This is a genomic window from Stenotrophomonas sp. 59, from assembly GCF_030291095.1.
Taxonomy (GTDB): Bacteria; Pseudomonadota; Gammaproteobacteria; order Xanthomonadales; family Xanthomonadaceae; genus Stenotrophomonas; species Stenotrophomonas maltophilia_Q.
In genome coordinates, this window is the sequence record NZ_CP127408.1 from 3,775,656 (window position 1) to 3,889,302 (window position 113,647).

100 protein-coding genes and 1 pseudogene (2 of these 101 only partly in view) are annotated in these 113,647 nt (G+C 67.2%); 40 read left to right on the top strand and 61 right to left on the bottom strand.

The window, feature by feature from the left end; all coding sequences use genetic code 11:
* The 4 genes in view from QP552_RS17360 to QP552_RS17375 are tightly spaced (at most 60 nt apart) and all read right to left on the bottom strand, a layout consistent with a single transcriptional unit that may run on beyond the window.
* Window positions 1-378 carry the 5' portion of a response regulator transcription factor gene (locus tag QP552_RS17360; protein ID WP_286074164.1) on the bottom strand. The gene continues 273 nt to the left of window position 1, outside the view, so only the first 378 of its 651 coding nucleotides appear in the window; the start codon lies at window positions 376-378; its stop codon lies off the left edge, out of view.
* Between the two features lie 60 nt (window positions 379-438).
* Entirely contained in the window at window positions 439-1,494 is a 1,056-nt protein-coding gene (locus QP552_RS17365; RefSeq protein WP_111113846.1) for an ABC transporter substrate-binding protein, read from the bottom strand.
* Entirely contained in the window at window positions 1,491-2,882 is a 1,392-nt protein-coding gene (locus tag QP552_RS17370; protein ID WP_111113863.1) for a sensor histidine kinase, read from the bottom strand. Before QP552_RS17370 ends, QP552_RS17365 begins: the two co-directional genes overlap by 4 nt.
* Window positions 2,875-3,564 (bottom strand): response regulator transcription factor, encoded by a 690-nt coding sequence (locus QP552_RS17375; protein WP_049426910.1) that lies wholly within the window; start codon window positions 3,562-3,564, stop codon window positions 2,875-2,877. Before QP552_RS17375 ends, QP552_RS17370 begins: the two co-directional genes overlap by 8 nt.
* A gap of 276 nt (window positions 3,565-3,840) precedes the next feature.
* On the opposite strand from QP552_RS17375, the gene QP552_RS17380 reads away from it, so the two are divergent.
* The 5 genes from QP552_RS17380 (at window position 3,841) to QP552_RS17400 (ending at window position 10,345) form a co-directional block, all read left to right on the top strand.
* Window positions 3,841-4,980, top strand: coding sequence for a porin (locus QP552_RS17380; protein ID WP_106551258.1), 1,140 nt, complete (start codon window positions 3,841-3,843; stop codon window positions 4,978-4,980).
* A gap of 75 nt (window positions 4,981-5,055) precedes the next feature.
* Window positions 5,056-6,384, top strand: coding sequence for a CitMHS family transporter (locus tag QP552_RS17385; RefSeq protein ID WP_049411738.1), 1,329 nt, complete (start codon window positions 5,056-5,058; stop codon window positions 6,382-6,384).
* Window positions 6,385-6,408: 24 nt separating this feature from the next.
* Window positions 6,409-7,149 carry an acetoacetyl-CoA reductase gene (phbB, locus tag QP552_RS17390; protein WP_005414435.1) on the top strand — a complete coding sequence of 247 codons (741 nt, stop codon included), beginning with the start codon at window positions 6,409-6,411 and terminating at the stop codon, window positions 7,147-7,149.
* A gap of 208 nt (window positions 7,150-7,357) precedes the next feature.
* Window positions 7,358-7,882 carry a hypothetical protein gene (locus QP552_RS17395; RefSeq protein ID WP_286074165.1) on the top strand — a complete coding sequence of 175 codons (525 nt, stop codon included), beginning with the start codon at window positions 7,358-7,360 and terminating at the stop codon, window positions 7,880-7,882.
* Between the two features lie 159 nt (window positions 7,883-8,041).
* Window positions 8,042-10,345 (top strand): TonB-dependent receptor, encoded by a 2,304-nt coding sequence (locus tag QP552_RS17400; protein ID WP_111113843.1) that lies wholly within the window; start codon window positions 8,042-8,044, stop codon window positions 10,343-10,345.
* Window positions 10,346-10,862: 517 nt separating this feature from the next.
* Here QP552_RS17400 and QP552_RS17405 read toward each other — a convergent pair.
* Together QP552_RS17405 and rsgA are read right to left on the bottom strand one after the other, a co-directional pair.
* Window positions 10,863-12,116 carry a flavohemoglobin expression-modulating QEGLA motif protein gene (locus QP552_RS17405; RefSeq protein WP_106550725.1) on the bottom strand — a complete coding sequence of 418 codons (1,254 nt, stop codon included), beginning with the start codon at window positions 12,114-12,116 and terminating at the stop codon, window positions 10,863-10,865.
* Between the two features lie 126 nt (window positions 12,117-12,242).
* On the bottom strand, window positions 12,243-13,352 hold the full coding sequence (gene rsgA, locus QP552_RS17410) for a ribosome small subunit-dependent GTPase A (protein ID WP_106550726.1): 1,110 nt from the start codon (window positions 13,350-13,352) through the stop codon (window positions 12,243-12,245).
* A 114-nt stretch (window positions 13,353-13,466) separates the two neighbouring features.
* Between rsgA and QP552_RS17415 the strand changes: the two genes are divergently transcribed.
* From QP552_RS17415 to QP552_RS17425, 3 genes are read left to right on the top strand one after another with little or no spacing between them, the layout of a single operon-like run.
* Entirely contained in the window at window positions 13,467-14,741 is a 1,275-nt protein-coding gene (locus QP552_RS17415; protein WP_005414441.1) for a pyridoxal phosphate-dependent aminotransferase, read from the top strand.
* A 3-nt stretch (window positions 14,742-14,744) separates the two neighbouring features.
* A complete protein-coding gene (locus QP552_RS17420; RefSeq protein WP_286074166.1) occupies window positions 14,745-15,362 on the top strand; it encodes an SGNH/GDSL hydrolase family protein in 618 nt (205 codons plus the stop codon).
* Window positions 15,363-15,366: 4 nt separating this feature from the next.
* The gene (locus tag QP552_RS17425; RefSeq protein WP_286074167.1) at window positions 15,367-16,080 is read left to right on the top strand and encodes a class I SAM-dependent methyltransferase; all 714 of its coding nucleotides are present in this window, start codon (window positions 15,367-15,369) and stop codon (window positions 16,078-16,080) included.
* Window positions 16,081-16,283: 203 nt separating this feature from the next.
* On the opposite strand, the gene QP552_RS17430 is transcribed toward QP552_RS17425, so the two are convergent.
* On the bottom strand, window positions 16,284-17,063 hold the full coding sequence (locus QP552_RS17430; RefSeq protein WP_286074168.1) for a polysaccharide deacetylase family protein: 780 nt from the start codon (window positions 17,061-17,063) through the stop codon (window positions 16,284-16,286).
* A gap of 59 nt (window positions 17,064-17,122) precedes the next feature.
* On the opposite strand from QP552_RS17430, the gene grxD reads away from it, so the two are divergent.
* A complete protein-coding gene (gene grxD, locus QP552_RS17435; RefSeq protein WP_024956044.1) occupies window positions 17,123-18,049 on the top strand; it encodes a Grx4 family monothiol glutaredoxin in 927 nt (308 codons plus the stop codon).
* A gap of 110 nt (window positions 18,050-18,159) precedes the next feature.
* Here grxD and QP552_RS17440 read toward each other — a convergent pair whose 3' ends face one another.
* Both QP552_RS17440 and QP552_RS17445 read right to left on the bottom strand, forming a co-directional pair.
* Window positions 18,160-18,699 (bottom strand): DUF924 family protein, encoded by a 540-nt coding sequence (locus QP552_RS17440; RefSeq protein ID WP_286074169.1) that lies wholly within the window; start codon window positions 18,697-18,699, stop codon window positions 18,160-18,162.
* A gap of 43 nt (window positions 18,700-18,742) precedes the next feature.
* Window positions 18,743-19,519 (bottom strand): AMP nucleosidase, encoded by a 777-nt coding sequence (locus QP552_RS17445; protein ID WP_005414446.1) that lies wholly within the window; start codon window positions 19,517-19,519, stop codon window positions 18,743-18,745.
* Window positions 19,520-19,672: 153 nt separating this feature from the next.
* Between QP552_RS17445 and QP552_RS17450 the strand changes: the two genes are divergently transcribed.
* From QP552_RS17450 to QP552_RS17470, 5 genes are all read left to right on the top strand, one after another.
* Complete coding sequence (locus QP552_RS17450) at window positions 19,673-21,082, top strand: amidohydrolase (protein WP_106550730.1); 1,410 nt, start codon at window positions 19,673-19,675, stop codon at window positions 21,080-21,082.
* Window positions 21,082-22,344, top strand: coding sequence for an amidohydrolase family protein (locus QP552_RS17455; RefSeq protein ID WP_286074170.1), 1,263 nt, complete (start codon window positions 21,082-21,084; stop codon window positions 22,342-22,344). Before QP552_RS17450 ends, QP552_RS17455 begins: the two co-directional genes overlap by 1 nt.
* A 20-nt stretch (window positions 22,345-22,364) precedes the next feature.
* Window positions 22,365-22,997, top strand: a complete 633-nt coding sequence (locus QP552_RS17460) for a 2-hydroxychromene-2-carboxylate isomerase (RefSeq protein ID WP_286074171.1) — start codon at window positions 22,365-22,367, stop codon at window positions 22,995-22,997.
* Between the two features lie 95 nt (window positions 22,998-23,092).
* Complete coding sequence (locus tag QP552_RS17465) at window positions 23,093-24,034, top strand: DegV family protein (protein WP_286074172.1); 942 nt, start codon at window positions 23,093-23,095, stop codon at window positions 24,032-24,034.
* Between the two features lie 77 nt (window positions 24,035-24,111).
* Window positions 24,112-24,450, top strand: coding sequence for a hypothetical protein (locus QP552_RS17470; protein WP_106550751.1), 339 nt, complete (start codon window positions 24,112-24,114; stop codon window positions 24,448-24,450).
* A 74-nt stretch (window positions 24,451-24,524) separates the two neighbouring features.
* Here the strand turns inward: QP552_RS17470 and QP552_RS17475 are convergent, their stop codons facing one another.
* From QP552_RS17475 to QP552_RS17490, 4 genes are all read right to left on the bottom strand, one after another.
* Window positions 24,525-25,940, bottom strand: a complete 1,416-nt coding sequence (locus QP552_RS17475; protein WP_111112417.1) for an efflux transporter outer membrane subunit — start codon at window positions 25,938-25,940, stop codon at window positions 24,525-24,527.
* Window positions 25,937-27,019, bottom strand: a complete 1,083-nt coding sequence (locus tag QP552_RS17480; RefSeq protein ID WP_286074173.1) for an HlyD family secretion protein — start codon at window positions 27,017-27,019, stop codon at window positions 25,937-25,939. The genes QP552_RS17475 and QP552_RS17480 overlap by 4 nt, the downstream gene beginning before the upstream one ends.
* A 20-nt stretch (window positions 27,020-27,039) precedes the next feature.
* A complete protein-coding gene (locus tag QP552_RS17485; protein WP_286074174.1) occupies window positions 27,040-28,569 on the bottom strand; it encodes an MFS transporter in 1,530 nt (509 codons plus the stop codon).
* Window positions 28,570-28,722: 153 nt separating this feature from the next.
* Complete coding sequence (locus QP552_RS17490; protein ID WP_106550737.1) at window positions 28,723-29,640, bottom strand: LysR family transcriptional regulator; 918 nt, start codon at window positions 29,638-29,640, stop codon at window positions 28,723-28,725.
* 141 nt (window positions 29,641-29,781) lie between these two features.
* Between QP552_RS17490 and QP552_RS17495 the strand changes: the two genes are divergently transcribed.
* Both QP552_RS17495 and QP552_RS17500 read left to right on the top strand, forming a co-directional pair.
* On the top strand, window positions 29,782-30,228 hold the full coding sequence (locus tag QP552_RS17495) for a universal stress protein (protein ID WP_286074175.1): 447 nt from the start codon (window positions 29,782-29,784) through the stop codon (window positions 30,226-30,228).
* Window positions 30,229-30,233: 5 nt separating this feature from the next.
* A pseudogene (locus QP552_RS17500) lies at window positions 30,234-30,684 on the top strand (hypothetical protein).
* Window positions 30,685-30,738: 54 nt separating this feature from the next.
* Here the strand turns inward: QP552_RS17500 and QP552_RS17505 are convergent.
* From QP552_RS17505 to QP552_RS17530, 6 genes are all read right to left on the bottom strand, one after another.
* Window positions 30,739-32,184, bottom strand: a complete 1,446-nt coding sequence (locus tag QP552_RS17505) for a GGDEF domain-containing protein (protein WP_286074177.1) — start codon at window positions 32,182-32,184, stop codon at window positions 30,739-30,741.
* A 171-nt stretch (window positions 32,185-32,355) separates the two neighbouring features.
* Window positions 32,356-33,186, bottom strand: a complete 831-nt coding sequence (gene fghA / locus QP552_RS17510; protein ID WP_286074178.1) for an S-formylglutathione hydrolase — start codon at window positions 33,184-33,186, stop codon at window positions 32,356-32,358.
* 22 nt (window positions 33,187-33,208) lie between these two features.
* Complete coding sequence (locus QP552_RS17515; RefSeq protein ID WP_106550741.1) at window positions 33,209-33,553, bottom strand: YqcC family protein; 345 nt, start codon at window positions 33,551-33,553, stop codon at window positions 33,209-33,211.
* A gap of 8 nt (window positions 33,554-33,561) precedes the next feature.
* The gene (locus QP552_RS17520) at window positions 33,562-34,671 is read right to left on the bottom strand and encodes an S-(hydroxymethyl)glutathione dehydrogenase/class III alcohol dehydrogenase (RefSeq protein WP_286074179.1); all 1,110 of its coding nucleotides are present in this window, start codon (window positions 34,669-34,671) and stop codon (window positions 33,562-33,564) included.
* Window positions 34,672-34,730: 59 nt separating this feature from the next.
* Window positions 34,731-35,006, bottom strand: a complete 276-nt coding sequence (gene frmR, locus QP552_RS17525; protein ID WP_005411009.1) for a formaldehyde-responsive transcriptional repressor FrmR — start codon at window positions 35,004-35,006, stop codon at window positions 34,731-34,733.
* Window positions 35,007-35,076: 70 nt separating this feature from the next.
* A complete protein-coding gene (locus QP552_RS17530; RefSeq protein WP_286074180.1) occupies window positions 35,077-35,982 on the bottom strand; it encodes a LysR family transcriptional regulator in 906 nt (301 codons plus the stop codon).
* A 128-nt stretch (window positions 35,983-36,110) separates the two neighbouring features.
* Here QP552_RS17530 and QP552_RS17535 point away from each other — a divergent pair, with 128 nt between their 5' ends.
* A complete protein-coding gene (locus QP552_RS17535) occupies window positions 36,111-37,214 on the top strand; it encodes an alkene reductase (RefSeq protein WP_286074181.1) in 1,104 nt (367 codons plus the stop codon).
* Between the two features lie 59 nt (window positions 37,215-37,273).
* Window positions 37,274-37,690 carry a VOC family protein gene (locus tag QP552_RS17540; RefSeq protein ID WP_111112410.1) on the top strand — a complete coding sequence of 139 codons (417 nt, stop codon included), beginning with the start codon at window positions 37,274-37,276 and terminating at the stop codon, window positions 37,688-37,690.
* A gap of 12 nt (window positions 37,691-37,702) precedes the next feature.
* On the opposite strand, the gene QP552_RS17545 is transcribed toward QP552_RS17540, so the two are convergent.
* Window positions 37,703-38,398, bottom strand: a complete 696-nt coding sequence (locus tag QP552_RS17545) for a hydrolase (RefSeq protein WP_111112409.1) — start codon at window positions 38,396-38,398, stop codon at window positions 37,703-37,705.
* Window positions 38,399-38,472: 74 nt separating this feature from the next.
* On the opposite strand from QP552_RS17545, the gene QP552_RS17550 reads away from it, so the two are divergent.
* The gene (locus tag QP552_RS17550) at window positions 38,473-39,135 is read left to right on the top strand and encodes a TetR/AcrR family transcriptional regulator (RefSeq protein ID WP_286074182.1); all 663 of its coding nucleotides are present in this window, start codon (window positions 38,473-38,475) and stop codon (window positions 39,133-39,135) included.
* Between the two features lie 119 nt (window positions 39,136-39,254).
* Here the strand turns inward: QP552_RS17550 and QP552_RS17555 are convergent, their stop codons facing one another.
* Entirely contained in the window at window positions 39,255-40,139 is an 885-nt protein-coding gene (locus QP552_RS17555; RefSeq protein WP_049428253.1) for a LysR family transcriptional regulator, read from the bottom strand.
* 107 nt (window positions 40,140-40,246) lie between these two features.
* On the opposite strand from QP552_RS17555, the gene QP552_RS17560 reads away from it, so the two are divergent.
* Window positions 40,247-41,305 (top strand): NAD(P)-dependent alcohol dehydrogenase, encoded by a 1,059-nt coding sequence (locus QP552_RS17560; protein ID WP_005419275.1) that lies wholly within the window; start codon window positions 40,247-40,249, stop codon window positions 41,303-41,305.
* A gap of 89 nt (window positions 41,306-41,394) precedes the next feature.
* On the opposite strand, the gene QP552_RS17565 is transcribed toward QP552_RS17560, so the two are convergent.
* The gene (locus tag QP552_RS17565) at window positions 41,395-42,759 is read right to left on the bottom strand and encodes a glutamate--cysteine ligase (RefSeq protein WP_111112406.1); all 1,365 of its coding nucleotides are present in this window, start codon (window positions 42,757-42,759) and stop codon (window positions 41,395-41,397) included.
* Between the two features lie 152 nt (window positions 42,760-42,911).
* Here QP552_RS17565 and QP552_RS17570 point away from each other — a divergent pair, with 152 nt between their 5' ends.
* The 3 genes from QP552_RS17570 (at window position 42,912) to QP552_RS17580 (ending at window position 46,052) form a co-directional block, all read left to right on the top strand.
* The gene (locus QP552_RS17570; protein ID WP_111112405.1) at window positions 42,912-43,616 is read left to right on the top strand and encodes a VIT family protein; all 705 of its coding nucleotides are present in this window, start codon (window positions 42,912-42,914) and stop codon (window positions 43,614-43,616) included.
* Window positions 43,613-44,437: an AraC family transcriptional regulator gene (locus tag QP552_RS17575; RefSeq protein WP_286074183.1), complete on the top strand. Its 825-nt coding sequence runs from the start codon at window positions 43,613-43,615 to the stop codon at window positions 44,435-44,437. The genes QP552_RS17570 and QP552_RS17575 overlap by 4 nt, the downstream gene beginning before the upstream one ends.
* Before the next feature lie 643 nt (window positions 44,438-45,080).
* On the top strand, window positions 45,081-46,052 hold the full coding sequence (locus tag QP552_RS17580; RefSeq protein ID WP_111112835.1) for an MBL fold metallo-hydrolase: 972 nt from the start codon (window positions 45,081-45,083) through the stop codon (window positions 46,050-46,052).
* Window positions 46,053-46,132: 80 nt separating this feature from the next.
* On the opposite strand, the gene yihA is transcribed toward QP552_RS17580, so the two are convergent.
* Window positions 46,133-46,735 (bottom strand): ribosome biogenesis GTP-binding protein YihA/YsxC, encoded by a 603-nt coding sequence (gene yihA / locus QP552_RS17585; protein WP_099551130.1) that lies wholly within the window; start codon window positions 46,733-46,735, stop codon window positions 46,133-46,135.
* 156 nt (window positions 46,736-46,891) lie between these two features.
* Between yihA and QP552_RS17590 the strand changes: the two genes are divergently transcribed.
* From QP552_RS17590 to QP552_RS17605, 4 genes are all read left to right on the top strand, one after another.
* Complete coding sequence (locus QP552_RS17590; protein WP_106550147.1) at window positions 46,892-47,692, top strand: c-type cytochrome; 801 nt, start codon at window positions 46,892-46,894, stop codon at window positions 47,690-47,692.
* A gap of 106 nt (window positions 47,693-47,798) precedes the next feature.
* Window positions 47,799-48,449 (top strand): thiol:disulfide interchange protein DsbA/DsbL, encoded by a 651-nt coding sequence (locus QP552_RS17595; protein ID WP_099551128.1) that lies wholly within the window; start codon window positions 47,799-47,801, stop codon window positions 48,447-48,449.
* A 106-nt stretch (window positions 48,450-48,555) separates the two neighbouring features.
* Window positions 48,556-49,389 (top strand): thiol:disulfide interchange protein DsbA/DsbL, encoded by an 834-nt coding sequence (locus tag QP552_RS17600; RefSeq protein WP_099551127.1) that lies wholly within the window; start codon window positions 48,556-48,558, stop codon window positions 49,387-49,389.
* 53 nt (window positions 49,390-49,442) lie between these two features.
* The gene (locus QP552_RS17605) at window positions 49,443-50,180 is read left to right on the top strand and encodes an endonuclease/exonuclease/phosphatase family protein (RefSeq protein WP_008267450.1); all 738 of its coding nucleotides are present in this window, start codon (window positions 49,443-49,445) and stop codon (window positions 50,178-50,180) included.
* Window positions 50,181-50,293: 113 nt separating this feature from the next.
* Here QP552_RS17605 and QP552_RS17610 read toward each other — a convergent pair whose 3' ends face one another.
* A complete protein-coding gene (locus QP552_RS17610; RefSeq protein WP_262235356.1) occupies window positions 50,294-51,169 on the bottom strand; it encodes an EamA family transporter in 876 nt (291 codons plus the stop codon).
* A gap of 72 nt (window positions 51,170-51,241) precedes the next feature.
* Between QP552_RS17610 and QP552_RS17615 the strand changes: the two genes are divergently transcribed.
* The 3 genes from QP552_RS17615 to fhuE all read left to right on the top strand — a co-directional run bounded on the left by QP552_RS17615 (window position 51,242) and on the right by fhuE (window position 54,689).
* Window positions 51,242-51,724 carry an Lrp/AsnC family transcriptional regulator gene (locus QP552_RS17615; protein ID WP_286074184.1) on the top strand — a complete coding sequence of 161 codons (483 nt, stop codon included), beginning with the start codon at window positions 51,242-51,244 and terminating at the stop codon, window positions 51,722-51,724.
* 77 nt (window positions 51,725-51,801) lie between these two features.
* Entirely contained in the window at window positions 51,802-52,353 is a 552-nt protein-coding gene (locus QP552_RS17620) for a M23 family metallopeptidase (RefSeq protein ID WP_286074185.1), read from the top strand.
* Between the two features lie 176 nt (window positions 52,354-52,529).
* Window positions 52,530-54,689 carry a ferric-rhodotorulic acid/ferric-coprogen receptor FhuE gene (fhuE, locus tag QP552_RS17625; protein ID WP_111112838.1) on the top strand — a complete coding sequence of 720 codons (2,160 nt, stop codon included), beginning with the start codon at window positions 52,530-52,532 and terminating at the stop codon, window positions 54,687-54,689.
* Window positions 54,690-54,754: 65 nt separating this feature from the next.
* Here the strand turns inward: fhuE and QP552_RS17630 are convergent, their stop codons facing one another.
* From QP552_RS17630 to QP552_RS17640, 3 genes are all read right to left on the bottom strand, one after another.
* Complete coding sequence (locus QP552_RS17630; RefSeq protein WP_286074186.1) at window positions 54,755-55,936, bottom strand: hypothetical protein; 1,182 nt, start codon at window positions 55,934-55,936, stop codon at window positions 54,755-54,757.
* 125 nt (window positions 55,937-56,061) lie between these two features.
* On the bottom strand, window positions 56,062-58,923 hold the full coding sequence (locus QP552_RS17635; protein WP_286074187.1) for a TonB-dependent receptor: 2,862 nt from the start codon (window positions 58,921-58,923) through the stop codon (window positions 56,062-56,064).
* 245 nt (window positions 58,924-59,168) lie between these two features.
* Window positions 59,169-59,588, bottom strand: a complete 420-nt coding sequence (locus tag QP552_RS17640; RefSeq protein ID WP_111112842.1) for a biopolymer transporter ExbD — start codon at window positions 59,586-59,588, stop codon at window positions 59,169-59,171.
* A gap of 179 nt (window positions 59,589-59,767) precedes the next feature.
* Between QP552_RS17640 and QP552_RS17645 the strand changes: the two genes are divergently transcribed.
* Together QP552_RS17645 and QP552_RS17650 are read left to right on the top strand one after the other, a co-directional pair.
* Entirely contained in the window at window positions 59,768-61,753 is a 1,986-nt protein-coding gene (locus tag QP552_RS17645) for a transglycosylase SLT domain-containing protein (protein WP_286074188.1), read from the top strand.
* A gap of 37 nt (window positions 61,754-61,790) precedes the next feature.
* Window positions 61,791-63,011: a multifunctional CCA addition/repair protein gene (locus QP552_RS17650; RefSeq protein ID WP_286074189.1), complete on the top strand. Its 1,221-nt coding sequence runs from the start codon at window positions 61,791-61,793 to the stop codon at window positions 63,009-63,011.
* Between the two features lie 97 nt (window positions 63,012-63,108).
* Here QP552_RS17650 and QP552_RS17655 read toward each other — a convergent pair whose 3' ends face one another.
* The 11 genes from QP552_RS17655 to QP552_RS17705 all read right to left on the bottom strand — a co-directional run bounded on the left by QP552_RS17655 (window position 63,109) and on the right by QP552_RS17705 (window position 75,717).
* The gene (locus QP552_RS17655) at window positions 63,109-63,516 is read right to left on the bottom strand and encodes a hypothetical protein (protein ID WP_286074190.1); all 408 of its coding nucleotides are present in this window, start codon (window positions 63,514-63,516) and stop codon (window positions 63,109-63,111) included.
* Window positions 63,513-64,466 (bottom strand): RHS repeat-associated core domain-containing protein, encoded by a 954-nt coding sequence (locus QP552_RS17660; RefSeq protein ID WP_286074191.1) that lies wholly within the window; start codon window positions 64,464-64,466, stop codon window positions 63,513-63,515. Before QP552_RS17660 ends, QP552_RS17655 begins: the two co-directional genes overlap by 4 nt.
* 138 nt (window positions 64,467-64,604) lie before the next feature.
* Entirely contained in the window at window positions 64,605-65,039 is a 435-nt protein-coding gene (locus QP552_RS17665) for an SseB family protein (protein ID WP_049429399.1), read from the bottom strand.
* Window positions 65,040-65,088: 49 nt separating this feature from the next.
* Complete coding sequence (locus QP552_RS17670; RefSeq protein ID WP_286074192.1) at window positions 65,089-65,424, bottom strand: hypothetical protein; 336 nt, start codon at window positions 65,422-65,424, stop codon at window positions 65,089-65,091.
* A gap of 3 nt (window positions 65,425-65,427) precedes the next feature.
* A complete protein-coding gene (locus QP552_RS17675; RefSeq protein ID WP_286074193.1) occupies window positions 65,428-66,432 on the bottom strand; it encodes a S41 family peptidase in 1,005 nt (334 codons plus the stop codon).
* A 364-nt stretch (window positions 66,433-66,796) separates the two neighbouring features.
* Window positions 66,797-69,823, bottom strand: a complete 3,027-nt coding sequence (locus QP552_RS17680) for an autotransporter outer membrane beta-barrel domain-containing protein (RefSeq protein WP_286074194.1) — start codon at window positions 69,821-69,823, stop codon at window positions 66,797-66,799.
* A 246-nt stretch (window positions 69,824-70,069) separates the two neighbouring features.
* Window positions 70,070-71,137, bottom strand: coding sequence for a heparan-alpha-glucosaminide N-acetyltransferase domain-containing protein (locus QP552_RS17685; RefSeq protein ID WP_286074195.1), 1,068 nt, complete (start codon window positions 71,135-71,137; stop codon window positions 70,070-70,072).
* The gene (gene nagA, locus QP552_RS17690) at window positions 71,137-72,285 is read right to left on the bottom strand and encodes an N-acetylglucosamine-6-phosphate deacetylase (protein ID WP_286074196.1); all 1,149 of its coding nucleotides are present in this window, start codon (window positions 72,283-72,285) and stop codon (window positions 71,137-71,139) included. The genes QP552_RS17685 and nagA overlap by 1 nt, the downstream gene beginning before the upstream one ends.
* On the bottom strand, window positions 72,285-73,313 hold the full coding sequence (locus QP552_RS17695) for an SIS domain-containing protein (protein ID WP_099551112.1): 1,029 nt from the start codon (window positions 73,311-73,313) through the stop codon (window positions 72,285-72,287). The genes nagA and QP552_RS17695 overlap by 1 nt, the downstream gene beginning before the upstream one ends.
* 7 nt (window positions 73,314-73,320) lie before the next feature.
* Window positions 73,321-74,388, bottom strand: a complete 1,068-nt coding sequence (locus QP552_RS17700) for a LacI family DNA-binding transcriptional regulator (protein ID WP_006391719.1) — start codon at window positions 74,386-74,388, stop codon at window positions 73,321-73,323.
* A 39-nt stretch (window positions 74,389-74,427) separates the two neighbouring features.
* The gene (locus QP552_RS17705; RefSeq protein WP_164137964.1) at window positions 74,428-75,717 is read right to left on the bottom strand and encodes a sugar MFS transporter; all 1,290 of its coding nucleotides are present in this window, start codon (window positions 75,715-75,717) and stop codon (window positions 74,428-74,430) included.
* A 377-nt stretch (window positions 75,718-76,094) separates the two neighbouring features.
* Here QP552_RS17705 and QP552_RS17710 point away from each other — a divergent pair, with 377 nt between their 5' ends.
* The 3 genes from QP552_RS17710 (at window position 76,095) to QP552_RS17720 (ending at window position 82,435) form a co-directional block, all read left to right on the top strand.
* Window positions 76,095-77,114: a glucokinase family protein gene (locus QP552_RS17710; RefSeq protein ID WP_106550163.1), complete on the top strand. Its 1,020-nt coding sequence runs from the start codon at window positions 76,095-76,097 to the stop codon at window positions 77,112-77,114.
* Between the two features lie 143 nt (window positions 77,115-77,257).
* Window positions 77,258-79,966 (top strand): TonB-dependent receptor, encoded by a 2,709-nt coding sequence (locus QP552_RS17715; protein WP_010480947.1) that lies wholly within the window; start codon window positions 77,258-77,260, stop codon window positions 79,964-79,966.
* Window positions 79,967-80,077: 111 nt separating this feature from the next.
* Window positions 80,078-82,435 carry a family 20 glycosylhydrolase gene (locus QP552_RS17720; RefSeq protein ID WP_286074197.1) on the top strand — a complete coding sequence of 786 codons (2,358 nt, stop codon included), beginning with the start codon at window positions 80,078-80,080 and terminating at the stop codon, window positions 82,433-82,435.
* Window positions 82,436-82,570: 135 nt separating this feature from the next.
* Here the strand turns inward: QP552_RS17720 and QP552_RS17725 are convergent, their stop codons facing one another.
* Window positions 82,571-82,963 carry a VanZ family protein gene (locus QP552_RS17725; RefSeq protein ID WP_286074198.1) on the bottom strand — a complete coding sequence of 131 codons (393 nt, stop codon included), beginning with the start codon at window positions 82,961-82,963 and terminating at the stop codon, window positions 82,571-82,573.
* Complete coding sequence (locus tag QP552_RS17730) at window positions 82,960-84,144, bottom strand: SAM-dependent methyltransferase (RefSeq protein ID WP_286074199.1); 1,185 nt, start codon at window positions 84,142-84,144, stop codon at window positions 82,960-82,962. Before QP552_RS17730 ends, QP552_RS17725 begins: the two co-directional genes overlap by 4 nt.
* A gap of 59 nt (window positions 84,145-84,203) precedes the next feature.
* On the opposite strand from QP552_RS17730, the gene QP552_RS17735 reads away from it, so the two are divergent.
* On the top strand, window positions 84,204-84,941 hold the full coding sequence (locus QP552_RS17735) for a pteridine reductase (RefSeq protein ID WP_008265570.1): 738 nt from the start codon (window positions 84,204-84,206) through the stop codon (window positions 84,939-84,941).
* A 60-nt stretch (window positions 84,942-85,001) separates the two neighbouring features.
* On the opposite strand, the gene folK is transcribed toward QP552_RS17735, so the two are convergent.
* On the bottom strand, window positions 85,002-85,487 hold the full coding sequence (folK, locus tag QP552_RS17740) for a 2-amino-4-hydroxy-6-hydroxymethyldihydropteridine diphosphokinase (protein WP_106550167.1): 486 nt from the start codon (window positions 85,485-85,487) through the stop codon (window positions 85,002-85,004).
* Window positions 85,488-85,578: 91 nt separating this feature from the next.
* On the opposite strand from folK, the gene QP552_RS17745 reads away from it, so the two are divergent.
* Window positions 85,579-86,328, top strand: a complete 750-nt coding sequence (locus tag QP552_RS17745; protein WP_106550168.1) for a 20S proteasome subunit A/B — start codon at window positions 85,579-85,581, stop codon at window positions 86,326-86,328.
* Between the two features lie 71 nt (window positions 86,329-86,399).
* Here QP552_RS17745 and QP552_RS17750 read toward each other — a convergent pair whose 3' ends face one another.
* From QP552_RS17750 to QP552_RS17765, 4 genes are all read right to left on the bottom strand, one after another.
* A complete protein-coding gene (locus tag QP552_RS17750; RefSeq protein WP_106550169.1) occupies window positions 86,400-87,911 on the bottom strand; it encodes a hybrid sensor histidine kinase/response regulator in 1,512 nt (503 codons plus the stop codon).
* A 4-nt stretch (window positions 87,912-87,915) separates the two neighbouring features.
* Window positions 87,916-88,356, bottom strand: coding sequence for a response regulator (locus QP552_RS17755; RefSeq protein WP_005411057.1), 441 nt, complete (start codon window positions 88,354-88,356; stop codon window positions 87,916-87,918).
* Window positions 88,353-90,170 carry an ATP-binding protein gene (locus QP552_RS17760; RefSeq protein ID WP_111112854.1) on the bottom strand — a complete coding sequence of 606 codons (1,818 nt, stop codon included), beginning with the start codon at window positions 90,168-90,170 and terminating at the stop codon, window positions 88,353-88,355. The genes QP552_RS17755 and QP552_RS17760 overlap by 4 nt, the downstream gene beginning before the upstream one ends.
* Window positions 90,171-90,402: 232 nt before the next feature.
* Window positions 90,403-90,786, bottom strand: a complete 384-nt coding sequence (locus tag QP552_RS17765; RefSeq protein WP_049429380.1) for a BON domain-containing protein — start codon at window positions 90,784-90,786, stop codon at window positions 90,403-90,405.
* 170 nt (window positions 90,787-90,956) lie between these two features.
* Between QP552_RS17765 and QP552_RS17770 the strand changes: the two genes are divergently transcribed.
* Entirely contained in the window at window positions 90,957-92,000 is a 1,044-nt protein-coding gene (locus QP552_RS17770; protein ID WP_286074200.1) for an oxidoreductase, read from the top strand.
* Between the two features lie 199 nt (window positions 92,001-92,199).
* Here the strand turns inward: QP552_RS17770 and gnd are convergent, their stop codons facing one another.
* The 7 genes from gnd to QP552_RS17805 form a co-directional block, all read right to left on the bottom strand.
* A complete protein-coding gene (gene gnd, locus QP552_RS17775) occupies window positions 92,200-93,105 on the bottom strand; it encodes a phosphogluconate dehydrogenase (NAD(+)-dependent, decarboxylating) (RefSeq protein ID WP_006470430.1) in 906 nt (301 codons plus the stop codon).
* 10 nt (window positions 93,106-93,115) lie between these two features.
* A complete protein-coding gene (locus QP552_RS17780; RefSeq protein ID WP_286075945.1) occupies window positions 93,116-94,354 on the bottom strand; it encodes a hypothetical protein in 1,239 nt (412 codons plus the stop codon).
* 20 nt (window positions 94,355-94,374) lie between these two features.
* Complete coding sequence (locus QP552_RS17785; protein WP_286074201.1) at window positions 94,375-94,962, bottom strand: DUF2242 domain-containing protein; 588 nt, start codon at window positions 94,960-94,962, stop codon at window positions 94,375-94,377.
* A gap of 234 nt (window positions 94,963-95,196) precedes the next feature.
* Complete coding sequence (locus tag QP552_RS17790) at window positions 95,197-97,374, bottom strand: carboxy terminal-processing peptidase (protein ID WP_286074202.1); 2,178 nt, start codon at window positions 97,372-97,374, stop codon at window positions 95,197-95,199.
* A gap of 219 nt (window positions 97,375-97,593) precedes the next feature.
* Complete coding sequence (gene lipA, locus QP552_RS17795) at window positions 97,594-98,604, bottom strand: lipoyl synthase (RefSeq protein ID WP_106550175.1); 1,011 nt, start codon at window positions 98,602-98,604, stop codon at window positions 97,594-97,596.
* Window positions 98,605-98,623: 19 nt separating this feature from the next.
* Window positions 98,624-99,334 (bottom strand): lipoyl(octanoyl) transferase LipB, encoded by a 711-nt coding sequence (gene lipB, locus QP552_RS17800; protein ID WP_286074203.1) that lies wholly within the window; start codon window positions 99,332-99,334, stop codon window positions 98,624-98,626.
* Entirely contained in the window at window positions 99,322-99,600 is a 279-nt protein-coding gene (locus tag QP552_RS17805; protein WP_005411067.1) for a YbeD family protein, read from the bottom strand. Before QP552_RS17805 ends, lipB begins: the two co-directional genes overlap by 13 nt.
* A 318-nt stretch (window positions 99,601-99,918) precedes the next feature.
* On the opposite strand from QP552_RS17805, the gene QP552_RS17810 reads away from it, so the two are divergent.
* Window positions 99,919-100,977: a lipid A deacylase LpxR family protein gene (locus QP552_RS17810; RefSeq protein WP_181358217.1), complete on the top strand. Its 1,059-nt coding sequence runs from the start codon at window positions 99,919-99,921 to the stop codon at window positions 100,975-100,977.
* A gap of 210 nt (window positions 100,978-101,187) precedes the next feature.
* Here the strand turns inward: QP552_RS17810 and QP552_RS17815 are convergent, their stop codons facing one another.
* From QP552_RS17815 to QP552_RS17855, 9 genes are all read right to left on the bottom strand, one after another.
* Window positions 101,188-102,408 carry a D-alanyl-D-alanine carboxypeptidase family protein gene (locus QP552_RS17815; protein WP_286074204.1) on the bottom strand — a complete coding sequence of 407 codons (1,221 nt, stop codon included), beginning with the start codon at window positions 102,406-102,408 and terminating at the stop codon, window positions 101,188-101,190.
* A 100-nt stretch (window positions 102,409-102,508) separates the two neighbouring features.
* A complete protein-coding gene (locus QP552_RS17820) occupies window positions 102,509-103,771 on the bottom strand; it encodes a septal ring lytic transglycosylase RlpA family protein (RefSeq protein ID WP_286074206.1) in 1,263 nt (420 codons plus the stop codon).
* The gene (gene mltB, locus QP552_RS17825; protein WP_286074207.1) at window positions 103,768-104,913 is read right to left on the bottom strand and encodes a lytic murein transglycosylase B; all 1,146 of its coding nucleotides are present in this window, start codon (window positions 104,911-104,913) and stop codon (window positions 103,768-103,770) included. Before mltB ends, QP552_RS17820 begins: the two co-directional genes overlap by 4 nt.
* A 1,037-nt stretch (window positions 104,914-105,950) precedes the next feature.
* On the bottom strand, window positions 105,951-107,045 hold the full coding sequence (gene rodA / locus QP552_RS17830) for a rod shape-determining protein RodA (protein ID WP_106550466.1): 1,095 nt from the start codon (window positions 107,043-107,045) through the stop codon (window positions 105,951-105,953).
* Window positions 107,046-107,201: 156 nt separating this feature from the next.
* Complete coding sequence (gene rodA / locus QP552_RS17835; protein ID WP_005411073.1) at window positions 107,202-108,314, bottom strand: rod shape-determining protein RodA; 1,113 nt, start codon at window positions 108,312-108,314, stop codon at window positions 107,202-107,204.
* A complete protein-coding gene (mrdA, locus tag QP552_RS17840; RefSeq protein WP_106550467.1) occupies window positions 108,311-110,386 on the bottom strand; it encodes a penicillin-binding protein 2 in 2,076 nt (691 codons plus the stop codon). Before mrdA ends, rodA (QP552_RS17835) begins: the two co-directional genes overlap by 4 nt.
* Before the next feature lie 3 nt (window positions 110,387-110,389).
* A complete protein-coding gene (gene mreD, locus QP552_RS17845; protein WP_005411075.1) occupies window positions 110,390-110,875 on the bottom strand; it encodes a rod shape-determining protein MreD in 486 nt (161 codons plus the stop codon).
* Window positions 110,872-111,987: a rod shape-determining protein MreC gene (mreC, locus tag QP552_RS17850; RefSeq protein WP_286074208.1), complete on the bottom strand. Its 1,116-nt coding sequence runs from the start codon at window positions 111,985-111,987 to the stop codon at window positions 110,872-110,874. The genes mreD and mreC overlap by 4 nt, the downstream gene beginning before the upstream one ends.
* Before the next feature lie 121 nt (window positions 111,988-112,108).
* Entirely contained in the window at window positions 112,109-113,155 is a 1,047-nt protein-coding gene (locus tag QP552_RS17855; RefSeq protein ID WP_005411077.1) for a rod shape-determining protein, read from the bottom strand.
* 283 nt (window positions 113,156-113,438) lie between these two features.
* Here QP552_RS17855 and QP552_RS17860 point away from each other — a divergent pair, with 283 nt between their 5' ends.
* On the top strand, window positions 113,439-113,647 hold the 5' portion of the coding sequence (locus tag QP552_RS17860) for a carbohydrate kinase family protein (protein WP_019660686.1). 730 nt of this gene lie beyond the right edge of the window; the window shows 209 of its 939 coding nt (coding positions 1-209); its start codon is at window positions 113,439-113,441; its stop codon lies beyond the right edge, outside the window.

Below are 113,647 nucleotides of genomic sequence, written 5' to 3' on the forward strand. Positions count from 1 at the left end.
CAGCCCACCGTCGAGTACGGCCTGCACCGCCTCGCCGATGGTCTCGGCTGGGGCCGACTTCGGGATGAAACCGGCGGCGCCGAACTGCTGGGCGCGGCGGATCACCCGTGGATGGTCGTTGGACGAGAGGATCACCACCGGAATGTCCGGATGCGAGCCTCGCACGTGCAGCAACGCGGAGAAACCGTGCGCGCCTGGCATGGTCAGGTCGAGCAGCACCAGGTCCACATCCGGATGCGCGTCGAGGGCGGCGGCAAGCGCATCGGCGCTGGCGACCTCGCGCACCTGCGCCAGCGGCAGGCTCTGCCGCAAGGACTGCACCACCGCCGAACGCAGCAGCGGATGGTCATCGGCGATCAGGATGGTGTATTCGCTCATGCCCACATTGTACGGGCAGCACACCGCATCCGCCGGGCATGGCCCGGCGCTACCAGCACATCAGCGCCCCGCCGGCTCCACGCTGCTGCGCCAGGCATCGAGGAACTGGCGGCGCTTGAGCGCATCGAGGTAGACCAGCAGGCCCGGGCCCAGCTGGATCGGACGACGGCTACGACCCGGTGCGTCTTCGCCCCGTGCGTTGCCTGTCACGATCGGCATCAGCCGCGCCTCGCGCGACAGCACCTGCTGGCCGCGTGGTGACAGCAGGTAGTCGAGGAAACGCCGGGCTTCTTCCGGGTGCGGGCCGGTGCGCGGAATTACCGCGGTGCGCAGCACCACCAGCGTGTAATCCTCGGGCTCGACGATGGCCAGCGGCGCGCCGGCATCAATGCGCGCCTGCGCGTAGGAGCCGAGCACGTTGTAGACCAGTGACAGCTGGCCGCCGGCCACCTGGTCCAGCAACACGCCGGTGCGTTCCTCGCGCACCACGTCGTTGTCACCGAGCGCACCCAGCAACGCACCGGCGATACTGCCGCGCTGCGCGTCCTGGGTGGCCAGCAGGTAGCCGACGCTGCTGCGTTCGATGTCATAGGTGCCCACCCTGCCGCGCAGCGGCGCGCCTTCGGCGCGCAAGCGATCGAGCAGCTGGCGGCGCGTGTGCGGTACCTTCGCCGCGGCCATCGCGCGGGTGTTGTAGACCATCACCACCGGCTCGTAGCTGATGCCGAAGGCCTCGTTGCGCCACTGCGCCCAGGCCGGCAGCGCGGCAGTCTGCGCCGAGCGATGCGGCAGCGCGTGGCCATCGTTGACCAGCTTGGTCTGCAGGTCCATGCCACTGGAGATCAGCAGGTCCGGCGACGCCGGCCCGGCGCGGTCATGCAGGTAACGCGCATACAGATCCTGGGTGATGATGTCCTCGTACACCACCTCGGTGCCCGGGTGCAGGCGCTGGTAGTCGGCGATCACCACCGCGAATACTTCGATATCGGTGGTGCCATGGATGCGCAGCTGCGCCGTGGGCTTTCCCTGTGCCGGGAAGCGGCGGACCTCGCCGGGTGCAGCCAGCACCGGCAGCGCCAACATCAGGGCAAGGGCAACAGCAAACAGGCGGATCATGTACTGCTCCGGGGCAGGCGGATGGTGGCGATCAGGCCGCCCTGCGGACGGTTGCTGAGATCGATGTGACCGCCATGGCTGTCGACCACCCGCTTGACGATGGCCAGGCCCAGGCCGGCGCCTCCAGACGGTGCGCCATCGCCACGTGCGAAGCGTTCGAATACGCGCTCGGCGTCGGCTGCGGCGATCCCCGCACCATGGTCGGCGATGGTCAGCACCGCCTGCCCACCGTCGACCGTCAACGCGATCTGCAACGGACCGTCGCCGCCGTACTTCAGTGCGTTGTCGACCAGGTTCTTGATCGCCTCGCGCAGCAGCAACGCGTCGCCGTGCACCTGCACCGGCTCGGCGGTCATCGCAAGTTGCACGCGCGGTGCCGGACCGGCCTGCGGCAGGGCTTCATGCAGGGCCTGGTGCACGGTTTCGGCCAGATCCACCGCCGCAAAGCGCTGCAGGTGCGAACGATGGATCACGCTGGCATCGCTGAGCAGCTGGTTGAGCAGGCGACTCATATGGGTGGCATTGCGCTCGATCGCCTGCAGGCTGCGCCGCATGTCTTCCGGATCGTCATCATCCAGCGCCAGCTGTGCCTGCGCGCGCAGCGCCGCCAGCGGCGTTCGCATCTGGTGCGCGGCCTCGGCCATGAACGCACGCAGCGTTTCGTTGCTGCTGGACAGGCGTTCCATGAAGCGGTTCAGTGCCGCCACCATCTGGTCCATCTCGCGCGGCACGCGCGCGTCCAGCGGCTTCAGGTCGGACGGTTCGCGCCGCGACAGCTCGCGCTCCACCCGCACCAGCGGACGAAACGCACGGTGCACGCCGAAGGCCACCAGCGCCAGCAGCAGGCCGGACAGCACACCGATCGCCAACAGCGCACGGTTGACCATGTCCTGCGCCACGGCTTCGCGCGCACGCCGGGTCTGGCCCACCTGCACCTGCACCTCGCCCTGCGCCGAGGCCGCGGCGAAACTGCGGCTGACCACCACGAAGCGCACCGTCTCACCGCTGTAGGCAGCATCGAACAACTGCGGCTGTGTACCGGGCCGACGCGGCGGCGCCGGCAGATCGCCATAGCCGGTGATCAGTTTGCCGCGACTGTCGGCGACGCGATAGAACACGCGATCTTCTGGCGCCATCGCCAGCAGATCCAGCGCCGCATACGGTAGATCCACCTGCCACTGCCCATCGACCAGGGCGACCGAATCGGCGATGGACAACGCCGAAGACACCAGCAGGTGATCGTAGGAACGGTTTGCCGCACGCTGGCCATAGTCGCGCGCGGCGAACAGCAGCGCCACCGCGAACACCGCCAGCAACGCACCGAGGTAGAGCAGCAGCGTGCGCCGCAGCGAGCCCGGCGCCGCGTTCGCAGCGCGTACGTCAGCCATCGGCGTCGGCGCTGCCATCACTGGCTTCCAGCAGGTAGCCGACACCGCGCACGGTGGTGATGCGCAGCGGTGCGCCCGCCAGTTTCTTCCGCAGGCGACCGACGTACAGTTCGATGGCATTCGGACCGGCTTCGTCGTCGAAGCCGAACAGGCCGTTGCCGATCTCGTCCTTGCCCACTACCTGGCCCATACGGCCGACCAGGATCTCCAGCAGGCGGTATTCACGGTTGGGCAGCTCGATCGGTTCGCCGTCGAGCGTGACCCGGTGCGCCGCGTTGTCGAACTGGAAGCCACCGACCTGCACCACCTCGCTCGCCTGGCCACGCGCGCGCCGCAGCAGCACGCGGCAGCGCGCCTCGAACTCGCGGAAATCGAACGGCTTGCCGAGGTAGTCGTCGGCGCCGACATCCAGCGCCTGCACGCGGTCCTCGATGCCGTCGCGTGCGGTCAGCATCAGCACCGGCGTGCTGTCGCCGCGCTCGCGCATGCCGGCCAGCACGCGCAGGCCGTCGAGCTTGGGCAGGCCGATATCCAGCACCACCAGGTCGAAGCTCTGGTAGCGCAGCACGCTGGCGGCGGCCAGGCCATCGGCCTGCCAGTCCACGGCATGGCCACTGCGACGCATGCGACGGATGATCGCATCGGCCAGATCCGGGTTGTCTTCGACCAGCAGCAGGCGCATGGGCACGACGGTGGGAGGGGAAGCGAATGCTACCGCATGACGCCGGGGCCGCCCGCCGGTCATGGACCGGCGCTACCGGGATACACCGCATGGGTAGCGCCGGGCCGTGCCCGGCGGTCTTTTACGCTGCACCGCACAATCCGTTGACAGGACGATGACAGCTACGGCGACCCAGACTGCGGCCGCGCACCGTCCGGTGCCCACGATTGCCGCGCGCCTGGCGCGCACCTGGGAGGGTTTGTGGAATTCACGTTTGCCTGGCGGCGTCCTGCCGCCATGATGGCGCTGGCTGCCTTGTCGGCGCCGGCCTTCGCTGCCGAAGACGACCGTCCGGTCACCGCCACCCTCGGTGGCCGCCTGCACCTGGACTTCGCCACCTTCGACAACGACAACCGCGGCACCCCGAACAAGGACGACACCGAAATCCGCCGTGCGTGGGTTGACGTGTCCGGCAAGTTCTTCGTGGTCGACTACAAGCTGGAGGCCGATTTCTCCGGCGACCGCGTCGAGGCCAAGGACGTGTACCTGGCGCGCAGCTTCGGCAAGGCCGGCAAGCTCACCGTCGGCCAGTTCAAGCAGTACTTCTCGCTGGATGACCGCACCAGTTCCAACTACGGCAGCTTCCTGGAGCGCGGCAATGCCGGCACCACGCTGGCGCCGCTGTACCGCCTGGGCGCGTCGTGGCAGGCCAATCCGGGTGACTTCACCTGGGCCGCCAGCATCTACAGCCTGGAAAGCATCGACGCCTGGCAAGTGAAGGGGCGTGCTGCCGGTGGCCGTGTCACCTGGGCGCCCTCGCCCGCCGATGGCGACGTGCTGCACCTGGGCCTGTCGCTGGCCCGCGAGGCCTATGACAACCCGGGCGCGAACGGCGTTCCGGGCCTGAAGATCCGTCCGCGCCCGGCCGGCCATCTGTCCGATGAAAGCCGCCTGACCCTGGTCGACTTCTCCGCCGGCCGCGATACCGACGTCAACAAGTGGTCGCTGGAGTACGCCCAGGTGCGCGGCCCGTTGTCGTGGCAGGGCGAGTTCAGTGGCGCCACCTTCGATGACGGTTCACAGCGCGGCGACGTGATGGCCGCCTACGGCATGGTCAGCTGGTTCGTCACCGGCGAAAGCCGCGCCTACGACCGCAAGACCGGCCGCTTCGCGCGGGTGAAGGATATCCGCCACAAGGCCGGCGCGTTCGAAGTGGCGCTGCGCTACGACCAGATGTGGGGCGCGCAGCATCTCGATGGTGCGCCGGACCTGCGCCGCGGCAGCACCGAGGCCTGGACGCTGGGTGGCAACTGGTACCTGCGCGACAACCTGCGCTTCATGCTCAACGTGATCGAAAGCCGCAACCGCGACCGCCTTGCCGGGATGACGGTGGACCGCACGCGCGCGGTCACCGGCCGCCTGCAGTACGACTTCTAAGCCCGGATTCCCGGGCATGCCGCCCGGGCCCCTTCCACTCCCCCACGTCCTGTATTCGCAAGGAGTCCGCAGATGATGCTGAGCATCCTCGGCTTTGGCATGGTCATTACGTTCATGTACTTGATCATGAGCAAGCGGCTGTCGCCGCTGGTGGCCCTGATCACCATTCCCATCCTGTTCGCGCTGATCGGCGGCTTCGGCGCCGGCATCGACGAGATGATGCTGGAAGGCATCAAGAAGATCGCGCCGACCGGCGTGATGCTGATGTTCGCCATCCTCTACTTCGGCGTGATGATCGATGCCGGCCTGTTCGATCCGCTGGTGCGGGTGATCCTGCGCTTCGTCAAGGGCGATCCGATGAAGATCGTGCTCGGCACCGCAGTGCTGGCGATGCTGATCTCGCTGGACGGCGACGGCTCGACCACCTACATGATCACCGTCTCGGCGATGCTGCCGCTGTACCAGCGCCTCGGCATGAACGCGCTGAACATGACCTGCGTGACCATCCTGGCCGGCGGCGTGATGAACCTGACCCCGTGGGGCGGCCCGACCGCACGTGCGGCCACCGCGCTGCACGTGGATCCGGCCGATGTGTTCGTGCCGCTGATCCCGTCGATGGTGATCGCCTGTGCCGGCGTGCTGCTGCTGGCCTGGTACCTGGGCCTGAAGGAGCGCCGCCGCCTCGGCGTGGTGACCCTGCCCAAGGGCGGCAGCTGGATGGACAACAGCGTGTCCGACGACAGCAATGCACTGCCGACCGTGGAAGACGCCGAAGACATCAAGCGCCCGAAGCTGCTGTGGGTGAACCTGGCGCTGACCGTGGCGCTGATGACCGCGCTGATCATCGGCGTGCTGCCGATGCCGGTGCTGTTCATGGTCGGCTTCGCCATCGCCCTGGTGATCAACTACCCGAACCTGGCCGAGCAGCGCCGCCGCGTGGTCAACCACGCCGGCAACGTGCTGTCGGTGGTGTCGCTGATCTTCGCCGCAGGCATCTTCACCGGCATCCTCAACAACACCGGCATGGTGGAGGCGATGTCGCACAGCTTCCTGGCCGTGATTCCGGAATCGTGGGGCCCGTACCTGGCGGTGATCACCGCCGTGGCATCGATGCCGTTCACCTTCTTCATGTCCAACGACGCCTTCTACTTCGGCGTGCTGCCGATCCTGTCCGAGGCCGCCAGCAACTACGGCATCACCCCGGTGGAAATGGCGCGCGCCTCGCTGGCCGGGCAGCCGGTGCACCTGCTCAGCCCGCTGGTGCCGTCCACCTACCTGCTGGTGGGCCTGGCCAAGGTCGAATTCGCCGACCACCAGAAGTTCACCCTGAAGTGGGCCATCGCCATCTCGATGCTGCTGATGATCGGCAGCCTGCTGTTCGGCCTGTATCCCCTCGCCGCCTGACCCTTTGCCAAGGAGCCTTCTGCAATGACGCTTCGAATCGCTTACGTCACCAGTGGAATGGGCAGTGTCGGCACTGCCATCTGCCAGAGCCTGGCCCGCAGCGGCCACACCGTGGTTGCCGGCTGCGCGCCGAACTCGCCGCGCAAGGCCAACTGGCTGCGCGAGCAGCGCGAACAGGGCTTCGACTTCATCGCCTCCGAAGGCAACGCCACCGACTGGGCTTCGACCAGCGCCGCGTTCGCCAAGGTCCGCGCCGAAGTCGGTGAGGTGGACGTGCTGGTCAACAACTCCGGCGGCAGCCGCGACCTGCTGTTCCGGCAGATGACGGTGGAAGACTGGAACGCGGTGATCGCCTCCAACCTCAATGCGCTGTTCAACCTGACCAAGCAGGTGGTCGATGGAATGGCCACGCGCGGCTGGGGCCGCATCATCAACATCGGTTCGGTCAGCGCCCACAAGGGCCAGATCGGCCAGGTGAACTACGCCACCGCCAAGGCCGCGATGCATGGTTTCAGCCGTGCACTGGCTGCCGAGGTTGCGTCGCGCGGCGTCACCGTCAACACGCTGTCGCCGGGCTACATCGCCAGCCAGGCGATCAGCAGCTTCCCGCCGGATGTGCTGGACCGGCTGGCGGCCTCGGTACCGGTGCGCCGCCTGGGCCGCCCCGAGGAAGTGGCCGGCCTGTGTGCATGGCTGGCGTCGGATGAGGCCTCGTATGTGACCGGTGCCGACTACGCCGTCAATGGTGGCCTGTACATGGGTTGAGCCCGTCTCCACGCAAGGCGTGGACCGCCTCCCCCACGGAGTGCGCGGGGCCGGTGAACCTTCGCTTGCGAGGGGGATCCGGCCCCTTTTTTGCTTCTGCATATTCGGGACGCATTGCCCGATACATCGGCAGAACCGGTGCTATACCTGCCAACGCTCGCTGAGCCCGATGGACGAACGGCCGGAATCGCGGATCAAGGAGGTAGGCATGCGTGCATTGCTGATTGCGCTTCTTGTGGTCGCCAGCCCGCCACTGGCGGCCACGCCACCCACTGCCACTGCGGAAGAGGCGGGTGCAACATGGCGGCTCGTGGAACGCTGGTCCTTGCAGCTGGCGCGCTCTGACCTTGTCGCGCAGCTGTCGCCGCTGGCTCCACCCGGCTCGCGTTCGGAAGCAAGAAGGGGCCGGGGCGACAGCGCCACCATCGATCTGGCACCCTTCGTGATCGCCGGGCGGATCAAAGGGCCTTCTGGCCAGATCTACACCGATGCGTCCGGGCGAATCATCAAGGGCGTCACGCTCTCGCTGGGCGGTGCCTGCATCTCGCGAGAACAGATGGGTCGTCGCTACCCCGCCTTCAATGTCCTTTCCGTTCCATCAGGGCATAGCCTCGACGAGTCCACGGTGTTCGGCACGGTGGTGAACGGTATCCAGATCGGATTCTCGTTCTCCGAACATGACCGCGACTGCATGAACCAGCTCACGTTGAGCTGGCCAGGGAAGCGCTTCTGATTCCCCCGACACACCACCATGACGAACATGTTGCAGGACACGAATCAGTGCCCTGCATCGTTCGTTGGTTTTTCGTAAAGAAGGTTTCATGTTCCGTTCGCATAGTGGCCATGCACCGCGCACGCGTGCCGGTGACCACCCCCAATGCAACGGACCACCATGCAGACCCGACACCTGACGATCGCCGTGGCGATCGCGCTCTCCGCCGCCGCCAGCGCACATGCCGCCACCGCCGCCGATACCGGCGCCAACGCCAGCACCGATGCCGCGCTGAGCGCGCAGACGCTGGATACCGTCTCCGTGATCGGCCAGGGCGAGACCCGCCAGGTGCAGCGCATCACCGCCGTCGACAAGCAGGTGCTGCCGCCGGGCACCAGCGGCCAGAAGATCCTCGACCGCCTGCCGGGCGTGTCGGTGCAGTCCAACGACGCCTTCGGTGCCAACGAGGAATCGCAGACCATCAGCCTGCGCGGCTTCGACAAGAGCCGCCTCGGCTATACGCTGGACGGCATCCCGCTGGGTGACAACAGCTACGGCAACTACAACGGCCTGAGCATCGCCCGCGCGATCATCGCCGAGAACCTGGCCGGCGCAGAGCTGTCGCAGGGCATCGGTTCGCTGGGCGTGGCCTCGACCAGCAACCTGGGTGGCACCATCCAGTACTTCTCGATGGACCCGTCCACCGAATTCGGCGGCCGCGCCAGCGTCACCGTTGGCGACGACAGCCAGCGCCGTGGCTACCTGCGCGTGGATACCGGCGACATCAACGGTTTCTCGGCCTACGTGTCCGGCGTGCACCAGGACCAGGACATGTGGGCCGCGCCGTACCAGAACCAGACCACGCGCCAGTTCAACGCCAAGGCGGTGTGGAATGTCGGCGACCACCGCTTCGGCGCGTTCGTGGCGACCTCGCGCGCCAGCCAGGCCAACTACGCCTACCTGTCCAAGGACATGCTGGCACGTGGCCTGGGCTACGACTGGAACATCTATGCGCCGGACTGGGATCGCGCCGTCGCTGCCGCGTACTGCGCACCGGGCACCTACAACAAGGCACGCTGCAAGTTCAGCGGCGGCGTCAACAGCATCGACGATGCCTACTACCAGAGCCGCGCGCTGCGTGACGACAACCTGTACTCGGTCGACGCCGACCTGCGCCTGGGTGAACAGGGCCGCCTGAAGCTGCTGGCCTATCACCATGACAACCGTGGCCAGGGCCACTGGTGGGCACCGGGCCAGCCGTCCTACCCGGGCACCGACAAGATGCTGCCGATCTCCATCCGCAGCACCAACTACACGATCAACCGCGATGGCCTGACCGCCGCGCTGTCGTGGACGGTGGGCATCCACGAACTGGAAGCCGGCCTGTGGTACGAGCAGAACGACCATAACGTGTCGCGCAACTTCTACTACATCAGCGGCCCGTTCCTGGACGACCTGTACCTGAAGAACCCGGACCGCCTGCTGTTCAACCAGGACTTCGACATCCGCACGCGCCAGTTCTACGTGCAGGACCGCATGCGCTTCCTCGATCAGCGCCTGACCGTGGATGTCGGTATCAAGAGCCCGAACACCCGCATGCGCGCCACCGCCCAGCCGGGCGTGGAAACCAGCATCGCCTCGGGCACGCTGACCGCCAAGAAGTCGGTGCTGCCGCAGGTGGGCCTGGGCTTCAAGCTCAACGCCAACAACGAGCTGTTCGCTTCGTACGCAGAGAACATCGCCGCCTTCGTCGGCGGCGGCAGCGGTGGCCCGTTGCAGGTGTCGCCGGAATCGTTCGCGGCCAGCGCCGGCCTGGAGCCGGAGAAGTCCAAGAGCCTTGAAGCCGGCTTCCGTACCTTTGGCGAGAAGTACCAGGCCTCGATCGCCGCCTACAACGTGAAGTTCGACAACCGCCTGCTGTCGCTGAACCCGTGCTCGAGCATCGAAGTCGGCACGCGTCCGGAGTGCGTGACGCGCTTCATCAACGTCGGTTCGGTGAAGAGCCACGGTGCGGAGCTGACCTTCATCCTCAAGCCGATCGACGGCCTGCAGTGGTACAACGCGCTGTCCTGGAACAAGACCACCTACGAGGATGACTACACCTCGGGCGGCGCGATCGTGCCGGTGGCCGGCAAGATCACGGTGGATACGCCGCAGCGCATGGCCTCCAGCGAGATCAGCTGGAACCGCGACGGCTTCTTCGCCAGCCTGCGTGCCAAGTACACCGGCAAGCGCTACTACACCTACACCAACGACCAGTCGGTGCCGGGCGTGACCACCTTCGACGCCGGTGCAGGCTACGACTTCGGCCCGGGCCTGGGTCTGCGCAACGTGCGGGTGTCGTTGAATGCGACCAACCTGACCAACAAGCGCTATGCGGGCCAGCTGAGTTCGTTCGCACCGACCGATCCGAAGGGCACGCGGTATGCGATCCATGCGAGCGCGCCGCGGCAGGTGTTCATGACGGTGGCGGCGGAGTTCTAAGTCGAAAGCGTTGCCCCGCGGCGTCTTGATTACCGCTGCGGGGCAGGGCCGGATGGGCCGGCGCAGGACACGCCGTAAACCCCGCTTCGCGGTCCGGCCCAGCCGCTGGCGGCTGTGCGTTCGGGCGCTTGCGAAGCAGTGCTTCGCAAGCAAAGCGCCCTCACCCTTGGGGGCTCGATGGCGCCATCCATGGCGCCAACGGTCCTGCGCCGACCCATCCGACCCTGCTCAACGGTTTCCCGCGTCACGGTGCGGAAGGCAAAGAAGAGCAAAAGCAAAGAGCCGGGCAATGCCCGGCTCTTTGCTTTTCAAGCTTTTCAAACGCAATCCCTCTGGTGGACCTGCTACCGCGCCCGCAGAAAACTGTCTGGAGGAGGCGGGGCACCCTGGCCAGGACCGTTGGCGCCATGGATGGCGCCATCGAGCACCATGGAGGGGCTTTTGCGTGTCCTGGCCAGGGTGCCCCGCCTCCTCCCCACCGATAGCAGGCAGGCGCTGGAGCGTCCGCCAACGCCTTTCATTCCGGCGCCAGCTGGTCCATCCGTATCCGGTTGGCGAACAGCGAAAACGCCAGCATCCCGGCCAGCCCATTCGCCCGGCTCACCCAGTGTGGCAGCCAGCGCGGCGGCTTCAACACGCCGGCCTCGAACAACGGCGCGAACGCGATCGCATCGGTCAGGCTCATCTTTCCGGCAAACAACCAGCGGCAGACCTGCAGGCGGTCCTCGGCCAGCATGTGGCGGAAGAACGTGTGCACCGACACCAGCCCGCGCAGGTACACCGTGTCCTTGGTGAAGGCCAGGCCGCCACTTGGCGGCACCCCACGGAACACGCGCTGTGCCGACGCAAAGCTCTCTTCGGCGTTCTGCCCGGCAGCGCAGAAGTAGCGGAACACCTCGATGAAATCGGCGCCTTCGCGGGCCATCGCGATCGCTTCGGTGCGCAGGCTGATGCGCTTCAGGCGCTCGATGTCGATGCTGCCAGTGATCTGCTCAGCAAACGTCGCCAACCCTTCCTGGGTCGCGGTCACCCGCGGCGACGACAATGCCAGGCTGGGCAGCACCGGCTGTTCGCGGCCATTCAATGCGGTCAGCGAATGCACCAACGCTTCATGGTGGAACAGCTGAGCACGGTCGTAGGCACTGAAGCGCGCGCTGGTGCGCAGGCGGATGCGGGTCGGGCCGGCAGCGGCCTTGGACACCAGCTCCGGATCGAGCTGCACCTGGATGATGCGCGATTCGAAGAACGCATCGAGGTCATTCTGCAGCTGCAGCTGCAGGGCAATGGCCGAGACCGGCACCTGCTCTTCCGGCGCCAGCAGTTCATGATCGAGTTCGGCAGCAATCTGGATGAAGTGACGCGCCGCTTCGCGCGTGCTTGGGCCATTGCCAGGCAGCGGCTGCTCGGGGGCGCCGAACAGCTGCACCGAACAGGTATCGACCGCAGCCGTGCCCAACCCTTCCAGCAGCTGCGCGGCCAGGTCCCAGCTCTGCGCCGACTGCCGCACGTAGTGGCCCAGCGGATGAGTGTCATCGCAGTCGGCGGCGATCGCGGCCAGCGCGCGGCGCTCCTCGCTGAAATCCAGCCTCGGGTAGTCCACCTTCGGCAGCACCGGTTGCCCACGTGCCACGCTTTCCAGGAACGGCGCCTGCAGCGTTGCCGGCCAGCTGGTCAGGCCCAGCAGGCGGATGCCTCCCACGGCCTCGACCAGGCGCGCGTCGAGCGCTGCATGGTGGGCCACGTCACGGTCCAGCGTCGCGGTCGGTTCCATGGGCGGACTATAGCGCCCTGCCGTGTCCGGCGCCGTGCGCCGCCGCCCGAGCATCGGCTCGGGCGCTACAGGGAATGACTCCACCGCGAACCAAGTGTAGAGCCGAGCCCATGCTCGGCTGCCTTGTTACCGCCTACGCGGCTTTCCGGCCGGGCGGAACTGCTGGCCCTTGCCCTTCCTGCCACCACGCTCCTGCGCGGTCTCGGCCTGGCGAACGGCCAGCTTGGCAGCGGCGGCGGCCACTTCTTCCTTCAGCTTGAAGTAGTTCAGCAGCCGGCTCTCCTCGATCTCGCCGGCTTCGATCGCTGCACGCACGGCACAGCCCGGTTCCTGCTGGTGCTTGCAGTCGTTGAAGCGGCACTGTGCGGCCAGCGCTTCGATATCGGCGAAGCCACCTTCGGACAGCGTCTCTTCACCGGTCGGCTTCAGCTCGCGCATGCCGGGGGTGTCGATCAGGCAGGCGCCCGTCGGCAGCGGCATCAGCGCGCGATGGGTGGTGGTGTGTCGTCCGCGCGAATCGTTGGCACGCACCGCGTTGGTCTTCATCCGCTGCTCGCCGAGCAGCGTGTTGGTCAACGTGGACTTGCCGGCACCCGAGGAGCCGACCAGCACCACGGTGCGGCCCGGGCCCAGCCACGGTTGCAGCACGGCAACGCTGTCGGCATCCAGGCCGTTGATCGCATGCAGGGCGATACCCTGCATCTCCAGCTCTTCCAGCACCGCCAGTGCGTCTTCGCTGTACTCGGTCTGGTCGGCCTTGGTCAGCACCACGACCGGCTCGGCACCGCCACCGCCGACCAGCAGCAGGTAGCGCTCGATGCGGCGCGGGTTGAAGTCGGCATCCAGCCCACAGACGATGAACACCGTATCGATGTTGGCCGCGATCACCTGCTGGTGGTAATGCTCGCCTGCCGCACCGCGCTTGATCGCGGTACGTCGCGGCAGCAGGGCGACGATGCGGATGCCGTCGAGCAGCACCCAGTCGCCCACCGCCGGCCGTTCATGGCTGGGGAAGCGCGGGCGCTGCCATTCGGGCAGCGACTCGGCCTTGATCGAGGCGTCCGGGCCATCGGCCACCACGTAGTGGGTGCGGTGCTGTTCGATCACCCGTGCCGGGCGGGCCTGCGGGTGCGCGGCCATCGCGGCCTGCCAGTCGGCCTGCTGCGGCGGGCCCGGCCAGGGCCAGCCGATGGTCTGCAGGGCGATGAAATCGGGGGTCTGGGTCATCGCCGCCATTCTACCTGTGCCAGCGCCCTGCCAGCCCAGCAGTGACGGGCCCGGAGCCCTTGCCATGCATTGCAGCAATTCCGGTAGGATGGAAGCCCCATGCCTTTTGACGGCCCAGCTCCCATGTCCACCAACTCGCCCAAGCCCCTGGCCATCCGCGAGCGCCTTTCCGAAGTGCGCTACGAAATCCGCGGAGAACTGGCGCGGCGAGCCCGGGAGCTGGAGGCGCAGGGCCGCAAGCTGATCAAGCTCAACATCGGCAATCCGGGTGCTTTCGGTTTCCGCGCGCCCGAGCACCTGCAGCGCGCGATCGCCGACGACATGGGCCGCACCGACCCGTACACCCACCAGCAGGGCCTGCCGGTGGCGCGCGAAGCCATCGCCAGCTACTACGCCCGTCGTGGCGCGCCCGATGCACATCCGGACCGCGTCTTCCTCGGCAACGGCGTCAGCGAGCTGATCGACCTGTCGCTGCGTGCGCTGCTCAACCCGGGCGATGAAGTGCTGGTGCCCTCGCCAGACTACCCCCTGTGGTCGGCTTCGACCATCCTCAACGATGGCCGCCCGGTGTACTACCGCTGCGCGCCGGAGAACGGCTTCCAGCCGGACCCGAGCGAGATCGAGACGCTGGTCTCTTCGCGCACCCGCGCCATCGTGCTGATCAATCCGAACAATCCCAGCGGCGCCAGCTACCCGCGCGAACTGCTGGAGCGCGTGGTCGAGATCGCGCGCCGCCACAACCTGCTGCTGCTGGTCGATGAGATCTACGACCAGATCCTGTACGACGACGCGGTGTTCCAGCCGGTCGCGCCGCTGGCCGGCGACCATCCGTGCCTGACCTTCAGCGGCCTGAGCAAGGTGCACCGCGCCTGCGGCTGGCGCGTGGGCTGGGCCCACCTCAGCGGCGACGATGCCCGCCTCGGTGACTTCCGCGCCGCGCTGGACCTGTTGGGCGCGCTGCGCCTGTGCGCCAACGTGCCGGGCCAGTACGCCATCGAGGCGGCGGTGAACGGCCCGGACACCATCTCCGAGCTGTGCACGCCGGGCGGCCGCCTGTATGAAACCCGCCGCGCGGTGATCGAGGCCTGCGAAGCCAGCGAGCACCTGTCGCTGGTCGCGCCGGCCGGCGCGCTGTACGCGTTCCCGGCCGTGGTCGGCGCCGCTGCCAAGGGCTTCGACGACCACAATTTCGCGCTGGACCTGATGAACAACGAAGGTGTGCTGGTGGTGCCGGGCTCAAGCTTCAACGTGCCCTACCGCCATCATTTCCGCGTGACCCTGATGCCGGAAGCCTCGGTGATGCGCGATGTGTTCGCCCGCATCGACCGTGTGCTGGCGCGCCGTGCCGAGGATGCGACCAAAGTCGTGCCGCTGAAGCCGCGCCGTTCGGTGGCCTGAGCCGTGGCGTTGTCCTACCTGGCGCTGGGCGATTCGTACACCATCGGTGAAGCGGTTGCAGTCGAAGGCCGTTGGCCGCACCAGCTGGCCGCCGCGCTGCGCGCGCAGGACGTGGCGCTGGCCGACCCGCAGACCATTGCGACCACCGGCTGGACGACCGACGAGCTCGATGCGGGTATCGACGCGGCTGCACCGCAGGGCCCGTTCGATTTCGTCAGTCTGCTGATCGGCGTCAACAACCAGTACCGCGGGCGTCCGCTGGACGAGTACCGCAGCCAGTTCCAGGCCCTGCTGCAGCGGGCGATCGGCTTTGCCGGCGGTGATGCCGGCCGGGTGCTGGTGCTGTCCTTCCCCGATTGGGGCGCCACCCCGTTCGGTGCCGGCAGTGGCCGCGACCTGGCCGCGATCGAGATCGAGACCGACGAGTTCAATGCCGCCGCCGAGGTGATCAGTACCCGGCACGGCGTGGCCTTCGTCGACATCACCGACATCAGCCGCGCGCAGGGCGAAGACCCGACGATGATCGCCGAGGACGGCCTGCATCCTTCAGCACGGATGTACGCGCTGTGGAGCGCGTGCGCGCTGCCGGTTGCCGCGCATCTGCTTGGCGGCACGGACTGAGGCGATGGACGGCACGCCACGGAACGGCCCGCCCCTGCCCTGTGCTCCCCTGACGGCCGCGCAGGCCCGCTTGATCGCCGAAGCGTTCCGCCCGGCGCAGGCCTGGGGCAGCCGCCGCGACTACTACTACACCCGCGGCAAGCTCGGCAGCGATCCGCTGTACGACGGCGTGCTGCAGCATCTGCCTGACGACGGGCAGCCGGTGCTGGACCTCGGCTGCGGGCTGGGCCTGTTCGCCCATGTACTGCGCCAGCGCGGCGGCACCCAGCGCTACCTGGGCGTGGACGTGGACGCCGGCAAGATCGCCCGCGCGCAACGTGCCGCCGTCGAGCTGCGTGACGTGCGCTTCGACTGCGTGGACGTGCAGGCGCCACTGCCGGCGCAGGCCGGGCACGTCCTGCTGCTGGACGTGCTGCAGTACCTGGACGCGGGCCCACAACAGGCACTGCTGCGCGCGGCCAGTGCACGGGTGCCCCCCGGCGGCCGCATGCTGCTGCGCACGCCGCTGGCCACCGGCGATGGCCGCGACCGCACCACGCGGGTGGCGGACCGGCTGGCCTGGCTGGTCGGCTGGATGGGCACGCGGCCGCGCCACTACCCCGATCCACTGGTATTGCAGGCGACGCTTGCCGAAGCAGGATTACAGGTGACCGCCCCCCGGCCACTGCACGGGCGTACGCCGTTCAACAGCTGGCTGCTGGTGGCCGAACGCCCCTGACGTGCCTCCCACCCGGGCATCGGCTCGGGCGCTACACGATGATCGCCAGCCGCTGTAGAGCCGAGCCCACGCTCGGCTGCTCTCCGACGTTTTCCGGCGCTGCGCACCGCCGCCCGAGCATCGGCTCGGGCGCTACAGGATGATCACCAGCCCTTGTAGAGCCGAGCCCACGCTCGGCTGCTCCACGCGGCCAGAACCCGGTGCTACGAGTCAGGCAGCTGCGCCTTCAAGCCGCGCTCTTCCAACGCCTGCAGCACGCGCTCGATGATCACCAGATTGTGGCCGTGGGCGGCGCCCTCATGCAGCAGCACGATGGCCCCTGGGCGCAGGTCCGGCAGCAACCGCGCCAGCACGCCCTCCGGGGTGCAGCCGACGCCGTCGTATCCGCGCGCGCTCCAGCCCACGCGCACCAGGCCCAGCGCCTTCAGCACCGGCGCCACGAACGGGTTGGTCATGCCCACCACCGAGCGATACCAGCGCACCGGATGCCCGCTCAGGGCCTGCAGTGCATGCTGGCAGCCTTCGATCTCGGCCCGCATCGCCGCTGGGCCCAGGCGCCAGAAGCGGGCCTGCGGGTGGCTGAGACTGTGATTGCCCAGATCGTGGCCACGGCGCAGGATCTCGGCCACCAGTTCCGGCTGCGCCTGCGCACGGTCCCCCACCAGGAAGAAGGTCGCACGCGCCTGGTGGCGGTCCAGCAGATCGAGCACGGCACGGGTTTCCGGGCCGGGGCCGTCATCGATCGTCAGCCAGACACTGTTGCCGGCGTCCGGCACCCGGCTCAGTACCGGCGCGTAGAAACGGCTGTTGGGCAGGAACACCGGCACCATGAACAGCGCATGGCTGGCCACCATCAGCGGCAGCCCCCAGTGCCACCCAGCCTGTACCCAGACCAGGATCACGGCCAGCTGCGACGCCACCAGCCAGGGCAGCCAGCGCCAGGGGCGGGCCGGGATGCGATGCAATGTTCCTGCGTTGCTCATCCCCCATGATGCCATGGGGGTTAGAATTGATGATTCGAATTCCCGGAACCCCGACGTCCATGTCCCTCGATCCCGCCCTGCGTTCGCGCATCGAATCCATCCTCAACGCCAACCGCGTCGTGCTGTTCATGAAGGGCCAGCCGTCGATGCCGCAGTGTGGTTTCTCGGCCAAGGCCGTGGGCGCGCTGCAGGACCTCGGTGTCGAGTTCGCCCACGTCAACGTGCTGGCCGACCAGGAAATCCGTGAAGGCATCAAGGCCTACGGCGACTGGCCGACCATCCCGCAGCTGTACATCGACGGCGAACTGGTCGGCGGCAGCGACATCGTGCTGCAGATGGCCGCCAGCGGCGAGCTGAGCAGCGTGCTGGGCCTGGCCGCACCGGACCGCACCCCGCCGAGCATCACCGTCACCCCGGCCGCCGTGGAAATGCTCAAGGGCGCGCTGGCCGACGCCCCGGGCGCTGCCCTGCAGCTGACCATCGACGCCGGCTTCCAGCCGAACTTCCAGCTGGCCCCGCATGACGAAGGCGCGATCGCTGCCGAGTCCAATGGCCTGCGCGTGCAGTTCGACCTGTCCAGCGCCCGTCGCGCCAACGGCATCACCATCGACTGGGTGGACGACATCCGCGGCAAGGGCCTGGCGATCGACAACCCGAACGCACCGAAGCCGGTACAGGAAATCAGCGTGCGTGATGCCGACGACCTGGTGCGCGCCGGCAACATCACCCTGGTGGACGTGCGCCCGGCCGACGAGCGCGCCATCGCAGCCGTCGGCGTGCCGTTCAGGAGCTTCGACGGCAACGGCCGTGCGGAGCTGGAAGCCCTGCCGAAGGACACCGCGCTGGCCTTCATGTGCCACCACGGCGGCCGCAGCGCACAGGCTGCCGAGCAGTTCCGTGCACTGGGCTTCACCAAGGTGTTCAACGTCACCGGCGGCATCAATGCCTGGTCCGAAGACGTCGACAACGGCGTGCCGAAGTACTGATCGGCTGCGATCAATGAGCACGAAAAACGCCGGCGCAAGCCGGCGTTTCCGTGTGCAGCATCGGGCGTTTCCAGTAGATCCACGCCATGCGTGGATGGCGCAGTCTCCGGTTAGCCGGCAAACCCGCCTTCGGCCAGGTAATCCAGCTCTTCCGCCGTGGGCAAGCGACCGAGCACGGCATTGCGATGCGGGAAGCGCCCGAAGCGGCGGATGATGTCGCGATGCAGTTCGGCGTACTGCAGGTACTCCTTGTCACCCAGCACGTCGAACATCGCCACCGAACGGTCCTGGTCCATCGGATCCTCGGAGTGCTCGAACGGCAGGTAGATGAAGGCGCGCAGCTTCGGTACCAGCTGCAGGTCCAGGCCTTCCTCGATGGCGCGCATGGCGTAGTGCCGGGCCAGGCCATCGGTGGCGTAGGAATGGGCGGTCCCACGGAAGCAGTTGCGCGGGAACTGGTCCAGCAGCAGCATCAGCGCCAATGCCCCTTCGGCACTGCCCAGCCAATGCTCGCGCGCGCGCGAAGCGGCGGCGAAATGCTCATCCAGGAACAACTGGTGGAACTGCGCGTCGAACGCATCGTCGCGGGCGAACCACTTCGCAGGGCCCGCTTCTTTCCAGAATTCCACCACTTGCGCGGCAACGTCCATCACCTACTCCCCAGGGCCGGCGCGCCGCGCCAGGCCATCATCATCATTCGTCGAAGCGCAGGTGGCGGACCGACTTGCCGTTGCGCCGGATAAGCTTAAGCGCCTCGATACCGATCTGGATATGGTTTTCCACGAACTGGGAGCTGACCTTGGCATCGGAGGCCTCGGTCTTGACCCCATCGGGGATCATCGGCTGGTCCGAGACCAGCAGCAGCGCGCCACTGGGAATGTGGTTGGCGAAGCCGGCGGCGAACACCGTGGCCGTTTCCATGTCGATGGCCATGCAGCGCATCGCCCGCAGCCGCTCCTTGAAGGCCTCGTCGTGCTCCCAGACCCGGCGGTTGGTGGTATAGACCGTACCCGTCCAGTAGTCGTGGCCGAGGTCGCGGATCATGGTCGAGACCGCACGCTGCAGCGCGAACGCAGGCAGCGCCGGTACTTCCGGCGGCAGGTAATCGCCCGAGGTGCCCTCGCCACGGATCGCGGCGATCGGCAGCACCAGGTCACCCAGCTGGTTCTTGCGCTTGAGGCCACCGCACTTGCCCAGGAACAGCACCGCCTTGGGCATCACTGCCGACAGCAGGTCCATGATGATCGCGGCATTGGGGCTGCCCATGCCGAAATTGATCATGGTGATGCCGTCGATCGTGGCGCTGGCCATCGGCCGGTCCAGGCCGATGACGGGCGCACCGGTCAGCTCGGAAAAGGTGTGCAGGTAGCCACCGAAGTTGGTCAGCAGGATGTGCTGGCCGAACTGGTCCAGGGGCACGCCGGTATACCGGGGCAGCCAGTTGTCGACGATTTCCTGCTTGCTCTTCATGGGCGGTCCGGTACGGCGGGGGGACCGGGTATTTTCAGCCACCCGGCCGGTGCAGTCGAGCCGCCGTCGACCGCCCTGTGAAGAAGGTCACTTGGCAAGCCCGCCACCACCGGGCTAGCGTCGGCGGTTGGACCAGGCTGCAAGGGGAACTGCATGGCATCGACGTTGTTGCGCGCCGGGGTGGCCCTGGCACTGCTTTCATTGAGTACGGCTCCGGCGGTGGGCGCCTCGCGCTTCGTCGCCGATCCCTACCCCAGCACCTACCAGGCCCATCCTGATGCGCCGGTGCTGATCCAGAACGCCACGGTGCTGACCGGTACCGGCCAGCGCCTGGACAACGCCGACGTGCTGCTGCGTGACGGCCGCATCGTCGCCGTTGGCCGCCAGCTGCAGGCCGATGCGGGCGTCACCCGCATCGATGCACAGGGCAAGTGGGTCACTCCGGGCCTGATCGACGTGCACTCGCACCTGGGTGTCTACCCCAGCCCGGGCGTTGGCGCGCACAGCGACGGCAACGAAGTCACCGCACCGGTCACCGCCAATGTCTGGGCCGAGCACTCGGTGTGGCCGCAGGACCCGGGCTTCGCCACGGCGCTGGCCGGCGGCGTGACCAGCATGCAGGTGCTGCCCGGCTCGGCCAACCTGGTCGGCGGCCGCGGCGTGACCCTGAAGAACGTACCGGCCATCACCTACCAGGCGATGAAGTTCCCCGGCGCACCGTGGGGCCTGAAGATGGCCTGCGGCGAGAACCCCAAGCGGGTCTACGGCGAAGGCAAGGGCGTGGCCCCGGCCACGCGCATGGGCAACGTGGCCGGCTACCGTGCTGCCTTCATCGATGCCGCCGACTACATCGCCAAGACCAAGCCCAAGCCCGCCAAGCGCAAGGGTTGGTTCGGCAGCGACAAGGGCGACAGCGCCGGTGATGCCGGCGGCAAGCGCGATCTCAAGCTGGACACGCTGGCCGGCGCCATCGAAGGCGACATCCGCGTGCACATCCACTGCTACCGCGCCGACGAAATGGCCACCATGCTCGACCTGGCCAAGGAATTCGGCTTCAAGGTGGCCGCCTTCCACCACGGCGTGGAGGCCTACAAGCTGGCCGACCGGCTGGCCGCCGACGGCGTCTGCGGTGCGTTGTGGGCCGACTGGTGGGGCTTCAAGATGGAAGCCTTCGACGGCATCCAGGAGAACATCGCGCTGGTCGACCGCCCGAAGAACAGCTGCGCCATCGTCCATTCCGATTCACCCGAGGGCATCCAGCGCCTGAACCAGGAAGCGGCCAAGGTGATGGCCTCGGCGCGACGTGCACGCATGCCGGAGATCACGCCCGAACATGCCATTGCCTGGATGACCGCCAACGCCGCCAAGGCGCTGGGCATCGAAGGCCAGACCGGCACCCTGGAGGCCGGAAAGATGGCCGACGTGGTGGTGTGGAACGGCAACCCCTTCAGTTCCTACGCGCTGGCCGAACAGGTCTTCATTGATGGCCGCCGGCTGTACGACCGAAGCGCGCCGGCAAGCATGCCGCGTTCCGATTTCCAGCTTGGCCAGGAGGTGCGCTGATGGGCGCGTTGAACAAGCGTCGCCGGGCATGGCCCGGCGCTACCGTGGTGGCATTGGTGTTGCTGGCAACCACGGCATCGGCGCAGGACCTGCTGGTGCGCAACGCGACGGTGCACACCGCCAGCGCACGCGGCAGCCTGCAGAACGCCGATGTGCTGGTCCAGGGCGGCGTCATCCGCGCAGTCGGCACCGGCCTGTCCGCACCGGCGGGAGCGACCGTGGTCGAAGCCAATGGGCGGCCGCTGACCCCGGCCCTGTTCGGGGGCATCACCGAGACCGGCATCGAAGAGGTCTCGGGTGAATCGAGCACGGTGGACAGTTCGCTGAAGCTCGGCGAGCAGCCGTTGCGCCCGGAATTCGACGTCACCCTGGCCTACAACCCGGCCTCGGTGCTGATCCCGGTGACGCGGCTGGAGGGTTTTGGCTTCACCGCACTCGGCGCCGCCACCGGTGGCGGCTTCGTGGCCGGCCAGGGCGGCGTGATGCGGCTGGATGGCAGCGTCGACCCGATCGGCCCGCGCGCGCTGTTCCTGCGCCTGGGCTCGGCGGCATCGGAGCTGACCGGGCATTCGCGCGCCGCGCAATGGATGCTGCTGCAGCAGATGGTCGACGAAGCACGCGGTCAGGTCGCTGCGGATTCGCCGCACGCGCTGTTGACCCCGGCCGGGCGCCGCACGCTCAGCCGTTACCTGGCCGGCCAGGGCCGCATCGTGGTGGAGGTCGATCGTGCCTCGGACATCCGCCAGCTGCTGCGCTGGGCCGCGCGCGAGAAGGTGAAGATCGCGATCGCCGGTGCCGGCGAAGCCTGGCAGGTCGCGCCGGAGCTGGCCGCCGCACGGGTGCCGGTGTTCGTTGACGTGCTGGCCAACCTGCCGGCCAGCTTCGACCAGATCGGCGCCACCCTGGAAAACGCCGCACGCCTGCAGCGCGCCGGCGTGCCGGTGTCGTTCGTGCAGCGCGGCGACGCCACCCACAACGCGCGCAAGATGCGCCAGCTGGCTGGCAATGCAGTGGCCAACGGCCTGCCCTGGGCCGACGGCCTGGCCGGGCTGACCCGGGTGCCGGCACAGGCGTTCGGCGTGGCCGACCAGATCGGCAGCATCGAGCCGGGCAAGCGCGCCGACCTGGTGCTGTGGGAGGGCGATCCGCTGGACGTGGCGCACTATGCCGAACAGGTCTGGCTGGGCGGCCGCGCGATGCCGATGCGCTCGCGCCAGACCGAACTGCGCGACCGCTACCTGCAGCGCAACGCGCAGCCCTGACCGCACACGAGGACATACGGATGGCAACGCTGCGCTGGTACTTCGATTTTGTCTCGCCCTACTCCTACCTGCACTGGCAGAAGCTGAAACAGCTGCCGCAGTTCGCGCAGATCCAGACCGTGCCGATCGCCTTCGGCGCGGTGCTGCATCACCTCGGCAACCTGGGCCCGGCGGAAATCCCCGCCAAGCGCCGCTTCGCCTACCGCCACCTGCAATGGACCGCGCAGGCCGAGGGCACCCCGATGCGCTTCCCGCCCGGCCATCCGTTCAATCCGTTGACAGCACTGCGCCTATGCCTGGCTGCCGGGGCCAGCGCTCAGGCGGTGGACGTGCTGTTCGACTGGATCTGGCGCGAGGGCCACGCCGGTGACAGCGCCGAGGCCCTGCGCGAACCGGGTGCGCAGCTGGGTATCGAGGATGTCGCGACCGCCATTGCCGATCCGGCGGTGAAGGAGCAACTGCGGCGCAACACGGAGGCCGCAATCGGCGCGGGCGTGTTCGGGGTCCCGACCCTGGCCATCGACCAGGAACTGTTCTGGGGCAACGACGCCCACCCGCTGATGGCCGCCGTGCTGGCCGATCCCGCCCTGCTGCAGCAGCCCGAATGGCAGCGCCTGGACAGCCTGCCGGTGGCGGTGCAGCGCAATCGCTGAACAGGGCGTGGCGCGTTTCCCTCGCGCGCCCGGCCAGGTTTTGAGATAGTTTTCACATTTCCGAACCTACAACCGCCCTGGAGGGGGAGCCGCGGATGCGCATCGGAATCGTCGTCGACTCGGCCTGCGACCTGCCGCAGGACTTCATTGCCGAGCACAACATCGTGCTGCTGCCGATCACCGTCCGCATCGGCGAAGCCCTGCTGGCCGATCACCGCGATGAGCAGGCCACGCTGAGCTTCCTGCACGCGCACGTGGCCGAGCATGGCGCTGAAGCGGAAACCATCCCCTTCAGCGTCAACCAGATCCGCGACCTGTTCCTGCAGCAGCTGGTGATCGATTACGACCACGTGTTCTGCATGACCATCACCAAGACCCGCAGCCCGATCCATGACAACGCGCTGCAGGCCAGCTTCGCCATCCTCAACGACTACAAGCCGGTGCGGCAGTCGGCCGGCTACAACTCACCGTTCGCGCTGCGCGTGCTCGATACCCAGAACCTGTTCGCTGCCCAGGCGGTGACCGCGGTGGAAGCCGTGCGCCTGCGCGAGAGCAACGCCAGCGTGCAGCAGATCCGCGAACGGCTGGAGGAACTGGCCGGCAACGTGCACGGCTACATGGTGACCCGTGACCTGTACTACATGCGTGCGCGCGCACGGCACAAGGGCGACCGCAGCGTTGGCCTGCTCAGCGCGGCGCTGGGCAGCGCACTGGACATCAAGCCGGTGCTGCACGGCTACCGCGGCGAGACCGGGCCGGTGGCCAAGATCAAGGGCTTCGACAATGCCGTGCAGAAGCTGTTCGCGGTGGTCGGCCAGCGCGTACGTGCCGGGCTGATGACGCCGACGGTGTGCGTCAGCTACGGCGGAGAACTGGACGAGCTGCGCACCCTGCCCGGCTACGCCCAGCTGAAGGAGGTCTGCGCCACCCACGGCGTGGCCGTGTACGAATCGGTGATGAGCCTGACCGGCATGGTCAATGTCGGCAAGGGCGCGGTCACCGTGGGCTTTGCCGATGGGCCGCATCGGTTTGAATGAAGGCCGACCGTGGCTGGAATCTGCACATCGATTCCACCGCCACTGTGCCAGCCTTGCCGCACTTCAAGGAGAACTCCATGCCTGCGCAGTACCACATCAGCCTGCCCGATCCCTCCAAGGCCCGCGGCAACGACCCTGACCTGTCCTTCCATTCGCAGGGCGCCGCCGGCTTCGCCGAGGAACTGCAGGACGCCCTGCGCAGCGGCACGCTGTTCGAGCGCTGGAAGGCCAAGCAGCCCGATCCCGATGCAGTGGAAGTGCAGTGGGGCGCAACCGATCCGGATGCCACCGTGACCGGCGAGCAGAAGGATCTGCGCATCAACCTGGTGGCCACCACCCGCATCGACAGCGACGTGTTCAAGCAGCGCCTGCGCCTGCTGGCCGGCCACCACTGGGAACTGCGCGACGTGCGTTGAGGTGCCCGCCGGGCATGGCCCGGCGCTACCGCCGCGATGGGTAGCGCCGGGCCATGCCCGGCGTTTCCATCTCCCTACCAGCCACCGCCCAGCGCGCGGTACAGCTCCACCCGTGCGATCGCGGCCGTGGCCTGGCTGTTGGCCAGCGCTGCCTGGTTGTCCAGCGCGATGCGCTGGGTAGTCAGCACGTCCAGCATGTCGACCACGCCGGCCTGGTACTGCCGGCGCGCCGCACCCAGCGCGGTCTCGCTTTCGTCCACCGCCACGTGCAGCTGCACGGTGCGCTGCTGTTCGGCGGCGTAGCCATCGATGGCGTCGTCCACTTCATGCCAGGCCTGCAGCACCGTGCGCTGGAACTGCAGCGACGACTGCTGCTGCTGCAGCTTGCTCAACGCGAGGTTGGCCTTCAGCCTGCCGCCCTGGAAGATCGGCAGGCTGATCGACGGCCCGATGCTGAAGCGGTGTGCGTTCCAGCCATCCAGATCATCCAGCTGCTTGGCCTGGAAGCCAGCGTCGCCATTCAAGGTGATGCGCGGCAGGAAACTGGCCTTGGCCACGCCGATGCCGGCCGTTGCGGCATGCAACGCCGCTTCGGCACGACGGATGTCCGGGCGACGCTCGGCCAGTTCGCTGGGCAGCCCCACCGCCACGGCCGGCAGTGCGGGCCAGTCACGGCGTGCATTCTGCAGCTGCGTATCCAATGCCTGCGGAGGCTGCGCCAGCAGGAACGCCAGTGCATTGCGCAGCTGCGATTCACGGTGCCGCAGCGGCGCGATGCGTGCCTGCAGCGATGCCACCTGCGCTGATGCGCTGGACACCTGCAGCGTACTGGCAACGCCCTGCTGCTGGCGTGCCTCGGTCAGGCGCTTGATGTCGAGGGCGATGCTGAGGTTGTCCTCGGTGATCGCCAGCAACTGCCGCGTTGCACGCAGCTGCAGGTAATCACGCGCGGTTTCCGCCAGCAGCGCGATGCGCACTGCATGTGCGTCCTCCTCGGCCATCTGCACACGCGCATCGGCGGCTTCCACCTGGCGGCGCACGCGGCCCCACAGGTCCAGCTCCCAGCTCAGGCCGATGCCGGCCTGGAACAGCCCGTAGTCATCACGACCGCCGTTGCCGGATGGATCGTTCAAGCCCACCTCGCTGTTGCGTGCGCGTGCGCCGCTGGCGGTTGCGCTGACGCTGGGCAGACGGTCGGCGGCGCTGATGCCACGCGCGGCGCGGCTCTGCTGCACGCGGTTGGCCGCCAGCTGCAGGTCCAGGTTGGCCTCCAGCACCTGGCTGGCAAGCTGTCCCAGCAGCGGGTCGTCGAAGCCGGCCCACCAGGCGGCATCCTGATCGATCGCATTGCCCGCGACGGCCTCACCCTGCCAGTGGCTGGGCAGTTCCGCCTGTGGGCGTACGAAGTCCGGGCCCATCGTGCAGGCAGCCAGGGCCGTGCACAGGCTGGCCGCAACAAGGGTGCTGCGGAACACGGTGAGCGCGCTCATGCTCCCTCCCCGGCCGCATGGCCCGGACTGTGCTGCACGCTCTGCGCGCGTGCGCGGCTGCCCAGGTCCACGCTGGCTTCCACCGACATGCCGGCACGCAGCTGGTCCAGCAGCGACTGGCCCGGCTCCAGCACGATCTTCACCGGAATGCGCTGCACCACCTTGGTGAAGTTGCCGGTGGCGTTCTCCGGTGCGACGGCGGCGAAGGTGACGCCGGTGGCCGGCGCGATGCTGTCGATGTGCCCGCGCAGTGGCTTGCCCGGGAACACGTCCACCTTCAGTTCGACCTGCTGGCCGGCCTGCATGCGGGTCATCTGTGTTTCCTGGAAGTTGGCGACCACGAACGCCCGCTTCAGCGGCACCACCGCGGCCACCGGCGTGCCCGGGGTCAGGTAGGCACCTACGCGCACTGCACGACGACCAACCATGCCGTCGATCGGTGCACGCAGCACGGTGTGCGACAGATCCAGCTCAGCGCGCGCCTGCGCCGCTTCCGCGCGTTGCACGGCAGCCTGCGCGGCCTGCACGCCGGCCGTCAGGATGTCGGTGCGCTGGCGCGCGGTCGACAGCGCCGCCTGCCCCTGCTGCAGATGGGCACTGGCTACGGCCTGCTTCGACTGCGCCTGCTGCGCGTTCTGCACGGTTCCGGCGCCGTCACGGGCCAGTTCGCGGTAGCGCTGCTGGTCGGCACTGGCCAGGGTCAGTTCGGAACGGCTGACATCGACACTGGCCCTGGCCTGCTCGATCAGCGAATCCTGCTGGGCCAGTGCGGCCTGCGCGTTGGCCAGCTGTGCGCGGGCATTGGCAAGGTCGGCACGCGCTGCCTGCAGTGCCACCTGGTAGTCACGGTCGTCGATGCGGGCGAGCACGTCGCCGGCCTTCACCGACTGGTTGTCCTCCACCTCCACGGCGCTGACGAAGCCGGGAATTTTCGGGGCCACCAGGGTGTAGTCAGCCACGACGTACGCATTGTTGGTGGTCTGGTGGCCGCCATCGCGCAGCAGCAGCCAGGCGCCGATGGCCAGGGCCAGTACGCCCAGGCCCAGGCCGGTGTGGAGAGTGGTTCGATTGATCGTCATGAGGGATTCCTGCGAGAGGTTCAGGCCACGGCACGTGGCGGATGGATGCGGGTGGGCATCCAGGCAATGAGGGGAATGAAGGCCAGCGCCACCAGCGCGACCACCCAGTACAGGTCAGCCGAGGTCAGCGCCTGCACCTGTGCATGCAGGCGCGCGCCGAGCTGCGGGCCATCGGCCAGCCACGGTTGCTCGCCCAGGCGGTCGACCAGCACGGTGGAATGGAAATGACGGCGGCCCTGGGCGACGGCATCCAGTACGCCGCTGGCGAGCACCGCAGCGAAACCCTTGACCGTGTTGAACCACGCCGAGGCGAACGGGCCGTCCTGCGGCGCCAGGCCGCCGGTGGCCAGCATCAGCAGCGGCAGCACCGCCATCGGTTGTGCGAACACCTGCAGCAGCTGCACCCACAGGAAGTTGTCACGGATCCAGGCCACGTCCAGGTGCGAGCCCAGCCAGCAGGCCAGCGCCAGCATCGCCAGGCCGGTGGCCTGCACCCAGCGGCAATCCACCGCGCGGATGTTCAACAGGGCCGCCACCAGCGGCAGCGCGATCACCTGTGGCAGTGCCACCCACAGCAGCATCGGTGCCGTCTGCAGCGGCCGGTAGCCCTGCACGCTGGCCAGGAAGCCGGACGGGATCGAGATCACCGCCAGCAGCACGAACAGCACGCCGCCCAGCGTCACCAGCGAGTAGCTGAGATTGCGGTTGGCCAGCAGTTGCAGCTTGAAGAACGGCAAGGGGTGGAACCATTCATTGATCATGAACAGCACCATCAGGCCGGCACCGCCACCGATCATCAACGTGATCATCGGCGAGTCGAACCAGTTCAGGCGCGGGCCCTGCACCAGGCCCAGCACCAGCAGCACCAGCGCTGGCAGGCCGAGCAGCAGGCCGACCGTATCGAACTGGGCGAAGCGTTCGAGCCGCAGCGGGTCCTGCGGCAGGCCCCAGCCGACCATCGCCATTGCAGCCAGGCAATACGGCACGATCTGCCAGAACGCCCAGTGCCAGCCCACCTGCTCGACCCAGAATGCAGCCAGCGGCGTGCCCATGCTCGGGCCGAACGTTGCCGTCAGCGCATAGCCGGCCAGGCCGTACAGCTTGATGCCCGGCGGCAGGAAGCGCAGGGCCACGCTCATCAGCAGCGGCGGCAGTGCACCACCGCAAAGGCCCTGCAATGCACGCAGCAGCAGGAAGACCTGCAGGTTCGGGGCCAGCGGGCACAGCACGCCCAGCACCATGAAGCCACCGATCATCGCCAGCGCGAAGCGGCGCAGCGAAAAGGTGGCGGCACACCAGGGCGCGAAGGCCATCGCGCTGACCGACATCGCGCTGTAGAGGGCGACGATCCAGCTGCCGTCATCGGCGCTGAAACCCATCGCGCCACGGATGTCGGCCAATGCGACCTTGGTGATGTTCTCGTTGAAGCCCGACACCAGCACCGCCAGCAGCACGCCACACAGGCCGACCAGGACGCGGCGGTCGAGCCCGGGGGCGGCGGCAGGACGGGGGGCTGCAGCGACCGGGACAGCGGCGGCCGGCGTACTCATCGCCGGGCACCGATCCGTGCAGTGCACGGCATGTTGAGGGTCATTGGAATGCGCTCAGTGAAACTCCGGGGAGCGCAGTCTAGGGAGCCGGTACCCTGTGAAAAATGGCGTCGCCGGCATCCCAGGCGTGCGTCCGGCGCACGCCTGCGGGCATCAGCGGTGGGCGTCCTCGACGCGCTCGCACATGGTCTTGATCGAGCGGCGCAGCCACTGGTGCGCGGCATCGTTGTCCAGCCGCGGATGCCAGGCCTGCACGATGGCCGCGGTACGCACCGGGATCGGCAGCGGGAACAGGCGCAACGGCAGGCGCATGCTGACGATCCGCTCCAGCATCACGCTCGGCATCTGCGGCAGGATCAGGTCCGATTCGGCCGCCGCGAAGATCGCACCATGGAAGGTCGGGCTGATCAGCGCCACGCGGCGCTGCAGGCCGAGCGAGGCCAGGTCATCATCGATCGGCCCACGTGGCAGGCCACGGCGCGACACCGCGATGTGGTCGCACGCGGCAAAGCGCTCGGCGCTGATCTCCTCATCGAACAGTGGATGGTCCTCGCGCGCGGCGCCCATGAACGAGGTACTGAACAGGTTCTGCACCTTGGTATCGGGCGCGTGCTTGCCGGCGGTGCTGATGTACAGGTCGATCCGGCCCTGCGCCATCGCATCGTCGTCGGTATCGCCCTCGGGCACGAAGCGCAGCACCGCGCGCGGCGCCTGCTGGCGGAACAGTTCACGCAGGCGTCCGCCGAATCCGCCGATGAAGACATCATTGGCGCGGACATTGAAGGTGCGCTCCAGGGTGCGCAGGTCGATCTCGCGACCGGCATTGAAGACGCGGTGGGCCTGCTCGATCACGTCGCGGACCTGCTCACGCAGCTGCAGGGCACGCGGCGTGGGCGCCAGCCCGCGGCCGGCACGCACCAGCACCGGGTCGCCCAGGGCGGTGCGGATCCGGCCCAGGGTACGGCTCATCGCCGGCGCGCTCAGGTTCATCCGCCGCGCGGCGGCGGCCACGCTGCATTCGTCGATCAGCACGTCCAGTGCCAGCAACAGGTTCAGGTCCGGCAGGGGCATGACAGTCTCCAGTAAATCAGATGACTCTACGGCACTCCTGGCCTCAATGGATTGCGTCTGACGCATTCATTGACTGCCGCGCACGGCATGGGTGCGCGCGATGACATCGGCGACCATCCCCGGCCTGCAAAGGAGACATCCATGTTCAATACCCTGCTGGTCGCCCTGGACGGTGGCCCCCAGCACGCGCGCGTGCTGGACCTTGCCGCGGCCATGGCCGGACCCCGCAGCCGCCTGCACCTGCTGTGCGTGCTCGACCCCGAATTCGCGCTGGCCGCCGATGCCAGCGAAGCCGACCGCATCGAGTATCCGGAAGCCGCCCGCCAGCGCTCCCGCGCCGAGGCGGTGCTGGCCGAAGCCCTGGCCGAACTGCGCGAGCGCGGCGTCGATGCCATCGCGCAGATCCCCTCCGGCGACCCCGGCGAAGTCATCAGCGACCAGGCCAGGCGCCTGAAGTGCGACCTGATCGTGATCGGCCACCGCCACCTGTCCCGGCTGGAACGCCTGTTCGAACCCTCGATCGGGCAATGGACCATCGATCACGCCCCCTGCCCCGTGCTGGTGGAAACCCGCGACCCACAACCCTAGCTGCCATGGCCTCCCGTTCCCCCTTGTTTCCCACGCGGGTCAGCTACCGTGCCTTCGGCCGCCAGTTCGGTCGTGGCGAGCAGGCGCTGCTGGCGGCGATACGCCAGCTGCGTGACCCCGATCTCATGGCCGATGGACTCGCACAGCTGAGCGGCCTCGGCCTTGATCCTGAAGGCTGCGACGCGTTCATCAACCTGCTGCCACTGCTGGCCGCGCCCGCGGCGCCGATCGACCTGCTGCCCGCCGGCTCTCCCTTCATTGCCGCCAGCGAACTGGACCTGCTGGTCTGCCTGCTGCGCATCGCCCAGTGGCGGCATGCACGGCCCCGCGAAGACGACACGCTGGCACCGCTGCGGCAGCAGCTGGCACGCTGTGCTGTCGCCGTGCAGGCAGCGATCATTGTCACCTGTCGGGCTGAGGCTGCTCGATCCCACCGGCTGGCTGCGGCAACGATGACCGCTCGGCACCACAGGCGCGCGATGCTGCATCAGGGCTGATCACGCGTCGCCCTCAGCAGTCCATCGTGCCATGTGCACTGCCTTCGTCGTCGAGCACATGCGCATGCAGGATCACCTGGTTGCGGCCGGCACGCTTGGCCGCATACAGGCCCGCGTCGGCGTCTGCCAGCAGCTGGTCGGCGCTGGCCAGGGCCGGCGGATGCAGGTAGCCCACACCGACGCTGATGCTGACCGAACCTTCGGGCAACGGCAGCGCTTCCACTGCCTCGCGCAGGCGTTCGGCCAGCGCCAGTACGCCCGACAGCGGGCTTCCCGGCACGATCACTGCGAATTCCTCGCCGCCATAGCGCGCAACGCTGTCGCCTGCACGGCCGGCGCTGACCTTCAGGACCGCCGCTACGGCCTGCAGGCAGCGGTCCCCGGCAGGATGACCGTGCCGGTCGTTGAAGACCTTGAAATGGTCGATGTCCAGCAGCAACAGGCCCAGTTCGCTGCCGCTGCGCCGCGCACGGTTCCATTCGGCCAACAGCAATGCATCGAACTCGCGCCGGTTGGCTACGCCAGTGAGGCCATCCTGCCGTGCCAGCTGGTCCAGCGATGCCTGCCGCTCCATCAGGTCCACCTGCAGCAGGATGCTGCGCAGGCCGAAGCCCAGCGTCGCGACCACGAACCCGGTGACCGCCAGTGGTCGCGCGTGGTCGACCACCAGCGTCCCGACCACCAGCAGCAGCAACGGCAGGATCATCGGGCCGGCCGCCTGCACCGTGCGTGCCAACCGTGGATGCAGCACGAAGCTCGGCGCCGGCGCCCGGCTCAGCGCCAGCAGTGCCAGCAGCAGGAACGGCAGGTCGATCAGCAGGTCGTTGTAGGCACCGAACGACTGCTCCTCGGTGTAGTGGTTGATGTAGTACGCCACCAGCAGGTAGACGACGGCGTACATTGCCAGCGCACGGAAGAAGTTGCGCCGCTCCGGAACGTCGCCGACCAGCCAGCGCACCACAGCGAACGCCGCAATGCACAGGTTCTGGATGTCGAACATGCGCTGCATGTTGGCCATCGCGTGGTCATCAACATCGATGCGGGCGGCAAACGATTGCGCGTGCACGAAGAACAGCACACCCAGCAGCGCGGCCATGGCCGCGTCGATCAGGCTGATGCTGAGCCGTTCGCGGCGTGCACGGGCCAGGATGAACACCAGCGGCACGCCGTAAAGCACATACAGGAACAGACTGACCTGCGGCGTGACATCGGCACGGCCGGCGCCCAGCGCATCGACCATGTTGAAGGCCATGCCTCCGCCCCACAGCAGCAGGGCCAGCGCGGTGGCACGCCAACCCAGCGCGGCGCCATCGCGGCGGGCCCGCCACAGGCAGGCGGCGGCGGCCAGCAGCGGAGCGCCGGTCAGGAACACGAAGGAACCCGCACCGACGGGCCCCGGCCACATGGCCAGGACCAGACCGTGGCACAGCACATACAGCAGCGCCAGCACTACCGGCATGCATCCCCCGATCGGCAAGGCCGTATGGGCGCACGATAGCCCGGGGCGGCGCCACGATGGTGTGATCCACCACCGGAAAAGCAGCGTGCAACCGTAATCCGAGCCCATGCTCGGCTGCCGTCCGGTCGGAGGCCAAGGGAGAGCCGAGCGTGGGCTCGGCTCTACAGGGGGTCAGTCCTGCAGCGCGCGGGCGTGGTGGGCGATGTGCTCGCCGATGAAACTGGCGATGAAGTAGTAGCTGTGGTCGTACCCCGGCTGCAGGCGCAGGGTCAGCGGGTGGCCGGCGGCATCACAGGCCTGCTGCAGGCGCTCGGGTTGCAGCTGGGTCTGCAGGAATTCATCGGCCCCGCCCTGGTCGACCAGCAGCGGCAGGCGCTCTTCGGCGGTGGCCAGCAGCGCGCAGGCATCCCACGCAGCCCAGTCGGCGGGGTTGTCGCCCAGGTAAGCGTGGAAGGCCTTTTGACCCCACGGCACGTGGCTGGGCGCAACGATGGGCGAGAACGCCGACACGCTGCGGTAGCGCCCCGGGTTGCGCAGTGCGATCACCAGCGCACCATGGCCGCCCATCGAATGGCCACTGATGCTGCGCGCTGCGGTGGCCGGGAAGTTCGCTTCGATCAGTTCGGGCAGCTCCCGCGCAACATAGTCATGCATGCGGTAGTGCTTTGCCCACGGCGTGCGGGTGGCATTGAGGTAGAACCCTGCCCCCTTGCCCAGATCGTAGCCCTCGGCATCGGCCACATCCTCGCCGCGAGGACTGGTATCGGGCGCTACCAGGATCACCCCATGCTCGGCCGCATAGCGCTGTGCGCCGGCCTTGGTGATGAAATTCTGCTCGGTGCAGGTCAGGCCGCTCAGCCAGTACAGCACCGGCAACTTCTGCGCTTCCGCCTGCGGCGGCAGGTACACGGCGAACTGCATGTCGCAGGCCAGCGTGGTCGAATGATGGCGGTAGACGTCCTGCCAGCCACCGAAACAGGCGCGGTGTTCAATGCGTTCCATGGAACTCTCCTGCGTGCCGGCGTCAGCCGTCACGTGTGTTGATCAACTCATCCAGCTGCGACAGCAGGCGCAGCAGCGGCTCGACGCCGGGCTGGCCATCCAGGTTGCGGTACGCGGCCACCGCCACATCGCTGCGCGGTGGCCATCGGCCGTCGGCGCGGGCCTCGTGCAGCCGCGGCAGGAAGACCTGCGCCAGCCAGTGCTCGAACGGCATCTCATCGATGCCGAACGGTGAATCCACCGGCCGCGGTGCACCGACTTCGCCTTCGACCCAGCCCAGCGCGCGCAGCGCCTGCTCGATCGGGGCGACCAGGGCCGCGCGCGGGTCTTCCGCACGCGGCCGGCGCAGGGCATCCAGCCAGCCCATGCCGTGGCTCAGTAATGCACGACCGAACGGATCGACTTGCCTTCATGCATCAGGTCGAAGGCTTCGTTGATCTTGTTCAGGTCCATGGTGTGGGTGACGAACGGGGCCAGTTCGATGTCGCCCTTCATCGCATCCTCGACCATGCCCGGCAGCTGGCTGCGGCCCTTCACGCCACCGAAGGCGGTGCCCATCCACTTGCGGCCGGTCACCAGCTGGAACGGACGGGTGGAGATCTCCTGGCCCGAACCGGCCACGCCGATCACCACGCTCTGGCCCCAGCCACGGTGCGCGCATTCCAGCGCCGCGCGCATCACGTTGACGTTGCCGATGCACTCGAAGCTGTGGTCCACGCCCCAGGTGGTCATTTCCACGATGACCTGCTGGATCGGCTTGTCGTAGTCCTTCGGGTTGATGCAGTCGGTGGCACCGAATTCGCGGGCCAGTTCGAACTTGGACGGGTTGGTGTCCACCGCGATGATGCGGCCGGCCTTGGCCTGGCGCGCGCCCTGGATTACGGCCAGGCCGATGCCACCGAGGCCGAACACGGCCACGCTGTCGCCTTCCTGCACCTTGGCGGTGTTATGCACCGCGCCGATGCCGGTGGTGACACCGCAGCCAAGCAGGCAGACGTGTTCCGGGTTGGCATCCGGGTTGATCTTGGCCAGCGAGACTTCAGCCACCACGGTGTACTCGCTGAAGGTCGAGCAGCCCATGTAGTGGTACAGCGGCTCGCCGTTGTAGCTGAAGCGGCTGGTGCCGTCGGGCATCACGCCCTTGCCCTGGGTCGCGCGCACGGCCACGCACAGGTTGGTCTTGCCGCTCTTGCAGAACAGGCACTCGCCGCACTCGGCGGTGTACAGCGGAATCACGTGGTCGCCGGGCTTGACGCTGGTCACGCCCTCGCCCACTTCCACCACGATGCCGGCGCCTTCATGGCCCAGCACCACCGGGAACAGGCCTTCCGGATCATCGCCGGACAGGGTGAACGCATCGGTGTGGCAGACACCGGTGTGGGTGATCTTGACCAGCACTTCGCCCTTCTTCGGCGGGGCGACATCGATCTCGACGATCTGCAGCGGCTGGCCGGGACCAAAGGCGACGGCGGCACGGGACTTCATGGTGGATTCTCCAGGAAAACAAGGGAAACAGGATGCGCGGCGCTACGTTGCGCCAACGTTTACTTCAGGTACGAGCGGATCAACGCGCTCATGTCGCGCACGCGCTCGGCGCGTTGTTCATCAGAGGCCGCGGGCTGGCCGAACTCCTCGCGCAGATGGGCCTCCATCACCTCGGACATCAGGCCGTTGACCGCGCCACGGATGGCCGCGATCTGCTGCAGCACCGGCCCACAGTCGGCACCGGCTTCCAGCGCGCGGTCCAGCGCATCGCACTGGCCGCGGATGCGGCGCACGCGGGCCAGGACCTTCTTTTTCTCTTCGGGGGAGTGCGGCATGGCGGAGCCACCTCGGAACTATACTGGGGGATAGTATACACATCCGATTTCCGGGCTCAATCCCTGGGCCTCAGTCGAACGCTCCCTGACCCGCCAGCCGCGCCAGTTCATCCACCACATAACGCACCTTCGGCCGCAGGTGGCGCGTCGGTGGCCACAGCGCGTGGATGTCGATATGCCGCTGCATGTGCGCGTCGAGCACCGAGTGCAGCGCGCCGGATTCCAGATGACGGCGCACCAGTGAAATAGGCATCTGGCAGATACCCAGCCCGGCGATGGCCGCGTCGATCACCGCGTCACCGTCGTTGAGCTGGTAGGCCGCATTTGGAATGAAGGTTCCTTCCGCATCATCACTGCCGATCCGCCACGCCACCGGCTGGCCGTGGCGGAAGCCGACGATGCTGCGGTGCTGTGCCAGTTCCTCAACGGTGTGCGGGGTGCCATGTGCCTGCAGGTACGCTGGCGATGCACAGGTGACCAGCCGCTGGCGCCCCAGCCGGCGTGCCACCAGATGCTCGGCCTGGTGCAGCCCACCGAAGCGGATCAGCAGGTCGATGCCTTCCTCGACCGGATCGATGAAGTGATCGGTGAAGGTCATCGTCAACTGCAGGTCCGGGTACTCCCGGCACAGCCGCAGCAGCGCCGGCAGCACCACCAGCCGCCCGAACGAGGACGGCATGTCGATGCGCAGCCGCCCGCTGGGCAGCCCGGCCGACCCCAGGCAGGCCTCGGCCGCGGAAATCTCTTCCAGCGCCGCCGCGCAGGAGGCGTAGTACGCCTCGCCGTCGCTGGTCAGCGCGATGCGCCGCGTGGTGCGATGGAACAGGCGCACGCCCAGTCGCGCTTCGAGCCGCGCGATGGCCTTGCCCACCGCCGAGCGCGAAATGCCCAGCGCATCGGCGGCTTCGGTGAAGCTGCCCGAGCGTGCCGTGGTGACGAAGGTCACCAGGCCATTCAAGGATTCCAGTGGCAACATCTTTACACGCTCCATTGGGGACAAATAGTCCCGCTCAATGGGAAATCGAAGCGCTTTATGCACCCGCATGTCAACGCCATCCTGTGTCCATCGCGCCGCTGGCGCCTCCCCGCACCGAGATGACCGACATGACCGCCGCCCTCTTCCACCCCTTCGACCTGTCAGGCACCGCCCTGCGCAACCGCATCGCGATGGCCCCGATGACCCGTGCCCGCAACCCCGGTTCGGTCGCCAATGAGCTCACCGCGCAGTACTACCGGCAACGTGCCAGCGCCGGCCTGATCATCAGCGAAGGCACGCCGGTCTCGCCGCAGGGCCAGGGTTACATCGACGTGCCGGGTATCTGGTCGGCCGAGCAGGTGGCCGGTTGGACGCTGGTCACCGAGGCGGTGCATGCCGCCCAGGGCACGATCTTTGCCCAGCTCTGGCACGTGGGCCGCATGTCGCATTCCTCGCTGCAGCCCGATGGTGGGCAACCGGTCAGCGCCGGCACGCGCCCGGTGGCCAGCGCACCGAAGAACACCTCGTTCGTCTATCTGGAAGACGGCAGCCGCGGCCACGCAGATCCCACCCCGGCACGTACGCTGGCCACCGACGAAATCCCCGGCATCATTGCCGACTTCGCACGGGGCGCCGACAACGCGATCGCCGCCGGCTTCGACGGCACCGAGCTGCATGCCGCCAATGGCTACCTGTTCGAACAGTTCCTCAACCCGCTCATCAACCAGCGCGACGACCGCTACGGCGGCTCACTGCCCAACCGTGCGCGGCTGATCCTGGAGACGGTCGATGCGATGGCCGAACGCATCGGTGCACACCGCATCGGCGTGCGCCTGGCGCCGAACAACCTCACCTTCGACATGCCGTTCTACCCCGACAACGAAGCCACCTATCTGTACCTGGCCGAAGAACTGGGCAAGCGCGGGCTGGCCTACCTGCACCTCAACGACAACCTGCAGCAGGGTGAATCGGTGCTGGGCAGCGCGTTCCTGAAGCAGTTCAAGCAGGCCTACGGTGGCACCGTGATCCTGGCCGGTGGCATGACCCGCGAACGCGCGCTTGAACTGGTCGAAGCGGGCACCATCGACCTGGCCGCGTTCGGCCAGCCCTTCATCGCCAACCCGGATCTGGTCGAACGCCTTCGGCACGACGTCGCGCTGGCCACGCCTGACCGCAGCACCTATTACGGTGGCGGTGAGGCGGGCTACCTCGATTACCCACGCGCACAGTAGATCCACGCCATGCGTGGATGGGGGCATACACTGCCCACCCGCATCCACCGGATCTGATCATGGACACGCCCACCGCAGCGTTCATCGTCAACCTCGACGTCCCCGACCTCGCCGCTGCCGAAGACTTCTACATGCGAGCCTTCGGCCTGCGCATCGGCCGCCGCCTCGGCCCGGGCGCCGTGGAACTGCTCGGTGGACCCACGCCGCTGTATCTGCTGCAGAACGAGGCCGGCAGCGCCGCCACCGAGGACGGTGACGTGCGCGACTACGAGCGCCACTGGACGCCGCTGCACCTGGACTGGGTCGTGGATGACATCCAGGCCGCACTGGCCCGTGCGGTTGCAGCCGGGGCGACGCTCGAACAATCCGTGCGCGAACGTCGCTGGGGCAGCATTGCCGTGCTGGCCGATCCATTCGGCCACGGCTTCTGCCTGATCCAGTTCAGCGCTGAAGGCTACGACGCGCTGGTCGAATGACCGGCGCGTCGTTCACCATGGCAGTGGCACCGCCTCGCCATTGGCGCGTTCGCCGTAGTACAGCGATGGCAGCAGACGCGAAAGGAAGCTGAACTCCGTATAGCAGTGCTTGAGCAGGCCAAGGCCGACCGCATCGCTGGCATCGCGGTGCGGATCGGCGCTGTCCAGGCCGAGCACGAAGCGGCTGCGCAGCACGCAGCCAAACGGCGTATCGCGCGCCACGTGCAGCATCTGCCCATCGCAGGGATCACCGTTTGCATCCAGGCGCACGTGGTCACCGAAGCCGATGCGCGCGGCGATCACCGCCGACAGGTCACCTGCATCCTGCGCCGCCTGCAGGCGCTCGGGCACCAGCAACGTGCGCGGGTCATGGAACTTCAGGCGCGCCGCCACCGGCGGAATGTCAGCCAGCGATTCCACCGCATGGATGCTGGCGCCGTGGTAGCTGCGTCCACGCTGCCAGGCCGCGTCCCAGCCGCGATGCTCGACATGATCGACCGGATGCCACCAGCGGATGTGCTGGGTGGTTTCGAAGAAGGTGAACCACCAGTCCAGCATGCGGCCCTTGCAGCCGTGCAGATCGGTTCGCACCGCCACCAGCAGGGTGCCGTCTTCGCGACGCTGGATACCCGTCTCCAGGTGCATCGGTGCCGGGTCCAGCAGATCGTGGTGGTCCAGCCAGGCACGGGCGTTCACAGCGGTATCCATGGGGGTCTCCTGCGGTTGGGAGACTCGACAATACGGAAACGCCAAACGTTTCGCAATTGATCGGGTGCGGTAAGATGGGTGCAATGAACAGCACCGCCCTGCCCGATCCCGTCGCCCCCGCCCGCCGCCGTGGACGCCCCGCGCGACCGGAAGCCGAAGTCCGCCACGCCGTGCTGCAGGCCACGCTGGAGCTGCTGCTGGCACAGGGTTACGAGGCCACCACCATCGAAGCGGTGGCGGCGCATGCCGGGGTGGCGAAGAAGACCGTGTACCGCCACGCCAGCAACCGCGAGGAACTGGTCGGGTTGGCAGTACGCGAGTGGACCGACGGCTTCGCGCCGCAGCTGCAGCGCGATGCGCACGACACCGACGAGGTGCTGCCGTTGCTGCAGGACATCCTGCAGGCGGTGTGTGCGCAGGCGCTGTCGGCGCAGGCGGTGCAGGTGTTCCGGCTGCTGGCCACCGACTTTCCCGGCAAGCAGGCGCTGCTGCAGGCCTACCTGGACAACGGCATCGAGCGCGGCCGTACGCTGCTGGCCGACTGGCTGGAACGGCAGCAGCAGCGTGGGCTGCTGCGTGAGGGGGATTCCCCGCGCATGGCACGACTGATCCTGGCAATGGCCGTGGCCGAGCCGCTGCGCGAGCGCGTGATCGGTGTGGTGGCCGAGGATGCGCCGGTGGATGTGCACCTGCGTGAGTGCCTGGCGATGTTGGCGCCGTTGCTGCGGGTGCCATAGCGTTGTCCCATCCATGCATGGCGTGGATCTACCACGGCATCCCTGCATCGCGGGGTCAACATGTCCTTGCGGCGATGGTCAGTAGATCCACGCCATGCGTGGATGCGATCCACCACGATTCACTCGCGCAGCATGTCCACGAACGCGCGCAGCGCGCCGGGCATCTGCCGCTGCTTCGGGTAGTACAACGCGAATCCGGCGAACGGTTCGCTCCAGTCTTCCAGCACCGCCACCATCTGCCCCGATTCGATGTAGGGCCGTGCGGTGTCTTCCAACACATAGGCCAGGCCGATGCCATCGAGCACCGCGCCGACCACGGTGCCCTGCTCGCCCAGCGTCAGCCGCCCCGGCACGTCGATTTCCAGCGCCTGCCCAGCGCGCTCGAACTGCCACTTGTACAGATGGCCGCTGGCGAAGCGGAAACGGATGCACTCGTGTGCAGCCAGGTCACGCGGATGCTGCGGTGCCGGGTGCCGGCGCAGGTAGTCCGGCGCGCCGACAATCAGCCCGCGCAGCGGCGGCCCCATCGGCACCGCCACCATGTCCTCGGGCACGAACTCGTGCAGGCGCACGCCAGCGTCGTAGCCCTCGGCGACGATGTCGACCAGGCCATCGTTCTCGGTCAGTTCCACCCGCACGTCCGGATGGGCGTGCAGGAAGCGCGCCAGCCTCGGACCCAACTGGGTCGCCACCGCCGCCCGCGTCGCGTTGATCCGCAGCAGGCCGGCCGGGGCGGCGCGGAACTGATTCATCTCTTCCAGCGCATCGTGCACCTGCCCCAGCGCCGGCTGCAGGCGTTCCAGTAGGCGCTGCCCTGCCTCGGTCAGGGCCACGCTGCGGGTGGTGCGATGGAACAGGCCGACCCCCAGCCGTTCCTCCAGCGCGCGGATCGCATAGCTCACCGCCGAGGTCGACAGCGCCAGTTCGGCGCCGGCGCGGCGGAAGCTGCGATGGCGGGCGACCGCGGCGAAGGCGGCCAGGTGCGTCAGGTTGTCAGTGGCCATGATTGTGCAGTTCCACTTGATGAATCATGCCGATATCCGCGCTTCTTGCCGCTGGGAACGGGGCGTATTGTAAAACGCCTTTCGACAAACCCTGCCAAGGATTCCCCATGTCCCTCGCCCGTGGTTACGCCGCCCATTCACATACCGACCCGCTGATTCCGTACGAGTTCGAACGCCGCGCGGTCGGCCCGGACGATGTGCGCATCGAGATCCTCTACAGCGGCATCTGCCACTCCGACCTGCACCAGGCCCGCGACGACTGGGGTGGCTCGATCTACCCGATGGTGCCGGGCCACGAGATCATCGGCCGCGTGACCGAGGTCGGCAGCAACGTCACCCGCTTCAAGGTCGGCGACCACGCCGGCGTCGGCTGCATGGTCGATTCCTGCCGTCACTGCGATGCCTGCGAGCACGACCTGGAGCAGTACTGCGCCGAAGGCGCGACCTGGACCTACAACGGCCGTGAACGCGAAAGCGGCGCTCCGACCTACGGTGGCTATTCGGACCACGTGGTGGTCGAGCAGCGCTTCGTGGTGAAGGTGTCCGACACCCTCGACCTGAAGGCGGCCGCGCCGTTGCTGTGCGCCGGCATCACCACCTGGTCGCCGCTGCGCCACTGGAAGGTCGGCCCGGGCCAGAAGGTCGGCGTGATCGGCCTCGGTGGCCTCGGCCACATGGGCGTGAAGTTCGCCAAGGCGCTCGGCGCGCACGTGGTGATGATCACCACTACCCCGGAAAAGGGCGCCGATGCCAAGCGCCTGGGCGCCGACGAAGTGCTGGTGTCGCGCGACGCCGCGCAGATGAAGGCGCATGCCGGCAGCTTCGACTTCCTGCTCAACACCATCCCGGTCGGCCATGACACCAACCCCTACATGGGCCTGCTCAAGCGCGAGGCCACCATGTGCCTGGTCGGCGTGCTGACCGAGCTGGACCCGCCGCTGACCGGTGGCAGCGTGATCTTCGGCCGCAAGCACCTGACCGGCTCGGCGATCGGCGGCATGGCCGAAACCCAGGAAATGATGGACTTCTGTGCCGAGCACGGCATCGTCAGCGATGTGGAGATGATCGACATCAAGAACGTCAACGAAGCCTGGGAACGCATGGCGAAGAACGATGTGCGCTACCGCTTCGTGATCGACATGGCAACGATGAAGAACGCAGCCTGATCCAAGGCAGGTGTGAAAATGAAAAACCCCGGCAATGCCGGGGTTTTTTTCATCGCGTGCCGACCAAGGTCGGCACCCACCCAACATCATCAATACGCGAACTCGCGGAACACCGGATCGACATCGCCGTGCCAGCGGCCATGGAACAGCGCCAGCTTGCGCTCGGCCGGGGTCAGCCCGGACTCGACGATCTCCTGAAGCACGTCCAGGAACTTGCTCTCGTCCTGGCCATCGGCATTGCGCGCAGCACGGCGCTTGAGGCCTTCCACCGAAATCTTCACCGCCTCGCGGGCCAGGTCGCGCACCGTGCCGTTGCGGAACGGCAGATTCATCGCATGCTTCGGTACACCATCGCGCAGCGCATGGCGCTCGGCCAGGGTGAAGTCGCGCACCAGGTCCCAGGCGGCATCCAGTGCGGTGTCGTCGTACAGCAGGCCCACCCAGAACGCCGGCAGCGCACACAGGCGGCTCCACGGGCCACCGTCGGCACCACGCATTTCCAGGTACTTCTTCAGGCGCACTTCCGGGAACGCAGTGGTCATGTGGTCCGACCAGTCGCGCAGCGTCGGCAGCGCGCCCGGCAGCACCGGCAGCCTGGCCTGCATGAAATCACGGAAGCTCTGCCCGCTGGCATCGTGGTAGATGCCATCGCGGTAGGAGAAATACATCGGCACGTCGAGCAGGTAATCGACATAGCGCTCGTAACCGAAGCCGTCCTCGAACACGAAGTCGAGCATGCCGGTGCGATCGGCGTCGGTGTCGGTCCAGATGTGCGAGCGATAGCTCAGGTAGCCGTTCGGCTTGCCTTCGGTGAACGGCGAATCGGCAAACAGCGCAGTGGCAATCGGCTGCAGCGCCAGCGACACGCGGAACTTCTTCACCATGTCCGCTTCGGTCGCGTAGTCCAGGTTCACCTGCACCGTGCAGGTGCGGGTCATCATGTCCAGGCCCAGCGAACCGACCTTGGGCATGTACGAACGCATGATCTTGTAGCGGCCCTTGGGCATCCACGGCATCTCGTCGCGCTTCCACTTGGGCTGGAAGCCCATGCCGAGGAAGCCCAGCTGCAGTTCGCCAGCCACCTGCGCCACTTCGTTGAGGTGGGTGCCGGTCTCCACGCAGGTCTGGTGGATGGTCTCCAGCGCCGCGCCGGACAGTTCCAGCTGACCGGCCGGCTCCAGCGTCACCGAGGCCCCATCGCGCAGCAGGGCGATGGTGTTGCCGTTCTCCTGCACCGGCTCCCAGCCGAAGCGGACCAGGCCGTTGAGCAGCGCTTCGATGCCACGCTCGCCCTCGAAGGTCGGCGGCCGCAGGTCATCCAGGCGGAATCCGAACTTCTCGTGCTCGGTACCAATGCGCCACTGCTCGCGGGGCTTCTCGCCGGAGGCGATCACCTCCACCAGCTGCGAGCGGTCGGTAATGGGGGTATCGGCGACGTGGCTGGGGCTCGACAAGGGGAAGGCTCGCTGGACAGTGGCAGGGGATGTGGGGCCCGGGGCCTTCCATCGCAAGGGCGCACTATAGCGTGGCACCCCGTTGCGTCATGCGACGGTGACGGGTTTCAGCATCCTACCGACGCCCTCTTGACCCTCGTACACTCAAGGTCATGAGCCGCCATTCACGACACCCCGAACTGCACCGCTCCGAGCGCGTCGGCTGGCTGCGCGCCGCCGTGCTGGGCGCCAACGACGGCATCGTCTCGGTGGCCGGCCTGGTGGTCGGCGTGGCTGCCAGCGGGGCATCGCCCAGCACCATCCTGGCCACCGGCGTGGCCGGCACCGTGGCCGGCGCGATGTCGATGGCCGCCGGCGAGTACGTCTCGGTACAGACCCAGGCCGACACTGAAGACGCCGACCTGGCGATGGAAAAACGCGAGCTGCACGAAGACCCGCACAGCGAGCTGGAAGAGTTGACCGCAATCTACCGCCACCGCGGCCTGGACCCGGCGCTGGCACGGCAGGTGGCTGAGCAGCTCACCGCACACGATGCACTGGGGGCACACGCCCGCGACGAACTGGGCATCACCGATACCCTGCGCGCGCGCCCGTTGCAGGCGGCGTTGGCTTCGGCTGGAGCCTTCACCTGCGGCGCCGCATTGCCGGTGCTGACCTCCCTGCTCGCCCCGGTGGACAAGGTTGCGATGATCACCACCGGCAGCACCCTGCTGGGCCTGTGCCTGACCGGTGCGATGGCGGCCCGCGCCGGCGGCGCACCACCTGTCCGCGGGGCGATCCGGGTGATGTTCTGGGGTGCACTGGCAATGGCCGCCGCTGCAGGCGTCGGACGCCTGTTCGGCGCCCACGTGGCATGACCGGCATGCTGCCGCCAGTTACCGCGCTGCTGGCTGAGATGGCCAGCCTGGCCGGCTGCGAACGCGCCGAAGGCTATGCCTGCATCGCCGCACGTCGCGAGCACGGCGCCAGTTCGGTGGAGATTCCGCAACCCCAGTTCGCGATCCTGCTGGAAGGCCGCAAGCAGGTACGCACCGCGCACCAGTCACTGGAGTTCCTGCCTGGCGACATCCTGCTGCTGACCCAGCGTTGCCGCATCGATGTGGTCAACACCCCCGACCCGCGTAGCGGCCGCTACCTCAGTGCGATCGTGCCGCTGTGCGCCGAAGTACTCGCGGCAGCGCGCACGCTGTGGAGCGATGCACTGCCCAGCGCCGGCCCGTCGATGGCGCGCCTGCCGCTGATCGAACATGGCGCGGTGTTGCGCCAGTGGCGGCAATCACTGCAGGACGGCCACTACAGCGAAGCGCGGCTGGCGCTGGCGTCCTTGGTACTGACGCTGTGCCGGCAGGGGCATGGCAACCTGCTGCTGCCACAGGCCCCGAGCCTGGGCGAACAGATCCGCGATCGCATCGCTGCCGAACCCGCACGCGACTGGCAATCGCGCGATGTCGAGGAACAGTTCGCGCTGAGCGGTGCAACCCTGCGCCGCCGTCTTGCCGCCGAGGACACCAGCCTGCGCCAGCTGCTCACCGAGGCGCGGCTGGCGCATGGCATGCAGCTGCTCTACACCACCGACCTGCCGCTGAAGACCGTTGCAGCGCGCGCGGGCTACCGGTCCGCAGCGAGTTTCAGCAGGCGCTTTGCTGAGCAGTACGGGCTGGCTCCGACAGACATTTGAGGGTGTTCGGCAGGGCTGCGCCCTGCACCCGCAGAGGCAACGGCAACGGCAGCGGCAACAGCCGAAGCAACAGCAACAGCAACAGCGTGCATTCCGTGGGATGGCGGGGCGGTGTGGGTGGGCAGGACACGCCGTAAACCCGTCCTTGGGGGCTCGATGGCGCCATCCATGGCGCCAACGGTCCTGCCAACCCACACCGCCCCGCCTTCGACAGATTCAGGCAGCTGTTGGTAGGTGTCGACCTTGGTCGACACATCTGTCAGATATCGAATGAAATTCCGGGGTCAGATCCGTTTTCCTACGGAAAACGGATCTGACCCCAAGAGTATTTCCGACAGATCGCGGCCACCCGTCGAAGGCGGGGTGGGTCCGGTTGCGGGGGCGTGAGCCGCATGGATGCGGCGACCGAGCTTACATGGACGTACTTGCAGCGTCCCCCGCAACCGGACCCACCCCGCCATCCCACAGGAAACCAGCTTTTGAGGTTGCTTTGGCTGCGGCCGTTGCCTCTGCGGGTGCAGGGCGCAGCCCTGCAGACAACACCCCCTCTCTGATCATTCCACGCAGTGGTTTGAGCGACGTGCGCACGCCGGCCACGGCACGCTAGGCCAACGGAACCACCCGTCATCCACCGAGAACCGCCATGACCCTGCGCCACCTGCCGCTGCGCACCGCCCTGCTGCTGGCACTGTCCTCCCTGCCGCTGGCCGCGCTGGCCGAAGCCACGTCGCCCGCCCCCACCCAGCAGGTGCCCGGCGTCTACCACCAGCGCGTCGGCGCGCTGCAGGTCACCGCCCTGTTCGATGGCGTGGTCGCGTTGGGCCGGCAGGAAGTGGTGGACGTGCCGCCCACCCTGGTCAGCCGCCTGCTGGAAGGCCGCTACGTACCGGAAGACAAGAAGGGCCTGCAGACCGCGATCAACGCCTTCCTGGTGCGCCAGGGCAACCATCTGACCCTGGTCGATACCGGCACCGCGCAGTGCTTCGGCCCCGGCCTGGGCCAGGTGCTGGACAACCTGCGTGCCTCTGGCGTCGATCCGGCCGAGGTGGACGACGTGCTGCTCACCCATGCCCATCCGGACCACCTGTGCGGCGTGCTCGACGGGCAAGGCAGGCCGGCCTACCCGAATGCCACGGTATGGCTGTCCAAGGCCGATGCCGATTACTGGCTCGACCCGGCCAGCGAGGCCGGCGCGCCGAAGGGCGTGCGCTTCGCCTTCCCGCTGGCACGCAACGCGGTGGCGCCGTACCAGGCCAGTGGCCATCTGCGCACCTTCAAACCCGGCGATGCCCTGCCCGGTGGCGCGGTGGCGATGGATACCCACGGCCACACCCCGGGCCACGTCTCCTACCGGTTCGACAGCCAGGGCCAGTCACTACTCGTCTGGGGTGATGTGCTGCACTTCCACGCGGTGCAGTTCGCGCATCCGGAAGCGGCGTTCGAGGCGGATTCGGACCGCAGGGCTGCCGTCGCCAGCCGTCGCGGCCTGCTGCAGCAGGCCACTGCCAACGGTTGGTGGGTGGCCGGCGCGCACCTGCCGTTCCCCGGCCTGGGCCACGTGCGCAGCGAAGGCCAGGCCTATGCCTGGGTGCCGGCGGAGTATTCGCCGTTGTGAGGGTGTGCCGACCAAGGTCGGCACCCACCCGATCGGACCGGGTAGCGCCGGGCCATGCCCGGCGAGCGCAGCAGAGCGCCTTACGCCAGGCCCAGCCAGCCGCCGATCACGCCGCGGGCTTCGTCCACGCCGGTGCGGTCCTCGCCGGAGAACACCTGCACGCTGACGCTGTCGCCGTAGGCCGAGTGCAGTTCCTTGCGCACCTTCTGCAGGGTCTGCATCTGCTGGCTGCGGCTGAGCTTGTCGGCCTTGGTCAGCAGGGCGTGCGCCGGCATGCCGCGCTGTACGGCATAGGACAGCATCTGCCGGTCGTAGTCCTTCAGCGGGTGGCGGATGTCCATCACCACCACCAGCCCCTTCAGGGCCTCGCGGGTGCGGAAATACCGGTCGATGAAGGCCTGCCAGTGCGCCTGCAGGTCCAGCGGCACCTTGGCGTAGCCGTAACCGGGCAGGTCGACCAGATGGGCTTCCGGGGTGATCTGGAAGAACACCAGCTGCTGGGTACGGCCGGGCGTCTTGGAGACACGGGCCAGCGCGTTCTGGCGGGTCAGCGCGTTGAGCGCACTGGACTTGCCGGCGTTGGAGCGGCCGGCAAAGGCCACTTCGGCCCCTTCATCGGGCGGCAGCTGCCGCACGTTGTGGGCCGAAAGGTGGTAACGAGCGCGTTCGATGAGCAATGACATGTGCCTAGGATCGCATGTTGCGGCGCCGCGCGCCCGTGCCGGCGGCCGTTGCGGGCATTTTGCTGCACTGCTGCGTTGACCGTGCGCGGAAACGCCGTTGATAATCCGGGCGATGCCGGCGGCCACCGCCCGGCCCGGTCCATACGGAGCTTTAGCATGCGCCACGCTCGCGTTCTTGCCGTATCCGCCCTTGCCACTGCCGTAGTCGTTGCCGCTGCTGCGTTCGCGCAGACCACGTTGACCCCGCTGCCCGACAACGGGCCGATCAACACCGCCTCGCTGGAGGTGGACTTCAGCAAGACCCATTGGGGCGATGCCAAGGCTGGCCAGACCAAGGCTTCGGCCTGTGCGGCCTGCCATGGCGCCGACGGCAATTCCACGGTCGAGATGTATCCGTCCATCGCCGGCCAGAGCGAACGCTACGTGGCCCAGCAGATGGCCCTGATCGCCAACGGCCAGCGCAGTTCCGGCGCGGCGGTGGCGATGGTGCCGTTCGTGCAGAACCTCACGCCGCAGGACATGCGAGATATCGGCGCGTTCTTCGCCACGCAGAAGGCCACCGCCGGTATCGCCGATGACACGGCGGTCACTGACGGCCCGTACAAGGGCATGAAGTTCTACGAGATCGGCCAGCAGCTGTACCGCGGCGGCGACGCCAAGCGTGGCCTGCCGGCCTGCATGGCCTGCCACGGCCCCAGCGGCGCCGGCAATCCGGGACCGGCCTATCCGCACATCGGTGGCCAGCACGCGAGCTATGTCGCGCGCCGCCTGCAGGAATACCAGGCCGGCCAGACCAACGAGACCGACAAGGCCCACTTCCAGATCATGGCGACGGTCGCGCAGAAGCTGAGCGAGCAGGAGGTGCAGGCGCTGTCGAGCTACCTGCAGGGCCTGCACAACAAGGCCGACGATCTGGCCACTGCCACCCCGTCGGCGCAACCGGCTGCCGCCCCCTGACCGCCACTGGTCGGCCCGGGCCGCCACCACGGCCCGCGCCTGCGGTATGTTTCCTTCACGCCGGCGACCGCGCCGGCGTTGCTTTTTTCAACGGAGATGCGTGTCGATGAGGTTGATTTCCCGCCTGCTGTTGTCCGTGCTGGTGCTGCTGCCGCTGGCAGCCTGCGCCGCTACCCCCGCCAATGCCCCGCTGGTCGAGGGCAAAGACTACGAGCGCATCGCCCAGCCGGGCCCGTTCCAGCCGCTGGCCGGCAAGATCGAGGTGGTCGAGGTCTTCGGCTACACCTGCCCGCACTGCGCCCACTTCGAGCCACAGCTGGCGGCGTGGGCGGCCAAGCTGCCGGCCGACGTGCGCTTCACCCCGGTCCCGGCCGCCTTCGGTGGTGCATGGGATGCCTGGGCACTGGCGTACTACGCCGCCGACGAGGTCGGCGTGGCCAAGCGCAGCCACGCGGCGGTCTTCAAGGCACTGCACCAGGATGGTTCGCTGCCCATGCAGAACGTCTCGGCCGATGAGCTCGCCACGTTCTACAAAGCCTACGGCGTGACCCCGGACCGTTACCTGCAGGCCCTGCGCGGCGATGCCGTGCAGAAGAAGGTCGACGCCGCCCGCGCCTTCGCCCAGCGCACCAAGGTGCCGGGTACCCCGGCCATCATCATCAATGGCCAGTACCTGGTGCGCGGCAACAGCTTCGACGACCAGCTGCGCATCGCCTCGGCGCTGATCGCCCAGGCCCGCGCAGCGCGCGGCCGCTGAACCAACACCCACCACCCACACGGCGCTGTCGCCGCCGCGTGTCATCATTTCCCCTTGGCCGGCGCCTGACGCCGGCCCCACCTTTCCAGATGCTGGAGACGTTTCCATGAAGATCCGTTACGCCCTCGCCCTCGCAGCGCTGCTGCCGATCCTGGCTGCCTGCAAGGCCGACGACGGCAGCACCAACACCACCGCGGCCCCGGCTGAACCGGCGGCAGCTCCGGCGACCACCGAGCCGGCCGCTCCGGCCGCGGGTACCGAAGGCACCGCTCCGGCGGCTGCCGAAGGCGAAAAGGCCCCGGCCGAAGCTGCACCGGCTGCCGCCGCACCGGCTCCGACCACCGCCGCGCTGACCGGCCCGGCCCCAGTGGAAGGTGCCGACTACCAGGTGATTCCGAACGGCCAGCCGTTCCAGCCGGCCGCCGGCAAGATCGAAGTGACCGAGATCTTCGGCTACGTCTGCCCGGCCTGCGCCGCGTTCCAGCCGCTGGTTGGCCCGTGGAAGGCCGGCCTGCCGAGCGATGTGAACTTCGTCTACGTGCCGGCCATGTTCGGCGGCACCTGGGATGACTACGCCCGTGCCTTCTACGCCGCACAGACGCTCGGCGTGCAGGAGAAGACCCACGAAGCGCTGTACGCCGCCATCCACTCGCAGAAGACCCTGAAGGGCGAGCGTGGCCGTGACTCGGTGGACGACATCGCCAAGTTCTACGGTGCCTACGGCGTGGATCCGAAGCAGTTCGCCGCCACCATGGGCAGCTTCGCGGTGAATGCCAAGACCAACTCGGCCAAGCAGTTCGCGCAGCGCAGCCAGATCAGCGGCACCCCGTCGATCATCGTCAACGGCAAGTACCTGGTGAAGGGCAAGAGCTTCCCGGATATGCTGCGCATCGCCGACCACCTGATCGCCCGCGAACGCGGTGCGGCCCAGGCTCACTGATCCAAGAGAAGCGTTTCCCGGCCGTGAATTCCCCCCGTACACGGACCCTGCGCTTGCTGACGGCCAACATCCAGGCCGGCTCAAGTACCCGCCGCTACAGCGACTATGTGACCCGCAGCTGGTCACATGCGCTGCCGGCGGGTCGCAAGCGCAGCAGCCTTGACGCGATCGCCACCTTGGCGCGCGAACATGACATCGTCGGCCTGCAGGAGGCCGATCCGGGCAGCCTGCGTTCGGGCTTCACCAACCAGACCCACTACCTGGCCCAGCGCGCCGGCTTCAATTACTGGAGCCACCAGCCGAACCGGCGCATGGGCGGGGTCGCCTCCAGCGCCAACGGCCTGTTGAGCAAGCTGGAACCGGTTGAAGTGCAGGATCACGCCCTGCCCGGCCGCATCGGCGGGCGCGGCGTGCTGCTGGCCAAGTTCGGCGACGGCGCCGACGGCCTGGCGGTCGCGGTGGCGCATCTGTCGCTGGGCGCGGGCTCGCGGATGTCGCAGCTGGGCTTCATCGCCGAGCTGTTGTCCGACCACCCCAACGCGGTGCTGATGGGCGACTTCAACTGCCTGGCCGAGCGCCCGGAAATGCAGGTGCTGTACCAGAAGACCCGGCTGCAGCCGCCCGGTTGCATCGTGCCGACCTTCCCCAGCTGGCGCCCGGACCGCGCCATCGACCACATCCTGGTCAGCAGCGGGCTGCAGACCCGCACCGTGGAAGCCGTACCAGCCGCGTTCTCCGATCACCTCGCGCTGGCGATGGCGATCGACGTCCCGGCCGACGCACTGCGCTGACCGCACCTAATAGGTGCCAACCTTGGTTGGCATGTTGCCCAAGGGCTGCGGACAGCTGCTCTTGTGGGTGCGGACCGTTGGTCCGCACGCTCTCCGCCGGGCATGGCTCGGCGCTACCCGGCCTGCGCGATCGGCCCCTTCAACCGCCGTGCGGTCATCGTGCTGCCCACCGAGGCCAGCACCGTGCAGCCGATCGCCAGCCACTGCAGCCCGTGCAGGTGCTCGTGCAGCAGCAGCATCGCCCACAGCGCGGCCACCGCCGGCTCCATGCTGATCAGGATGCCGAAGGTCTCCTTCGGCAGGCGCTTGAGCGCCATCATCTCCAGCGACATCGGGATCGCACTGGACACCAGCGCCACCAGCAGGCCGGCCGCCAGGATCTTCGGATCGAGCAGCGCGGCACCGGCATGCACCACGCCCACCGGCACCACCACCAGTGACGCCGCCAGCAGCCCCAGCGAGACCGAGTGCCCGGCATGCAGATGACCGGCACGCTTGCCGAACACGATGTACAGGCCCCAGCAGGCCGCCGCGCCCATCGCGTAGAGCACACCGGCCGGGTCCAGTGCCGGGCCACCACCGATCGGCAGCAGCAACAGCAGCCCCACCGCCGCGCAGCCCACCCAGAGGAAATCGATCGGTCGTCGTGATGACAGCATTGCCACCGTCAGCGGCCCGGTGAACTCGATGGCCACCGCGATGCCGAACGGAATCGTGCGCAGCGCCATGTAGAACAGCAGGTTCATCAGGCCCAGGGTGAGGCCGTAGCGCAGGATGGTGATCGCATCAACGCGACTGGTCTTCCAGCGCCACGGCCGCCAGAACAGCAGCAGCAACAACGCGGAAAAGCCCACGCGCAGCGCGCTGGTGCCCTGCGCACCGATCAGCGGGAACAGGTGTTTTGCGTAGGAGGTGCCGATGGCCAGCGAGGTGACCGAGCCGAGCACCGCCAGCGCCGGCAACATCGGCGCGAGTCGTGAGGTCTGCATGCGCAAAGTCTATTGCGCCGGCGTCGAGCACTTGGCTCAATTGACAGCCTGTTCGTGCAACTTCTGCTCGCCATGGCCACTGCCCCCGTGCTCGACAGTTTCGACCGCGCCATCCTCGACCTGCTGCAGCGGAACAACGCCCTGCCACAGCGCGAAATCGCCGAGGCCGTGCACCTGTCCACCCCGGCCGTGCAGCGCCGGATCAAGCGCCTGCAGGACAGCGGCGTGATCGCCGCCAACGTGGCGGTGGTCGCCGCGGCCAAGGTCGGGCGCCCACTGACCATCATCGTCGAGGTGCGCGTGGTCAGCGAGCAACGTGAACGCGTGGCGCCGTTCAAGCGACGCGTGCAGGACGACCCTGCGGTACAGCAGTGCTACTCGATCACCGGCGATGGCGATTTCCTGCTGCTGCTTTCGGCCGCGTCGATGGAAGAATACGAGGCCATCACCGAGCGATTGTTCGGCGGCGATGACAACATCGAGCGCTTCCGCACATCGGTGGCACTGGGCACGCTGAAGCGGAGTTTCGAGGTGCCGCTGCTGCCGGTGCCGTAGCGTCGAGCCATGCTCGATGGCTTTGGGACCGCAGGGCAACAGCAGTCGAGCATGGCTCGACTCTACAATCGAGAACCATGAGCACAACGCCGTCCCCCGCCCGTCGCCTGCGCCGCTGGTTGCTGCGCGGCCTGTGGCTGGCCATTGCCCTCGTTGCCGCGTTGATGCTGTGGAACAGCCCATGGGCGGCCGCGCCGAAGATGCTGTGGGCACTCTCGCGGATGCCGCCGGCCACCGAACTTCCGGTGCCGGTGGAGGGCGTCCGTCCCCGGCAGATCGCCGATACGTTCGGCGCTCCGCGCGGCCGTGACCGCTCCCACGCCGGCATCGACATCTTCGCCAGGCGTGGCACACCGGTGCGCAGCGCCACGGCCGGTGTCGTCGCGGATGTCAGCGAACGCGGGCTCGGCGGGCGCCAGGTCTGGGTGATCGGGCCGGCGCGCGAACGCTACTACTACGCCCACCTGGACGACTGGGCCGAAGGCCTGGCACGCGGCCAGGTGGTGCAGCCCGGCGATCTGCTCGGGCATGTCGGCGACAGCGGCAACGCCAAGGGCACTCCGCCGCACCTGCACTGGGGCATCTACGGCACCGACGGCGCGCGCGATCCACTCCCGCTGCTGCGCTGACCCAGCCCGCATCCGGATCACCGGATCGATTCGTTCATGATTTGTAAATAGGAATAGTTCGTATTACCATTTCTTTCGTTTCCGGTAGCGCCAGGACGGCCTGCCCGCCCTCTCCCTACCCGTAGCGCCTCGCCTCCTGGATGCCGGCCGATCGCGCGTGCTCGCCCAGGACCCCCATGAACCGTTCCGCCTTCCGTACCCCGCAGCCGCAACGGCTGTCCGTTGCCGTGCTCGCCGTTCTCTGCGCCGTGGCCCCGGCCGCCTTCGCCGAAACCGCCGCCGATCCGACCACCCTCGACAAGGTGGTGGTGAAGGGTGAACGCGCCGAAGGCTATTCGGTGCGCCGCACCTCGGCCGGTACCCGCTTCGACCTGGCCCCGCGCGAGATCCCGCAGTCGATCAGCATCATCAGCCACCAGCGCATCGAAGATCAGAACCTGGACGACATCATCGACGTGCTGGCCAATACCACCGGCGTGACCAGCACCCAGTCCGACAGCGAGCGCACCGAGTTCTACGCGCGCGGTTTCTACATCGATGCCTACCAGTTCGATGGCCTGCCCACGCAAATGGTGCAGAACTGGAGCTACGGTGATTCCGGCCTGGACCTGGCGCTGTACGACCGCGTTGAAGTGGTGCGTGGTGCCACCGGCCTGCTCAGTGGTGCCGGCAATCCGTCCGCATCGGTGAACCTGATCCGCAAGCACGCCGACAGTGCCGAACTGGCTGGCAGCGTGTCGGTGAACGTCGGCAGCTGGGGCCGTACCCGCACCACCGTTGACGTGGGCAGCGCGCTGAACGCCAGCGGCACCGTGCGCGGCCGCGTGATCGGCAGCTATCTGGACACCGACGGCCAGATGGACCGCTACAACCAGCGCAAGACGCTGGGCTATGCGGTCATCGACGCCGACCTGACCCCCGACACGCAGCTGAGCGTGGGCTACGACTACCAGCAGAAGCGCGCCAATGGCGCCACCTGGGGTGGCTTCCCGATGCTGTACTCCGATGGCTCGCGCACCGGCTACGACGAATCGTTCAATGCCAGCCCGAACTGGACCTACTGGGACACCACCAGCAAGCGCGCCTTCGCCACCCTGCAGCACGCCTTCAGCAATGGCTGGAAGTTCAAGGTCGGTGCCACGCACGATGAGACCAAGGCTGACGACAAGCTGTTCTACCCGGCCTACAACGACTGGACCACGGGCGCATCGAACTTCGACAAGACCACCGGCGCGGGCATCTCGCCGTCCGCGGGCTTCTACAACACCGAGCGCAAGGTCACCGGCGTCGATGGCTACGTTGATGGTCCGTTCCAGCTGTTCGGCCGCGAGCACCAGTTCATGGCAGGCCTGAGCTACAACAAGCGCGAGTACGCCAACTACGGCGACTACCAGGTCGGCGGTGCCGGCCAGACCTGGGATCCGTTCGCAAGCTATCTGAACTGGACCGGCAACATCAGCGAGCCGAACTGGAACCCGCTGGCACTGGCCAGCGAGGGCACCATCACCCAGAAGGCCGGCTACGCGGCCGCGCGCCTGTCGCTGGCCGATCCGCTGAAGCTGATCATCGGCGCCCGCTACACCGACTGGAAGAGCGAGGGCGAAGGCGCCGACCGCGCGCACAAGGTCACCACGCCGTACGCCGGGCTGGTGTTCGACATCAACGGCACGTACTCGACCTACGCCAGCTACACCGAAATCTTCCAGCCGCAGACGCTGAAGGACCGCAACGGCAGCTACCTCGATCCGGTCGATGGCAAGAGCTACGAAGTGGGCGTCAAGGGCGCATGGTTCGACAACCGCCTGAACGCCTCGCTGGCGGTGTTCCGCATCGAACAGGACAACGTCGGCCAGGCCACCGGCGAGCCGGTGCAGGGCAGCCAGAACGAGTTCGCCTATCGCGCCGCGCGTGGCACAGTCAGCCGTGGCTTCGAGTTCGAGGTGAACGGCGAACTGGCACCGGGCTGGAATGCCACCTTCGGCGCATCGCGCTACGTGGCCAAGGACATCAACGGCGCCGACATCAACACCAACCTGCCTCAGACCGCACTGAAGCTGTTCACCAGCTACACCCCGCAGTCGCTGCAGGAGCTGACCGTCGGTGGCGGTGCCAACTGGCAGAACCGCATCTACTACCCGGTGCCGGCCTACGGCCGCATCGAGCAGAGTGGCTATGCACTGGTCAGTGCCTTCGTGCGCTACCGCATCTCGCCGGAGTTCAGCGTGCAGGCCAACCTCAACAACCTGCTGGACAAGAAGTACCTGTCGCAGATCAACGGCTACGGCGCGTTCGGTGATGGCCGCAACGGCTCGCTGACGTTCACCTGGTCGTTCTGATGCAAACAGCGCCGGGTTGATCCCGGCGCTCACAGCACGTGGAAAGCTAGGCCCGGACCAATGCCTCAGTCAAATATCATTTCACTGAAGAATAGGTCACCGTAATCAAGGCGCGAATGATTGCCTTCAGTGACGATGGAAATTGCCTGCTCACCTGGAGCCACTTGTTCCAGCACACTTCGGACATCCCTTTTGTCCTGAGAAAACTCAAGAACTGCAGGAGCGCTGATACCTCTGCGTATTGTTAGGCGACGGGCAATTTCCCCTGAGTCCAACTTAATCGCAGGGATCTCAACCTGCACGGTCTTCACTGAGAACGCCCCCTGATCTTCCTGCCTGAGCCCCTCCAACTCCAGATCCAATTCTGCCTGAACCGCCCGCCAACGATCATCTGGATCAGACATGGCACTACGCCGCTCCATTGGCGTAAGTAATTTCATCTCAGTGTCACCCATACCTTGCGAATCCGGCCAAGCTACTTCGAACGCAAGACGCGAGAATCCGGACAAATTAATCGCCTTAGCAAAGCTAAGTCGCTTCATGACCTCCTGAGCCCTGCCCTTATTTCTTGCGTTAACAACAGTGAGTGCCGGCGGCTCTGGATCAACCACAACTATCCTCGAGGAGGATCGACTTCTTTCATCACTGAGCAGTACACCGATGACAAGGCTTTCCCCACGCAGCCCTCCCTCAATGCGGATCCCCTTCTTCTGCTCCTTACCCGTAGCCATAGCCCGATCAAGATAGGCTCTTCCGCTCTGCGTACCTTTGCACTCGAGTACATGCATGAGCCCGTTCTTATCTTCAATGACAAAATCCGGACACTTCCCAGGACCAACCTTAGGGATTTTCTTCTTACTCTTCCTCACCCCCATGTTGCCTATGAACTGACGGCCATCAACAATATTCTTCGCCCCACCGAGTTGTTCGACCAGCCAATTTACAGACAGGGCAACTCCAAAGTCATCGCTGAGAATCCCTCGCTGGTGCGGATCCAAATTTGTGAACGGAAGACTTATTCGAAGATCGTCGGTAGCAGCGCACGCAGAAAAATATCTGACGCATGCCCAGTACATCTCTGGCGACCCTGCAGACAGCCCATTTGGCGAAGTTAGCGCACCAAGGAGAAGCAGGGACTGACCAATGTCGACTATTTGCTTTGGCTGCGCCTTCACCCCCCATGGCGGCACAGGCTTCTTCTTCCAACTCTTCTCGTTGACCTCGACCAAGATCTCTTTGGAGAACATGTCGTTCCTTGACTGGAAGGTTCGACGACAATTTAGCGCTATCGAGATGACCCTGCCAACTTCATGATTCTCATCATCGTCAAAAAATACCGGCACCGGAATTACCCCGGCACCGGCACTTCATACTAGAACCGCAGATCCGCGCGCAGGTACCAGTAACGACCACGCGGGATGTCGTAGGTCGAGGCGTCATAGCCGTTCAACGAGCACGACAGGCAGATCGGCGGATCCTTGTCGAACACGTTGTTCAGGCCGGCGGTCAGCTGCAGCCCCTTCATCCAGTCGATCTTGTAGCCCACCTGCATGTCATGGAAGGTGGTGGCCGACAGCGTGTTGGTGCCCGCAGCCTGGTTGCTGCACACCGGGAAGGCCGCGGCATCGCCGCAGTTCTCGGTCAGCTCGGAGATGTGCCGCACCGTCCAGTTGGCGCTCCAGCGGTCCATCGTCCAGCCGATGCTGGCGTTGCTGGTCCACTCCGGAATCGAGCTGTCGGCCACTTCCACGCCCGGCTTCTGCGGCTGCTTCTGCCCGGCCGCACCGGTGGCCTCGTAACGGCCGACGAAGGTGTTCTTCCACGCCAGCTTGAACTGGCCGATGGAGGTCTGCGGCAGCGTCCAGAACAGATCCACGTCCCAGCCGTCGGTCTTGATCGACCCCAGGTTGGTCAGGCGGTTGTTGAAACTGCTGACCGCACCGGTGCTGGCACGGGTGATGCCGTTGCAGTAGACCGGGTCCAGCGTATCCACGCACAGGTCCAGCTGGGTCTGCGCGTTGATCGCCTGGATCGCACCGTCGATGGCGTGGCGGTAGAAGGTCACTTCAACGTCGAAGCGTTCCGACCACGAGGCATTGTTGCCGAACCACGGGCTCCACACGAAACCAGCACTGAAGCTGCGCGAGCGTTCCGGGTCCAGCTCGCGGTTGCCGCCGGTGGTCACCGAGATCTGCGAGTTGGCCTGCTGGAAGCCGGCCGGCACGCCCAGCGCGGCACAGTTGGCCGCGCTGCCACGCGGCGGCGTACCGCCCAGGCCCACCGAGCACGGATCGAACAGCTGCAGGTCGGCACGTGCGGCCGAGCCGTACAGTTCACCGATCGACGGTGCACGGAAGCCCTCGGCGTAGGTGGTGCGCAGCACGAAGTCATCGGTCACCTGCCAGCGCAGGCCGTACTTGGGCGTGAACTCGCCACCGAAGGTGGAGTAATCCGAATAACGACCGGCCAGGCTCAGGTCCAGTTTCTTGCCGAACGAGGAGTCGGCGAAGATCGGCACGCTCAACTCCAGGTAGGCCTCGTTTACGTCGTAGGAACCGGAGGTCGGCTGTGACGGCACGCCGTTGTAGTGGCCGATCACCGTCAACGGATCGGGCTGGTAGGAGCCCTTGTACTTGCGGTACTCGAAGCCGGTGGCGAAGGACACCGGACCGGCCGGCAGCGAGAACAGCTCGCTGGACAGGTTGGCGGTGAACAGGCTCAGCTCGTTCTGGCTGCGGTCGCGCACCACCGGCTGGATCCACTTCAGCATGTCCGGGGTGATCGAACCGACGCCACCGAAGATGTTCAACGGTACGCAGCCGGCAGTGGCGGCGCACACCGCCGGATCGCCCAGCGCCATGTTCACCTTGTAGATGTCATAGCTGCCGTAGTTGGTCTGTTCGGCCTTGTTCTTGCTGTACATGCCGTTGACGTCCCAGTACCAGCTGCGGTCGGCGGCATGGAAGTCACCGACCAGGCCGGTGGCGAAGTAGGTGGTGTCCACCTTCTGCTTGAACACGCGCGCACCGCCTTCCACCGGGCGACGACCGATCAGGCTCATGTTGTCGCCGGAGACCAGATCGAAGCCGAACGGGTTGTACGGGTTGAGTGCGGAGACGGTGATGTTGTCGGCCAACGGATTGCCGGTGGCGCCATCGGGGCCGAAGAACAGCGGCTCGGGACCGGCCTGGTTGGTCGACTCGCGGCGGTTGCCCAGCGCCTTGATGTACCACTGCACATTGTCGGTGATGTCGAAGCGGAACTGGCCGAACAGGCCTTTGCGCTCCGACGGCGTCAGCACCATGTTGTATTCGGCGAAGTTGAAGCGGTCGGCAGTGGTGAAGCAGTGGTAGTCATCGCTGCGGTTACAGCCGGCACTGCCGTCGTACCGCGGGTTGCTCACGCCGGTGTTGGGCACGATGTTCTGCGACGCGCCGGTATTCGGATCGACGAAGGCGAAGCGGCCCTGCGGGATGCCACCGCTGCCGAACGCCAGGCCGGTACCGGGAATCGGGAAGCGCGACTGCTCGCGGTCCTTGGCGAACACCGGGTCCTGCTTGGTCCAGCTGGCGCCCAGGAACAGGCTGAAGCGATCGCCACTCTTGCCCCAGGCCAGGTCCACGCCCTTCTGCGTGCCGTCGCCCTTGCTGTACTCGCCGTAGTTCAGCGTCACCTGGCCGCCATCGAAATCGCGGCGGGTGATGATGTTGACCACGCCGGCGATGGCATCGGAGCCGTACAGCGACGACGCACCGTCCTCCAGTACCTCGATGCGCTCGACGATCGCCAGCGGAATGGTGTTGAGGTCGGTGGCCGAGCCCACACCGGACGCCGACGATTCATTGACCCAGCGGATGCCATCGACCAGCACCAGCACGCGCTTGGCACCCAGGTGGCGCAGATCGACCTGCGCTGAGCCGGCACCCACGCCGCTGCCATCGGGCGGGAAACCAAAGTTGCCGGACGAGTTGAACTTGGCGTTGAGCGCGGAGCCGGAACCGGTGAGCTGCTGCAGCACCTCGCCGATCGAAGTCAGGCCGGTGCGTTCGATGTCGCCACGGGTCAGTGTCTGGATCGGCACCTGGCCTTCGACTTCAGCGCGCTTGATGCGGGTACCGGTGACCTCCACCGCATCGAGGTTGGTGGTGGATTGCCCAGCGGCACCCAACGGTGCCAGGGCCGTCACGCACAGCGCGACGGCAACCGCCAACGGGCGGTGATGCAGGTGAATCATTCGCTCTCTCTCCAAAGGAATGTCGGGACATGGACTGCCGCGCTCCCCCCTGCATGGCGGCAGCGTCTCCTTTGTAAACAAACAGTAAAAACCACGGCGTGATGATCGACACTCTTTCACGCGGATTTGACGCAGTTGACGGCTGATTGCGTCAAATGACGGAATATCCAGACCGGACGGTACTGTTCGTCACCGCGCGCACCACGGTGGCTACGACAGCGCGAGCCGAATGCCAGGGAGTCCTGTTACCGCGACGGGTCGTTCAGCGCGACCACACGCAGGCCGTGCTGATTGACAACCCGCAGCACCCGGATCAGGTCGCCGTAATCGGTGCCATCGGCGGTGACCAGGCGCACTGATGGTTGCCGCGCCTCGGGCAGCTTCCGGGCCTGGGCAAGCACCTGCAGCAGCGCTGCATCATCCAGTGGCCGATCGTTCCAGAACAGGCCACCGACGGCGTCGATACGCAGATCAATCGGGACGGGCGTCGACTGCCCCAGGCCGGGTGGGCAGGCGGTACGTTGCTGGAACGGCTGGATGACAGCCGTGCTGGCCATCGGCAGCGTGGTGATCACCAGCGCCAGCAGCACCAGCAGTACATCCACCAGCGGTGCCAGGTTGATGTTGGCGATCAGCACATTCGCCGGACTGGCTTCGTATCGCATACCGCGCTCCATCGCAGGAAGAGCGGCCCGTCAGTGGCAGACCGCACATTGCGGGGATCATCGCACGAACGCCGTGCGGGCCCGGTATCGCCACCCCGCCCGGACCGCGACGATCAGGCACGCCAACGCCACCCCGGGGCGTGCACACAATGCGAAACTGAATTCAGCCAGCCCCCGCTATGCTGATCGCCATGACCCGACGCACTCCCACTGCCCTGTCCTTGCTGCCCTTGGCCACCACGCTGCTGATCGGCTGCGCCAACGCCCAGTCCCTCGACGCCCAGAACGCGCAGCTGAAAGCCGCGATCGCTGCTGCCGAACGCGGCCAGTTCGATCCCGGCCAGGCCGGTGCGCTCAGTCGCCACCCGGCCTATGGCTGGTTGGAGTACGCCAACCTGCGCCGCAACATCGACACGGTCGATACCGCGCAGGCCCAGGCCTTCCTCAAGCGCTACGACAGCCAGGCCGTGGCCACCACCTTCCGCAGCGTGTGGCTGCCTTCGGTTGCGCGCCGCCAGGACTGGCCGACCCTGCTGGCCAACTGGGCCCCCACCGACAACGTCGGGCTGCGCTGTGCGCAGCTGACCGCACGCCAGGTCACCGGCAAGGTCGATCCGCAGTGGATCAACGAAGCACAGGACCTGTGGCGCAAGAACGGCAAGTCGCTGCCGGACGGCTGCGACGCGGTATTCGCCGTGCTGCAGGCACAGGGCGGCCTGAGCGACGCCCTGCGCTGGGAGCGCATCGATGCCGCCGCCGACGCACAGCAGCCGGCGGTGATGCGCAGCGCCGCACGCGGCCTGCCCGCGGCGGACCTGGCGCAGGCCAACAGCTACGCCGCCTTCGTCGACAAGCCCAACGCCAGCGCATTGAACTGGCCGCGCAACGAGCGCAGCCGGCGCATCGCCACCGATGGCCTGGAAAAGCTGGCCAAGGCCGACCCGGGTGCCACCGAACAACAGCTGCCGCAGTACGCGCAGGCCCTCGGCCTGAGCGCCGCCCAGCAGGGCCAGGTGCTGTACCAGATTGCCCTGTGGACCGTGGCCTCCTACCTGCCGGATTCGGCGCGCCGTCTCAATGCGGTGCCCGAATCGGCCTATGACGAACGCCTGCACGAATGGCGTGTTCGCGAAGCAATGTCGCGCGGTGACTGGCCGGCGGCACTGGCCGCGATCCGCAAGATGGGCAGCAAGCAGCGCAGCGATTCGCGCTGGGCCTATTTCGAAGGCCGCATGCTGGAGAAAACCGGCCAGGCATCGCAGGCACAGCCGTTGTTCCGCGACGCCGCGCGTGCGCCCACCTTCCACGGCTTCCTGGCTGCCGACAAACTGCAGCAGGGCTACACGCTGTGTCCGTGGAAGCCGAACGACAGTGCGCAGGCACAGGCGGTGATCGCGCGTGACCCAGCCATCCAGCGCGCGATGGCGCTTTACCAGATCGACCGCACCGGCTGGGCCGTGGCTGAGTGGAACAGCGCGCTGTCGCGCTTCGATGACACCCAGCGCCGCCTCGCCGTGCGCGTGGCGCAGGACAACGGCTGGTTTGATCGCGCCGTGTTCGCACTGGGCAAGCAACCACAGGAGCAGCGCCTGTACGACCTGCGCTTCCCGCTGCACCACGACGCCACCATCCGCCGTGAATCAGCACGCAATGCGATCGACCCGGCCTGGGTGGCCGCGGAGATCCGCGCTGAAAGTACCTTTACCCCGCGCGCGCGCTCGCCCGCCAATGCCATGGGCCTGATGCAGGTGCTGCCGGCCACCGGTGCCGGCGTGGCCAAGTCGATCGGCCTGACCGGCTACGGCGGCGCCGACAGCCTGTACGACCCGGACACCAACATCGCCATCGGCACCGCCTACCTGCGCCAGCTGATGAACAAGTACGACGGCCTGCCGTACGTGACCATCGCCGCGTACAACGCCGGCCCGACCCCGACCGCGCGTTGGCAGGGCCAGCGTCCTGGCTTTGATCCGGACCTGTGGATCGAGACCATCAGCTACAAGGAAACCCGCGAGTACGTGGCCCGCGTGCTGGCCTTCAGCGTGATCTACGACTGGCGCCTCAATGGTGATGCCCTGCCGCTGAGCGACCGCCTGATGGGCCGCCTGGTGGACAAGCGCAAGAGCTTCAGCTGCGCCGCCAACGCCGACCAGGGCGGGGATTGATCGCCCGATGACGGTAGCGCCGGGCCATCATCCCCCCATGAAGATCTATCTTGTCGGCGGCGCCGTGCGCGACCGCCTGCTGCAGCGCCCCGCCGGTGACCGCGACTGGGTCGTGGTCGGCGCCACGCCCGCGCAGATGGAAGCGCTGGGCTACACCGCCGTGGGTCGTGATTTCCCGGTGTTCCTGCACCCGGAAACCGGTGAGGAATACGCGCTGGCGCGCACCGAGCGCAAGTCCGGCCGTGGCTATCGCGGCTTCGTGGTCGATGCCGATCCGGCAGTAACGCTGGAAGACGACCTGCAGCGCCGCGACTTCACCATCAACGCCATTGCCTGCGACGAAGACACCGGCCATCTGGTGGACCCCTACGGCGGCGTGCGTGATCTTGAACAGCGTGTGCTGCGCCACGTCGGCCCCGCCTTCGTCGAAGACCCGCTGCGCGTGCTGCGCGCGGCCCGCTTCATGGCGCGCTTTGCGCCGCTGGGCTTCACCGTCGCGCCGGAAACCATGGACCTGATGCGCGAGATCGCCGCCAGTGGCGAACTGGATGCACTGGTGCCGGAGCGGGTGTGGCAGGAACTGCGCAAGGTGCTGGTCAGTGCGCAGCCTTCGGCGTTCCTGCGCACACTGCACGATGCGCAGGCGCTGGGTCCGATCCTGCCCGAGCTGGAAGCGCTGTACGGCGTGCCGCAGCGTGCCGAATTCCACCCGGAAGTCGACACCGGCATCCACCAGGAAATGGTCAGCGACATGGCTGCCAGGCTGGCGCCGGGCGATGACCTGGTCGGCTTCGCTGCCCTCACCCACGACCTCGGCAAGGGCCTGACACCGCCGCAGGAATGGCCGCGCCACATCATGCACGAGCAGCGCGGCATCAAACCGCTGAAGGCATTGTGCGCGCGGTTGAAGATTCCCACCGAGCACCAGCAGCTGGCCGAAGCGGTGTGCCGCGAGCACTTGAACGTGCACCGCATCGACGAACTGCGCGATGCCACCGTGCTGGAACTGCTGGGCCGCTGTGATGCGCTGCGCCGCCCCGAGCGCGTGGCCCGCATCGCGCTCTGCTGCGAGGCCGACAAGCGTGGCCGCCTCGGTTTCGAGAACGCCGACTACCCGCAGGGCGAGACGCTCAAGCGCCTGCACCAGGCGGCACTGTCAGTACAGGCGCGGGATCTGGATACCACCCATCTGAAGGGCCCGGCCATCGGCGAAGCGCTGGCCAAGGCGCGGGTGAAGGCGATCGCCGCCGCCCGCTGATTCTCAACGGCCGTACCGGCCGTGCGTGGAGCGATACAGGTAGTGCCGGCCGCTGGCCGGCAACCACCGGCATCCACCCCGGTTGCCGCCACAGGAGTCAGTTCCCACCCAGCTCCTGGACTTCAATTGCCACGACATTGCATCCACCCAGCAGCACGGTCCCTCGGGATCGCAGGTCCCCGATCAGTTTCCCCCTGATGGTCGCGTAGGCACCAGAGCGTCGTTCAATCTGGTCAATCATGCGCTTGGGGATCAAAAGCGACACACAGCTTGCTTCACTGTTGTACCGGCGGTACTCCGCTTTGCTGTCCCAGATGCCACGATCCTCGAACTGTGCCACCAGGTAGCCGCGAAGCTCCACCTGGGACCCATCCAGCTCCGCGCTTCCCTTGATGGCCTTGCTTGGCAGCAGCGCCGCCGGGTTGGAGGAAGGTGCTTGCCCGGAAGTGGCACACCCGGCCACGGTTGCGAACAACAGGAAAACGCCAGGCAGGAACCACTTCATCGCCCACTTCCTGGCAGGTAGAACAGCTCCTGCTGCTTGGTGATGTTCTGCTGGATGAGCCGCTGCTCGGTCGGCGTCATGCGGCCCTGAATCATCCGGAATTGCACCTTGCCGTCGACCAGCTCACGCACGCCGACCCGCGAACCCGTGCTGTCCACCGTGATGTTGGGAACCCCCGGGCTCACGAGGGGACCGGAATCACCTGGCGTCAGCCGATCCACCAGGCCACTCTCCTCGAGATGGCCGTGCATCACAGCCACGGTATCGGCGGTCGGCGTCAGTTCCGCATAGAACCCGGAAGCGTCCGACGAGGTCGCCATTGATGGATCCACCCGGATCGACTCGGTTCCGTTACTGCTTGCCTCGATGGTGACGGCCTTCTCCCGGTTGCCACTACCGACTCTCACCGAGTCGGTGTTGGCCAGAGCGGTCTTCTCCGTCTGCGCGGAAAGCTGGATGTCCAGGCCACTTGATCGGCTCTGGTCGAAACGCCTGGCATCGATGCACGTGGACCGGCCGGCCCCTTCCGGGCATCGCCCATCCGGATCCGTGAACCGGTAGGGATTTCCGTTGGCGTAGCGGTAGCGGTTGAACTGCCCGACCGGCTGTCCATATGCCGTCACCGGGTCCACCGACAGGAATACTCCCAGCTGTGGGTCCATGTACCGCTGCTGCATGTAGCTCAACCCTGTGGCCGCGTCGCTTACATGCCCTGTATAGCCGGGGCCATCGGCCGCCCTTTCACCGATCGCGGCTCCGTAGGGCTCGTAGTCATAGCGCGTGATGATGACGCCCGCCCCGTTGGTTTCAGCGACAACCGACCCGAGGGCGTCGGTATGGACGTAGGTGACGACCTGTGCGCCGGCAGTGGCGCTGTACATCAGTGAAGTCGATGCGAACAACGCCAGCCGCAGCTTAGAAGCCACCATTCCGTTCTCCAGCAAGTCCATCCTGAACTGCCTCCCCCATGAGCGGGGGATGCCCCCCTGGGTCCGCACGTGCCCACTTTCCCTGTCGCTCGCCTGCCCCGCCCGTTTCGTGCAGAGCATCGCAGTGGCATGCACCCCTTGCCGAACGTGGTTCCTGGCTCAGTGCGCCATGCCGCGGGTGATCGCCGCCGCACGCTGCTTCAGCTGGGCCACGGCATCGGGAATCATCTCCATGCCCACGTCCAGGCCCGGGTTCAGCACCAGGCCGACGCCGTCGCCGATCCCGGCCAGCAGCGCGTGCACCGCGATCGGCATGGCGTGGGCGAACTGCGGCAGCTGCTCATGCCACAGGCCGGCGCGCTCGGGCGCGGTGAACACCGCGAACATCGGCTCTCCGCTTTCGCTGGTCAGCACCAGCGGCGAGATGCTCTCGTCCCAGGCACCGTCTTCGCCGATGGCCTTGTCCAGCAATACGAACGCCGTCGAGGTCAGCAGGCCGTCGAGGAACTGCGACGCGGTCAGCGTACCGTCCTGTGCCTGCAGCAGGCGCACCTCGAGGTCGTTGAGGGGGTCGAACGGGGTGTCGTGGTCCATGGTCGGTTCCGGTACGTGATTGCAGGGCAGACTTTAACAGGCCCAGTCCTCAACCGATGTATCCGTGCCGCCACATCCACCCGGCGGACGCCAGCCCGGCCATCCCCACCAGCATCAGCGGCAGGCCGAAGCGGTGCCGCCATGGAATCGGCACCCCACCCAGCTGCTGGTCCATGGACTCGGTGTCCAGCACCCAGCCGTGTTCGCAGCGGGTGCAGGCCAGCTCGTAGCGGCGCTGATAGGTGAAGCCGAACAGCAGGTCGATGCGCGCCATCCTGTAGCGCAGCTGGGGGGCGAACTCGGTTTCCGTCCCACAGCGCAGGCAGTGGTGGGCTTCGGTGGGGCCGACGATCAGCACCCGTTCCTGTTGGCCGATCAGGATCATGGATCAGCGGCCCTGGCAGGCGGGCTGGGCCAGCAGCCATTGCTGGGCGGCGGCAAGGGTGGCCGGCCCGCTGGCCGTAGCTTGATCCGGCTGCATTCTGCCACCGTCGCCCTGCCCGTTACGATCGGTCATCACGTTGTGGGTCAACAACAAGGTGGTACCGTCCACCAGCGTCGTCGGTCGATTGCCGGTAGAAAAGCCCGCGCTCGGCTGACCGAAACTACGACTCCCCGGTTGCCCTCGAAACGCGAGTGCCACTGCTTCGCCCGAGCTTGCAGTGCCTGCCCCCATCACCACCGCCACCGGTGCCGTGCCCGCACGCAACCGATACGCGCCCTGTCGTGAACGCAGCATCGAGGCATTGCCTTGCACGACTTCACCTTCCGCCTGCCGCCACCACAGCAATCCATCGGCACTACGGAAGGCGCCGATCAACGCCCCCTGTGTATCCTGCGTTCCATGCAGCAATGGCAACAAACCAAATAACATCGGCCACATGTTGCCACCACCATTGCTGCTTACATCCACTACCCAGCCGCACCGCGTGCCGTCATCCAGGCCAGCGATACGCCCCTGCAACGCCAGCGCGTAGACCTTGCGTGCTTCATAACGTTCCGATTCGCTGCGTTGCAGGTCTTCCACGAAGGGGCTCACCCGAAGCACGCCGATGCGGGGATTGGCATGACTGGGGGCAGCGAGGTCCGTCGCCTGACCGGCATTCAAGCGCTGAGCACGTTCGGAGCGCTGACGCTGCTCGCTTGGTGAAAACCAACGGCCATGGCCTCCGCTGCTGCGTGCGGCGGCCTCGTCCAGAACACGTCGCTGTTGGGCGCGGTCATCGCCTGCCGCGTTCAGGCGCGCGCGCACGTCGTTCCAATCGACGCGACCACGGTACAAGGACTGGGTTTCCAACAATTGCAGCATCTGCTCACGCGCTTCGGGCGACGGCAGCTCCACTGTCTCCTCTCCAACTGCGGCCGAAGATGAAAGCAGCAGCATGGTGAGCATGGTGGCACGAACATTCCTTAGGTCCAGCATCGACGACTCCTTGTCATGTATCGAAGCCGTAGGATAGCCGTGCTGGGATCGAACTCGCCACGCGCCAGTGTTCTGTAGAGCCGAGCCTATGCTCGGCTTGGGGAAACTGCGACTGAAGCAGCCGAGCATGGCTCGGCTCTACAGAGTCATGACGGCGGTAGGGTTCGTGTCGACCAAGGTAGACGCCTACAAGAGCGGGTCAATGGCGTCGGTTGGGGATGTGTGCCGACCAAGGTCGGCACCTACCAGAGCAAGGTCATGGCGCCGGTGGAATCTGTGTCGACCAAGGTCGACACCCACCAGAGCGGGTCATGCCGCCGGGCATGGCCCGGCGCTACCAGTCCGCGCGCAGGCCGATGTTGCCTTCGATGGTGCGGCGCTTGTCGTTGCGGTCGCCGCCCAGTTCGCGGGTGTAGTCGGCCACCGCATAGGCGCTTATCGTGCGGTTGAAACGCCCGACCACACCTACACCGGCCTCCAGCGCGCGCGAACGCTGCGAATTGATGATCACGTCGCCGTCGAAGCGGATGCGGTCTTCGCCGGAACGGCCATGCCAGTAGTTGAGCTTGAAGTAAGGCTGCCAGCCGTTGTCGGCCAGCCGATAATCGCCGGCAAGGCGCAGGCCGATGCGACCGGTCCAGGCGTTGTCGTTGTCGAAGCGCACGGTCGAGACCACATCGCGGCGGTCGTCCAGCGACGTGCGTTGCCAGATCACCTGCGCCTGCGGTTCCAGCCACCATGCAGACTGACCGAACTGCAGCAGCGGCTTGCCGGCCTCCACCGACACGCTGGTACCGTCGCCGCTCACGCCGAAGCCCAGCCCGCGCGAGGAACGCACGCGGCCGTCATAGCGGCTCTGCATCGCCACCGCGTCGATGTAGCCTCCGCGGCTGTCGGTGAGCGTCCAGTACAGGCCCACATGCTTGTCGTCCAGCCGGTTCTGGCCCACCTGCACGTTCTCCCAGCCCAGCGCCAGGCCGGTGGTCCTGCCCTGCGCGCGGGTACGGCCGACGAACACGCCGATCTGGTTGCGATGGTTGTCGGAAGCAGCGGCCCACACATCCAGACCGGCCTGCACGCCCATCACATCGCCATCGAAGCCGGGCTGTGCATCGCCCTTCCAGTGGATCTCGCTGCTCTGCCCCACCAACCGGCCCCAAGCGGTGCGGAAGGCGCCCTGGTTGTACAGCAGGCGCTGCTCACCCTGGCGTTCGTGGAACGTGCCGAGGCTGGCCAGCGAGGTCTCGCGCAGCAACGGAGGCACCACGGCATAGGTAGCGGTTTCCACGCGGTACAGCGGCACCACTGCGCCTTCGGCCGGACGCGCACCGGGTGTCGGCGGCGTGCCGGTGCCGGGCAGCGCCCCACCGGCCACCGGCACATCGGGCACCACCGGGTCACTGGGCGGTGCCACCGGTGCGGGTTCCGGCGGCGGCGGCGGCGGTGCGGTCTCGCCGGCGGTCAGGTCCGGGTCGATGGCACCCTCCGGCGGCGGTGGCGGCGCAGGGGTGATCGGTGGCGGCGGTGCCACCGGCGGCGTCAGCGGTGGCGGCGTGGCGGTGCCATTTCCATTCGGTGCGGGGGTGGGTCCAGTGACCAGGGTCGAGCGCAGGTACCAGTTCTCGCTGGTACCGGCACTCACTCCGCCCTTGAACAGGAAGTACTCGTAGGCACCGGCCGCCACCGGTGCGAACAACGAGAACGCGCCAGGCGCGGTACTCGCGCCGTTCAGCGCCTGCACCACCAGGATGCCATCAGCCAGCGTGGCCGCACCGCCGCCGCCTGCATTGAGGATGCCGATGCCGGTGCTGCCTGTGGCCATGCCGCCATCGATCACCAGCCGGTCGCTGGTCGAGCTGTCCGCGCCCAGCACCGTGCGCAGGTACAGGCCGCCGCCGTCACCACGATAGTTGCCACGCACGGTGAACACATCGCCCGCGCCGGTGCCGGTCAGATCGATGCGCCCGGCGTTGACCATCTCCACCAGTGCGGCGCTGTTGAACGGACGGATGGCATGCCCACCGCTGCCTGCATAGACGGTACTGGTGTCATCCACGGTAAGCATGCCGGTGCCGGATGCGCTGTCGCCCAGCACCAGATCGCCATCGAAGGTCAGTTCGGTGCTGTTGGCCAGGCTGATCGTTTCCCAGTTCTGGAAGCGGCCGACGCCAGCGGTTTTGACGTTGTTGAGATTGAGCTGGTCCACGCCGCTGCCACCATCGAACAGCGGTACCGCGCCGAGGTTGCCCTGGTTGAGGTTGCCGAGATTGGCGACGTCATTGTCCGGGCCCATGTCGATCGCGCCGTAGACAATGCCACCGCCATTCCAGTTGAAGGTGTCGTTGCCGGTGCTGAGCAGCACCTGCCCGCGCACGGTGCCGTCGGTGATGGTCACACTGTCACTACCACCGCTGACGCTGATGTTGCCGCCGATGTAGGCCGTGCCCGAGATGATGATGGTGTCGGTATCGAAAGCCGTTACCACGTTGCCCTCAACCGTACCGCCTGACTGGTCCCACAGGTTCTTGTCCAGCTTCATGTTGACGCGGCCGATGCGGCCACCGGTCATCCAGGCCTGGTCGCCATCCTCGAACGCGCCGATGATGCGACCTCCGCTCATGCGGAAGGTATCGATGTTGTCGCCCTGCTGCAGCGCGCCGAGGGTACCGCCGGTCATGATGAAATCATCGCGGCCGCTACCCTGCGCCACCACGCCGGTGACGGTGCCGCCGCTGACCGTCATCTGGTCATCGCCCGTGCCCTGGTCGACGCTGTCGATCGTGCCATCGACCAGCAGCAGCACATCGTTGCCATCGCCCTGCAGCACACCGCCGGTGATGCTGCCGGCCTGCATCTCGAGGCGATCGTTGCCGGCACCGAACTGCACACCGGTGCGCCCGCTGATCGTGCCGCGGTTGACCAGCACGCTGTCACCGGCACCGACGAACTGCAGGGCCGTGTTGTTGCCGGTACTGATGCTACCGGTGTTGTCGACACGGCTGCCGCCACCGAGCTGCACGGCCACGCCGCCAGCCGAACTGATCGCTCCCAGGTTGGACAGCAGGTGCCCGCCGGCACCGACCAGGGCGATGGCACTGGCGCCGCCGCTCTGCTGCAGCTGCGCACCGCTGGCGACATTGATGGTGATGCCGGCCGCGCCCGTGGCGGTGATCGGCACCATCTGTGGGTTCGGCGCGTTGGCATCACAGGTGACGGTCTGGCCCGCAACGGGAGCGACAGTGTCACAACCAGCCCAGGCCGCGCCGGCGGTCAGCAGCATGATGGACGGGACGGTCAGGGCCTGCAGCACGGAAACGGCAAGGCGGCGCGGGTGGAACGCGCGGGGGACGGTACGGGACATACAACACTCCTGGGCCGGGCAGCAGGAATCGAGGATGTTTCGACCGGTGGATTTATGCGCCCGTCGTGGAGTTCTGGATGTGAAACCAGGCAATCATCACGTGGGTGCTACCTGGCTGAAATTGTTCAGGATTGCCGCGGAGAGCATCCACGCATGGCGTGGATCTACGGGGTGCCGTGCGCGAATCGATCGGTGGTGCAGGATCAGTAGATCCACGCCATGCGTGGATGCCGTTCCCGGAAGGGCTCAGATCTTCAGATAGATCTTCCGCTTGTCCAGCCACCACGCAACGCCCCACCACAATGCAACGAACGCCAGCGCCTGCAACATCGACGCCAGCTCCAATGCCTGCGGCATCGCGATCGCCAACTGCTGCCAGATCCAGCCCCAGGCACCGCTGGCCATCAACACCACCGACATCACCGACGCCCCCAGGTAAGCGGTGATTGCATTGACACCGAAGCGCCGGCCCAGCGCCGGCCAGCCCTTCTGGTCGATCAGCACGTGGCCCAGCCACAGCGCCAGCGCCGCCAGACCGCCCGTCCACAGCACGTAGCTGGGCGTCCACAGCTGCTTGTTCAGCGGCAGCACGATGGCCAGCAGCAGGCCGAGCACGGCGGTCGCCACGCCCAGCCCGGCCAGCGTGGCAGCACGCCCGTTGCGCAACAGGCCACCGGCCAGCAGGCCAAGCACGGTGCTGGCCAGCGCGCCCAGTGTACTCAGCAATCCTTCCGGGTCATGGCCGAGTCCGGTATCGGCATGCCATTGATAGATCCACGGGGCGAACAGCGTGGTATCCAGACGGCTGGCCGGGTTGGTCCACGGCGCCAGGTCACCGATGCCGAGCAGCAACACGGTGTACCCCACCAGCAGCGCGATCAGAGCGCCCACCTGCGCGCGCGGTCGTGCATGCACCGCCAGCACACCGACCAGCGCCGCACACACCGCGATGCGTTGCAGCACGCCCCAGATGCGGAAGTGGTGCGTATGCAGCGCCCACCAGATCAGCAGATGCAGCAACGCACCGGCCACCAGGATGCGCAGCGCGCGCTCCAGCACGCCGCGCGCCAGCGCCGGCCGTGCAGCGGCATCCAGCGCGCGCGGTGCCACGCTGAAGGCCATCGACACGCCCACCAGGAACAGGAAGAACGGGAACACCAGATCGGTGGGCGTGCAGCCGTGCCAGTCCGAATGACGCAGCGGTGCGAACACCGCGCTCCAGTCACCCGGGTTGTTGACCAGCAGCATCGCCGCCACGGTGATGCCGCGCAGGGCATCGATCGAGCCCAGCCGGCGTGGCGGCGAACTGTTCATCAGGCGGCCTCGTACTGTCCGGCAATCCAGGTGCCGCGCACCTGCAGGGCGTCATCCAGCAGCACCAGGTCGGCCTGGTAGCCCTCGGCGATGTGGCCCATGCGGTCATCGACGTTGAGGAACTGCGCAGGATAGGTCGAGGCCATGCGCGCGGCTTCGGCCAGCGGCTGGCCCAGCAGCTGCACGGTGTTGCGCACCGCGGTGGCCATGTCCAGCGCCGAACCCGCCAGCGAACCGGCGGCATTGCGCACCACGCCGTCGATGGCGGTGATGGTTTCGCCGTACAGCACGTAGCTGGGATCATCGGCACCGACCGGCGGCATTGCATCGGTCACCAGCAGCAGGCGGCCGCGCGGCTTGGCCGCCAGTGCCACGCGCAGGCTGGCCGGATGCACGTGCACGCCATCGACGATGATGCCGATCCAGCTGTCGCGGTCTTCCAGCGCAGCGCCCACCGCACCGGGCTCGCGGCCCTGCAGCGGCGACATCGCGTTGTACAGGTGGGTGAAGCCACGCACACCGGCATCCAGACCGGCACGGATCTCTTCGTAGGTACCTGCGGTATGCCCGGCAGCGACGATCACGCCACGCTCGACCAGCGCACGGATGGTCTCCAGCGGCACGCGTTCCGGCGCCAGCGTCAGCACGGTCACACCGTTGTCCAGCGATGCCGCCAGCGCGATTTCTTCTTCGTCCGGCACGCGGAACTTGCTGGCATCGTGCGTGCCCTTGCGCGCCGGCGCGATGTACGGGCCTTCCAGGTGGATGCCGATCACGCCCGGCACACTCTGCGTGATCGCCTCGCGCATCGCCGCGATCGCTTCGCGCATCACTGCCACGTCATCACTGATCAGGGTCGGCAGCATCGCGGTGGTGCCGAAACGGCGGTGCGCCTGCGCGATGGTGCGCAGTGCCGCTACGTCCGGCGTGTTGTTGAACAGCGCGCCGCCGCCACCATTGACCTGCACGTCGATGAAACCGGGCAGCAGCCAGCCGCCACCCAGATCCACCTGCTCATCGGCCTGGCCAAGCTGCGGCGCGGCGTCGGGCAACAGGGCGCTGATCTGCCCGTTCTCGATCACCAGCGCCAGATCATCGCGGAAGTCGTCGCCCACCAGGATGCGGGCATTGCGCAGCACGGTCGCCATTACACGGTCTCCGTCACCTTGTTCAGGTGCGGCGGCAGATCCGGGTTGAAACCACGACGCAGCGCCAGCGCGTTGATCGCGCGATAGAAACTCTGCACGGTCAGCAGCGGTGCGCACAACGGGTGCGGCGCAGCAGCCACCGGCAGGTTGCCACCGGCACCGGCCAGCCACACCTGCGCGCCACGCGAGGTGAATTCCTCCACTACCGCACGGGTGCCGGCGCCGGTCTCATCGGGCTGGGCAAAGGCCAGCACCGGGAACCCACGGTCAACCAGCGCCATCGGGCCGTGCTTCACTTCGGCCGAACTGTAGGCCTCTGCATGCAGGCTGCAGGTTTCCTTGAACTTCAGCGCCGCTTCCTGCGCCGCACCCAGGCCCAGGCCACGGCCGAGCACGAACAGGTTGGTAGCCTCGACCAGGCCCTCGGTCACCGCGCTCCAGTCGCACTGCCACGCTTCGCGCATGGCATCGGGCAGCAGGTCCAGCGCGCTGCGCAGGCTGCTGTCCTGCTTCCAGTACGCGGCCAGCTGCAGCAGCGCAGCCAGCGAGGCCAGGTAGCTCTTGGTCGCTGCAACGCTCTTCTCGGCACCGGCATGCAGCGGGATGACCGTGTCGGCCAGCTGCGCCAGCGGCGAATCCTCGACGTTCACCAGTGCGATCACGCGCGCACCGGCGGCCTTGGCCGCTTCGGCGTTGCGCAGCAGGTCCGGGCTCTTGCCCGACTGCGAGATGACGATGAACAGTGCGCCACGCAGCTGCAGTGGTGCGGCATAGACCGACCCTACCGACGGCGAGGCCGACGCGACCACCAGGCCCAGCTGGGTTTCCAGCAGGTACTTGCCGTAGGTGGCGGCATGATCCGAGCTGCCGCGTGCGCAGGTGACCACGAACGGCGGCGGCGCCGCGCGCAGGCTGGCGGCCAGGGTTTCCATGGTGGCGTGGTTGCGCGAGAACTGGCGGGCAACCACGTCGGCCGCTTCAGCGGCCTCGGCGAACATCAGGGTGGCGGTGGGGTCTGACAGCGACATGGCAGGCTCAGGCAGGATCGGAAGGAAGGGGGCGTGCGCCGGCCGGGCGCATCGGCGCGGTCGAACCGCGCACCACCAGCTGCGGCACGAAGCCCTGGTTGTGCAGCGGCGCCGGCGCGTCGTCGTAGGCGTCGCTGCGCAGCTGCGCGATCAGCAGGCGCGCGGCGTGGCGGGCGATGTCTTCGGTGGCCTGCTTGGCAGTGGTCAGCGGCGGCCACGACTGGCGCGAGAACGGGCTGTCCTCGAAACCAGCGATGGACAGGTCGTAAGGCACGTTCATGCCTGCCGACTTGGCGGCTGCCAGTACGCCGGCAGCGATTTCGTCGTTGGAACCGAAGATGGCGGTGGGCGGTTCGCGCAGCGCCAGCAGTCGGCGCGCGCCGCGGAAACCATCGTCGAAGGTGTAATCGCCCTGCACCACCAAGTGCTTGTCCACGGTCATGCCGTAGTCCTTCAGCGCGGCCTCGTAACCGGCGTAGCGTTCGCCCGAGGAGCGGTGCGAGATGCCGCCCCAGAGGAAGCCGATGCGCTGGTGGCCCAGCTGGATCAGGTGCTCGGTGATCTCGTAGGCGGCCTCGCGGTCGTCGACGAACACGCAGGCGCCGTCGGCCGGGTCTTCGGTGGCGGCAATGATGCGCACCAGCTTGATGCCGCGCGCGGTCAGCGCCTGGATCAGGTCGCGGCGCTCGGACATCGGCGCGGTCAGCACCAACCCGGCCAGGCGCGAACGCTGCACCCAGTCGGCCAGTTCATCGGCCAGCAGCGGCGAGCTGGAATCGCAGGGATGGATCTGCAGCCCGAACCCGGTCTCGCGGCAGGCGGCGAGCACGCCGTTCTGCACGCCGATGATGTGGTACGGGTTCGGGTTGTCGTAGACCAGCCCGATCACGAAGGTGGTACCGCTGCGCAGGTTGCGCGCGGACGGATCGGGTTCGTAGTCGAGCTCGGCGATGGCACGCAGCACCCGCGCACGGGTGGCCTGCATCACCGAAGGCTCGTTGTTGATCACCCGCGAGACCGTTTTCAGCGAGACCTTGGCCTTCTCCGCAACGTCCTTGATGGTCGCTCTGCGCATGGGTTTTCCCTGGGGTTGGCTGCCGTCCATCATCGCCGATCAGGCCTTGTCCTGCGGCAGGCCGGCGCGATGGCCGATCACCGAGTAGAACAGGATGTACAGGTAGCACGGCACCATCAGCAGCACGAACACCAGCTGGAAGTCGATGTGCTGCTTGAGCACGGCGAACAGCTGCGGAATGATCGCGCCGCCGGCGATGCCCATGACCAACAGGGCCGAGCCGGTTTCGGTGAAGCGGCCCAGGCCACGGATCGCCAGCGGGAAGATCGCCGGCCACATCATCGCGTTGGCAAAGCCCAGCAGGGCCACGAAGGCCACCGAGACGTAGCCGTGGGTGGCCCAGGCGCCGAGGCAGAACACCACGCCCAGCACCGCCGAAATGGTCAGGTAGCGCGACTGCGAGACCACCTTGGGAATCAGCAGCAGGCCGACCACGTAACCGACCAGCATCGCGCCCAGGGTGAGCGAGGTGAACATCTTGGTCTGGTCCAGCGGCAGGTCGAAACCGTGGCCGTAGGTACCGATGGCATCACCGGCCATCACCTCCACGCCGACGTAGACGAACAGGCACAGCACGCCCAGCCACAGGTGGGGGAACTGGAAGATGCTGCGGCGCTCGGCGGCACCGGCCGCAGCCGGGGTGGCGTTGGCTTCGGACGACTTGATTTCCGGCAGCGGCGAGAACAGCACGGCCACCGCCAGCAACACCAGCAGGCCGGCCATGGCCAGGTAGGGGGCGTGGATCTTGGCGGCGAATTCGTTCAGCAGCTGCGCCTTGGTCGCTTCATCGGCCGCGGCCACGCTGGCCGACAGGTCACCGATGCCGTGCAGCACCACGGTACCGATCAGCACCGGTGCCAGCATGCCGGCGATCTTGTTGCAGATGCCCATCAGCGCGATGCGGCGCGCCGCCGTCTCGATCGGGCCGAGGATGGAGATGTAGGGATTGATCGCGGTCTGCAGCAGGGCCAGGCCGCTGCCGATCACGAACAGGCCGCCGAGCGCGCCGGGGTACCAGCGCTGGGTGGCGAATTCGCCGAACAGCGCAGCACCACCGGCCATCACCAGCAGGCTCAGGCTCAGGCCCTTCTTCATGCCGGTGCGGCGCAGGATCCACGACGACGGCAGCGCCAGGAAGAAGTAGGACAGGTAGAACACCATCAGCACCAGGAAGGCGCCGACCTCGCTGAGTTCAAAGGCGAGCTTGACGAAGGTGATCAGCGGGCCGTTGAGCCAGGTGAAGAAGCCGATCAGGAAGAACAGCACGCCGACGATGGCGATGGAGGTGGCCACGTTCGGGCGCACGCTTGCAGCGGAGACGGCGGACATCGGGAAGGGCTCCTGCGGCGACGGCCGCAGAACGCGGCGTCGGAGAGTGGCTGGGAACAACGTTGTCACATTCTTTCGATGGACAGCCGCGGTTTGTCAACTTCCCTGCGCGGCCACGTGAACCTCGTGCTGCACTGCGCAACCCGATCGCAACGGATCGTGCTGAATGCGCCGCAGCCCTTGAGCCCCGTGCAGCAACGGTTCCCGCGTGAAACCCATGCTCACGCCATGTAAACGTTTACTGCACGCCGCATTCGTTGCGACGCAGCAACGAAAGTGTCACGAACTCGTTGACATCGTTGTCAGCGGGGTTACAGACTCCGCCCCAATCGCCGGTCCCGAACATGGGGTCGGCCCCACCTGCAGCAGGAGCCCGCGTGACCGCCAGCCACCCCGCCCCGGCCCATGTCCTGTCCCGAGTCGCGCCCTCGTTCCTGGCCGCCGACGTCGGTGGCACCCATGTGCGCGTGGCCCGGGTCCAGGCCAGCGGTGATGCCACCCATCCGGTGCAGGTGCTGGAATACCGCAAGTACCGCAACGCCGACCACGGCGGCCTCAGCGCGATCCTGTCCGACTTCCTGGGTGAAGGCCCGCGGCCCACGCATTGCGTGGTCGCAAGCGCCGGCTACGCCCGCGAGGACGGAACGGTGATCACCGCCAACCTGCCGTGGCCGCTGTCTGCGCGCCAGGTGGAAGCCGATGTCGGCCTGCAGCGGGTGTACATCGTCAACGATTTCGAGGCAGTGGCCTACGCCGCCGCACAGGTGGACGCCAGTGGCGTGCTGCACCTGTGCGGGCCGGAGACCGCTGCGCGCGGACCGACCCTGGTGGTCGGCCCCGGCACCGGCCTCGGCGCCGCACTGTGGATCCCCACCGCACACGGCCCGGTGGTGCTGCCCACGGAAGCGGGCCAGCCGACCCTGGCAGCGAGCACCGAACTGGAAATGGCCATCGTCCGCCACATGCAGCGCGACCGCGCCCATGTGTCGATCGAGCATGCGATCTCCGGCCCTGGCCTGATGAACCTGTACCGCGCGGTGTGTGCGCTGCAGGGACAGGTGCCGACGCTGGCCAGCCCCGATGCGGTTACCGCCGCGGCCATGGCCGATACCGATGCGCATGCGCGCCAGGCGCTGGATGTGTTCTGCGGCCTGCTCGGCAGCACCATCGGCGACATGGCCCTGTTCTATGGCGCCCATGGTGGCGTCTACCTGGCCGGCGGCATCCTGCCGCAGATCCGCGAATACCTGCACGCCAGCACCTTCGTCGAACGCTACCTGCAGAAGGGGCCGATGGGCGAAGCACTGGCACGCATCCCGGTGAAGGTCGTCGAACACGGCCAGCTAGGCGTGGTCGGCGCTGCCAGCTGGTACCTGCAGCAGCAGTCGGCCGCCTGACACCGCAACAGGCTTCAACGCAATCGCAGCACGCAGTACGTGGCACGCCAACGCACGGGACTTCGCCGCCGCCCCGCGCATGTCTTCGCAACCGTAACCGAACACCGCCGCCGGCATCCAATCGAGTGATGAGGAGAGACATCATGAACACCCGCAAGACCCTGCTTTCGGCCGCCATCGTCAGCTGCATCGCCTTCAGTGCGCATGCGCAGCAGGCCGCCCAGACCGCCACCGACCTGGATACCGTGCAGGTCACCGGCATCCGTGGGTCGATGGAAAAATCGCTGGACACCAAGCGTGAAGCCAATGCGCGCGTGGAAGTGGTCACCGCCGAAGACGTGGGCAAGCTGCCCGCGCACAACGTCGCCGACACCCTGCAGCGCCTGCCGGGCGTGAACATCAGCTCGTCCAGCGCCGACGAAGGCGGCTTCGACGAAGCCGACCGTGTCAGCCTGCGCGGTACCAGCCCGAGCCTGACCCAGACCCTGATCAACGGCCACACCGTCGGCACCGCCGACTGGTTCGTGCTCAGCCAGGGCAACAACGTCGGCCGCAGCGTCAGCTACTCGTTGCTGCCGTCGGAACTGGTGCGCTCGGTGGAAGTGAACAAGTCCTCGCAGGCCAAGCTGCAGGACGGCGGCACCACCGGTACCGTCAACATCCTCACCCGCAAGCCGCTGGAATTCTCCAAGCAGCTCACGGCGGAAGGCTCCATCGGCATGGTGCGTTCGGACCAGGCCAAGTCCAACGACCCGCAGCTGTCGGCACTGTTCAACTACAAGAACGACGAAGGCAACTTCGGCGTGATGGTGCAGGCCTTCAGCCAGAAGCGCGAGCTGCGCCGCGAAGCGCAGGAAATCCCGGGCGGCTTCTTCCAGATCGATCCGAATGGCACCGTGGCCAAGTCCAACCCGGACCTGGCCGGCGTGTACGCACCGGGCCTGCTCGGCTCGACCCTGTTCGAACAGACCCGCGAGCGCAAGGGCGGCCTGGTGTCGCTGCAGTTCAAGCCGATGGACAACCTGACCCTGGGCCTGGAAGGCTTCAGCTCGGAACTGAAGGCGAACAACTACAACCGCAACTTCATGCTGTGGGGCGGCCGCATCCTCAACGACCGTACCGTTGAAGATGCCAATGGCAACAAGATCCTGATTCCGGGCCAGGCCCCGAATCCGGGTTACGTCGTCAAGGATGGCGTGCTGTCCAACGCCACCTTCGCCGGCCAGGCCGACCGTGACTACGCGGTGTACGACATGATCTACCGCGAGTCGAAGGCCAAGACCAACTACATCACCTTCGATGCCGACTGGCAGATCAGCGACAACCTGGGCATGAAGTTCCAGGCTGGCAGCACCAAGGGCACCGGCGAAACGCCGCGCCAGTACATCGCCGAAGTCAACCTGGCCCGTGGTGGCGGCGCCACCTGGGCAACCCACGGCAACGGCTCGCCGATCGACTGGAACGTCGGTGGCAACATCGGCCCGAGCGGCGTGACCGACTTCGGCACCTGGGGCAACCAGCAGGTCACCGCGATCGACAAGGAAAAGTGGGCCACGCTCGATTTCAACCAGTACTTCGCCGACGCTGGCGTACTGAACTCGATCGATTTCGGCGCCCGCTTCGGCGACCACAAGCGCGAGGCCAAGTCGCCGGAAGGCGCAACCCCGGGCGCGATCTGGAATGCGCTGAAGAACGGCGCTACCGCCAACTTCCCCGGCGGCTTTGCCAACGGCATCGGTGGCAGCTTCCCGCGTGACCTGTGGTACTTCACCCCGGGTGCGCTGAAGGAAGCGGTGACCAACAACTCCACCTGGCTGTCCGGCAATGACGGCCCGACCGGCCGCCACAACTACGGCGCCGAGTGGAAGGTGTCCGAGAAGAACTTCGCCGCGTACGTACAGGGCAACTTCAGCGGCGACCGCTGGAGCGGCAACGTCGGCCTGCGCTACGTCAACATCAAGCAGGATATCGATACCTACGCCGCCGCCACCGGCTCGACCGTGCCGGACGTGAGCAGCCTGTTCGGCGCGTGGACCCGCGAAGCTTTCGAGAACAAGCACAACCGCGTGCTGCCGAGCGCCAACTTCAAGTACGACCTGCGCGACGACCTGGTGCTGCGCGTGGCCGCCTCGCAGACCCAGACCCTGCCGGACTTCTCGGCACTGGGTGCCTCGTCCTACGGTTCGGACCTGAACCGGACCGGCGGTGGCGGCAATCCGAAGCTGAAGCCGGTGGTGTCGACCAACTTCGATGCCAACCTGGAGTGGTACTTCATGCCGCGCGGCATGTTGTCGATCGGTGCCTACTCGATGCGCCTGAAGGACTACGTGGCCTTCAGCACCGAGAAGGAGATGCTGTTCAGCGAGCTGACCAACCGTCTCGAGGAATACAACATCTCCCGCCCGCGCAATGCCGACGGCAAGGTCCGCGGTATCGAAGTGGCCTATGAGCAGCCGATCGGCGAGTACTTCGGTGTCAATGCCAACTACACCTACGCCGATGGCAGCACCGACCACACCTGGGCCGACGGCAGCGACAACCTGCTGGGCACTTCGAAGAACACCTACAACGTCGGTGCCTACTTCGAGAACGATACCTTCGGTGCACGCGTCAGCTACACCCGCCGTTCGTCGTTCCTGATCGGCCTGTCCGGCGCCAACCCGTACTACCAGGATGACTTCGGCACCCTGTCGGCGTCGCTGAGCTACAAGGCCACCGACTGGCTGAGCATCAGCTTCGATGCGCTCAACCTCAACAACCCGACCTACAAGTACTACCAGACCGCGGCCATCCCGACCTCGTTCTACAGCAACGGTCGCCAGTACTACCTCAACTTCCGCTTCAAGTACTGATCCAGCGGCGGCAACATCGCCGAGTCGTGCACGCACGCCGGGCCTGGGTCATTCCGGGCCCGGCGTTTTTCATGTATAGCGTTCATCGCACCGTTCCAAGGAGTCGTACCGATGGTCAAGCCTTCCCGCGCCCGGATGCGCAGCGCAGCGCTGCTGGGCAGCCTGCTCGTCCTGTTGCCAGCACTGCCGGCACTCGCCGCCAATCCCACGCCTGCCGCTGAAGCACCCGGCCCGCTGCTGCGCGCCGGCAGCCTGATGCTGATTCCGGCCCCGGCCACCGTGCAGCGCGGCCAGGGCAGCGGCATCACCGTCCGCGCCGACACCGTGCTGCTGGCCGAAGGCGAAGCCGCGCAGCGCGTCGCCAACCAGTTCGCCGACCTGCTGGCCCGCAGCGGCGGCCCGCGCCTTGCACCAGCCAAGGGCAAGGCGGCAGGCACGTCGGGCAGCATCCGCTTCCAGATCGTGCCCACCTTCCGCGACAGCGGCGAAAGCTACACGCTGGAAAGCAGCGCGCAGGGCGTGCTGATCCAGGCCGGCAACGAAACCGGCCTGTTCTACGGCGCGACCACCCTCGCCCAGCTCGCCACCGGCGGCAGCAACGGCGTGCTGCCGGCAGTGCAGATCCAGGACGCGCCGCGCTTCAGCTGGCGCGGTTTCATGCTCGATTCCGCCCGTCACTTCCAGAGCCTTGACGAGATCAAGCGCGTGCTCGACGCGATGGCCGCGCACAAGCTCAACACCTTCCACTGGCACCTGACCGACGACCAGGGCTGGCGCATGGAGATCAAGCGCTACCCGAAGCTGACCGAAGTGGGCAGCTGCCGCCTGCCGGCCGGTGACGGCGGCATCGACCCGGTCAGCGGCCAGGAGCATCCGTACTGCGGCTTCTACACCCAGGACCAGATCCGCGAAGTGATCGCCTATGCCGCGAAGCTGCACATCCAGGTGATTCCGGAAATCGATGTGCCGGGCCACGCGACTGCTGCGATCGCTGCGTATCCGGAGCTGGGCACCATCGATACGCCGTTGAAGCCGATCAGCGAATGGGGCGTGTTCCCCAACCTGTTCAACACCGAAGACAGCACCGTCACCTTCCTGGAGAACGTGCTGGAAGAAGTGATCGACCTGTTCCCGGCCAAGTACGTGCACGTCGGTGGCGACGAGGCGGTGAAGGACCAGTGGGAAGCGTCGAAGCAGGTGCAGCAGCGCATGCGTGCGCTCGGCATCAAGAACGAGATGGCCATGCAGAGCCACATCATCAAGCGCCTGGAAACGTTCCTGGAGGAGCACGACCGGCGCCTGATCGGCTGGGATGAAATCCTCGAAGGCGGCCTGCCGCCGCAGGCCACGGTGATGTCGTGGCAGGGCACCGAAGGCGGCCTGGCTGCGGCCAGCGCCGGCCATGACGTGATCATGTCGCCGGTCGGCTACCTGTACCTGGATTACCTGCAGACCGCCTCGCCGAACGAGCCGCCGGGCCGCCCGACCCAGGTCAACCTCGGCAAGCTGTACAACTTCGAACCTGTGCCGGCCGAACTGGCCGCCGACAAGCGTGCGCACATCCTCGGCCTGCAGGCCAACATGTTCACCGAGCACACGCGCAGCTACGCACGCCTGCAGCACAACCTGTTCCCACGCCTGGCCGCCGTGGCCGAGACCGGCTGGAGCACGCCGGAACATCGCGACTTCCGCGATTTCCTCGCGCGCCTGCCCTCCCAGCTGCAGCGCTACCGTGCCTGGGGCTTGGCCTATGCACAGACGCCGTTTGAAGTGGGCGTGGACTACACAGACAACCGCGCGGCCGACACGGTGACGGTGTCGCTGGCCAATCCGCTGGGTTACGAAGTGCGCTACAGCACCGACGGCCACCCGGTGAGCGCGCAGTCGCCGCTGTACCAGCAGCCGCTGACCGCGACGCTGCCCGCCAACGTGCAGGCGGCGGCGTTCTACCAGGGGCAGATGCTGGCAGCGAAGCCGACGGTAGCGGCATTCACCGCGCAGTCGCTGCTCAGCCGCCGCAGCGATGAGCTGCTCAGCTGCGTGGGCACGAAGGGGCTTGTACTGCGCCTGGAAGACGATGGCCCTCGCGAAGGCAACCGTGCGGTGTTCAACGTGGACATCTTCCAGCCATGCTGGCGCTGGCCGCAGGCGCAGCTGGACGGCATCGGCAGCGTGGAAGTACGTGCGGGGCGTATTCCGTACTACTTCCAGCTGGCCCACGACGAGCCCAAGCGTCGCTTCGAGAAAGCAAAGCGCGCGCATGGCGAGATGCTGGTGCGTCGTGGCGACTGCAGCGGCAAGGTGCTGGCGGAAGTGCCGTTGCCGGCCAAGCCGGATGCCGATGGTTTCGTAACGCTGAAGGCCACGCTGCCGAAGGGCACGCAAGGCACCGGTGACCTGTGCATCAACTTCACCGGCGACACGCGTCCGGCGATGTGGGTGCTGGATGAGGTGACGCTGGGGAAGTGACGGCAGGTCTGTCCTGGTGGGTGCCGACCTTGGTCGGCACCTCGGGCAGTTCATCCACGCATGGCGTGGATCTACTGATTCCATCCACGCATGGCGTGGATCTACCGGTGGGTGCCAACCTTGGTTGGCACGCCGTTACCCGCGCCAGCGCAGCAGCAGGTCGCGCAGCGGGGTCAGGGCCGTGGCCATGCCGGCCAGCACGCCGATTGTGTTGGCCATCGCATCCATCGGGTCGGCGGTGCGGTTGCTGGTCAGCGCGCCCTGCGCGAATTCGATGCCAATGCCCATCAACACCAGTCCCACGCCCACCCACAGCAGCGGACGCCCGCGGCGGAACAACTGCACCGCGCTGCCGGCCAGGATGAAGTAGGCGAGGAAGTGCTCGCCCTTGTCGCTGTTCTCCGGCAACGCAATCGGCGGCGGCGGGATCAGGCAGACCACGACCACCAGCAGCACCGCCAGCACCCACAGCACGGTCCACAGCCGCGGCCGCCTCAGCGGCTTGATCACGGGCAACGCACCACTCACAGGCGCCAGCTCAGGTCACCCAGCTCGAAGGCCGGCTCGAAGTCGACCCCACGCTGCAGCCCGATGGCCTGGAAGCGCTCGCCCATTTCAGTCGGCAGGGTCAGCTTCTTCACCTGGTCGCGCAGCTGGATACGCCCCACTTCATCGGTGCGTTCCTCGGCCAGCAGCAGCACCTGGTCCAGGCCATTGCCGAGCAGGAAACTGGCCTGGCTGCAGTAACCGGCCAGCTCGAAACCACCGTGCATGCCCGCCTCGGCCATCGCGGTGAAATCCACCGATGCGGTGATGTCCTGCAGGCCCGGCCAGCGATGCACGTCGTTGTGCATGTGGTGGCGGTAGAAGGCACGCACGGTGCCGTCGTCACGATCGTGCTGGTAGAACTCGCCGCGGTTGTAGCCGTAGTCGACGAACAGCATCGCACCACGCTGCAGGCCACCGGCCACCGCCTGCAGCCAGTACGGCAGCTGCGGCAGCACTTCGGAACGGTAGCCCTCGGCGAAAGGCTTCTCCAGATAGCGCTCGATGTGGCGCACCGCGCCATTGAGCAGGATGTCGGCCGGCTGCGCGCCGCGGATGAAATTGCCTTCGCCATCAAGCTCGACGGTTTCCTCGTAGACCTCGCCATCGCGGATCAGGAAGCGTGGAGTCGGCAGCGCGTCGATCACCTCGTTGGCGAACACCACGCCTTCCCAGTCCTCTTCGAACGGGCGGTCGACCCAGTCCACGCGCGCGGCCAGCTCGGCCGGCAGGTTCTGCTGCAGGCGCTGCTGCTGGCGCTCGCGCAGGTCGGCGCTGGGTTCGAGGATGGCATAGCGCGACGGCAGCGCGTCCAGTTCGGCCAGGCGCAGCAGCACGGCCTCGGCGAAGGCACCGGTGCCGCCGCCCAGTTCCAGCATCCGCGCCTGCGCACCCAGCTGGGCGAACACCGGTGCCAGCGCATTGGCCACGCTGCCGGCGAACAGGCTGCCGAGCTCGGGCGCGGTGGTGAAGTCGCCACTGCCACCGAACTTGCTGGCGCCGGCGCTGTAATAACCCCAGCCAGGGGTATACAGGCACAGCTCCATGAAGCGCGAGAAGGGCATCGCCCCGCCCTGCGCAAGGATCTCGGCGCGCAGGGCGGCGGCCAGCTGGTCGCTGTGGGCCAGGGCATCGGCTTCGGGCAGGGGGAAGGTGGGCTGCATGGCGTCTTCGAATGCGGTGACAATGGTGCACAGGATAGCCGAGCCTTGGAGGACCCTCGATGAGCGATACCCACCCCGTGGTCCTGATCACCGGCAGCGCGCGCCGGATCGGTGCGGCCATTGCCCGCCAGTTCCACGCCTGTGGCTGGTCGGTGGTGCTGCATGCCAACACCTCCAGCGCCGAGCTGCAGCAGGCCGCGTTCGATTTCGACAACGTGCGCCCGGGCAGCGTGCTGGCGCTGCAGGCCGACCTGCGTGACGCCGACGCCCTGCCCGACCTGGTGGAACAGGCCGTCACCCACTTCGGCCGCCTGGACGCGCTGGTCAACAACGCGTCCAACTTCTTCCCCACCCCGCTCGGCCAGGTCACCGCCGAGGCGATGGACGAGCTGTATGCCGTCAATGCGCGCGCGCCATTGCTGCTGTCACAGGCGGCGGCGCCCTACCTGCGCCGCCAGCAGGGCTGCATCGTCAACCTGACAGACCTGCACGGCACCGACCCGATGCGCGACCATATCGCCTACACCATGGCCAAGGCCGCGCTGGAAATGGCCACCCGTTCGCTGGCGCTGGAACTGGCGCCGAAGGTGCGGGTCAATGCGGTGGCGCCCGGCGCGATCCTGTGGCCGGAACAGGGCAAGGACGATTTCGCCCGCGAGGCGCTGCTGGCGCGCACGCCTTTGGCGCGGATCGGTACGGTCGAGGAGATTGCCGAAGCGGTTTACTGGCTGGTGGCCGAAGCCAGCTTCGTCACCGGCCACACATTGCGCGTGGATGGCGGGCGCACGGTCAGCTGAAATGCTGCCGGCCAGCGGCCGGCACTACCGGTAGTGCCGGCCGCTGGCCGGCAACCTCCATCATTCCAGGTCCACGACCTCGAACGCCTCGCCAAACTGCGTGTGCGCGCGCCACAGCGTGGCCAGGTCCTGCCCGCTAACCGGGTCGATGAAGCCCGGTGCGATGTCCGCCAGCGGCTTCAGCACGAAGGCATGCTTCAGTTCCGGGCGCGGGATGCGCAGGTGGCCGGGGCCTTCCACCACAAGGTCACCGTAGAACACCACGTCGATGTCCAGGGTCCGGTCGGAAAAGCGCGGCCCGCTGCGGTCGCGGCCGTGCGCGTCTTCCAGCGCATGCAGCCAGTCGTCCAGTTCCTGCAGCGGCAGGTCGGTGTCGATCGCCACGGCGTTGTTGAGGAAGGCCGGGCCGTCGAAGCCGACCGCGGCGGTACGATAGGCGGGCGACACCTGCAGTGCGCCAAAGCGCTCGCGCAGGGCCGTCACCGCGGCGTGGAGGTAGCGGCGGGGCTGGACGTTGCTGCCCAGGCTCAGGAGCACGGTGGTCATGCGGTTCAGGTGACGGCACTTGGGGGGCGTGGACATGCCGTCGTCACGGCGGCCTGCCTACAATCCGGGACGCACATGATAGGGCACCGACATGACCTATTGCGTTGGAATCGAGGTGGACCAGGGCCTGGTCTTCGCTGCCGACACCCGGACCAATGCCTCGCTGGACGATGTGCGCGTGCACCGCAAGCTGCACGTGTTCGAGTACCCCGGCCAGGCAGCCTACGTGCTGATGGCGGCTGGCAACCTGGCCACCACCCAGCTGCTGGTGTCGCGCCTGGGGCGCGACGCCGACGAGCGACGCACGCCCAACCTGCGCGACATGACCCACCTGTTCGAGGCTGCCGAGTATGTCGGCCAGCTGCTGGTGGACAGCCAGGTGCACAGCAGCCACAGCGAGCACGGCCATGACGGGGTCAACACCCAGGCCACGCTGATCTTCGGTGGCCAGATCGCCGGCGAGCGGCCGGGCCTGTACATGGTCTATCCGCTCGGCAATGCCATCGCTGCTTCGCCGGAGACGCCCTATCTGCAGATCGGTGAGTCCAAGTACGGCAAGCCCATCCTCGACCGCATCCTCAGCCCGGCCACACGCCTGGAGGACGCGGCGCGCACGGCAATCGTGTCGCTGGATTCGACCATTCGCTCCAATCTGTCGGTAGGCCTGCCGATCGACCTGGCGCTGCTGCGCGATGGTGAACTGCGCATCGGCCAGCAGCTGCGGCTGGGGGCGGATTCGGCGCTGTATGCCGATATCCACCAGAACTGGTCGCGGCGGCTGGAACAGGCGGTGGACAGCCTGCCGCGGTTCCCGTGGGAAACCGTGGATCGACCGACCTGACCTGCCGCCGGGCACGGCCCGGCGCTACCGAAGGCGGTGGGTAGTGCCGGGCCATGCCCGGCGACGCGGACTCAGCCCAGCGCTTCGGCCACCGCGCGGAACACCTGCTGCATCTGCAGCGGCTTGTGCAGCACATGCACCTCCACGCCATCCGGGAATGCATCGGCCGCGACCGGCACTGCAGGATCCTCCAGTACCAGAGCCGGGCCGCGATAGCCCAGCGTGGCCATCTCGCCCAGCAGCTGGCTGGCCGGCAGCAGCTTGGAGCCGGCATCGGCGATCACCAGCGCAGGCATCGCCTCCTGCTGCATCCAGCGCAGCGCGGCCGGGCCGTCGGACGCCAGCTGCAGCTGGTAGCCCTGGCTGGACAGCGCATTGCCCAACAGCGAAAGACGGGTGGCCTCGCCATCGACCACCAGGATCGACTGGCCACTGCCCAGTGCCACCAGCTGCTCGATGGGCTCGCTGCCGTCGACGGCTTCGTGCATCGGCAGGCGCAGTTCGAAGCAGGTGCCCTGCCCCGGCTGGCTGCTGACATGAATGCTGCCGCCGGCACCTTCGACGATGCGCTTGCAGGAAATCAGCCCCAGCCCGGTGCCGTCGGCCTTGGTGGTGAAGAACGGATTGAACAGGTGCGACAGCGTGTCCGCATCCATGCCGATGCCTTCGTCGGCCACGCGGATATGCATCCAGTCCACGCCATCGCGCTGGCCTGCATGGCTGGCGGTCAGGCTCAGGCGGCCGCCATTGGGCATCGCCTGGATCGCATTGAGCGCCAGGTTCAGCATCACCTGCTGGAGTTCGGTGTAATTGGCATCGACCACCAGGCCTTCGTCCTGCACCTGCAGTTCCAGGCGCACGGCGTCGGGCACGTTGCTGCGCAACAGCAGTGCCACCGCATCGAACAGGCCATCGATCTCGATGCGCTCGCTCGGCTTGCGCGAGCCGCGCACGAACGACAGCATCGATTCGGCCATCTCATGACCACGGCGACCGCACTCGGCGATGACATCGGCCAGGTGGTGCAGCTGCGGATCGTCGGTACGCGCCTTCAGCAGGTCCGGCATGATCAGCAACGGCTGCAGAATGTTGCGCAGGTCGTGGCTGAGGCCAGCCGCGAGCAGCGACAGGCTTTCCAGGCGCTGTGCACGCATCAGCTCGGTTTCCACCCGTGCACGCTCGATCGCGCTGCGTGCATCGCGGATCGCACGCGCCACTGCCGACGGCAGGCGCGCCGGCAGATGCTTGATGATGTAGTCATTGGCCCCCTTCTGCAGCGCCGCCACCGCGTTCTCCTCACCCATGGTGCCGGAGACGAAGATGAAGGGCACTTCCGGCGAGGTCTCACGCACGATGCGCAGCGCATCGTCACCGGAGAACCCCGGCATGCTCAGGTCGGACAGCACGATATCCGGCTGGAACGCGGCCAGTGCCTGGCGCAGTTCCGCCTCGCTCTCGACACGCTCGAAGCGGGCCTCCAGGCCCGCATCGAGCATCTGTTCGGACATCAGCTCGGCATCTTCCGGTGAGTCCTCCACCAGCAGGATGCGCAGCGCCCCCAGGGCGGGACCGGTCAGGGGCATGGGCTCACTCGAGTTCCGGTGCCTGGTTGATCAACGCCCAGAACTTGCCCAGGGTCTGCACCGCGCCGAAGAACTGGTCCACGTCCACCGGCTTGACCACGTAGGCGTTCACGCCCATGTCCCAGCTCCGGGCCAGATCGCTTTCCTCGCGTGAGGACGACAGGATCACCACCGGCAGGCGCTTGAGCTCTTCGTGCTCGCGGATCTGCCGCAGCACTTCCAGGCCATCCATGCGCGGCATCTTGATGTCCAGCAGCAGCACCGCCGGCAGGCCTTCCTCACGGTTGGCGAAGGCGCCGCGGCGCAGCAGGTAGTCCATCACTTCCACGCCATCCTCGACGTGCACGATGGGGTTGGCCAGACGCGCCTCTTCCAGGGCATCGATCGCCATCTCGGCATCGGCCGGGCTGTCTTCGGCAAGAAGAATGGTGCGCAGAGTCGTCATGCAGAGGGACCTTGTTTGTCCGCGTCGATCGCGGGAGGCAGGTAGAAGTGGAAGGTGGCGCCGACGTCCGGTTCGGCCTCGGCCCAGATACGGCCGCCATGGCGGGTCAGCACGCGGCGCACGCTGGCCAGGCCGATACCGGTGCCCGGGTAGTCGCTGGCCTTGTGCAGGCGCTGGAACACGCCGAACAGTTTCCCGGCGTAGGCCATGTCAAAGCCTGCGCCATTGTCGCTGACCGTGAACTGATGACCGCCATCGGGCTGCGCCTGGTAGTCCACGCGGATCTTCGCCGGCTCGCGGTTGCCCGAGTACTTCACGGCGTTGCCGAGCAGGTTCAGCCAGAGTTGGCGGATCATGTTCTCGTCGGCCACCACGATCGGCAACGGCGCGATGCTCCACTCCACCTGGTGCGCATGGCCGCTGCTCTCGGCTTCGGCCTGCAGGTTGGAATCGAGCATGGCGCGGGTATCGGCCACCAGCGACTGCATGTCCACTGCCTGCTGGCGCATCGCCACGCGGCCCAGCCGCGAGTAGACCAGCAGGTCGTCGATCAGGGCCGCCATGCGCCGCGCTGAACTGGAGATCACCTCCAGGTAATGACGGCTCTTGTCGTCGGCGCCGTCACCGAGGTGACGCGACAGCTTGTCGGAGAAACCAGCAACGTGGCGCAACGGTGCGCGCAGATCGTGCGAAACCGAGTAGCTGAAGGCTTCCAGCTCGCGGTTGACTTCGGATACCTGGGCAACCTTGCCCTCCAACTGGCGGTTCAGCTCTTCCACGCGCATCTGCACGGCGCGCTGCACCGTGACATCGCTGATGGTAAGAAGCACGACTTCGTCATCGGTATCCGGCAACGGCATGCGCCGCGCATTGAGCAGCATGTAACGCGCCATGCCATCGGCGGTGCGCTGTTCGTGCTCGAAATCCCACAGCTCGCGGCCGCGCAGCAGCACGTCGGACAGGCGCTGGCGCACCACGTTGTCCTTCCAGGCGCCGTCGCCGACCGTTTCCAGCAGCAGGCCATCGGCACGTTCGTCCTGCAGCCCGTACAGCTCGGCGAAGGCCGGATTGTGCAACTGCACGCGCAGATCGCGGTCGAGCAGCACGATGGGCTCGCGCACGGTCTGCAGCACCGAGGCCGCACGTGCGGCGGAGCGCAGCGATTGCCGCTCGGCATGCAGGCGGCGGCCGATCTGTCGCTGCAGCAGCCACAGCACGAGGCCAAGCAGTGCCAGCTGCACCACCAGCGAACTCCACGACACCAGCTCGGTCTGCCTGCGCTGGCGCGCGGCCTGCTCGGCACGCAATGTCAGCAGTTTCTGCTCGCTGGCCTGCAGTTCTTCAACCAGTCCACGGATCGGGTAGCGCGTGCTGAGGTCCTGGACCAGCTCGCGCTGATCGCTGTTGGGCTCGGATTTCGCGAGCTCACGGGCAAGTGCCATGCGCCCTTCCAGCATCGATTCGATGCGGCCGATCCGGATCAGCTGGTCGGGATTGTCGCGGGTCATCCGGCCCAGCTCGGCCAGGCGCCCGGGGATGTCGTTGGCCTTGGCCATGCGCTCGCGCAGGCCCGGTGCGTCCACTCCCTTTGACAGGGTCAGCGCCGCCGATTCGACATCACGCACATCGGCCTGCAGCTGTTGCAGGGCCACACCGACGGCCTGGGTATGGTTGACCCAGGCCATCGCCTGTTCGTTGTCCTGCTGCAGTTTGCGCAGGGTCAACCACGGCACCACGATGATCGCGGCGGCCGCCAGCGCCAGGGCCGGCAACCGCCAGCGGTCCCAGATGTCGTCACTGAAAACCAGCGCCATAGTTCCTCTTCAGCACGGCCGCGGAGCATTGGCCGGGAGCTGCCCGGCTGCGGCGGAACCGGCAATATAGCGCAGGCGGTCACACTGGCGGGCGTTCCGGCCCGGTTGGCTGAACGGGTTGGCAATCACACCTGTAGAGCCGAGCCCACGCTCAGCTGGAACCCAAAGGCAGCCGAGCATGGGCTTCGGCTCTACATAGCAGCGGACGCCCCGCTTGGGGCGCCCACCGGGGTCAGCGCTTGGCAGCAGCGCTGACCTTCAATGCGGCGGCATCGACGCGGGTCACGCCCTTGATGCCCTTGGCGGTGGTGACCGCCTTGTCCTTCTCGGCCTGGGTGGCCACGGCACCGCTCAGGCTGACCACGCCGTTCACGGTTTCCACCTTGATCTCGGTACCCGGAACGTTGCTGCTGGCGAGCAGGTCGGCCTTCACCTTGGTGGTGATCCAGGTATCGGTCACCGGCTCGTTGGAATCGTGGCGATCAGCATGGGTCGCCGGATGCGCGCTGGTCGGCGGGCTCTTTGCGGCCGGATCCTTGGCGAATGCGGCCGAGGAGGACAGCGCCAGGCCCAGCGTCAGGGCGGAGGCAATCAGCGTGCGGGTCGTATTGCTCATCGTGTCGTACTCCTTCGGAATGTGCTGCCAGTCTGGACAAACCGACGTAGAGCAGGCGTGGCGTTGCGGTCATGCCGCCGTGAATCGGGGCATCTGCAACGACAACCGTTCAGCTTTGGCGCGTGACCCCGCGTCGTTTACCCTGCCCTTCCCACTGCCGGAGCTCTGTCATGCGCCCCGACCTGCAACTGGCCCTGATCGGCTACGGCCTCGCCGGCCGTGTCTTCCACGCACCACTGATCCAGCACACACCCGGCCTGGCGCTGCACAGCATCGTCAGTTCGCAGCGCGACACGTTGCTGCGCGCGTTCAGCGACGTGCACGTGCGTGCCACGCCGCAGGAGGTGTTCGACGATCCGGCCGTGGATGCCGTAGTGATCGCCACGCCGAATGAACAGCATGCGCCGCTGGCGATCGCAGCACTGGCTGCGGGCAAGCATGTGCTGGTCGACAAGCCGTTCGCGCTGGACGTGGCCGAAGCGGAAACGGTACTGGCTGCGGCACGCGATGCCGGACGCACCGCCACCGTGTTCCAGAACCGGCGCTTCGATGCCGACTTCCTCACGCTGCAGGCGCTGCTTGCGGACGGGACGCTCGGCGACATTGCCGAGTGCCATGCGCACTTCGATCGCTACCGTCCACAGGTGCGCGACCGCTGGCGCGAACAGGACGGTCCCGGCAGTGGCCTGTGGTACGACCTGGGTCCGCACCTGCTGGACCAGATGCTGCTGCTGTTCGGCTGGCCCGAAGCGATCGATGCGGATCTGGCCGTGCAGCGCGATGGCGGCAGCGGCATCGATTACTTCCACGCCGTGCTGCACTACCCACGGCATCGCGCGATCGTGCATTCCGGTTCTCTGGTGGCAGCGCCCACACCACGCTTCAGCGTGCATGGCAGCAAGGCCAGTTGGATCAAGCATGGCGTGGATGTGCAGGAAGCGCAGCTGCGCCGTGGTGTTGCACCCGGTGCGCCCGGCTGGGGCATCGACCCGCGGCATGGCGAGCTGGTGCGCTGTGATGCCGAGGACAACGTGCAGCGCAGCACCGTCGACAATCTGCCCGGTGACTACCGGCGGTTGTATGCGCAGTTCGCTGCGGCGATGCATGGCGATGGCGAGGCCACGGTCAGTCCGGTGCAGGCATTGCAGCTGATGCGGTTGCTGCAGGCGGGGATTGAGAGTTCGCGCGAGGGGCGGCGGGTGCGGTTGGGGTGATCGGCAGGGCTGCGCCCTGCACCTGCCGAGGCAACGACAACGTCAACATCAAAAGCGGGCATTCCGCGGATGGCGGGGGGGGGGGCCGCCTTCGACAGATTCCTGCGATCTGTCGAAATGACATGACCTGCTCCTGGTGGGTGTCGACCTTGGTCGACACGTAGATCCACGCCATGCGTGGATCTACGCCAATCGGTGATTACGACTTCTTGATGGCGTGCCCGCCGAACTCGTTGCGCATCGCCGACAACAGGCGGTCGGTGAACGAATTGGATTCACGCGAGCGCAGGCGTTCCAGCAGCGACAGGGTGATCACCGGCGCCGGTACATCCAGTGCGATCGCTTCGGCCACGGTCCAGCGGCCTTCGCCGGAATCCTCGACATACGGTGCGATGCCATCCAGCGAAGGATTCCGCTTGAGTGCTTCGGTGCTCAGGTCCAGCAGCCAGGAACGCACCACGCTGCCGTGGCGCCACACCTCGGCCACCTGGGCCAGGTCCAGCTCCATCTCCTGCTTGCGCTCCATCAGCGCGAAACCTTCGGCGTAGGCCTGCATCATTCCGTACTCGATGCCGTTGTGGACCATCTTGGTGAAGTGGCCGGCGCCAGACGGACCGACACGTGCCCAGCCGCGATCTTCGGCCGGTGCCAGCGTGCGCAGCAGCGGTGCGATCTGCTCCACCACCGACGCTTCGCCACCGACCATCAGGCTGTAGCCTTCCTGCAGGCCCCACACGCCACCACTGGTGCCGCAGTCCACGTAGCCCAGGTCATCCTCGGCCAGCGCCTTGGCGCGGCGGATCGAGTCCTGGTAGTTGGAGTTGCCGCCGTCGATGACGATGTCACCTTCGGCCAGGTGCGGGGTCAGCTGGCCCAGGGTCTGGTCGACGGTTTCGCCGGCCGGCACCATCAGCCACACCACGCGCGGCACCGGCAGCGCGGCAACCGCGGCGGCCAGCGAATCAACCACCTCCAGGCCGGCCTCGGCGGCGCGCTGGCGGGCGCCTTCGCCCGGGTCGTAGCCGACCACGCGGTGGCCGCCGCGATGCAGGCGCTGGGCCATGTTGGCGCCCATGCGGCCGAGGCCGATCATTGCAATATCCATTGTTTCACCTTCAGTTGGGGTCTAGGGTCAGGCTGCCTGGCCTGCCGGTAGCCGCGCAGTGGCGCAGCTGCGCCTCGCGCCAACGCCGGTAGAGCGTGGTATGCAGATTGTGCACTGCCAGGTCGATCGAAAACGGGGTTCGCGGGTTGCGGTCGAGCAGGCGGGCGATGTGGTAGCCGATGGGACGTATACCGCGCGGGTGCACATAGATCACGAACTGCTGGTAGAACGGATCGTCCAGCAGCTGGTCCATGCGTGCCAGCGTGTCGCGGTAACGCGGTGCCAGTGCCGCGCGCAGCTGCGCATCGCGCTCGAACAGCAAGCGCTCGAAATAGCGCAGGCCAACACGCGGAATGCCCTGCGCCAGCCGCCACAGCTCGGCATTGCGCTGGTCGTACCAGGCCAGGCCGCCGTGCGCGGCCAACGCCTGCGCGGCCTCCTCGCCCACCGACACCACCACGAAGTTCTCGGCCTGATTGCTCAGGTCATCCAGCGTGCCCGCGTCGTACACATGCTCGATGAAACCGGGCACGCCAACGAACGCCTGTCGCCCCATCGCCGACGTGCGCACCGCCTTGCCATCGGCGAAGAAGTCTCCTGCACCCGCACCCAGCAGGATGCTGTCGGTGTCATGCAGCGCCAGGAACGTGCCGATCGACAGTTCGGCGGGATTGAATTCCGCATCGAACGCAGCATCGCCATACAGTTCGCGCTGGGTCGCCAGCTGCGCGACCTGGCGGCCTACTCCGCATTCGGCGCGCACGCGGCCGCTGTAGAACGCCTGCAACGCGCGACTGTTGCCTGCGCTGGGCACATAGCCGCGGCCGAAACTGCGTGTGCGCTGCCAGCCTTGCGCCTGTGCGCCGTGCAGGCCGAAGCCGATCCAGCCCAGCTGCAGGCCAGAGAAACGGAATCCTGGATTGCCCTGCAGTGCAGTCGCGGCACGTTGCGTGGCCGCACCCAGCTCAAAGGCGTAGGCGCAGACCGTGGCCGGATCGTCCAGCAGTTGTTGCAGCAGGGCCTGGCGCGAGGCAGCCGACAGATCCACGGGCCAGCGCACGTGCAGGTCACCAGCTGCCTGCGCCGCCGCCAGCGAGGCACGCGTGCACACCGGGCCGCCCTGCACCTCGGGCAAGGCAACCGCCGCGTCTTCGAAGCGCCAGCCCAATCGCTGCAACAGGCCCTGCACGCAGTCGACAGGCGTGGACGCGGCGCCCAGCGCGGGCACCAGCAGCAGCGCCGCGCCCATCAGCCTGCCACGCCGCACACTCACCCCTGGTCCGTGGGGGCTGCTGCTGCGGGTTCGGGCGTTGTCGCCGCCGGGGGCGCGGCAGCGTCCGCAGGCAGGTACTGCTGCAGGCGCTGGAAGAAGCGACGATAGAAGTCGGCATCGGTGACCGTGCTGCTGGCCACCTTCACCAGCGAGTCGTCATTGCTGCCGAACGGCAGCGACACCGAACCCAACGCGCCGACACCGACGCTGGCCGAAGTCGGGCTCTTCTTCAACGCATAGCGATCCTGCACCGCACTGACGAATACCAGCGTCTGGTTCCCCCGCGGTGCGCAGGAAATACGCAGCACCAGCTGCTCGTGATCGTCCTCGCGCGGCTGGAAATTCTTGTTGCCTTCCACCTGCGCCGCGTCGGAACGGGCGATGGCATAGCCCTGGCTGAGCAGGGTGCGCCGCGCAGCCTCGCACGCATCTCCCGGGCGACCATCGACGGTGCGCGAGAAGGTATCGCCGGAATCGAAGGATTCGCGCAGCAGGGTGCTGTCGGCGGCACGGCCACCACAGGCCGACAGGATCAGGGCGCCGGAGAGCGCCACGGCAACGCTGGAAAGACGGCAGGCCCGCATGGGTACTCCTGCGAGGACGGTACCGCCAAGGGTAGTCCCGCCACCGTGTGCGGCAGGTCGACAACGCCGCCCACGTTGGTCCCGGTTCATGCGCCGGTAGCGCCGGGCCATGCCCGGCGGAAGCGCGCCATGCACACAGCTCGCCGGGCATCGCCCGGCGCTAGCGGAATGAGGTCCCCAGACGAAGAGGGGCCGGCAATGCCGGCCCCTCGGGTATCACGTGCCGTCGCCGGCTCAGTCGGCCCAGCGGCCGGCACCGGTGGACTGCGGCAGCACCTGCGCCGACAGCGGGCGGTCATTGGCCAGCAGGTTCACCGCATCGGCCAGGATCGAGGCCGACTCACGCAGCAGCGGGTCCGGGCGCTTCTCGGCAGCCTTCTCGCGCGCGGCATCCTTGACGATGTCGCGCTCATTGCCGGTCAGGCCGTCATCGCTGCTGTCATCGGCCAGCGGGTCCAGGGCCAGGCCCAGCTCCTTGCGCTGTACCTGGCGCTCCTTGCGCTGGGCATCCTGGCGCTCGCGTTCAGCGCGACGGGTCGCCTCGTTGAGCGAGATGTACTTCTTCGCCGCTTCGGTGCGGAACTGCTGCACGTCCTCGTTCCACCACTGGAACTCCTTGTCGGTGGCGATACGGGTGTCGTGGCGGATTTCCAGCTTCGGCAGCAGCGGCGCGAAGTTGCCGTACTGGGTATGCGGCACGGCGGCGATGCGGGTCCACGGCAGTGCGTTGTCGTAGGTGCTTTCGCCGAACTCGGTGGCATCGACGCTGGCCGGGAAGGCCAGGTCCGGCACCACACCCTTGTGCTGGGTGCTGCTGCCGCTGATGCGGAAGAACTGGGCGATGGTCAGCTTGACCTGGCCGAAGCGCTGGGTCTCGCCGCTCGGCCAGCGGTCGAGGTCGACGATGTTCTGCACGGTGCCCTTGCCGAAGCTGGTTTCACCGATCACCAGGCCACGACCGTAGTCCTGGATGGCGCCGGCGAAGATTTCCGAGGCCGAGGCCGAACCACGATTGATCAGCACCGCCAGCGGGCCATCCCACGCCACGCCCTGGTTGCGGTCGCTGTTGACGGTGACGCGGCCACCGGACTCGCGTACCTGCACCACCGGGCCCTGTTCGATGAACAGGCCGGTCAGTTCGATCGCTTCATCCAGCGAACCACCACCGTTGTTGCGCAGGTCCAGCACCACGCCGTCCAGCTTGTCGTTCTTGAAGCCGGCCAGCAGCTTGGCCACGTCGCGGGTGGCCGACGCGTAGTCGGCGGCATTGCGGCGACGGCCTTCGAAGTCCTGGTAGAAGGTCGGCAGCTTGATCACGCCGATCTTGCGCGCCGGCTCACCATTGGCGGCCGGAATGGTCATGGTCTCGCCCTTGGCGGCCTGTTCGGCCAGGCGCACCTTCTGCCGGGTCAGCACCAGGGTGTGGTGCTTGCCGTCGGCGCCCTCGGCGGCCGGAATGAATTCCAGCTTCACCTGGGTGTCCTTGGCGCCGCGGATCTTGGCCACTACATCGTCGATGCGCCAGCCGATCACGTCCTCGACCAGGCCGGACTTGCCCTGGCCAACGCCGACGATGCGGTCACCCGGCTTCAGCGTGCCGTCCACCGCCGCCGGGCCACCGGCGATGATCTCGCGGATCACCACCACGTCGTCCTGGCGCTGCAGCTGCGCGCCGATGCCTTCCAGCGACAGCGACATCGCCTGGTTGAAGTTCTCGGCGGTGCGCGGGGTGAAGTAATCGGTGTGCGGATCGACCGCGCTGGTGTACGAATTCATGAAGAACTGGAAGACGTCCTCGCCCTTCAGTTCATTGACCGACTTTTCCAGCGTGGCGTATCGCTTGTCCAGCGTCTTGCGGATGTCATCCGGCTTCTTGCCGGCCAGCTTCAGGCGCAGCCAATCGTTCTTCACCGACTTGCGCCACAGCTCGTCCAGTTCGGCGCTGCTGGCCGCCCACGGCACCTTCTTGCGGTCGTACTCGAAGCGCTCGTCGGTGGTGAAGTCCGGCTCCTGCTTGAGCAGCTTGCGCGCATAGGCCACGCGTTCGCCGACGCGCTGCTTGTAGACGGCGAACACCTGGAACGCCGGCTCCAGCTCGCCGCCACGGATGGCCGAGGAGATGTTGGCCTCGAACGGCGCGAAGCGCGCCACGTCGGACTGGGTGAAGTACTGCTTGCCGCCGTCCAGCGTTTCCAGATAGCGCTTGAACACGTCCTTGGAGGTGGCCTCGTCCAGCGCGCGCGGGCGGTAGGCGTAGCGGCTGTCGGACAGCAGGCCGTAGACCAGCTTGGAGGTGGTCACCTGGTCGGCGGTGGCCGCCGCGGGCAATGCGGGCGAGTCGGCCTTGGCCGCCAACGCCAGCGGCGCGACCAGCGCCAGGGCCATCAGGAATGCGGGGGCTTTGAATTTCATTGACGTGCTCGAAGGCGCCTTGCCAAGGGGGAGACTGCGTGGTGTTCAGACACCACGACAGTGCCGAAAGTTGCCGGGTTTGTCACCCGCCCACATCCGGTGGAAAACCAGCCTAGCGGGGCCGGTGTAGCAAATTGTGAATGCATGTAGAGCCGAGCCCATGCCCGGCTGGCCGGCGGCAAGCAGCGAGGTGTGCGGACCAACGGTCCGCACCTACCTTCAAGAAACGCCGGCGCCCTTGGCCTGTACGTCGGCGTGGTACGACGAGCGCACCATCGGGCCGGAGGCCACGTGGCTGAAGCCCAGCTCGTAGCCGTAGTCTTCCAGCGCCTTGTAGTCTTCCGGGGTCCAGTACTTCAGCACCGGGTGGTGGTGCGCGGTCGGCTGCAGGTACTGGCCGATGGTGATCATGTCCACGTCATGCGCTCGCAGGTCGCGCATGGTGGCCTTGATCTGTTCGAAGTCTTCGCCCAGGCCCAGCATGATGCCGCTCTTGGTCGGCACCTCCGGGTGCTGCGCCTTGAAGTTCTTCAGCAGGTTCAGCGACCACTGGTAGTCCGCACCCGGGCGCACGTTGCGGTACAGGTCCGGCACGGTTTCGATGTTGTGGTTGAACACGTCCGGCGGGTTCTGCGCCAGGATCTCCAGCGCGCGCTCCATGCGGCCCTTGCCACGGAAGTCCGGGGTCAGCACCTCGATGCGGGTGCCCGGCGACTTCTCGCGGATGGCGGTGATGCAGTCGACGAAGTGCTGGGCACCACCATCGCGCAGGTCATCGCGGTCGACGCTGGTCACCACCACGTACTTCAGGCCCATGTCGGCCACGGTCTGGCCGAGGCTGGCCGGTTCGTTGGCATCCGGCGGCTTCGGGCGGCCGTGGGCCACGTCGCAGAACGAGCAGCGGCGGGTGCAGACCTCGCCCAGGATCATGAAGGTGGCGGTGCCGTGGCCGAAGCACTCGTGGATGTTCGGGCAGCTGGCTTCCTCGCACACGGTCACCAGGCGGTTCTCGCGCAGCTTGGCCTTCAGGTTCTGCACGGCATTGCCCGAAGGAATGCGCACGCGGATCCAGGACGGCTTGCGCAGCACCGGCGCGTCGGCGAACTGCACCGGCGAGCGGTTGATCTTGTCACCGCCCAGCTGCTTGACCCCGGCCTGCAACGGCGCGGCGGACGGGGAGTCGCCCTGCACGATCTGCAGGGGAATGGAACGGGCGGTGGTTTCAGTCATGGCAGTTCCGGGGGAGCGGTCAGGCGGCCGCAGAAAGATCGGGCAGTTCGGGGGTGTGCTGCAGCAGCAGGCCGAACTGGCGGGCCAGGTGGTCCAGCAGCACCGGCTTGACGGCCTCCATCCCGGAGGGGCCACCCAAGTCTACCACCGAGGTCACCTGCAACCCCTGGTAGCCACAGGGATTGATACGGTGGAAGGGTTCCAGGTCCATGGCCACATTGAAGGCCAGGCCATGGAAGGTGCAGCCGCGACGCACGCGGATGCCGAGTGCAGCGATCTTGGCGCCACCGACATAGACGCCCGGGGCGCCCTCGCGGCGTTCGGCGCCGAAGTTCCACTCGCCCAGCGTATCGATGATGGCCTGTTCGATGCGGCACACGTAGTCGCGCACGCCGATGCCCAGCCGCGGCAGGCGCAGCAACGGGTAGACCACGATCTGGCCGGGGCCGTGATAGGTCACCTGGCCGCCCCGGTCCACATGCAGCACCGGGATATCGCCCGGCGCCAGCACATGCTCGTCCTTGCCGGCCTGGCCCAGGGTGAACACCGGGTCGTGCTCGACCACCCAAAGTTCGTCGGCATCGGTGTCGCTGCGCTGGTCGGTGAAGCGCTGCATGGCGCGCCACACCGGCTCGTACGCCTGGCGGCCGAGGTCACGGACCACCGCCGGACGCGGCGCACGGTCTTCCGGGGCGGCGTCGGCCGGGCAGCTGTCGGCTACAGCGTCCACTTCACTTCCGGGTGGTCGCGCAGCGCCTGGTGCGCCAGGTCGTACTGTTCGCGGCTCTCGGCCTTGAACACGATGCGGACGGACACGTACTTGCCGTTGGAGGAATGCTTCCAGCTGATGCGTTCATTGACGACATCGATGCCGGCAGCCAGCAGCAGGCGGGGGAGCTCATGTTCCAGGCCGCGGTTGGCCGGGCCCATGGCGCTGAGCTCGAACTGGCCGGGGAACTGGAAGCCGTGGTCGGGGTTGTCGGACTTGATTTCCATGGACCCATTATCGGGCCGCAGGGCAACAAACCCAAGAGTATTCATCAAAGTCAAAGGCGGCACGGGCGAGCCGCTGCGTTGCAGGGAGCCGCGGCGCCCTCTGGTGGCCAAACGCCAGCTGACTGGAACCGGCACGCTGCGGGCCGGATCCGGCCATGGCACCGATCGCACGCATGTAACGAATTGTGTCCGCCGGACAATGTTGTTTTCGGAACAGACAAGTGATCGGAAAGCGCTCGTTCCGTCACGTACTCACGCGTACCGTGTCGTTGCATAAAACGACAGACAACCGCCCCCTTCCCCATGAGCATTCCATCCATGCGTAGCGTCGCAGTCCTCGGGCTGTCCGGCCTGCTGGCCGCCACCCTCCCCCTTGCCGCCCAGGCGGCCGAACAATGTGGCCCGGACGCGATGCGCGACCACCCGCCGCAGATCAATTTCCGCGTCGACAACGACCTGTTTGGTGGCCGCCACCAGGACCAGGGCTACACCAACGGCGCGCAGCTGACCCTGGTCTCGCCCAACCTGGTCGACTACACCGACGACCCCTGCCTACCGCGCATGGCGCGCTGGGTGAACCAGTACCTGGAAGGCCTGCACCCCGGCAAGTTCGAGCAGCAGAACATGATCTTCAGCATCGGCCAGGGCATCTTCACCCCGACCGACCCGACCCGCCGCGACCTGATCGAGGACGACCGCCCGTATGCCGGCGTGCTGCTGGCCAGCTTCGGTTTCAACGCACGCAGCGGCGACCGCCTGCAGACCACCCAGCTGGCCGTGGGCGTGGTCGGGCCCTGGGCACAGGGCAAGCAGGTGCAGGATGCGGTGCACAACATCCTCAACGACAAGAAGTTCGAAGGTTGGGACAACCAGCTGCACAACGAGCCGGTGTTCATGCTGACCCACGAGCGCATGCGCCGCTGGCCGGCCGATGCCAGCGTCAATGCCGGCGGCTGGGGCTGGGATGCGATCAGCCACTATGGTGGTGCGATCGGCAACCTGGAAACCAAGGCCAACGCCGGTGGCGAAGTGCGCTTCGGCTGGAAGCTGCCCGACGACTTCGGCAGCACGCCGCTGCGCCCGGCCGGCGAGAACACCGCGCCGACCCGTGGCGGCCGCCCCAGCGGCTGGTCCTGGCACCTGTTTGCGACCACCGACGCGGCATGGGTGATCCGCGACATCACCCTGGACGGCAACACCTTCCGCAACAGCCACAGCGTGGACAAGCGCCACGTGGTCGCCCAGGGCGGCTACGGCATCGCGGTGATGCGCGGGCGCTGGAAGTTCGCAGTGGCGCGCTACCACAGCACCCGCGAGTTCAATGGCCAAAGCCAGTCGCCGGTGTTCGGCAGCTTCACCATCAGCCGCTCGCTGTAGTGCCGGCCGCTGGCCGGCACACCGGTTTGAATCGCTCGCTGTAGTCGAATGGATGATGGGTAGTGCCGGCCGCTGGCCGGCTGTGGCACATCCGGATGGGTTCATGAGGAGCCGGCCAGCGGCCGGCACTACCCGCATCCGCAGCCGCCATCCCGAAATGAAAAAGGCCGGCATTCGCCGGCCTTTTTCTTCACCACGCAGAGGCGTGGATCATTCCGATTCCCACCACATCCAGAAGCTGTCCCACAGGCGTTTGAAGAAGCCGGCCTGCTCGACGGCAGCCACGGCCACCAGCGGTGCCTCGGCGATGACCTTGCCATCCAGGGTGACCTTCACGGTGCCGATCTGCTGGCCAGCGGTGAACGGGGCTTCCAGGGTCTTGGGCACATCGATGCTCGGCTTCAGGTCGTTGTAGCGGCCGCGCGGCACGCTGACCAGCATCGGCTGCGCCACGCCCAGCTGCACCTTGTCGGTGGTGCCCTTCCAGACCTTGTGCTCGGCCACGGCCTTGCCCGGCTCGTACAGGCGATGGGTCTCGAAGAAGCGGAAGCCCCAGTTCAGCAGGGCCAGGCTGTCGTCGGCACGCTGCTTCTCCGACGCACCGCCCAGCACCACCGCGATCAGGCGCTGGTCGCCACGCTGGGCCGAGCTCATCAGGCAGTAGCCGGCCTCCGAGGTGTGGCCGGTCTTGATGCCGTCCACGCTGCCGTCGCGCCACAGCAGCAGGTTGCGGTTCGGCTGCTTGATGTTGCCGACCTGGAATTCCTTGATCTTGTTGTACGCGTAGGTTTCCGGGTAATCGCGCACCATCGCGCGGCCCAGCAGCGCCAGATCGTAGGCGGTGCTGTGGTGGCCCTGCGCGGTCAGGCCATGGGCGTTGACGAAGTGCGAGTCCTTCATGCCGATCTTGGCGGCGTAGCTGTTCATCAGCGAGGCAAAGGCCTCTTCACTGCCGGCCACGTGTTCGGCCAGGGCAATCGCGGCGTCATTGCCGGACTGGATCGCCATGCCCTTTTCCATGTCTTCCAGGCGTGCAGTCTGGTTGACCGGGAAGCCACTGTAGCTGCCGTCGGTACCGGCGCCACCTTCGCGCCAGGCGCGCTCGCTCATCATCACCTGGTCATCCGCACGGACCTTGCCGTTCTTGACCTCGGCGGCGATCACGTAGGACGTCATCACCTTGGTGATGCTGGCCGGGGCCAGCTGCTCATGGGCGTTTTCGCCAGCCAGCACCTGGCCGGTGGCGTAATCCATCAGCACCCAGGCCTTGGACACGCTCGGCGCCGGGGCCGGCGGAGTGGCGACGGTGGCCGGGGCGGCAGCAGCGGCGGCGGGCGCCGGCGTGGCCGGAGTCGGCAGCGGCGTCTGGGCGGAAGCCAGGCCCACCACCAGGGTGGCGGCCAGGGCGGTGGCGGCGGAACGGAAATTCATTGGACAGCAGGCTCCAGGGGACGGCCGGGAATGGAGGGTGGAACGTAACGGCCATTGTAAGGCCGGGGGAGCATGGGCCGGCAGCACCGGCCCGGGCGGATCAATCCTTGACGATCTGCGGCGAACCCAGGCCAAGACCGGCGATGCGACCGACAAGTTCCGCAGCACTGGCATGGTCGCTGGCAGGAACGCGCAGGCGGAACAGGGTACGGCCACCGGCGGCGATGTCGCTGATGGTCGCGCCAACGATGCCGGCGGCACTGAGCTGGCCCATCGCGCGGTTGGCGTTGTCGCGGTTGGAGAAGCTGGCGACCTGCACCATCACCGCGCCGACCATCTGCTGCGACAGGCTGGGTGCTGCCGGGGCGGCACGCACCGGTGCCGGTGCCACTGTGCGCGGGGCCGTGCTGGCGACAACGGCCGCGGCCGGCGCGGGGTTGCGCACCACGGGCGCACTCGGCGGCAGGCTGCTGACCGCCACGTCCGGCGCGGTGCTGGCCACGCCCTGGGTGGTGGCCGGCTGGCCACGCGCCGGGGCGCCATCGGTGGGCAGGCGGTTGACCAGGCGATCGATGTCGCTGTCGGTGGAAGCACGCGGAGCCGGCACCGGGCGCGCACTGGCCACGGCGGCGGCAGCTTCAGCAGCGCGACGCTCGCGACGCGACGGCTTCTGCGCCATCAGGTTGCTCTCACCCGGCTGCAGCGCGCGCACCTCGACGTTGCCGGTACCGCGCTGGGTGATGCCCAGCCGCACGGCGGCGGCGTAGCTGAGATCGACCACGCGGCCATCATGGAACGGGCCACGATCATTGACGCGCACGATCACCGACTCGCCGTTGTCCAGATTGGTCACGCGGGCGAAGCTGGGCAGCGGCAGCGTCTTGTGCGCGGCGGTGAACTGGTACATGTCGTAGACCTCGCGGTTGGAGGTCAGGCGGCCATGGAACTTGGCGCCGTAGTACGACGCGGTGCCACGCTCGACGTAGTTGCGGGTGTCGTCAAGCACGTTGTACGACTTGCCCAGCACCACGTACGGCGTCTTGTTGCCGATCGCCGAGCGCTCCTCGGCGGTCACTTCCGGCTCGGGAATGCAGGCCACGTTGGGAATGTAGGTGGGCGTGCTGTCCTTCACCCCGGGCTTGTACAGGCCACCGGCGGTGTAATTGCCGCGGGTGCTCAGGTCTTCCTTGGCCGCCGCATACGGCGAACCTTCAGGGCAGTGCGCCGGTCGCGAACCACGCCCCTGCACCAGCGTGCCGCCGGGCTTGCCACCATGGCCGGCCGTGGCCGGCTTCTTCGGCGCGCTGCTGCAGGCCGCCAGCGCGAGGACGATCAAGCTCGGGACCAGCCATCTGATGTTCATGCCGGGGGCAGCTCCTGTCCGGCGATGGCCTGGGACAGCTGGAACACGGCCATCGCGTACATCTTCGAGAGGTTGTAGCGGGTGATCGCGTAGTAGTTCTGGAAGCCCAGCCAGTACTGCTTGCCGGTGCTGCCTTCAAGCGTGATTGGCGTGGCGGTGGCGCCCGGCTGCACCGGCGCGCTGGGCTGGTAGCCGCGCTGTGCCAGGTCGGCCAGCGACCAGGTGGGCATCCATTCGGTGGGGTTGAACTCTTCGCGGCCCGGCGCCAGCGTGGCCGGTACGGCAACCTGGCCACCACGCACCCAGCCGCCCTTCTTCACGAAGTAGTTGGCGATGGACGAGAACACGTCGTCGTAGCTGTTGAACAGGTCGCGACGACCATCGCCGTTGCCGTCCACGGCGTAATCGAGGTAACTGGACGGCATGAACTGGCCCATGCCCATCGCGCCGGCATAACTGCCCTTGAGCGTGGTGATGTCCAGCTTTTCTTCGCGGCCCAGCTCGAACAGCTTGGCCAGCTCGTCGCGGAAGAACAGCTCGCGGCGCACTTCGCGTTCCAGCTTGGCCGGATCGCCGCTGCGCGGGTAGTAGAACGCCAGCGTGTACAGCGCATCGAGCACGCGATGGCTGCCGGCATTCTTTCCGTAGCTGGTTTCCACGCCGATGATCGCCACGATCACTTCGGCCGGCACGCCGGTGCGCTGCTGCACGCGATCCAGTTCGGCGCGATGCTCGGCCAGGAACGCGCGGCCGCCATCGATACGTGCCTTGCTGATGAACATCGGCCGGTATTCGTTCCACGGCTTGACCCGCTCGGCCGGGCGCGACATCGCCGCGATGATCGGCTGGCGGACCTGCGCCTGGTCGAGCACGCTGCTGATCTGCTCCGGCTTCAGGCCATAGCGCTTGGCGGTATCGGCAATGAAGCGGGCCCGCGCAACCTCGAACGGCACCGGGGTGAGATCGACCGGCGGCGCGGTAGCCGCAGTGGCTTCGGGTGCAGCTTCGGCCGGCCCATGGGCCTTGGTGGCGGGCTGGCGCGGCGTACTGCTGGCCTGGGGCGAAGACGGTGGGGACTTCGGCTGGGTCGCGCAGGCGACCAGGCCGAGGGTGAGCATGCAGGCCAGAGTGCGTCGAATCATCGTCGCAGGTTAGCAGGTCATGGATGAATTAAAACCCCTAACACCATGAATCACAACGATTTGCCCGCGTTCAGCGGGAAATGTGAAGACGTCGTGATCGTGCTTCCCCATTCAGAGAGAGGTGGCCGGTTGCGTCCCCATCCCCGCAGACGCAACCGGCGACCGGATCCGGTCGATACCTGCGCGGCTGCCGCTCCCCAGTGGCAGTGCCCCGCGCTCCTTGTATCCGTTGGATCAGTACTGCTCCCGCCCGACGCCCCCTCGCGCTGCAACGATTGACGGCGCGCCGTGCCGAACGGGCCGCCATTGTGCAGGCCGATTACGACAAGTCCATTGATCAGGATCAACGCGGCGTAAAAATGTGAACCCATTAACAATTTTTCCGGACTTTGGTCAGTGGGCGGACGTCCTCGCGTTGTTGTGGGAACGCTTCCACAACAGGCGTTGCGCAGAGTCAGGAAGGTTCCAGCCAACGGCGCAGCCCCTCGTGGGTGGGTGGGTGGGTCGCTGAAAGCCGGATTGCTGAGGGCTGGCCGGGTGGGTGGGTAGCGCGGGGACGCCGTGAACCCATCCCTGGGGGCTTGGCCGCGGCATCCATGCCGCGGACACCCCGCACTACCCACCCACCCGGCCGCTGACAGGTTCCGAGTGTTCCCCACCCACGGAGAAGAAAAAGAAGATCAAATGCAAAAGCGGCCTGGCGGGTCGCTATTTGTAGAGCCGAGCCCATGCTCGGCTTCGCGGACCCGGCGGAAAGGAGCCGAGCGTGGGCTCGGCTCTACACGAGCAAGCGCAGCGTCGCGACCCGCTGTTGATTTTCTCTTTCTTCTCCGTGGGTGGCAGACCGCCAAAATCTGTCAGAGGCCGGTCGGGTTGGGTACGCGGGGGTGTCAGCCGCATGGATGCGGCTGCCAAGCCTCCAGGGACGGATTCACGGCGTCCCCCGCGTACCCAGCCCGACTGGCCAAGCGCAAGTCGACTAACAGTCGACTCTACTGATCCCCCACCCACGAGGGGCTGCGCCGTTGGCTGGAAACCTATCCACCGTGCACGGGCCGGTGCCCCCGCACCGCCATCACCAGCCCGATACCCGCCAGCAGCGACACCGCTGAGGTGCCGCCATAGCTGATCAACGGCATCGGAATGCCCACCACCGGCAGCAGCCCGGAAATCATCCCGCCATTCACCAGTACATAGACGAAGAATGCCAACCCCAGGCTGCCGGCCAGCAACCGCGCGTGCGTGTCGCGCGCATGCACCGCGATCCACAGGCAGCGCCCGACCACGAACAGGTACAGCGCGAACACGGTGGCCACGCCGATCCAGCCGAACTCTTCGGCCAGCACCGAGAACGCAAAGTCCGTGGTGTACTCGGGCAGGAAATCCAGCGTGGCCTGCGTGCCCTGCCCCCAGCCACGCCCGTCCCAGCCACCGGATCCGATCGCGATGCGCGACTGCAGGATGTTCCAGCCGGTGCCGAGTGGATCGGCCGCCGGGTCGAGGAAGGTCAGCACGCGATCCTTCTGGTACTGCCGCAACAGGCCGAACCAGGCCAGCGGCGCGGCCACGGCCAGGCCCGTCGCGCCGGTCGCTACCCAGCCCCAGTGCAGCCCGGCCAACAGCAGCGCGAACACGCCGCTGGCGGTGACCAGCGTGGCGGTGCCGAGGTTGGGCTGCATCAGGATCAACACCGCGGGTACGCCGATCAGCACGGCGGCGGTCAGTACGGTGCGCGGCGACGGTGGCAGCGCTTGCCGGTGCAGGTACCAGGCCATCATCAGCGGCAGGCTGAGCTTGAGCAGCTCGGACGGCTGCAGGTAGAACACGCCGAGATTGAGCCAGCGCTGCCCATACTTGCCGGTGCCGATCACGTACACCGCCATCAGCGGCAGCATCGACAGCGCGTAGATCGCAGGGGTCCACGCGCGCAGTCGCAGCAGCGAAACGCGCGACAGCAGCCACATCGCGGCCAGGCCACCGGCAAAACGCGCCGCCTGCCCGGCCACCGGGCCGGACACGCTGTGCAGCACCGCCAGGCCCGCCGCCATCAGGATCAACAGCGCGGCCAGCAACGGCAGATCGATCGTGCGCACTGCCTCACGGCAGCCGCCAAGCAGTCGTTTCCATTCCACGCGGGCACGGTAGCAACGCGCGCTTGCGTGAAGCTGTCATGGCGCATGTGCATGTGTAGCGCGGGGCCATGCCCGGCGCGGGACCTGCGTGCACGGTACGAAGGGCGGCCGAGCATGGCTCGGCTCTACAGGAATCAGGAGCAGGAAGCGCGGCAGCTAGCCGTAGCCGCCGTGCACCGGGTTGTGGCTGCGCACCGCCATCACCAGGCCGAAGCCGGCCAGCAGCGATACGGCCGAAGTGCCGCCGTAGCTGATCAGCGGCATCGGCACGCCCACCACCGGCAGCAGGCCGGAAATCATCCCGCCGTTCACCAGCACGTAGACGAAGAACGCCAGGCCGGTGGCGCCGGCCAGCAGGCGCGAGTACGAATCGCGCGACTGGCTGGCGATCCACAGGCAACGCCCGATCACCACCAGGTACAGGGTCAGCACCAGGGCTACACCCATCCAGCCGAACTCCTCGCTCAGCACCGAGAACGCGAAGTCGGTGGTCTGCTCGGGAATGAAGTTAAGGTGGGACTGCGAGCCCTCACCCCAGCCCTTGCCATCGAAGCCGCCGGAACCGATCGCGATCTTCGACTGGATGATGTTCCAGCCGGCCCCCAGCGCATCCATCTCCGGGTCCAGGAACATCATGATGCGGTCCTTCTGGTACGGCCGCAGCAGCCAGAACCAGGCCACCGGCGCAACCGCGGCCACGCCGCCCACGCCCAGGCCGACCCACCACCACGGCAGGCCCGCCAGCAGCAGCACGAACACGCCGCTGGCGGCGATCAGCACGCCGGTACCGAAGTCCGGCTGCAGCATCACCAGGCCGGTCGGCACGCCGATGATGATCAAGGCCACCAGCACGGTGTTGAAGCGCGGCGGCAGCGGCATCTTGTGCAGGTACCAGGCCACCATCATCGGCAGGCTGACCTTCAGCAGCTCGGCCGGCTGCAGGTAGAAGAACTTCAGGTCCAGCCACTGCCGGCCGTACTTGCCGGTACCGAGCACGAACACCGCCAGCAGCGGGATCATCGAGATCGCATAGATCATCGGCGTGGCCGAGCGGATGCGCAGGATCGGCACCCGCGAGATACCCCACAGCGCGGCCATGCCCACCGCGAAACGCGCGCCCTGGGCCATCACCAGGCCGTCGCCACCGGCACTCTTCAACGTGGCCAGGCCGATCACCATCAACGCGCCCAGGGCCAGGCACAACACCCAGTCCAGCGTGCTGAAGAAGCGGCGCAGCATGTCGCCGGCCCAGCGCAGGAACACTTTCATCGTGCGGGCTCCGCAACCGTCGGGCGTGGCGTGGCCGGCAGTGCGGCAGCGGCCGGCGTGCCCGGCTGCGGCGCAGGGGCCGGTTCGGGCGTGGGTGCACCCACCTGCACCGGGTGCTCGCCCAGCTGCGCGGCCGCCAGGTCACCGGCCTGGCGCGCGCCGGCGTCTTCGTTGTCGAACGCGGTGGCGCCGATGGCGGTGGTGCCACGCTCGCTGTCCAGCGGCTGCATGCCTTCGGGCATCTTGCCCAGCAGGTAGGCGTCGAACACCTTGCGTGCGATCGGCGCAGCAGCCGAACCACCGTAGCCACCACCTTCCACCGCCACCGCGATGGCGATCACCGGGTTTTCGACCGGCGCGAAGCCGACGAACAGCGCGCGGTGGCGCAGGTGCATCGGCAGGCTCTTCGGGTTCACCGCTGCGGTGCCCTTGCGGCTGATGACCTGCGCGGTACCGGTCTTGCCGGCCATCACGTACGGCGCACCGACCGCCACGCGCCAGCCGCTGCCACCGGGCCGCATGGTCGCCATCATGCCCTCGCGCACCGCCTGCACGTTGTTGGGGTTGGGGCTGACCGGCTTGCTCTCGCCGGGCGGCGTCGCCGTCCAGTCACTGTCAAAGCCGTCGCGCTGCTGGATCACCAGGTGCGGGGTGCGCAGCTGGCCGTCGGCCAGGCCGCTGACGCCGCGCGCCAGCTGCAGCGGGGTGACCTTCCAGTCGCCCTGGCCGATGCTGATGTTGACCGTATCGCCGGGGTACCAGGCTTCCTTGCGGCTCTTCCGCTTGTAGGCCGGCGACGGCAGGATGCCGCCGATCTCGCCGGTGAGGTCGATGCCGGTCGGCTGGCCGAAGCCGTAGTACTCCATGTAATGGTCGAAGCGCTCGATGCCCAGGTCCAGCGCCAGCTTGTAGTAATAGGTGTTGACCGACTCGGCGATGGACTTGCGCAGGTCGGTCCAGCCGTGGCCGCCACGATGCGCATCACCCCAGCCACGGCTGGTGCCGGGCAGGTAGAACATGCCGGTGGACAACACCTTGTCTTCCGGGCGGCGCACGCCCGAATCCAGGCCGGCCAGGCCGATCAGCGGCTTCAGCGTGGAACCGGGGGCAACGCCACCGAGCACCAGGCGGTTGAACTGTGGCCGCGACGGGTTCTCGTTCAGCGCCTTGAAGTCGGCATGGGAAATGCCGTTGACGAACAGGTTGGGGTCGTAGGACGGCAGGCTGACCATCGCCAGCACCTCGCCGGTACGCGGGTCCATCGCCACTGCCGAGCCTTCCTGGTCACCGAACGCGGCCACCATCGCACGCTGCAGGTCGGCATCGATCGATAGTCGCAGGTCGGCGCCGGACTGCGCGGCAACGCGGCCGATGGTGCGGATCGCGCGGCCCTGCACATTGGTCTCGACCTGCTCGTAGCCGACCTTGCCGCGCAGCTGCTGCTCGTAATAGCGCTCCAGGCCGGACTTGCCGATGTGGGTCAGCGCGGCATTACCTTCGCCGAGGATCTCCAGATCCTTGTCGTCGACACGGCCGACGTAGCCAATGATGTGCGCGAACAGGTCGCCGTACGGATAACGCCGGGTCAGGTAAGGCTCCAGCTCGACGCCGGGGAAGCGCCAACGGTCGACGGCGAAGCGCGCCATCTCCTCGTCGCTCATGCGCAGCTTCAGCGTGACCGGCAGGAACTTGCGGCGCGCCTTGCGCGACTTGTTGAACGCTTCCAGCTCTTCCGGGCTGATGCTGATGATCTTCGCCAGCCCTTCCAGGGTGGCGTCCATGTCCTTGACCTTGTCCGGCGTCACGTCCAGGCGGAACGCCGGCACGTTCTCGGCCAGCAGGCGACCGTTGCGGTCGTAGATCATGCCGCGCCCGGGCACCACCGGCCGCGGCTTGATGCGGTTGGCTTCCGAACGCGTGGCGTAGACGTCGTGGTCCAGCACCTGCAGCTTGAAGTACCAGCCGCCCAGGCCCAGCAGGCAGACCAGCACGCCGAGGAAACCCAGCGCCGCACGGCGGCGGAACTGTTCGGCTTCGGCGTGCGGGTTCTTGACCTGGCGGCGCGGGATCATGGCTCAGCGCCCGCGCTTGCCGAAGCGCACCGCATCCAGCAGCACGAACACCAGCGGCCACAGGCCCATGCCCAGCAGCGGCGCCCACCAGTACGACCACGGCAGGGTCGGCTCGCCCACCAGGATATGCACCAGTGCGCTGACGATGCGATCGTTGAACAGCAGGCCGCCAATGGCCAGCATCTGCTGCGACATCGGGAAGAAGCGGATGCGGGCGCGGAAACGCTGCAGGATGAAGGCCAGCATCACCAGCCGCAGCGCCTGTTCGCCGAGCACGCCGCCGTACAGCAGGTCGGCGACCACGCCGCTGGCGAAAGCGATGCCCAGGCCGACGCGCTCGGGCGTCTCGATCACCCAGTACGCCAGCACCAGCGCCAGCCAGTACGGGCGCAGTGGCTGCAGCAGCGCCGGCAGCGGCAGCAGGCCCAGCAGCAGGGCCACTACCAGGCTGGCCGGCAATACCCACGGGTTGTCGCGAAGGCGGCTCATCGCTGGGCCTCCGCAGCGGGCGGGGGCGGTTCAGTCGTTTGCGGCACGGTCGACGCGGCTTCAGCTGGCGATGGGGCCGGCGGCGCGGCCTGGCGGCGCGCGTTGGTCGCAGCCGGCGTTGCCGTCGCAGGCGCAGGCGTTGCCGCCACCGGAGCCGGGCCCGCGGCAGGCGAAGTGGCAGGCGGCGCTGTCGGCGCCGGTACAGCGGCCCCGGTGGCCGGGCCACCCGGAGCGGTCTCTTCCAGCTGCAGGCGCAGTTCCGGCGGAATGCGGATCGCTGCACCCGGGCGCAGCAGCAGCACATCGCGACCGCGGTCCAGCTGGGCGGCCGGCTTCAGTTCGCCAACCAGGAAGGCATGGGTGTCGTCCGGGCGCAGGCCGGTGATGGTGCCGACCGGGAAGCCGGCCGGGAAGCGGCCACCGAGGCCGGAGGTGACGATCTCATCGCCCACTTCCACGCCGGCGCTGAGCGGGATGTCGCGCAGCTCAAGCGTGTCGCCGCGGCCGTAGACGATCAGGCGCACGCCGTTGCGGGCCACGGTGACCGGCACCGCGTGGTCGGGGTCGGTCAGCAGCAGCACGGTGGAGGTACCGCCGGTGACGCTGATCACCTGCCCCATCAGGCCACCGGCGTCGATCACCGCCTGGCCGACATGCACGCCTTCGCGGCTGCCAGCGTCGAGCACCAACCGCTGCTTCACCGGATCCAGGTCGATATCCAGGATCGGCGCCAGCTGCACGTCCAGGCCACTGCGCTCGGCCACGTTCAGCAGTTCGCGCAGCTGGGCGTTGTCCAGCGCGGCGGTCTGCAGGCGGGTCAGGCGCGCGTTGGCCAGCAGCAGCTGGTTGCGCAGTTCGCGGTTCTCGGTGACCAGCTGGGTGTGGCTGGCTGCGGAATCCTTGACCTGGTTGCCGAGCTTGCCGGGCAGGCCGGCCAGTGCCCATACCGGCTGCACCAGGCTGTTGGCCTGCTCGCGCAGGCGCGCCAGCCAACCGGCCTGGTCGTCAAGGACGATCAGGGTGATGGCCAATGCAAGGTAGGCCAGCAACCGCAGGGGGCTGGCGGCATCACCGGATCGGGAGGCAACGGGAGGACCGGCGTAGGGCGGCACGGCAACGATTCAACTGGCAGAAGGCGGAAGGGAAACACGCGGACGCCCCGCCGGTGCCGGCCCGCCATCGCGGCGGGCCGCACCCCGGAAGGGCGCGGCGGGCAGGAACGGCCGGGACGGCTTATTCCGGCGCAAAGAACTCGTTGCCGTGCATGTCCACCAGCTCCAGCGCACGACCACCACCACGGGCCACGCAGGTCAGCGGATCGTCGGCCACCTGCACGTGCAGGCCGGTTTCCTCGGAGATCAGGCGGTCCAGGTCGCGCAGCAGGGCGCCGCCGCCGGTCAGCACGATGCCACGCTCGGCAACGTCGGCACACAGTTCCGGCGGGGTCTGCTCCAGCGCCAGCTTGACCGCGCTGACGATGCCCGACAGCGGTTCGTGCAGGGCTTCAAGCACCTCGTTGGAGCTGATCTTGATCATCTTCGGCACGCCCTCGGCGAGGTTGCGGCCGGAGATCTCCAGCTCCTGCACCTCGGCCTGCGGGTAGGCGCAGCCCAGCTCGACCTTGATGCGCTCGGCAGTGGCTTCACCGATCAGCATGCCGTGGTTGCGGCGCACGTAGTTGGTGATCGACTCGTCGAAGCGGTCGCCGCCGATGCGGACCGAGGCCGAATAGACGATACCGTTGAGCGAGATGACCGCCACTTCGGTGGTGCCGCCGCCGATGTCGATGACCATCGAGCCACGGGCTTCGGTGACCGGCATGCCGGCGCCGATCGCGGCAGCCATCGGCTCTTCGATCAGGTACACGTCACGGGCACCGGCTTCCTCGGCCGATTCCTTGATCGCGCGGCGCTCGACCTGGGTCGAACCGGCCGGCACGCACACCAGCACGCGCGGGCTCGGGCGCAGCACGCGCGACTTGTGCACCTTCTTGATGAAGTGCTTGAGCATCGCCTCGGTGTAGGTGAAGTCGGCGATGACGCCGTCCTTCATCGGGCGGATGGTGGTGATGTGGCCCGGGGTACGGCCGAGCATCTGCTTGGCCTCGGCGCCAACGGCTGCCACCGAGCGGGTGCCACCGATGGCACGGTCCTGGCGCACGGCCACGACCGACGGCTCGTTCAGCACGATCCCCTGCCCGCGCACGTAGATGAGGGTGTTGGCCGTGCCCAGGTCGATGGACAGGTCGTTGGAGAACATGCCACGGAGTTTCTTGAACATCTGAGGAAGGAGTCCTGAGGGGTGTCGTGCCCGCCGCGGGATGGCGAAAAAATGGGCAGAAATCGAGGCCGACAAGCCTAGCAACCCGCCTGCCGCCGAGCAAGGAAAAAACTAGCTGAACCCGCGTCTTCACAGGCTTTCGGCCTGATCGGGCATCACCCGGTTCTGGCCCTGAGCGGCACCAGCGGGTAACCTTTGCGCCGTCGGGCGCCCAAGGGCGCCGTTTGCTTGCCCGCTGAACCGGGCCGGCCCATCCCAAAATTCACCGCATAGGCTTACATCGATGTCCGCTCTGATCTGTGGTTCTCTTGCCTTCGACACCATCATGGTGTTCCCGGACCAGTTCAAGAATCACATCCTGCCGGACAAGGTGCACATCCTGAACGTGTCGTTCCTGGTCCCCCGCATGCGCCGCGAGTTCGGCGGCTGCGCCGGCAACATCGCCTACAACCTGCACCTGCTGGGTGGCCAGCCGATCCCGATGGGCACCGT

What these genes read in the sequence shown, in the direction of transcription:
- QP552_RS17370 (WP_111113863.1), bottom strand. Translation starts at nt 2,882, where the DNA reads ATGGCTGACGTACGCGCTGCGAACGCGGCGCCGGGCTCGCTGCGGCGC.
- QP552_RS17620 (WP_286074185.1), top strand. Translation starts at nt 51,802, where the DNA reads ATGAGCACAACGCCGTCCCCCGCCCGTCGCCTGCGCCGCTGGTTGCTG.
- grxD (WP_024956044.1), top strand. Translation starts at nt 17,123, where the DNA reads ATGTCCCTCGATCCCGCCCTGCGTTCGCGCATCGAATCCATCCTCAAC.
- QP552_RS17580 (WP_111112835.1), top strand. Translation starts at nt 45,081, where the DNA reads ATGACCCTGCGCCACCTGCCGCTGCGCACCGCCCTGCTGCTGGCACTG.
- QP552_RS17680 (WP_286074194.1), bottom strand. Translation starts at nt 69,823, where the DNA reads ATGTCCCGTACCGTCCCCCGCGCGTTCCACCCGCGCCGCCTTGCCGTT.
- rsgA (WP_106550726.1), bottom strand. Translation starts at nt 13,352, where the DNA reads ATGGCGGCGATGACCCAGACCCCCGATTTCATCGCCCTGCAGACCATC.
- QP552_RS17545 (WP_111112409.1), bottom strand. Translation starts at nt 38,398, where the DNA reads ATGGATACCGCTGTGAACGCCCGTGCCTGGCTGGACCACCACGATCTG.
- QP552_RS17375 (WP_049426910.1), bottom strand. Translation starts at nt 3,564, where the DNA reads ATGCGCCTGCTGCTGGTCGAAGACAACCCGGATCTGGCCGATGCGATC.
- QP552_RS17380 (WP_106551258.1), top strand. Translation starts at nt 3,841, where the DNA reads ATGATGGCGCTGGCTGCCTTGTCGGCGCCGGCCTTCGCTGCCGAAGAC.
- QP552_RS17630 (WP_286074186.1), bottom strand. Translation starts at nt 55,936, where the DNA reads ATGTTCTCCAAAGAGATCTTGGTCGAGGTCAACGAGAAGAGTTGGAAG.
- QP552_RS17595 (WP_099551128.1), top strand. Translation starts at nt 47,799, where the DNA reads ATGAGGTTGATTTCCCGCCTGCTGTTGTCCGTGCTGGTGCTGCTGCCG.
- QP552_RS17780 (WP_286075945.1), bottom strand. Translation starts at nt 94,354, where the DNA reads ATGGGCGCGGCGCTGCTGCTGGTGCCCGCGCTGGGCGCCGCGTCCACG.
- frmR (WP_005411009.1), bottom strand. Translation starts at nt 35,006, where the DNA reads ATGCCGCACTCCCCCGAAGAGAAAAAGAAGGTCCTGGCCCGCGTGCGC.
- QP552_RS17760 (WP_111112854.1), bottom strand. Translation starts at nt 90,170, where the DNA reads ATGGCGCTGGTTTTCAGTGACGACATCTGGGACCGCTGGCGGTTGCCG.
- QP552_RS17660 (WP_286074191.1), bottom strand. Translation starts at nt 64,466, where the DNA reads ATGGACTTGCTGGAGAACGGAATGGTGGCTTCTAAGCTGCGGCTGGCG.
- rodA (WP_005411073.1), bottom strand. Translation starts at nt 108,314, where the DNA reads ATGAAAGTGTTCCTGCGCTGGGCCGGCGACATGCTGCGCCGCTTCTTC.
- QP552_RS17695 (WP_099551112.1), bottom strand. Translation starts at nt 73,313, where the DNA reads ATGTCGCTGTCAGACCCCACCGCCACCCTGATGTTCGCCGAGGCCGCT.
- QP552_RS17700 (WP_006391719.1), bottom strand. Translation starts at nt 74,388, where the DNA reads ATGCGCAGAGCGACCATCAAGGACGTTGCGGAGAAGGCCAAGGTCTCG.
- QP552_RS17425 (WP_286074167.1), top strand. Translation starts at nt 15,367, where the DNA reads ATGGACGGCACGCCACGGAACGGCCCGCCCCTGCCCTGTGCTCCCCTG.
- QP552_RS17750 (WP_106550169.1), bottom strand. Translation starts at nt 87,911, where the DNA reads ATGCCCCTGACCGGTCCCGCCCTGGGGGCGCTGCGCATCCTGCTGGTG.
- mreD (WP_005411075.1), bottom strand. Translation starts at nt 110,875, where the DNA reads ATGAGCCGCCTTCGCGACAACCCGTGGGTATTGCCGGCCAGCCTGGTA.
- QP552_RS17480 (WP_286074173.1), bottom strand. Translation starts at nt 27,019, where the DNA reads ATGACGATCAATCGAACCACTCTCCACACCGGCCTGGGCCTGGGCGTA.
- QP552_RS17560 (WP_005419275.1), top strand. Translation starts at nt 40,247, where the DNA reads ATGTCCCTCGCCCGTGGTTACGCCGCCCATTCACATACCGACCCGCTG.
- QP552_RS17610 (WP_262235356.1), bottom strand. Translation starts at nt 51,169, where the DNA reads ATGCAGACCTCACGACTCGCGCCGATGTTGCCGGCGCTGGCGGTGCTC.
- QP552_RS17730 (WP_286074199.1), bottom strand. Translation starts at nt 84,144, where the DNA reads ATGCAGCCCACCTTCCCCCTGCCCGAAGCCGATGCCCTGGCCCACAGC.
- gnd (WP_006470430.1), bottom strand. Translation starts at nt 93,105, where the DNA reads ATGGATATTGCAATGATCGGCCTCGGCCGCATGGGCGCCAACATGGCC.
- fhuE (WP_111112838.1), top strand. Translation starts at nt 52,530, where the DNA reads ATGAACCGTTCCGCCTTCCGTACCCCGCAGCCGCAACGGCTGTCCGTT.
- QP552_RS17405 (WP_106550725.1), bottom strand. Translation starts at nt 12,116, where the DNA reads ATGGAACCGACCGCGACGCTGGACCGTGACGTGGCCCACCATGCAGCG.
- QP552_RS17535 (WP_286074181.1), top strand. Translation starts at nt 36,111, where the DNA reads ATGACCGCCGCCCTCTTCCACCCCTTCGACCTGTCAGGCACCGCCCTG.
- QP552_RS17655 (WP_286074190.1), bottom strand. Translation starts at nt 63,516, where the DNA reads ATGAAGTGGTTCCTGCCTGGCGTTTTCCTGTTGTTCGCAACCGTGGCC.
- QP552_RS17470 (WP_106550751.1), top strand. Translation starts at nt 24,112, where the DNA reads ATGCCTGCGCAGTACCACATCAGCCTGCCCGATCCCTCCAAGGCCCGC.
- QP552_RS17735 (WP_008265570.1), top strand. Translation starts at nt 84,204, where the DNA reads ATGAGCGATACCCACCCCGTGGTCCTGATCACCGGCAGCGCGCGCCGG.
- lipA (WP_106550175.1), bottom strand. Translation starts at nt 98,604, where the DNA reads ATGACTGAAACCACCGCCCGTTCCATTCCCCTGCAGATCGTGCAGGGC.
- QP552_RS17670 (WP_286074192.1), bottom strand. Translation starts at nt 65,424, where the DNA reads ATGATCCTGATCGGCCAACAGGAACGGGTGCTGATCGTCGGCCCCACC.
- QP552_RS17810 (WP_181358217.1), top strand. Translation starts at nt 99,919, where the DNA reads ATGCGTAGCGTCGCAGTCCTCGGGCTGTCCGGCCTGCTGGCCGCCACC.
- QP552_RS17615 (WP_286074184.1), top strand. Translation starts at nt 51,242, where the DNA reads ATGGCCACTGCCCCCGTGCTCGACAGTTTCGACCGCGCCATCCTCGAC.
- QP552_RS17790 (WP_286074202.1), bottom strand. Translation starts at nt 97,374, where the DNA reads ATGAAATTCAAAGCCCCCGCATTCCTGATGGCCCTGGCGCTGGTCGCG.
- QP552_RS17485 (WP_286074174.1), bottom strand. Translation starts at nt 28,569, where the DNA reads ATGAGTACGCCGGCCGCCGCTGTCCCGGTCGCTGCAGCCCCCCGTCCT.
- QP552_RS17520 (WP_286074179.1), bottom strand. Translation starts at nt 34,671, where the DNA reads ATGAAGTCCCGTGCCGCCGTCGCCTTTGGTCCCGGCCAGCCGCTGCAG.
- QP552_RS17415 (WP_005414441.1), top strand. Translation starts at nt 13,467, where the DNA reads ATGTCCACCAACTCGCCCAAGCCCCTGGCCATCCGCGAGCGCCTTTCC.
- QP552_RS17505 (WP_286074177.1), bottom strand. Translation starts at nt 32,184, where the DNA reads ATGCCGGTAGTGCTGGCGCTGCTGTATGTGCTGTGCCACGGTCTGGTC.
- phbB (WP_005414435.1), top strand. Translation starts at nt 6,409, where the DNA reads ATGACGCTTCGAATCGCTTACGTCACCAGTGGAATGGGCAGTGTCGGC.
- QP552_RS17385 (WP_049411738.1), top strand. Translation starts at nt 5,056, where the DNA reads ATGCTGAGCATCCTCGGCTTTGGCATGGTCATTACGTTCATGTACTTG.
- QP552_RS17705 (WP_164137964.1), bottom strand. Translation starts at nt 75,717, where the DNA reads ATGTCCGCCGTCTCCGCTGCAAGCGTGCGCCCGAACGTGGCCACCTCC.
- QP552_RS17495 (WP_286074175.1), top strand. Translation starts at nt 29,782, where the DNA reads ATGTTCAATACCCTGCTGGTCGCCCTGGACGGTGGCCCCCAGCACGCG.
- QP552_RS17540 (WP_111112410.1), top strand. Translation starts at nt 37,274, where the DNA reads ATGGACACGCCCACCGCAGCGTTCATCGTCAACCTCGACGTCCCCGAC.
- folK (WP_106550167.1), bottom strand. Translation starts at nt 85,487, where the DNA reads ATGACCACCGTGCTCCTGAGCCTGGGCAGCAACGTCCAGCCCCGCCGC.
- QP552_RS17820 (WP_286074206.1), bottom strand. Translation starts at nt 103,771, where the DNA reads ATGAACATCAGATGGCTGGTCCCGAGCTTGATCGTCCTCGCGCTGGCG.
- QP552_RS17755 (WP_005411057.1), bottom strand. Translation starts at nt 88,356, where the DNA reads ATGACGACTCTGCGCACCATTCTTCTTGCCGAAGACAGCCCGGCCGAT.
- QP552_RS17575 (WP_286074183.1), top strand. Translation starts at nt 43,613, where the DNA reads ATGACCGGCATGCTGCCGCCAGTTACCGCGCTGCTGGCTGAGATGGCC.
- QP552_RS17815 (WP_286074204.1), bottom strand. Translation starts at nt 102,408, where the DNA reads ATGAATTTCCGTTCCGCCGCCACCGCCCTGGCCGCCACCCTGGTGGTG.
- QP552_RS17770 (WP_286074200.1), top strand. Translation starts at nt 90,957, where the DNA reads ATGCGCCCCGACCTGCAACTGGCCCTGATCGGCTACGGCCTCGCCGGC.
- QP552_RS17685 (WP_286074195.1), bottom strand. Translation starts at nt 71,137, where the DNA reads ATGAACAGTTCGCCGCCACGCCGGCTGGGCTCGATCGATGCCCTGCGC.
- QP552_RS17745 (WP_106550168.1), top strand. Translation starts at nt 85,579, where the DNA reads ATGACCTATTGCGTTGGAATCGAGGTGGACCAGGGCCTGGTCTTCGCT.
- QP552_RS17555 (WP_049428253.1), bottom strand. Translation starts at nt 40,139, where the DNA reads ATGGCCACTGACAACCTGACGCACCTGGCCGCCTTCGCCGCGGTCGCC.
- QP552_RS17635 (WP_286074187.1), bottom strand. Translation starts at nt 58,923, where the DNA reads ATGATTCACCTGCATCACCGCCCGTTGGCGGTTGCCGTCGCGCTGTGC.
- yihA (WP_099551130.1), bottom strand. Translation starts at nt 46,735, where the DNA reads ATGTCATTGCTCATCGAACGCGCTCGTTACCACCTTTCGGCCCACAAC.
- QP552_RS17515 (WP_106550741.1), bottom strand. Translation starts at nt 33,553, where the DNA reads ATGGGCTGGCTGGATGCCCTGCGCCGGCCGCGTGCGGAAGACCCGCGC.
- QP552_RS17785 (WP_286074201.1), bottom strand. Translation starts at nt 94,962, where the DNA reads ATGCGGGCCTGCCGTCTTTCCAGCGTTGCCGTGGCGCTCTCCGGCGCC.
- QP552_RS17440 (WP_286074169.1), bottom strand. Translation starts at nt 18,699, where the DNA reads ATGGACGTTGCCGCGCAAGTGGTGGAATTCTGGAAAGAAGCGGGCCCT.
- QP552_RS17765 (WP_049429380.1), bottom strand. Translation starts at nt 90,786, where the DNA reads ATGAGCAATACGACCCGCACGCTGATTGCCTCCGCCCTGACGCTGGGC.
- QP552_RS17395 (WP_286074165.1), top strand. Translation starts at nt 7,358, where the DNA reads ATGCGTGCATTGCTGATTGCGCTTCTTGTGGTCGCCAGCCCGCCACTG.
- QP552_RS17465 (WP_286074172.1), top strand. Translation starts at nt 23,093, where the DNA reads ATGCGCATCGGAATCGTCGTCGACTCGGCCTGCGACCTGCCGCAGGAC.
- QP552_RS17855 (WP_005411077.1), bottom strand. Translation starts at nt 113,155, where the DNA reads ATGTTCAAGAAACTCCGTGGCATGTTCTCCAACGACCTGTCCATCGAC.
- QP552_RS17590 (WP_106550147.1), top strand. Translation starts at nt 46,892, where the DNA reads ATGCGCCACGCTCGCGTTCTTGCCGTATCCGCCCTTGCCACTGCCGTA.
- QP552_RS17445 (WP_005414446.1), bottom strand. Translation starts at nt 19,519, where the DNA reads ATGAAGAGCAAGCAGGAAATCGTCGACAACTGGCTGCCCCGGTATACC.
- QP552_RS17645 (WP_286074188.1), top strand. Translation starts at nt 59,768, where the DNA reads ATGCTGATCGCCATGACCCGACGCACTCCCACTGCCCTGTCCTTGCTG.
- QP552_RS17665 (WP_049429399.1), bottom strand. Translation starts at nt 65,039, where the DNA reads ATGGACCACGACACCCCGTTCGACCCCCTCAACGACCTCGAGGTGCGC.
- QP552_RS17400 (WP_111113843.1), top strand. Translation starts at nt 8,042, where the DNA reads ATGCAGACCCGACACCTGACGATCGCCGTGGCGATCGCGCTCTCCGCC.
- QP552_RS17640 (WP_111112842.1), bottom strand. Translation starts at nt 59,588, where the DNA reads ATGCGATACGAAGCCAGTCCGGCGAATGTGCTGATCGCCAACATCAAC.
- QP552_RS17650 (WP_286074189.1), top strand. Translation starts at nt 61,791, where the DNA reads ATGAAGATCTATCTTGTCGGCGGCGCCGTGCGCGACCGCCTGCTGCAG.
- QP552_RS17365 (WP_111113846.1), bottom strand. Translation starts at nt 1,494, where the DNA reads ATGATCCGCCTGTTTGCTGTTGCCCTTGCCCTGATGTTGGCGCTGCCG.
- QP552_RS17450 (WP_106550730.1), top strand. Translation starts at nt 19,673, where the DNA reads ATGGCATCGACGTTGTTGCGCGCCGGGGTGGCCCTGGCACTGCTTTCA.
- QP552_RS17600 (WP_099551127.1), top strand. Translation starts at nt 48,556, where the DNA reads ATGAAGATCCGTTACGCCCTCGCCCTCGCAGCGCTGCTGCCGATCCTG.
- QP552_RS17805 (WP_005411067.1), bottom strand. Translation starts at nt 99,600, where the DNA reads ATGGAAATCAAGTCCGACAACCCCGACCACGGCTTCCAGTTCCCCGGC.
- QP552_RS17715 (WP_010480947.1), top strand. Translation starts at nt 77,258, where the DNA reads ATGAACACCCGCAAGACCCTGCTTTCGGCCGCCATCGTCAGCTGCATC.
- QP552_RS17475 (WP_111112417.1), bottom strand. Translation starts at nt 25,940, where the DNA reads ATGAGCGCGCTCACCGTGTTCCGCAGCACCCTTGTTGCGGCCAGCCTG.
- QP552_RS17455 (WP_286074170.1), top strand. Translation starts at nt 21,082, where the DNA reads ATGGGCGCGTTGAACAAGCGTCGCCGGGCATGGCCCGGCGCTACCGTG.
- QP552_RS17530 (WP_286074180.1), bottom strand. Translation starts at nt 35,982, where the DNA reads ATGTTGCCACTGGAATCCTTGAATGGCCTGGTGACCTTCGTCACCACG.
- QP552_RS17430 (WP_286074168.1), bottom strand. Translation starts at nt 17,063, where the DNA reads ATGAGCAACGCAGGAACATTGCATCGCATCCCGGCCCGCCCCTGGCGC.
- QP552_RS17570 (WP_111112405.1), top strand. Translation starts at nt 42,912, where the DNA reads ATGAGCCGCCATTCACGACACCCCGAACTGCACCGCTCCGAGCGCGTC.
- QP552_RS17550 (WP_286074182.1), top strand. Translation starts at nt 38,473, where the DNA reads ATGGGTGCAATGAACAGCACCGCCCTGCCCGATCCCGTCGCCCCCGCC.
- QP552_RS17490 (WP_106550737.1), bottom strand. Translation starts at nt 29,640, where the DNA reads ATGCCCCTGCCGGACCTGAACCTGTTGCTGGCACTGGACGTGCTGATC.
- QP552_RS17720 (WP_286074197.1), top strand. Translation starts at nt 80,078, where the DNA reads ATGGTCAAGCCTTCCCGCGCCCGGATGCGCAGCGCAGCGCTGCTGGGC.
- QP552_RS17460 (WP_286074171.1), top strand. Translation starts at nt 22,365, where the DNA reads ATGGCAACGCTGCGCTGGTACTTCGATTTTGTCTCGCCCTACTCCTAC.
- nagA (WP_286074196.1), bottom strand. Translation starts at nt 72,285, where the DNA reads ATGGCGACCGTGCTGCGCAATGCCCGCATCCTGGTGGGCGACGACTTC.
- mrdA (WP_106550467.1), bottom strand. Translation starts at nt 110,386, where the DNA reads ATGATCCCGCGCCGCCAGGTCAAGAACCCGCACGCCGAAGCCGAACAG.
- mltB (WP_286074207.1), bottom strand. Translation starts at nt 104,913, where the DNA reads ATGATTCGACGCACTCTGGCCTGCATGCTCACCCTCGGCCTGGTCGCC.
- QP552_RS17675 (WP_286074193.1), bottom strand. Translation starts at nt 66,432, where the DNA reads ATGCTCACCATGCTGCTGCTTTCATCTTCGGCCGCAGTTGGAGAGGAG.
- fghA (WP_286074178.1), bottom strand. Translation starts at nt 33,186, where the DNA reads ATGGAACGCATTGAACACCGCGCCTGTTTCGGTGGCTGGCAGGACGTC.